This is a genomic window from Pseudomonas hydrolytica (genome assembly GCF_021495345.1).
GTDB lineage: Bacteria > Pseudomonadota > Gammaproteobacteria > Pseudomonadales > Pseudomonadaceae > Aquipseudomonas > Aquipseudomonas hydrolytica.
The window spans coordinates 3836501-3947074 of the sequence record NZ_CP099397.1 but is presented as its reverse complement, the minus strand read 5'-3'; the positions used below and the strand labels follow the sequence as shown (position 1 = coordinate 3947074).

109 protein-coding genes (2 of these 109 only partly in view) are annotated in these 110574 nt (G+C 65.4%); 57 read left to right on the top strand and 52 right to left on the bottom strand.

The window, feature by feature from the left end; genetic code table 11:
- Nucleotides 1–326, bottom strand: partial view of a methyl-accepting chemotaxis protein gene (locus L1F06_RS18525; RefSeq protein ID WP_012019395.1) — the 5' portion only. The gene continues 1552 nt to the left of window position 1, outside the view; 326 of the gene's 1878 nt are visible here — the first part of the coding sequence; the start codon lies at nt 324–326; the stop codon falls past the left edge of the window.
- A 156-nt stretch (nt 327–482) separates the two neighbouring features.
- On the opposite strand from L1F06_RS18525, the gene L1F06_RS18520 reads away from it, so the two are divergent.
- Nucleotides 483–1967, top strand: a complete 1485-nt coding sequence (locus tag L1F06_RS18520) for a helicase HerA-like domain-containing protein (protein ID WP_129481668.1) — start codon at nt 483–485, stop codon at nt 1965–1967.
- A gap of 224 nt (nt 1968–2191) precedes the next feature.
- Here the strand turns inward: L1F06_RS18520 and L1F06_RS18515 are convergent, their stop codons facing one another.
- Complete coding sequence (locus L1F06_RS18515) at nt 2192–2404, bottom strand: hypothetical protein (protein WP_003245995.1); 213 nt, start codon at nt 2402–2404, stop codon at nt 2192–2194.
- Between the two features lie 243 nt (nt 2405–2647).
- Nucleotides 2648–3523, bottom strand: a complete 876-nt coding sequence (locus L1F06_RS18510; protein WP_129481667.1) for an aldose 1-epimerase — start codon at nt 3521–3523, stop codon at nt 2648–2650.
- A gap of 100 nt (nt 3524–3623) precedes the next feature.
- On the opposite strand from L1F06_RS18510, the gene L1F06_RS18505 reads away from it, so the two are divergent.
- Nucleotides 3624–4379: a FadR/GntR family transcriptional regulator gene (locus L1F06_RS18505; protein ID WP_003245991.1), complete on the top strand. Its 756-nt coding sequence runs from the start codon at nt 3624–3626 to the stop codon at nt 4377–4379.
- Between the two features lie 90 nt (nt 4380–4469).
- Here the strand turns inward: L1F06_RS18505 and L1F06_RS18500 are convergent, their stop codons facing one another.
- The 9 genes from L1F06_RS18500 to L1F06_RS18460 all read right to left on the bottom strand — a co-directional run bounded on the left by L1F06_RS18500 (nt 4470) and on the right by L1F06_RS18460 (nt 14144).
- Nucleotides 4470–5372 (bottom strand): EamA family transporter, encoded by a 903-nt coding sequence (locus L1F06_RS18500; RefSeq protein ID WP_129481666.1) that lies wholly within the window; start codon nt 5370–5372, stop codon nt 4470–4472.
- A gap of 75 nt (nt 5373–5447) precedes the next feature.
- Entirely contained in the window at nt 5448–6728 is a 1281-nt protein-coding gene (locus L1F06_RS18495) for a TRAP transporter large permease (RefSeq protein WP_012019392.1), read from the bottom strand.
- A complete protein-coding gene (locus L1F06_RS18490; RefSeq protein WP_129481665.1) occupies nt 6728–7255 on the bottom strand; it encodes a TRAP transporter small permease in 528 nt (175 codons plus the stop codon). Before L1F06_RS18490 ends, L1F06_RS18495 begins: the two co-directional genes overlap by 1 nt.
- 59 nt (nt 7256–7314) lie before the next feature.
- Nucleotides 7315–8289 carry a TRAP transporter substrate-binding protein gene (locus tag L1F06_RS18485; protein ID WP_012019391.1) on the bottom strand — a complete coding sequence of 325 codons (975 nt, stop codon included), beginning with the start codon at nt 8287–8289 and terminating at the stop codon, nt 7315–7317.
- 77 nt (nt 8290–8366) lie between these two features.
- Nucleotides 8367–9242: an SMP-30/gluconolactonase/LRE family protein gene (locus L1F06_RS18480; protein WP_129481664.1), complete on the bottom strand. Its 876-nt coding sequence runs from the start codon at nt 9240–9242 to the stop codon at nt 8367–8369.
- A gap of 55 nt (nt 9243–9297) precedes the next feature.
- Nucleotides 9298–10125: an NAD-dependent epimerase/dehydratase family protein gene (locus L1F06_RS18475; protein ID WP_129481663.1), complete on the bottom strand. Its 828-nt coding sequence runs from the start codon at nt 10123–10125 to the stop codon at nt 9298–9300.
- Nucleotides 10126–10553: 428 nt separating this feature from the next.
- A complete protein-coding gene (locus L1F06_RS18470; protein ID WP_129481662.1) occupies nt 10554–11657 on the bottom strand; it encodes a DUF1513 domain-containing protein in 1104 nt (367 codons plus the stop codon).
- A 2-nt stretch (nt 11658–11659) separates the two neighbouring features.
- On the bottom strand, nt 11660–12721 hold the full coding sequence (locus L1F06_RS18465) for an imelysin family protein (RefSeq protein ID WP_129481661.1): 1062 nt from the start codon (nt 12719–12721) through the stop codon (nt 11660–11662).
- Between the two features lie 10 nt (nt 12722–12731).
- Nucleotides 12732–14144: a di-heme oxidoreductase family protein gene (locus L1F06_RS18460; RefSeq protein WP_129481660.1), complete on the bottom strand. Its 1413-nt coding sequence runs from the start codon at nt 14142–14144 to the stop codon at nt 12732–12734.
- Nucleotides 14145–14325: 181 nt separating this feature from the next.
- Between L1F06_RS18460 and L1F06_RS18455 the strand changes: the two genes are divergently transcribed.
- A complete protein-coding gene (locus L1F06_RS18455) occupies nt 14326–15036 on the top strand; it encodes an AzlC family ABC transporter permease (protein WP_003245973.1) in 711 nt (236 codons plus the stop codon).
- Entirely contained in the window at nt 15036–15365 is a 330-nt protein-coding gene (locus L1F06_RS18450) for an AzlD domain-containing protein (protein WP_003245972.1), read from the top strand. Before L1F06_RS18455 ends, L1F06_RS18450 begins: the two co-directional genes overlap by 1 nt.
- Before the next feature lie 90 nt (nt 15366–15455).
- Here the strand turns inward: L1F06_RS18450 and L1F06_RS18445 are convergent, their stop codons facing one another.
- From L1F06_RS18445 to L1F06_RS18415, 7 genes are all read right to left on the bottom strand, one after another.
- A complete protein-coding gene (locus L1F06_RS18445) occupies nt 15456–16043 on the bottom strand; it encodes a putative glycolipid-binding domain-containing protein (protein ID WP_129481659.1) in 588 nt (195 codons plus the stop codon).
- 162 nt (nt 16044–16205) lie between these two features.
- Nucleotides 16206–16547, bottom strand: coding sequence for a HopJ type III effector protein (locus L1F06_RS18440; RefSeq protein WP_003245968.1), 342 nt, complete (start codon nt 16545–16547; stop codon nt 16206–16208).
- Nucleotides 16544–16837, bottom strand: coding sequence for a DUF1244 domain-containing protein (locus L1F06_RS18435; RefSeq protein ID WP_003245967.1), 294 nt, complete (start codon nt 16835–16837; stop codon nt 16544–16546). The genes L1F06_RS18440 and L1F06_RS18435 overlap by 4 nt, the downstream gene beginning before the upstream one ends.
- 75 nt (nt 16838–16912) lie before the next feature.
- On the bottom strand, nt 16913–17284 hold the full coding sequence (gene folX / locus L1F06_RS18430) for a dihydroneopterin triphosphate 2'-epimerase (RefSeq protein ID WP_003245965.1): 372 nt from the start codon (nt 17282–17284) through the stop codon (nt 16913–16915).
- A complete protein-coding gene (gene folE, locus L1F06_RS18425) occupies nt 17284–17844 on the bottom strand; it encodes a GTP cyclohydrolase I FolE (protein WP_003245963.1) in 561 nt (186 codons plus the stop codon). The genes folX and folE overlap by 1 nt, the downstream gene beginning before the upstream one ends.
- Before the next feature lie 22 nt (nt 17845–17866).
- Entirely contained in the window at nt 17867–18577 is a 711-nt protein-coding gene (folM, locus tag L1F06_RS18420) for a dihydromonapterin reductase (RefSeq protein WP_129481658.1), read from the bottom strand.
- A gap of 315 nt (nt 18578–18892) precedes the next feature.
- Nucleotides 18893–19459, bottom strand: coding sequence for an antibiotic biosynthesis monooxygenase (locus L1F06_RS18415; protein WP_003245960.1), 567 nt, complete (start codon nt 19457–19459; stop codon nt 18893–18895).
- Between the two features lie 327 nt (nt 19460–19786).
- Here L1F06_RS18415 and L1F06_RS18410 point away from each other — a divergent pair, with 327 nt between their 5' ends.
- Nucleotides 19787–20740, top strand: a complete 954-nt coding sequence (locus L1F06_RS18410) for a MerR family transcriptional regulator (protein ID WP_129481657.1) — start codon at nt 19787–19789, stop codon at nt 20738–20740.
- Nucleotides 20741–20757: 17 nt separating this feature from the next.
- Here L1F06_RS18410 and L1F06_RS18405 read toward each other — a convergent pair whose 3' ends face one another.
- The gene (locus L1F06_RS18405) at nt 20758–21366 is read right to left on the bottom strand and encodes a PilZ domain-containing protein (protein WP_129481656.1); all 609 of its coding nucleotides are present in this window, start codon (nt 21364–21366) and stop codon (nt 20758–20760) included.
- Between the two features lie 65 nt (nt 21367–21431).
- Complete coding sequence (locus L1F06_RS18400; protein ID WP_003245955.1) at nt 21432–21878, bottom strand: PAS sensor domain-containing protein; 447 nt, start codon at nt 21876–21878, stop codon at nt 21432–21434.
- Between the two features lie 102 nt (nt 21879–21980).
- Here L1F06_RS18400 and L1F06_RS18395 point away from each other — a divergent pair, with 102 nt between their 5' ends.
- From L1F06_RS18395 to L1F06_RS18345, 11 genes are all read left to right on the top strand, one after another.
- Nucleotides 21981–22430, top strand: a complete 450-nt coding sequence (locus L1F06_RS18395; protein WP_129481655.1) for a flavodoxin — start codon at nt 21981–21983, stop codon at nt 22428–22430.
- A gap of 1 nt (nt 22431) precedes the next feature.
- Nucleotides 22432–22899 (top strand): cupin domain-containing protein, encoded by a 468-nt coding sequence (locus L1F06_RS18390; RefSeq protein WP_012019377.1) that lies wholly within the window; start codon nt 22432–22434, stop codon nt 22897–22899.
- A 164-nt stretch (nt 22900–23063) separates the two neighbouring features.
- Complete coding sequence (locus L1F06_RS18385; RefSeq protein ID WP_435301306.1) at nt 23064–23840, top strand: class II aldolase/adducin family protein; 777 nt, start codon at nt 23064–23066, stop codon at nt 23838–23840.
- Nucleotides 23837–24745 carry an alpha/beta fold hydrolase gene (locus L1F06_RS18380; protein ID WP_129481654.1) on the top strand — a complete coding sequence of 303 codons (909 nt, stop codon included), beginning with the start codon at nt 23837–23839 and terminating at the stop codon, nt 24743–24745. The genes L1F06_RS18385 and L1F06_RS18380 overlap by 4 nt, the downstream gene beginning before the upstream one ends.
- A complete protein-coding gene (locus tag L1F06_RS18375; protein WP_129481653.1) occupies nt 24724–25254 on the top strand; it encodes a DUF1569 domain-containing protein in 531 nt (176 codons plus the stop codon). The genes L1F06_RS18380 and L1F06_RS18375 overlap by 22 nt, the downstream gene beginning before the upstream one ends.
- A 121-nt stretch (nt 25255–25375) precedes the next feature.
- Nucleotides 25376–25681: a hypothetical protein gene (locus tag L1F06_RS18370; protein WP_129481652.1), complete on the top strand. Its 306-nt coding sequence runs from the start codon at nt 25376–25378 to the stop codon at nt 25679–25681.
- A gap of 113 nt (nt 25682–25794) precedes the next feature.
- A complete protein-coding gene (locus L1F06_RS18365) occupies nt 25795–26706 on the top strand; it encodes an SDR family oxidoreductase (protein ID WP_129481651.1) in 912 nt (303 codons plus the stop codon).
- Nucleotides 26707–26802: 96 nt separating this feature from the next.
- Entirely contained in the window at nt 26803–27570 is a 768-nt protein-coding gene (locus L1F06_RS18360; protein ID WP_129481650.1) for a crotonase/enoyl-CoA hydratase family protein, read from the top strand.
- Between the two features lie 78 nt (nt 27571–27648).
- Nucleotides 27649–28257, top strand: coding sequence for a DUF2846 domain-containing protein (locus tag L1F06_RS18355; RefSeq protein WP_129481649.1), 609 nt, complete (start codon nt 27649–27651; stop codon nt 28255–28257).
- Nucleotides 28258–28366: 109 nt separating this feature from the next.
- Nucleotides 28367–28948 (top strand): DJ-1/PfpI family protein, encoded by a 582-nt coding sequence (locus L1F06_RS18350; protein ID WP_129481648.1) that lies wholly within the window; start codon nt 28367–28369, stop codon nt 28946–28948.
- A gap of 93 nt (nt 28949–29041) precedes the next feature.
- The gene (locus L1F06_RS18345; RefSeq protein ID WP_003245939.1) at nt 29042–29344 is read left to right on the top strand and encodes a ribbon-helix-helix domain-containing protein; all 303 of its coding nucleotides are present in this window, start codon (nt 29042–29044) and stop codon (nt 29342–29344) included.
- Nucleotides 29345–29549: 205 nt separating this feature from the next.
- Here the strand turns inward: L1F06_RS18345 and L1F06_RS18340 are convergent, their stop codons facing one another.
- Nucleotides 29550–29951, bottom strand: a complete 402-nt coding sequence (locus L1F06_RS18340) for a nuclear transport factor 2 family protein (protein WP_129481647.1) — start codon at nt 29949–29951, stop codon at nt 29550–29552.
- 112 nt (nt 29952–30063) lie between these two features.
- On the opposite strand from L1F06_RS18340, the gene L1F06_RS18335 reads away from it, so the two are divergent.
- Genes L1F06_RS18335 through zapE form a run of 3 tightly spaced genes read left to right on the top strand, consistent with a single transcriptional unit; the run spans nt 30064 to nt 32650 of the window.
- Nucleotides 30064–30654 carry a GNAT family N-acetyltransferase gene (locus L1F06_RS18335; protein ID WP_003245937.1) on the top strand — a complete coding sequence of 197 codons (591 nt, stop codon included), beginning with the start codon at nt 30064–30066 and terminating at the stop codon, nt 30652–30654.
- Nucleotides 30651–31535: a carbon-nitrogen hydrolase family protein gene (locus tag L1F06_RS18330; protein ID WP_129481646.1), complete on the top strand. Its 885-nt coding sequence runs from the start codon at nt 30651–30653 to the stop codon at nt 31533–31535. The genes L1F06_RS18335 and L1F06_RS18330 overlap by 4 nt, the downstream gene beginning before the upstream one ends.
- 5 nt (nt 31536–31540) lie before the next feature.
- On the top strand, nt 31541–32650 hold the full coding sequence (gene zapE, locus L1F06_RS18325) for a cell division protein ZapE (RefSeq protein WP_129481822.1): 1110 nt from the start codon (nt 31541–31543) through the stop codon (nt 32648–32650).
- Here the strand turns inward: zapE and L1F06_RS18320 are convergent.
- On the bottom strand, nt 32645–33979 hold the full coding sequence (locus tag L1F06_RS18320) for a beta-galactosidase (RefSeq protein ID WP_129481645.1): 1335 nt from the start codon (nt 33977–33979) through the stop codon (nt 32645–32647). The genes zapE and L1F06_RS18320 overlap by 6 nt on opposite strands.
- A gap of 291 nt (nt 33980–34270) precedes the next feature.
- Complete coding sequence (locus L1F06_RS18315) at nt 34271–34945, bottom strand: DUF1028 domain-containing protein (RefSeq protein WP_129481644.1); 675 nt, start codon at nt 34943–34945, stop codon at nt 34271–34273.
- Nucleotides 34946–35084: 139 nt separating this feature from the next.
- Between L1F06_RS18315 and dsdA the strand changes: the two genes are divergently transcribed.
- Nucleotides 35085–36434, top strand: a complete 1350-nt coding sequence (gene dsdA, locus L1F06_RS18310) for a D-serine ammonia-lyase (protein ID WP_129481643.1) — start codon at nt 35085–35087, stop codon at nt 36432–36434.
- A gap of 51 nt (nt 36435–36485) precedes the next feature.
- Here dsdA and L1F06_RS18305 read toward each other — a convergent pair whose 3' ends face one another.
- Complete coding sequence (locus L1F06_RS18305) at nt 36486–38009, bottom strand: fumarate hydratase (protein ID WP_024309079.1); 1524 nt, start codon at nt 38007–38009, stop codon at nt 36486–36488.
- Between the two features lie 283 nt (nt 38010–38292).
- On the opposite strand from L1F06_RS18305, the gene L1F06_RS18300 reads away from it, so the two are divergent.
- From L1F06_RS18300 to L1F06_RS18290, 3 genes are all read left to right on the top strand, one after another.
- Complete coding sequence (locus L1F06_RS18300) at nt 38293–39420, top strand: GGDEF domain-containing protein (RefSeq protein ID WP_096825868.1); 1128 nt, start codon at nt 38293–38295, stop codon at nt 39418–39420.
- On the top strand, nt 39413–40351 hold the full coding sequence (locus tag L1F06_RS18295) for an iron-sulfur-binding ferredoxin reductase (protein WP_129481642.1): 939 nt from the start codon (nt 39413–39415) through the stop codon (nt 40349–40351). Before L1F06_RS18300 ends, L1F06_RS18295 begins: the two co-directional genes overlap by 8 nt.
- A gap of 91 nt (nt 40352–40442) precedes the next feature.
- On the top strand, nt 40443–41216 hold the full coding sequence (locus L1F06_RS18290; protein WP_129481641.1) for an enoyl-CoA hydratase: 774 nt from the start codon (nt 40443–40445) through the stop codon (nt 41214–41216).
- 230 nt (nt 41217–41446) lie between these two features.
- On the opposite strand, the gene pyk is transcribed toward L1F06_RS18290, so the two are convergent.
- The 3 genes from pyk to L1F06_RS18275 form a co-directional block, all read right to left on the bottom strand.
- Complete coding sequence (pyk, locus tag L1F06_RS18285) at nt 41447–42898, bottom strand: pyruvate kinase (RefSeq protein ID WP_012019363.1); 1452 nt, start codon at nt 42896–42898, stop codon at nt 41447–41449.
- A gap of 72 nt (nt 42899–42970) precedes the next feature.
- Nucleotides 42971–43879 (bottom strand): universal stress protein, encoded by a 909-nt coding sequence (locus L1F06_RS18280; protein WP_012019362.1) that lies wholly within the window; start codon nt 43877–43879, stop codon nt 42971–42973.
- A 68-nt stretch (nt 43880–43947) separates the two neighbouring features.
- Nucleotides 43948–44754 carry a tetratricopeptide repeat protein gene (locus tag L1F06_RS18275; protein WP_003245925.1) on the bottom strand — a complete coding sequence of 269 codons (807 nt, stop codon included), beginning with the start codon at nt 44752–44754 and terminating at the stop codon, nt 43948–43950.
- A gap of 152 nt (nt 44755–44906) precedes the next feature.
- On the opposite strand from L1F06_RS18275, the gene L1F06_RS18270 reads away from it, so the two are divergent.
- The 3 genes from L1F06_RS18270 (at nt 44907) to L1F06_RS18260 (ending at nt 46192) form a co-directional block, all read left to right on the top strand.
- Entirely contained in the window at nt 44907–45281 is a 375-nt protein-coding gene (locus tag L1F06_RS18270; RefSeq protein ID WP_012019361.1) for a tetratricopeptide repeat protein, read from the top strand.
- A gap of 72 nt (nt 45282–45353) precedes the next feature.
- Nucleotides 45354–45776: a DUF4124 domain-containing protein gene (locus tag L1F06_RS18265; RefSeq protein ID WP_012019360.1), complete on the top strand. Its 423-nt coding sequence runs from the start codon at nt 45354–45356 to the stop codon at nt 45774–45776.
- Between the two features lie 59 nt (nt 45777–45835).
- Nucleotides 45836–46192: a PilZ domain-containing protein gene (locus tag L1F06_RS18260; RefSeq protein ID WP_003245922.1), complete on the top strand. Its 357-nt coding sequence runs from the start codon at nt 45836–45838 to the stop codon at nt 46190–46192.
- A gap of 8 nt (nt 46193–46200) precedes the next feature.
- Here L1F06_RS18260 and L1F06_RS18255 read toward each other — a convergent pair whose 3' ends face one another.
- The 7 genes from L1F06_RS18255 to L1F06_RS18225 form a co-directional block, all read right to left on the bottom strand.
- Nucleotides 46201–47094, bottom strand: a complete 894-nt coding sequence (locus L1F06_RS18255) for an amino acid ABC transporter substrate-binding protein (protein ID WP_012019359.1) — start codon at nt 47092–47094, stop codon at nt 46201–46203.
- Nucleotides 47095–47105: 11 nt separating this feature from the next.
- Nucleotides 47106–48434 (bottom strand): putrescine-ornithine antiporter, encoded by a 1329-nt coding sequence (gene potE, locus L1F06_RS18250; RefSeq protein WP_012019358.1) that lies wholly within the window; start codon nt 48432–48434, stop codon nt 47106–47108.
- Nucleotides 48435–48484: 50 nt separating this feature from the next.
- On the bottom strand, nt 48485–48853 hold the full coding sequence (locus L1F06_RS18245; protein WP_003245919.1) for a DUF5064 family protein: 369 nt from the start codon (nt 48851–48853) through the stop codon (nt 48485–48487).
- 61 nt (nt 48854–48914) lie between these two features.
- Nucleotides 48915–49874 (bottom strand): HlyD family secretion protein, encoded by a 960-nt coding sequence (locus L1F06_RS18240; protein WP_003245918.1) that lies wholly within the window; start codon nt 49872–49874, stop codon nt 48915–48917.
- A gap of 3 nt (nt 49875–49877) precedes the next feature.
- Nucleotides 49878–50231 carry a DUF3302 domain-containing protein gene (locus L1F06_RS18235; RefSeq protein ID WP_003245917.1) on the bottom strand — a complete coding sequence of 118 codons (354 nt, stop codon included), beginning with the start codon at nt 50229–50231 and terminating at the stop codon, nt 49878–49880.
- Between the two features lie 80 nt (nt 50232–50311).
- Nucleotides 50312–50983: a DUF3313 domain-containing protein gene (locus tag L1F06_RS18230; RefSeq protein ID WP_012019357.1), complete on the bottom strand. Its 672-nt coding sequence runs from the start codon at nt 50981–50983 to the stop codon at nt 50312–50314.
- Nucleotides 50984–51139: 156 nt separating this feature from the next.
- The gene (locus L1F06_RS18225) at nt 51140–51943 is read right to left on the bottom strand and encodes a SirB1 family protein (protein WP_012019356.1); all 804 of its coding nucleotides are present in this window, start codon (nt 51941–51943) and stop codon (nt 51140–51142) included.
- Between the two features lie 100 nt (nt 51944–52043).
- Here L1F06_RS18225 and L1F06_RS18220 point away from each other — a divergent pair, with 100 nt between their 5' ends.
- The 4 genes from L1F06_RS18220 to L1F06_RS18205 all read left to right on the top strand — a co-directional run bounded on the left by L1F06_RS18220 (nt 52044) and on the right by L1F06_RS18205 (nt 56428).
- Complete coding sequence (locus L1F06_RS18220) at nt 52044–53066, top strand: Leu/Phe/Val dehydrogenase (protein WP_012019355.1); 1023 nt, start codon at nt 52044–52046, stop codon at nt 53064–53066.
- Between the two features lie 100 nt (nt 53067–53166).
- Nucleotides 53167–54255 (top strand): pyruvate dehydrogenase (acetyl-transferring) E1 component subunit alpha, encoded by a 1089-nt coding sequence (gene pdhA, locus L1F06_RS18215; protein WP_012019354.1) that lies wholly within the window; start codon nt 53167–53169, stop codon nt 54253–54255.
- A complete protein-coding gene (locus L1F06_RS18210) occupies nt 54248–55252 on the top strand; it encodes an alpha-ketoacid dehydrogenase subunit beta (protein ID WP_012019353.1) in 1005 nt (334 codons plus the stop codon). The genes pdhA and L1F06_RS18210 overlap by 8 nt, the downstream gene beginning before the upstream one ends.
- Before the next feature lie 69 nt (nt 55253–55321).
- The gene (locus tag L1F06_RS18205; RefSeq protein WP_012019352.1) at nt 55322–56428 is read left to right on the top strand and encodes a dihydrolipoamide acetyltransferase family protein; all 1107 of its coding nucleotides are present in this window, start codon (nt 55322–55324) and stop codon (nt 56426–56428) included.
- A 27-nt stretch (nt 56429–56455) separates the two neighbouring features.
- Here L1F06_RS18205 and L1F06_RS18200 read toward each other — a convergent pair whose 3' ends face one another.
- The gene (locus L1F06_RS18200; RefSeq protein WP_012019351.1) at nt 56456–57322 is read right to left on the bottom strand and encodes a DMT family transporter; all 867 of its coding nucleotides are present in this window, start codon (nt 57320–57322) and stop codon (nt 56456–56458) included.
- A gap of 286 nt (nt 57323–57608) precedes the next feature.
- Nucleotides 57609–58013 carry a DUF488 domain-containing protein gene (locus L1F06_RS18195; protein WP_012019350.1) on the bottom strand — a complete coding sequence of 135 codons (405 nt, stop codon included), beginning with the start codon at nt 58011–58013 and terminating at the stop codon, nt 57609–57611.
- A 306-nt stretch (nt 58014–58319) separates the two neighbouring features.
- On the opposite strand from L1F06_RS18195, the gene L1F06_RS18190 reads away from it, so the two are divergent.
- Entirely contained in the window at nt 58320–58571 is a 252-nt protein-coding gene (locus tag L1F06_RS18190) for a hypothetical protein (protein ID WP_003245908.1), read from the top strand.
- A 170-nt stretch (nt 58572–58741) separates the two neighbouring features.
- On the opposite strand, the gene L1F06_RS18185 is transcribed toward L1F06_RS18190, so the two are convergent.
- A complete protein-coding gene (locus tag L1F06_RS18185; protein ID WP_012019349.1) occupies nt 58742–59005 on the bottom strand; it encodes a YebG family protein in 264 nt (87 codons plus the stop codon).
- 286 nt (nt 59006–59291) lie between these two features.
- On the opposite strand from L1F06_RS18185, the gene L1F06_RS18180 reads away from it, so the two are divergent.
- Nucleotides 59292–59786, top strand: a complete 495-nt coding sequence (locus L1F06_RS18180; protein ID WP_003245906.1) for a phosphate-starvation-inducible protein PsiE — start codon at nt 59292–59294, stop codon at nt 59784–59786.
- 43 nt (nt 59787–59829) lie between these two features.
- Here the strand turns inward: L1F06_RS18180 and L1F06_RS18175 are convergent, their stop codons facing one another.
- Both L1F06_RS18175 and L1F06_RS18170 read right to left on the bottom strand, forming a co-directional pair.
- Nucleotides 59830–62460 (bottom strand): DEAD/DEAH box helicase, encoded by a 2631-nt coding sequence (locus L1F06_RS18175; RefSeq protein WP_129481640.1) that lies wholly within the window; start codon nt 62458–62460, stop codon nt 59830–59832.
- A gap of 147 nt (nt 62461–62607) precedes the next feature.
- A complete protein-coding gene (locus L1F06_RS18170; RefSeq protein WP_129481639.1) occupies nt 62608–63480 on the bottom strand; it encodes a helix-turn-helix domain-containing protein in 873 nt (290 codons plus the stop codon).
- A 218-nt stretch (nt 63481–63698) separates the two neighbouring features.
- On the opposite strand from L1F06_RS18170, the gene bglX reads away from it, so the two are divergent.
- The 4 genes from bglX (at nt 63699) to L1F06_RS18150 (ending at nt 71044) form a co-directional block, all read left to right on the top strand.
- Nucleotides 63699–65993, top strand: coding sequence for a beta-glucosidase BglX (bglX, locus tag L1F06_RS18165; RefSeq protein WP_177491003.1), 2295 nt, complete (start codon nt 63699–63701; stop codon nt 65991–65993).
- Between the two features lie 259 nt (nt 65994–66252).
- Nucleotides 66253–67788: a glucan biosynthesis protein G gene (locus L1F06_RS18160; protein ID WP_096825884.1), complete on the top strand. Its 1536-nt coding sequence runs from the start codon at nt 66253–66255 to the stop codon at nt 67786–67788.
- Nucleotides 67781–70318 carry a glucans biosynthesis glucosyltransferase MdoH gene (gene mdoH / locus L1F06_RS18155; protein WP_129481637.1) on the top strand — a complete coding sequence of 846 codons (2538 nt, stop codon included), beginning with the start codon at nt 67781–67783 and terminating at the stop codon, nt 70316–70318. The genes L1F06_RS18160 and mdoH overlap by 8 nt, the downstream gene beginning before the upstream one ends.
- A gap of 192 nt (nt 70319–70510) precedes the next feature.
- Nucleotides 70511–71044 carry a cytochrome b gene (locus tag L1F06_RS18150; protein ID WP_003245900.1) on the top strand — a complete coding sequence of 178 codons (534 nt, stop codon included), beginning with the start codon at nt 70511–70513 and terminating at the stop codon, nt 71042–71044.
- A gap of 231 nt (nt 71045–71275) precedes the next feature.
- On the opposite strand, the gene L1F06_RS18145 is transcribed toward L1F06_RS18150, so the two are convergent.
- Nucleotides 71276–73162 (bottom strand): DEAD/DEAH box helicase, encoded by a 1887-nt coding sequence (locus L1F06_RS18145; RefSeq protein WP_252576683.1) that lies wholly within the window; start codon nt 73160–73162, stop codon nt 71276–71278.
- Between the two features lie 149 nt (nt 73163–73311).
- Here L1F06_RS18145 and L1F06_RS18140 point away from each other — a divergent pair, with 149 nt between their 5' ends.
- Together L1F06_RS18140 and L1F06_RS18135 are read left to right on the top strand one after the other, a co-directional pair.
- A complete protein-coding gene (locus tag L1F06_RS18140; RefSeq protein WP_129481635.1) occupies nt 73312–74217 on the top strand; it encodes a DMT family transporter in 906 nt (301 codons plus the stop codon).
- Between the two features lie 130 nt (nt 74218–74347).
- Nucleotides 74348–76411, top strand: a complete 2064-nt coding sequence (locus L1F06_RS18135; RefSeq protein ID WP_096825888.1) for a TonB-dependent receptor family protein — start codon at nt 74348–74350, stop codon at nt 76409–76411.
- A gap of 21 nt (nt 76412–76432) precedes the next feature.
- Here L1F06_RS18135 and mnmC read toward each other — a convergent pair whose 3' ends face one another.
- Nucleotides 76433–78406 carry a bifunctional tRNA (5-methylaminomethyl-2-thiouridine)(34)-methyltransferase MnmC2/FAD-dependent 5-carboxymethylaminomethyl-2-thiouridine(34) oxidoreductase MnmC1 gene (mnmC, locus tag L1F06_RS18130; protein ID WP_129481634.1) on the bottom strand — a complete coding sequence of 658 codons (1974 nt, stop codon included), beginning with the start codon at nt 78404–78406 and terminating at the stop codon, nt 76433–76435.
- 146 nt (nt 78407–78552) lie between these two features.
- Between mnmC and pap the strand changes: the two genes are divergently transcribed.
- From pap to L1F06_RS18095, 7 genes are all read left to right on the top strand, one after another.
- Nucleotides 78553–80043 (top strand): polyphosphate:AMP phosphotransferase, encoded by a 1491-nt coding sequence (gene pap / locus L1F06_RS18125; protein WP_129481633.1) that lies wholly within the window; start codon nt 78553–78555, stop codon nt 80041–80043.
- A gap of 184 nt (nt 80044–80227) precedes the next feature.
- Nucleotides 80228–81415, top strand: coding sequence for a thiolase family protein (locus L1F06_RS18120; protein ID WP_129481632.1), 1188 nt, complete (start codon nt 80228–80230; stop codon nt 81413–81415).
- A 137-nt stretch (nt 81416–81552) separates the two neighbouring features.
- Nucleotides 81553–82173: a LysE family translocator gene (locus tag L1F06_RS18115; protein WP_129481631.1), complete on the top strand. Its 621-nt coding sequence runs from the start codon at nt 81553–81555 to the stop codon at nt 82171–82173.
- A gap of 43 nt (nt 82174–82216) precedes the next feature.
- Nucleotides 82217–83140: a LysR family transcriptional regulator gene (locus L1F06_RS18110; RefSeq protein ID WP_012019335.1), complete on the top strand. Its 924-nt coding sequence runs from the start codon at nt 82217–82219 to the stop codon at nt 83138–83140.
- Complete coding sequence (locus L1F06_RS18105) at nt 83137–84027, top strand: LysR family transcriptional regulator (RefSeq protein ID WP_129481630.1); 891 nt, start codon at nt 83137–83139, stop codon at nt 84025–84027. The genes L1F06_RS18110 and L1F06_RS18105 overlap by 4 nt, the downstream gene beginning before the upstream one ends.
- 138 nt (nt 84028–84165) lie before the next feature.
- Complete coding sequence (locus L1F06_RS18100) at nt 84166–84792, top strand: glutathione S-transferase family protein (RefSeq protein WP_129481629.1); 627 nt, start codon at nt 84166–84168, stop codon at nt 84790–84792.
- A gap of 53 nt (nt 84793–84845) precedes the next feature.
- Nucleotides 84846–86891, top strand: coding sequence for a pyridoxamine 5'-phosphate oxidase family protein (locus tag L1F06_RS18095; RefSeq protein ID WP_129481628.1), 2046 nt, complete (start codon nt 84846–84848; stop codon nt 86889–86891).
- A 302-nt stretch (nt 86892–87193) separates the two neighbouring features.
- On the opposite strand, the gene L1F06_RS18090 is transcribed toward L1F06_RS18095, so the two are convergent.
- From L1F06_RS18090 to L1F06_RS18080, 3 genes are all read right to left on the bottom strand, one after another.
- Entirely contained in the window at nt 87194–87367 is a 174-nt protein-coding gene (locus L1F06_RS18090) for a hypothetical protein (protein WP_177491001.1), read from the bottom strand.
- Nucleotides 87368–87523: 156 nt separating this feature from the next.
- Nucleotides 87524–88759 carry an NADH:flavin oxidoreductase/NADH oxidase family protein gene (locus tag L1F06_RS18085; protein WP_129481627.1) on the bottom strand — a complete coding sequence of 412 codons (1236 nt, stop codon included), beginning with the start codon at nt 88757–88759 and terminating at the stop codon, nt 87524–87526.
- Nucleotides 88760–88915: 156 nt separating this feature from the next.
- Nucleotides 88916–89353 (bottom strand): MerR family transcriptional regulator, encoded by a 438-nt coding sequence (locus tag L1F06_RS18080; RefSeq protein WP_041773099.1) that lies wholly within the window; start codon nt 89351–89353, stop codon nt 88916–88918.
- A gap of 433 nt (nt 89354–89786) precedes the next feature.
- On the opposite strand from L1F06_RS18080, the gene L1F06_RS18075 reads away from it, so the two are divergent.
- On the top strand, nt 89787–91442 hold the full coding sequence (locus L1F06_RS18075) for a methyl-accepting chemotaxis protein (protein ID WP_012019328.1): 1656 nt from the start codon (nt 89787–89789) through the stop codon (nt 91440–91442).
- 189 nt (nt 91443–91631) lie between these two features.
- On the opposite strand, the gene ligD is transcribed toward L1F06_RS18075, so the two are convergent.
- The 4 genes from ligD to L1F06_RS18060 all read right to left on the bottom strand — a co-directional run bounded on the left by ligD (nt 91632) and on the right by L1F06_RS18060 (nt 96090).
- The gene (gene ligD / locus L1F06_RS18070; protein ID WP_129481626.1) at nt 91632–94145 is read right to left on the bottom strand and encodes a DNA ligase D; all 2514 of its coding nucleotides are present in this window, start codon (nt 94143–94145) and stop codon (nt 91632–91634) included.
- Nucleotides 94146–94160: 15 nt separating this feature from the next.
- Entirely contained in the window at nt 94161–95012 is an 852-nt protein-coding gene (gene ku, locus L1F06_RS18065; protein ID WP_129481625.1) for a non-homologous end joining protein Ku, read from the bottom strand.
- 22 nt (nt 95013–95034) lie between these two features.
- On the bottom strand, nt 95035–95163 hold the full coding sequence (locus L1F06_RS24960; protein ID WP_100219176.1) for a PSPA7_2676 family Cys-rich small protein: 129 nt from the start codon (nt 95161–95163) through the stop codon (nt 95035–95037).
- A 171-nt stretch (nt 95164–95334) separates the two neighbouring features.
- Nucleotides 95335–96090, bottom strand: coding sequence for an SDR family oxidoreductase (locus L1F06_RS18060; protein ID WP_003245881.1), 756 nt, complete (start codon nt 96088–96090; stop codon nt 95335–95337).
- A gap of 137 nt (nt 96091–96227) precedes the next feature.
- On the opposite strand from L1F06_RS18060, the gene L1F06_RS18055 reads away from it, so the two are divergent.
- Entirely contained in the window at nt 96228–97100 is an 873-nt protein-coding gene (locus tag L1F06_RS18055) for an AraC family transcriptional regulator (protein ID WP_129481624.1), read from the top strand.
- Between the two features lie 58 nt (nt 97101–97158).
- Here L1F06_RS18055 and L1F06_RS18050 read toward each other — a convergent pair whose 3' ends face one another.
- Nucleotides 97159–98043, bottom strand: coding sequence for a LysR family transcriptional regulator (locus tag L1F06_RS18050; RefSeq protein WP_129481623.1), 885 nt, complete (start codon nt 98041–98043; stop codon nt 97159–97161).
- A gap of 108 nt (nt 98044–98151) precedes the next feature.
- Between L1F06_RS18050 and L1F06_RS18045 the strand changes: the two genes are divergently transcribed.
- Nucleotides 98152–98586 (top strand): GFA family protein, encoded by a 435-nt coding sequence (locus L1F06_RS18045; protein ID WP_012019323.1) that lies wholly within the window; start codon nt 98152–98154, stop codon nt 98584–98586.
- Nucleotides 98587–98708: 122 nt separating this feature from the next.
- Here the strand turns inward: L1F06_RS18045 and L1F06_RS18040 are convergent, their stop codons facing one another.
- Entirely contained in the window at nt 98709–99500 is a 792-nt protein-coding gene (locus tag L1F06_RS18040; protein WP_012019322.1) for a helix-turn-helix transcriptional regulator, read from the bottom strand.
- Nucleotides 99501–99604: 104 nt separating this feature from the next.
- Between L1F06_RS18040 and L1F06_RS18035 the strand changes: the two genes are divergently transcribed.
- Complete coding sequence (locus tag L1F06_RS18035) at nt 99605–101185, top strand: MFS transporter (protein ID WP_041772944.1); 1581 nt, start codon at nt 99605–99607, stop codon at nt 101183–101185.
- Nucleotides 101186–101406: 221 nt separating this feature from the next.
- On the opposite strand, the gene L1F06_RS18030 is transcribed toward L1F06_RS18035, so the two are convergent.
- Entirely contained in the window at nt 101407–102345 is a 939-nt protein-coding gene (locus L1F06_RS18030; protein WP_129481622.1) for a LysR family transcriptional regulator, read from the bottom strand.
- 89 nt (nt 102346–102434) lie between these two features.
- Here L1F06_RS18030 and L1F06_RS18025 point away from each other — a divergent pair, with 89 nt between their 5' ends.
- From L1F06_RS18025 to L1F06_RS17990, 8 genes are all read left to right on the top strand, one after another.
- A complete protein-coding gene (locus L1F06_RS18025; RefSeq protein WP_129481621.1) occupies nt 102435–103253 on the top strand; it encodes an NAD(P)H-dependent oxidoreductase in 819 nt (272 codons plus the stop codon).
- Nucleotides 103250–103540: a hypothetical protein gene (locus tag L1F06_RS18020; RefSeq protein WP_129481620.1), complete on the top strand. Its 291-nt coding sequence runs from the start codon at nt 103250–103252 to the stop codon at nt 103538–103540. Before L1F06_RS18025 ends, L1F06_RS18020 begins: the two co-directional genes overlap by 4 nt.
- A 296-nt stretch (nt 103541–103836) precedes the next feature.
- Nucleotides 103837–104766: a LysR family transcriptional regulator gene (locus L1F06_RS18015; protein WP_129481619.1), complete on the top strand. Its 930-nt coding sequence runs from the start codon at nt 103837–103839 to the stop codon at nt 104764–104766.
- 365 nt (nt 104767–105131) lie between these two features.
- On the top strand, nt 105132–106844 hold the full coding sequence (locus L1F06_RS18010) for a sigma-54-dependent Fis family transcriptional regulator (protein WP_129481618.1): 1713 nt from the start codon (nt 105132–105134) through the stop codon (nt 106842–106844).
- Nucleotides 106845–107143: 299 nt separating this feature from the next.
- Nucleotides 107144–107722 (top strand): nuclear transport factor 2 family protein, encoded by a 579-nt coding sequence (locus L1F06_RS18005; RefSeq protein ID WP_232460369.1) that lies wholly within the window; start codon nt 107144–107146, stop codon nt 107720–107722.
- A 167-nt stretch (nt 107723–107889) separates the two neighbouring features.
- On the top strand, nt 107890–109368 hold the full coding sequence (locus tag L1F06_RS18000) for an aldehyde dehydrogenase family protein (RefSeq protein WP_129481617.1): 1479 nt from the start codon (nt 107890–107892) through the stop codon (nt 109366–109368).
- Between the two features lie 46 nt (nt 109369–109414).
- The gene (wrbA, locus tag L1F06_RS17995; protein ID WP_129481616.1) at nt 109415–110014 is read left to right on the top strand and encodes an NAD(P)H:quinone oxidoreductase; all 600 of its coding nucleotides are present in this window, start codon (nt 109415–109417) and stop codon (nt 110012–110014) included.
- A gap of 113 nt (nt 110015–110127) precedes the next feature.
- A protein-coding gene (locus tag L1F06_RS17990; RefSeq protein WP_177490999.1) for a putative antibiotic biosynthesis monooxygenase crosses the window boundary here: on the top strand, nt 110128–110574 show its 5' portion. The gene runs 120 nt beyond the window's last position; only the first 447 of its 567 coding nucleotides appear in the window; it begins with the start codon at nt 110128–110130; its stop codon lies off the right edge, out of view.

Below are 110574 nucleotides of genomic sequence, written 5' to 3'. Positions count from 1 at the left end.
AAGCCGCCACTTTCGGTGCCCAGATAGGTGAAGGCGAAGGAGGAGGTCAGCGCTTTCTGCTCCAGCAGCTTGACCACGCGATCCGGGCTGCTGTCATTGACTATGGTCTGCGCCGCGCTTTCCACCAGCAGGATGCGCCCCGACAGCCAGTTCTGGATATTGCTGGCGGTCACGTTGCCCATCTCCTGCAGGTAGCTCTCCAGGTCCTCGCGGATGGCGTTGCGTTGCAGGTAATCGTTGTAGAGGGTGAACAGGGAGAAGGCGACTATCACCACCAGCGATGCTGCGAGCAGAATCTTGTGGCTGAACTGCAGGTTTTTAGTCATGTTGTCTTGCGTCCGGTGGGCTCAGGAACCAGTCTTGGTGCCCACGCGCCTGCCAGGGGCGAGACGTCGTGGGATGGGTATGGAAGGCAATACGCCTTTGGTCTGACCTTTAAGTCGGCATATCAGCAGTAAAGCTTTAACCCAGGGGATGGCAAGATGGCCGAAAATTCACAGTTCCTGCTTGGTGCTGGCAGCGATGGCCAGCCCGTCGGCCAGCCGTTGCGGCTGGCCAATCGTCACGGTCTGATCGCGGGGGCCACCGGCACCGGCAAGACGGTGACCCTGCAACGCCTGATCGAAACCTTCAGTGATGCCGGCGTGGCGGTGTTCGCCGCCGACGTGAAAGGCGACCTGTGCGGTTTGGGAGCGGCCGGTGCGCCGCAGGGCAAGGTGGCCGAACGCATCGCCAGCATGCCCTGGCTGGGCCATGTGCCGCAGGCCTACCCGTTGACCCTGTGGGACGTGCATGGGCAAAGCGGCCATCCGCTGCGTACCACCTTGAGCGAGATGGGGCCGCTGTTGCTCGGCGCGCTGCTGGAGCTGACCGACAGCCAGCAGGCTGCGCTCTACGCCGCGTTCAAGGTGGCGGATCGAGAGGGCTTGCTACTGCTCGATCTGAAGGACCTCAAGGCGCTGCTCGGCTACCTGAAGGACAACCCGCAGGTGCTCGGCGAGGACAGTGCGCTGTTCACCAGCACCTCGGCTCAGGCTCTGCTGCGCCGCCTGGCCGGCCTGGAACAGCAGGGCGCCGAGGCGCTGTTCGGTGAGCCGGCGCTGCAACTGGAAGATCTGTTGTATCCGGATCGCGACGGCCGCGGGCGGATTCATCTGCTCGACGCCAGTCGCCTGGTGCACGAGGCGCCTAAGGTCTACGCGACCTTCCTGCTATGGCTGCTGGCCGAACTGTTCGAACAACTGCCCGAGCGCGGCGACGCTGACAAGCCGGTGCTGGCGCTGTTCTTCGACGAGGCGCACCTGCTGTTCCAGGGTACGCCCAAGGCGCTGCAGGAACGTCTGGAACAGGTGGTGCGGCTGATCCGTTCCAAGGGCGTCGGGGTGTATTTCGTCACCCAGTCGCCGAGCGACCTGCCGGACGACGTGCTGGCCCAGCTCGGCCTGCGCATCCAGCATGGCCTGCGTGCCTTCACCGCCAGGGAGCAGAAGGCGCTACGCGCGGTGGCCGACGGTTTTCGTCCCAACCCGGCGTTCGACAGCCTGAGTGTGCTGACCGAACTGGGCATCGGCGAGGCGCTGGTCGGCACCCTGGAGGAAAAGGGCACGCCGGCCATGGTGCAGCGCGTGGCCATTGCGCCGCCGCAGTCGCGCATCGGCCCGTTGAACGAGAGTGAGCGCGCTGCGTTGGTCCGTCAGTCGAGCTTGGCCGGGCGCTACGACAAGCCCATCGACCGCGAGTCGGCCTATGAGCTGCTTACTGCACGTGCCGCGCAGGCCAGTGCCGAGGCGCCGGCTCAGGCAGGTGGGCGGCAGAAGGCCGCGGCGCAGGAGCAGGGCCTGGGCCAGATGGCCGGTGACCTGCTTGGCGGTGCGATGAAATCGGCGTTGCGTCAGGCCGCCAACCAGCTCGGCCGGCAACTGGTGCGCGGGTTGATGGGGTCGTTGATGGGCGGCAAGAGGCGTTAGGCTTTGTACGAAAAGTGCCTGCGCTCGGTGATGCTTCGTTAAAAACGGGTTCGGAATGCTCATTTACAGCTCGTAAACTCCGCTTCCTCACCCGTTTTTGTCTCGCCTGACCTTCGCTCGACCACTTTTCGTACAAACCCTAGCAGGCGAGGGCGCCATGCCGGGTGGGGATGTGGCCGCCCACCCTGCAAGGCCGTTTGACTCGAGGTCGATGATTCGCGGCGCTAGTCGTTGGCCGCGTCCCGTTTGTCCTGACGCTCTTTTTCGATTTTCTCGAGTTCTTTCTCGAAGGCCTGATCGAGCAGGCTGGGTTTCTTGCGCCAGGGTTTGCGGTCAGGGTCCGGCTGTGCGGCGTAGGTGATCACCTCGCCGCCGTATACATCCTTGTAACGCTGCGCCTGGCGCTCGAGTTCGGCGCGCAGTTCGTCTTTCGTCACTGGGTTTACCTATATGGTCTGATGATCGCGGCGACGCGTGAAACGCTCCGTTTCACTGCTGCGGTCGCCAAATCGATCCGGAATATTGCTTTTCTTTCGAGGGGACGAAACTTGGTGAAGTTCCGTAATTTATTTATTTCCCCTTTATCTTCAGTTACTTATGTTTCGGTAACTTGGCTTTGAAAACAGTTGCCGGGGGCAACTTGCGCGTATTATCGCGAAAGCTTCTCGAATGTCCAGCAATCAGCTCGCCAGGGCCTGGTACTGCAGCTCGAACTGCAACCTGCAGCTTTGCCCGGGGCCCAGCAGGTGCAGGCCTGGGCGCTGGGGCAGGTGGTGAGCATTGACCGGATGAGTGACGGGCTCGAAACAGAAGAAGTTCTGCTCGGGTGGGCAATACAACAGAAACAGATCGGTACCTTTGGCCCGGCAGCTAATTTGATAGCCGGCGTCCTGTTCAATGATGCGTGCGCAGCCCGGCCAGGCAGTAAAGGCATTGTCGACCAGTTGTCCGGGCAATCTGCCGGGCTCGCTGAAGTTCCAACTATCGGGCAGCGCTATCCATTGACTGGAAAGTTTGTCATCGCCACATAGCCATACGCCCTCGGCACTCGCCTGTAATTGGGTAGTGCTGCTGCGAGGAAAATAGGGATGCAGGCCGAGCCCATACCAATTGGCTCGCGGCCCTTTGTGGGTCGCCTGCAATTGCAGACTCAGGCGGCCAGTGTCGAGGGTGATTTCCAGTCGCGCCCGATAGGCAAAGGGCGTCAGGCTGTCGAGCTGCAGGATGGCGCTGTCGGATGTCGCACCCACTATCTGCCAGGGCTGTTGCCAGGCGCTGCCATGTATCGGCAGGGCTTCATGATCAGTGTTGGCCGCGAGCGGTTGCCAGCCGTCCGGGGTTGCGAAGCCGCCACCGCCGATACGGTTGGACCAGGGCACCAGCGGGTAGCAGGCCAGGCGCCGCGGATTGCCGCTGGCCAGCGCGTGCGCATCGCTAGGGCGCAACAGCGGGCGGCCATCGGCGCGGCGGGTCCAGTTGACCAGGCTGGCGCCCAGGGCAGGGGCCAGGGTCAGTTCGGTTAGCGAATCACGCAGGGTCAGAAGCTGGGTTTGCATCTGCCGCTCCAAGGGCGGTATTTGTCGGGAATTCATAGTGTCATCGTACAACTGCTGGGCTATGATTGCGGGAAAGTCTTCATGTGAGAACTCGCCCACCATGGAAATGCAAAACACCCAACCTCGCGCTCGTCGCAAGCACCGCAGCCTGGCTCAGGAGCTGGTGGCCGAGCTGTCGCAGCGCATTCGCGATGGGGTGATCAAGCGCGGTGAAAAGCTGCCGACCGAGTCGGCGATCATGGAAGAGCAGGGCGTCAGCCGCACCGTGGTGCGCGAGGCGCTGTCGCGGCTGCAGGCCGCCGGCCTGGTGGAAACCCGCCACGGCATCGGTACCTTCGTGCTCGACACCCCCAGTGCCAGCGGTTTTCGCATCGACCCGGCGACCATCGTCACCCTGCGCGATATCCTGGCGATTCTCGAACTGCGCATCAGCCTGGAAGTGGAGTCCGCGGGCATGGCGGCGCAGCGGCGCAGCGAGGCGCAGCTCAAAGCCATCCGCGAGGCGCTGGATGCCATCAACGAGAGCGCGGCGCACGCCAGCGACGCGGTCTCCTCGGACTTCCAGTTCCATCTGCGCATCGCCGAGGCGACCGGCAACCGGTACTTCACCGATATCCTCAGCCATCTGGGTACCAGCATCATCCCGCGTACCCGGGTCAATTCCGCGAGCCTTGCGCGTGACGATCAGACCCACTACATGGCGCGGCTGGAGCGCGAGCACGAGCAGATCTTCGAGGCCATCGCCCGCCAGGATGCCGAGGCGGCGCGTGCAGCCATGCGTCTGCACCTGACCAACAGCCGCGAGCGTCTGCGTCAGGCGCATGAGGCAGCCGAGGCCGAGGCGCTGCACGGCTGAGCCACGGCTGCGGCCGTCCGTAGGCTGCGCTGTGCGCACCAGCTTGAGTGCGTAGTTCTCGGTGCGCACAACCTGGGCGCCCCCGCGCACCTAGCGGCGGTAGGCCAGGGCGATGATGCCGCCGACCACGATCACCCCGCCGACCACCTGCAGGGCGCCGAGCAACTGGCCGAGGATCAGCCAGCCGAACAGCATGCCGGCCACCGGCTCCATGTTCATCACCGGTGCGTTGCGCGCGATGTCCAGGCGCGGCATGAGGATGAACAGCAGCGAGAAGGCGGTGCCGTAGAGCAGCACCAGCACCGCCAGGGCGATCCATCCGGCCAGGGCGTTGGGCAAGCCGAGGCCGCCGGGCAGGGCGCCGCTGGCGCCAGCCAGGGCCGAGGCGCTGAACACCACCGCCATGGTCAGCATGCTGCGCACCCGTCCGGGCATGGCCGACAGACGATGCTCGGTGATCCACAGGGCCACGGCGAACACCGCCGCCGCGGTCAGGCTGAACAGCACGCCTTCGACCCAGCGTTCGTCGCTGACGCCCTGTCCGGCCAGGCGCGCTGGTACGTCCAGCACCAGCACCAGGCCGAACAGGATCACGCCCATGATCAGCGCCGCGCGGCGGGTCGGTGCCGGACCGCCGAGCAGCCAGGTGAGCAGCGCCAGGAGGATCGGCGAGAGGTTCACCACCAGCAGCGCCAGGCCTACCGGAATGCGCGCCACCGCCGAGTAGATGCAGAAGCTCTGCACCGCGATCAGCAGGCCCAGCATCAGTTGCCAGCCCCAGGTCTGGCGGCTCAGGCGCAGCGAGTCGCGTTGCCACAGCACCAGCACGATGAGCACCAGGAAAGTCACCCCGGAGCGGCAGAGTATCGCCAGCAGCAGACCGGCCTCATGATCGAAGGCGATGCGTGCGGCGATATGGTTGCCGGCGAAGGAGCAGGCCAGGGTGGCGAGAATCAGCGCGGCGATATGCCGGGGGAACGCGGTGGCAGGCATGGCGGGGTGTTACGTCCTTATAAAGCGAGAGCCGCCAGGCGGCGGCTCGAGATGCATCGGTGTGATGAAAAGCCGTTACAACACCACGCTCGGCAGCCATAGCGAGATGGCCGGGATATAGGTGACCGCCATCAGCACCGCGAACAGCGCAGCGTAGAACGGCAACAGCGCCTTGACCGTGGTCTCGATGCTGACCTTGCCGATGGCGGCACCGACGAACAGCACCGCGCCCACCGGCGGCGTGATCAGGCCGATACCCAGGTTGACCAGCATGATCATGCCGAAGTGTACCGGGTCGACGCCGAAGGAGGTGACCACCGGTAGCAGAATGGGCGTGAGGATCAGGATCAGCGGCGCCATGTCCATCAGCGTGCCCAGCACCAGCAGCATGAAGTTGACGCACATGAGGATCACGTAGCGGTTGTCCGACAGGGTCAGGAAGGCCGTGGTGATCTTCGACGGAATCTGCATCAGGGTCATGATGTAGCCGAAGCTGGCGGCGAAGGCGATGAGGATCATCACGATCGACAGGGTGCGCACCGTGCGGTGCAGCATCTTCGGCAGTTCACTCCACTTGTAGTCGCGGTAGATGAACATGGTCACGAAGAAGGCCCAGACCACGGCCACCGCGGCCGACTCGGTGGCGGTGAACACGCCGCTGAGGATGCCGCCGAGGATGATCACCATGGTCATCAGGCCCCACAGCGCCTCGACGCAGATCTTCAGCGCCTGGCGCAGCGGAATCACCTCGCCCTTGGGGTAGTTGCGCTTGCGCGCGAACAGCAGGCACAGCGTGGCCATGGTGGCGCTGAGCAGCAGGCCCGGGCCGATGCCGGCGACGAACAGTGCGGCGATGGACACCGTGCCGCCGGCGGCCAGCGAGTAGATCACCGAGTTGTGACTGGGCGGGGTGAGCAGCGCCTGCACCGAGCCGGAGACGGTGACGGCGGTGGAGAATTCGCGCGGATAGCCCTTCTTTTCCATCTCTGGAATCAGCACCGAACCCACCGAGGCGGTGTCGGCCAGCGACGAGCCGGAGATGGCGCCGAAGAAGGTCGAGGCGGTGATGTTGACCAGCGACAGGCCGCCGCGGACGAAGCCGACCAGCACCCCGGCGAAGGCCACCAGGCGCCGCGCCATGCCGCCTTCGGCCATGATCGCGCCGGCCAGGACGAAGAAGGGGATGGCCAGCAGGGAGAATTTGTTCACGCCGCCGGCGATCTGGATCATCACCGCGTGCAGGGGAATCTCGATCCACCAGGCGCCGATCAGGGTGGCCAGGCCGAGGGCATAGGCGACCGGGACGCGCAGCAGGATCAGGGCAATGAAGCTGCCCAGCAGAATGGCGGCATCCATTACACGGACTCCTTGGAATCTTCGCAGTTCTCGTAGTCGACGACGCGGCGCTTGCTCTGGTCGCCGTACAGCAGTTGCTCGATGACGAACAGCAGGGTGATCAGCCCTCCCAGCGGAATCGGCGCGTAGCTCAGGCCGACGCGCAGCCAGGTCAGGGTGCTCAGGTACTGGTTCCAGGTGGCCACGCACAGCTTGTAGCCCCAGATCATCATGAACAGGGCGATGGCGGCCATGGCCAGACGTACGAACAGGGTGAGAAAGGGCTGAGCCACGTCGGGCAGGCGATCGCTCAACACCTGCACGGCCATGTGCGCGCCGGCGCGGTAGCTGGCGGCGGCGCCGACGAAGGTGAACAGCACCATCAGCAGGATGGCGATGGGCTCGGGCCAGCCCAGGCCCTGGCCGAGCACGTAACGGCTGAACACGCCCCAGGGGATGATCAGCGCCATGATCACGATCGCCAGGCCGGCGACCCAGATGCAGGCGCGATAGATGGCGTCGTTGACGCCCAGAACCAGGTTTTTCATCGGATTTCACCGGTGGCGCGGCGCAGACCGATGGCCTGCGCCGCGCGCTTGCGCGTGGATTACTGAACGGCTTCGATGCGCTGGATGAGTTCGGCGAACTGCGCGCCGTACTTCTCACGGACCGGGGCGGTGGCGTCGTAGAAGGGCTTGGTGTCGACCTCGATGTACTCGACGCCTTCGGCCTTGAGCTTCTCGTTGCTGGCGTTTTCCTTGGCGATCCACAGGTCGCGTTCTTCCAGCTGGGCTTCCTTGGCCAGCTTCTTGACCAGTTCCTGCTGCTCGGGGGTGAGCTTGTTCCAGGTGGTCTTGGACATCAGCAGCGGCTCGGGGAGGATCAGGTGATGGGTCTGGGTGTAGTACTTGGCGGCACGGAAGTGGTTGTGCTCGAGCAGGGTCGGCGGGTTGTTCTCGGCGCCGTCGATCACGCCGCTCTGCAGGGCGCTGAAGATCTCGCCGGTGTCCATGGCGATGCCGTTGGCGCCCATGGCGTTGAGGGTGTCGATGAACAGCGGATTGCCGATCACGCGGATCTTCATGCCCTTGAGGTCTTCCAGGCTGCGCACCGGCTTCTTGGTGTAGAGGCTGCGGCTGCCGGCTTCCATCCAGGCCAGGCCGACCATGTTGAAGTCGGAGTTGGTGATGGCGTCGAGGATTTCCTGGCCGATCTCGCCATCGACCACCTTGCGCATATGATCGACGTCGCGGAACACGAAGGGCATGTTGAACACGTTGGTGGCCGGCACCACCGGGCCCACCGAGCCGAGGCTGACGCGGGTCAGCTGCACGGCGCCGATCTGGGTCTGCTCGATCACTTCCTTCTCCGAGCCGAGTACGCCACCGGCGAACATGCGCGATTTGATCTCGCCATTGGTGGCCGCCTCCAGCTTCTTGCCCAGGTTCTCCATGGCCACCACGGTGGGGTAGCCGGCGGGGTGGATCTCGGCGATCTTCAGGGTCACCTCGGCCTGCACCAGGGAAGACAGGCCGAGGGCTAGCGGAAGTGTGGCCAGAAGCAGCTTGCGTTTGAGGTTCATGCGGAAATCTCCGTCTTGTTGTTGTTGGTAAGCAGCAGAGCAAACCGGTGCCGCGGGCGGCCTCGGGTGGAGCGGATTCAGGCGCGGTAGGCGGGCTCCTCGATCCCCGTCACGCCGGGGTTCAGGGCGAACACGCCGCCGGCCAGCGGCTGGTCGGCGAGGTCGCCATGCGGGCGAATCGAGGTGACGAACAGGGTGTCCAGCTTCGCCCCGCCAAAGGCGCACATCGCCGGCTTCTTCACCGGCACGGCGAGGGAACGATCCAGGCGGCCGTCGGGGGTGAAGCGGTGGATCAGTCCGGCGTCGTTGCCGCAGATCCAGTAGCAGCCGTCGACGTCCACGGCGGCGCCGTCCGGACGACCGGGGTGCTGCTGCATGTCGATGAACAGGCGGCGGTTATGCGGCGTGCCGCTGTCGGTGTCGTAATCGAAGGCCCACACGGCCTGCACGCTCGGGTGCGAGTCGGAGAGGTACAGCGTGCGGCCATCGGGGCTGAAGGCCAGGCCGTTGGGCACGATAAGATCGGCGAGGCATTCCTCCAACTGACCGTCGAAGCGATACAAGGCGCCGACGGGGGCACCGGCAGCCATGTCCAGCAGCATGCTGCCGGCCCAGAAACGCCCCTGGCGGTCGCAGCGTCCATCGTTGAAGCGCATCTGCGGCCGGGCGTGTTCGACCTGCGCCAGGCGTGAGGCCTGCATGCTGCCATCGTCCTGCGGATGCAGATGGAAGAGGCCGCTCTGCATGCCGGCCAGCCAGCCGCCGGCCGGGTGGCGGGCGATGCAGGCGAGCATTTCCCCGGCCTGCCAGCTCCGGCTGCTGGCATCGCGCAGGCTCCAGCGATGCAGGCGTGCGGCGGGAATGTCGACCCAGTACAGGGCCTGTTCGGCGGCGTGCCACACCGGGCTTTCGCCGGTGGCATTGCGGGCATCGAGGATCAGTTCGGCTTGCATGGCGGTTCGTCGCTCGCTGTTGTTCCGGGTTCTCGCGTCGGGCCTGCTGGGGCTTTCAATCGTCGCCGAAGGGCCCCGCGGCAACGAAGGCGCCGCCCTGATAGATGCGCGCCGGATCGTCGGCGGCCGGCATGGGTTGCGCCTCCACCTTGTCGCGGAACACGTCCGAGCTGTCCTTGGGCGTGAAGCCCAGGTGCGCGGCCTGGCTGTTGTCCCACCACACCTCGCGGTTATCCGACATGCCGTAGACCACGGTGTGGCCGACATTCGCGGTATAGAGGGCGCGTTCGATCAGCTGGGTGAGATCGTCATAGCTCAGCCAGGTGCTCAGCATTCGGCGGTTGGCCGGCTCGGGGAAGGAGGAGCCGATGCGGATGCTCACGGTCTCGATGCCGTAGCGGTCGAAATAGAAGCTGGCCATGTCCTCGCCGTAGGACTTGGACAGCCCGTAGTAGCCGTCCGGCCGGCGCGGAGAATGGGCGTCGAGGCGCTCGTCCTGCTTGTAGAAACCGATCACATGGTTGGAGCTGGCGAACACCACGCGCTTCACGCCATGGCGGCGGGCCGCTTCGTAGATATGGAACACGCCGCAGATGTTGGCGCCGAGAATTTCCTCGAACGGGCGCTCGACCGAGACGCCGCCGAAATGCACGATGGCATCGACGCCTTCGACCAGTTGCTGCACGCCGGCCTTGTCGGCCAGATCGCAGTGCACCACTTCTTCGTGTGGGCCTTCGGCCGGCGCCATCTCGCCGATATCGGACAGACGCAGGACATTGGCGTAGGGGCGTAGGCGCTGGCGCAGTACCTTGCCCAGGCCACCGGCGGCACCGGTGAGCAGCAGGCGATTGAAGGGGCGAAGCTCGCTGGGAGTGGTGGTCATGGCGGGGCCTGGGCTCTTGTCGCTTGTTGTTATTTGGTGTCATACGTTGTCGTATGACTTGGGTCGATTATCTGCAGCAAGCAGGGCGATGTCAACGCCAGGCAGCCGTGGATTTCAAGCTGTACCTTGCCCCCGGTCGTGGGGGCTAGCGTCTGCCTGGGGTATTCAGCGTTCAGCTGAACGCAGGAGTCGGACCGCTCTATGACGCAGATCTCGCTCTGTTCCGCGGGCTTCGCCTGGTGCAGTGACGGGCGGGCCGGGGCGAGATTCCCAGGCCGTGTCCCTGAGGCTTTTGACTAAAGTTGTATGACAACGTATCTCGACTGGTTGCTGGGGTAAATCAACCGTGGTGCGCCGCCACAGTGCCGGGTCGCGGGGCCGCCTCTCGGCGGTGCCTGAACGTCCGGTTCATCGAGCGGGCCAGCCATTCAGGCCAGGCGCAAGTGGTTGTCCCACAGACCGGCTGGCAACTCCAGCGCCTTGGCGACGATCCGCTGACCGCGGCAGTCGTAGAGTCGGCAGCGGCCCTGGCCCGAGGTGACGACGAAGCCGTCGGCGACCGCGCCCACTCCGGCGCAGTCCGGCAGGGGCACGTCCAGGCGCACCTGGGCACTGTCCAGGTCCCAGATGAAGAAGCGGTTGCCACGCGGTGCGGTCAGCGCCAGCAGGCGCAGCTCGTCGTGAATGGCCACGCTGGCGGTGTACTGGTTCATCGCCGCCCGCTGCGCTTCGCCCAGGGGGAAGGGCTGGTACGGCTGGCCGGGGCGTTTGATCGCCAGCAGCGGCACCTGGTCGAGCAGCTCGCCCATGTACTGCTGGCCGCTGACCACCGTGCCGTCACGGGCCACGGCGAGGTGGCGGATGCTGTTGCGCTGCTCGGCCAGCTGCTCCTGGCTGATCAGGCTGCCGTCGCGGCGCATCAGCACCAGGCTGGCTTCCATGGCGTCGAGATTCATCTCCACGCGGCTTTCCGCTTCGGTACGGATGCCGCCGTTGGCCACCACCAGGGTTTCGCCGTCGGGCATCCACAGCAGCTGATGCGGGCCGACACCATGGGTGGCATGTTCGCCGTCGTGCGTCAGCTGCTGGCCGTCCAGGCGATAGACGCCCAGTACACCGCGACCGGGCTCGCGGGTGTCATTTTCGGTGGCGTACAGCCAGGCGCCGCCATGGTGGAACACCGCGTGCCCATTGAAGTGACGGTCGGCCGCTGAGCGCAGGGTCTGCAGCAGGCGGCCGTCGCGGGTATCGATCAGATAGCTTTCGGTGCTCGGGCGGCGGCCGACGAACAGTGCCAGCGGCAGGCTGGGGTGCGGTACCACATCATGGCAGCGTTCGTTGACCTGGGTGGCGAAGGCGCGCTCGCCGCTGAGGCGATAACCGACGGCGTAGTGACGGCCTTCGCCATCGTCGCGCGCCGACAGTAGCAGCGGCTGGCCTGACGGGCCGAACAGCGTCCAGCCGCCGAACGCACCAGCGGCGGCGAGGCTGGCGGCCGCCGCGCCAAGGCCGAGAAAGGCTCTGCGCTGCATGCTCAGTCTCCGTCGTGGGCGTTGAAGCCGATCTGCACGCCGAGCGCCTTGGCCAGTTCGCTTTCCTGCAGGCGATGCAGGCGATTGAGGCTGTCGTACAGCTCGTTGAGGCTGGTGCGGCCGGCTTCGTCGGCAAGCAGTTCGCCCAGCGGGCGATCCAGGGCGGCCAGGCGCTGACGGGTGTCCTGGTAGGCGGCGTCGATGCGCTGGCCCAGCTGCGCCTGATCCTTGTCCAGCAGGGACTGGATGCCGTCGCGGTTGCTGCCGTGCCAGAGCCTTTCGGCGCTGGCCAGGGCGGCAGCCTGGTTGCTCAGGCTGGCGGCGCTGCGCCAGGACTCGGCCTGGTAGGGTTGGGGAATGCCCTTGCTCTGGCGGCCCATGGGCGCGCCGAGTTTCTTCTTCAGGCCGTCAAGCGCACTGACCTGCACGCGCAGCAGCTCGGCGATGGCCTCGTTGGCCTCGGCATAACGTTCGTTGGGGAATTTTCTCAGCTGCTCGGCCATGCCCGGCTTGGCCTGCCATTGCTCGACGATATCGGCAGCCAGCGCCTGCTGGTGCGTGCCGATGGCCTGCAGCAGCGGGCAGTAGCGCGCCTTCTGCTCGGCATCGTTGAGGTCCAGGTTGGCATCGAACAGGACGTACTCATAAGCGGTCAGGCCCTGCACCACCACGCTGGCGCTGGCCAGGTCGGCCGGGGTCAGTTGCGGCTTGTTCTTCAGCAGCGCTTCGACCTGGCGCTGTACCAGGTTCTTCTTGTCCGGCCAGAACTGGATCTGCCAGGCGCGATTGCCTTCGGCGAGTGGCCCGATCAGCAGGGGCTGCAGCCCGGCCCAGGCATTCTGCGCGCCGAGGAAGGCCTGGCGCGCGGCCGGCAGATCGGCAGTGCCCGCGCAGAACGCGGCGGTGCTCCCGGCGAGCTGGCGATCGGCTTCCTGCCAGCTGCTGTAGGCCGGCAGCAGAACGCCGTCGACCAGTGCGGCGCTGACCTTGGCGCGAGGGTCCTGCTGGTTGCACCCGACCAGGGCCAGGCCGAGCAGTGAAGCGATCAGGGTTCTATGCAACATCGCAGGCTCCTTAGAGGGAATTGAGGAAGGCGAGCAGGGCGGAGCGCTCTTCGCCATCGAAACGCAGCACCCGCTGCTTGGCCGCTTCGGCCTCGCCGCCATGCCAGAGAATGGCCTCCAGCAGGTTGCGGGCACGACCGTCGTGGAGGAACTGGGTATGACCGTTCACCGCGTGCGTCAGGCCAATGCCCCACAGCGGCGCCGTGCGCCATTCGCGGCCGCTGGCGAGAAACTCCTCGCGGCCGTCGGCCAGCCCCTCGCCCATGTCGTGCAGCAGCAGGTCGGTATAGGGACGAATCAACTGGTTGGCCAGTTCCGGCTCGGCGGCATCGGCCGAGGTGGTGAAACTGGGGGTGTGGCACTTCTGGCAACCGGCCTGATGGAACAGGCTCTTGCCCTTGAGCACCGCGGGGGAGTCGACATCGCGCCGCGCCGGTACGCCGAGATTGCGGCTGTAGAACAGCACGCTGGCCAGGATGTTGTCGCTTACTTCCGGTTCGCCGCCGTGTGGCGTGGCCAGACAGTCGGCCTGCGCCGCGGTGCAGTTGTCATGGGGGATCAGCGAACTGGTCAGGCCCATGTCGTTGGCGAAGGCATCGGCATTCTGCTGGTTGAGGTTGGGTTGTCCGGCCTTCCAGCCGAAGCGCCCGAGCACGCTGCGTTGCAGCTGTCGATCCCAGACGATGTTGGGGCGCCCGGAAATGCCGTCGCCATCGGCATCATCCGGATCGGCAGCGGCGAGGATGTCCTGCTCGGCAATGGCCTCGAGCAAACCAAGGCCGATCATCGGCGGGGCGATGCGAGTGGAGAGCAGGGTGTCCGGATGCAGGTCGCCGTAGCCCAGCTGGCTGATCTGCAGCTCGGGTTTGCGCAGCTCCACCAGGGTGCCGTCGGCGAAGCGCACCGGCACGCTGCTGTAGGTGACGCGGACCTTGCCCTCGGGGGCTACGCCGGGGTTGGCCATGTCCTGCAGCTGGGTGCCGTAGGTGGGCTCGGCGACCACGCCCTGGCGTTGCAGCAACTCGGCATGCTCGGGGCTGGCCGGCAGCGACAGACGCACCAGCATGGAGGCGGCGCTGAGTGCGCCCGGCTCGGGCGGATGGCCGCGGCCGTCCTTGAGGTGGCAGTTCTGGCAGGCATTGGTATTGAACAACGGGCCCAGGCCGTCGCGCGCGGTGGTGGTGGCCGGCGCCGTAACCCAGGGGTTGCGGAAGAAGCTGTTGCCCACCGCGAAATCCAGACGGCGGCTCGGCGCGAGATTGGCCGAGGGCATGGAAAAGGCATTCTGGTCGAACTTGCGCACCGTGGCGGAGCCGGCCGACAGCGCTTCGCCCGGTTCCGCCGCGGTGAAGCGCGGTTGCTGCTCGCAAGCGATCAGGGTCAATGCCAGAAACGGCAGCAGGCAGCGCTGAAGCGGCGACATCGTGGAACTATCCGAGCGGGCAGGAAACGGGGCGCCAAGATTAGCAGGCTAACGTAATTTAAATAAGATCAATTAGCGTTATCCGGGCGGGGCAAATGGTCGCGTGGCGCGCTATATGCGCAAGAACGTTCAAGACCTGCCTGGGGCTGCTTGGTTAAGCTGGTCGGCCCAAGGAGGTTCCATGTCCCGTCATCACGAATTCACCCAGGGCGCCCGCGATATGCTGCCGATGCTGCTCGGCGCCATTCCCTTCGGCATCATCTTCGGCAGCCTGGCCGGCGCTGCCGGGCTCAGCCCGGTGCAGACGATGGGGATGTCGGCGCTGGTGTTCGCCGGTTCGGCGCAGTTCATCGCCATCAGCCTGCTGGCCGGCGGTGCCGGTGTGGCCGTGGTGTTGCTGACCACCCTGGTGGTCAATCTGCGCCATGCCCTGTACAGCGCCAGCCTGCAGCCCCATGTGCGTCACCTGCCCAAGCGCTGGCGCGTGCCACTGGCGTTCTGGCTGACCGACGAGGCCTATGCGGTCGTGCTGCAGCGCTACGCGCGGGGCGATTCGGCACCGTTGCGGCACTGGTACTTTCTCGGCGCGGCGCTGGCGATGTACTGCAACTGGCTGCTGTGCACCCTGGTCGGCGTGCTGTTCGGCCAGGCGGTGCCAAACATCGGCGAGTGGGGGCTGGACTTTGCCATGCTGGCGACCTTCATCGGCATCGTAGTGCCCATGCTGCGCAACCAGCCGCAGGTGGCTGCTGCGCTGGTCGCCGCTGCCGTGGCGCTGGCTTGCCATGCGCTGCCGTACAAGCTCGGGCTGATGGCCGCGGCCGCCAGCGGCATCGTGGTCGGCGTTTGGCTGGAGCGGCGCACGCCGGTCCTGCAGGAGGAGTTGCTCTGATGGATATCTGGTTGCTGATTCTCGGCATGCTGGCGATCACCTTTGCCACGCGCTACAGCCTGTTCGCCTTTCCCGATCTGCGTTTCCCTCCCCTGGTCAGGCAAGGGCTGCACTACGTGCCCACGGCGGTGCTGACGGCCATCGTGGTGCCGGGCATGTTGCTGCCGGACGGGCAGAGCTGGGCGCTGAACTGGAACAACGCCTACCTGCTGGCGGGCCTGGCTGCCATCGCCATCGCCGCGTTCACACGGCACCTGCTGGCGACCATCGGTGGCGGGTTGCTGGTGTTCTTCCTGCTGCGCTGGGCGTTCGGCCAACTGCCGATCTGAGAGGCGTGGTTCTGCTGCGCCTGGTGCCCACGGCACACCCTACGTAGGGCTGCCCTGTAGGGTGCGCCGTGCGCACCGGCAGACTGGCAGCTACACCAGCGCGCTGACCGTCAGCTCGCGCTGGCTCAGGCGCAGAAACCGTTCGTTGGCCTTGAGCAGCAGGGCCTGGTCGTCCACGCTCAGTTCTTCGCTGGCATGATCCTCGGCCTGGCTGCGGTAGAGGCTTTCACCCGGACGTCGGCGCAGGCAGTGGTAGCGCTGACTGCGTACCTCGACCCTGAGGCTGAGCATGTCGATGTAGGCGACCTTCATTTCGTCGCTTTGCCCGGTTTCCAGGGCGCTGCGTTGCAGCGGCGGGGTGTGGGTGAACGGGGAAGCCGAGAGCATGACGTGCTGGCACTGCTGCAGGTCGCTGCGCGGCTGGCCGTTGAGCACCCAGTTGCCACGCAGGTCGCGCTGCAGGCAAAGGCTGCGCTGGCCATGGTTGTCGACCTTGAGCCAGAGGCGGCGGAAGCGCCAGCGCGCGTCGCAGTCGATCAGGTAGTTGGCGACGATGCTGTTGCCCTTGATCACCTGCATCAGGTGGCTGGTGGCGTGGATGCCACTGGCATCCTGACTGAGGCGCAGGGTTTCCACGCCGGGGGTGTACCAAGGTTTCCATACCAAGGTCTGCTGCATCGGGCGACTCCATGCCGATCGCGAAACAGGAGGGAAGGGCGGCTGCGCGCAGAACACGGTCCCTCGTGTTCCATCAGTTGTGATGGCGCGCAGCATAAAGTGATTGCAATGTGATGTCTGTCAGCTTTTGCCGACAGTTGCGCAGGTTTTTGCGCTATTCGCTCAAGCCTTGCGCTTGAGCGGTTCCTGCTCGAATTTCAGGCCTTCCAGGCCATGGCTCATCAGCGCGCGGATATTGCCGTGGTCGCTGCCCTGCGGTGTGGCCAACACGCTGCGGTAGTGTTCGCCGAAGGCGCGCAGCGCTTCGTCCGTGCTCAAGCCCTCCAGCAGGGCCAGGCCCAGGGTCTTGCAGGAGCCTTCGTTCTGTCCGGCGGCGTTCTCCACGTCACCGTTACGGAAGGCGCTGGGCTGATAGTCGTAGTGCTCGGCGACGAAGGCCAGGGTTTCGCTGAAGGCGTAATCGTCCTGCTGCAGACGGCTGCGCAGTTCGTCGAGGGCGGTCATTCAGGCTTTCCTTTTTCGAATGCGGCCTTCTGCTCGGCCGTGGCTTCCTTCTGATACTTGGCCTTCCAGTCGGCATAGGGCATGCCATACACGGTCTCGCGGGCCTGGTCGGCGCTGACCTCGACGCCGAGGTCGTCCGCGGCGGCCTTGTACCATTTGGACAGGCAGTTGCGGCAGAAACCGGCCAGGTTCATCAGGTCAATGTTCTGCACGTCGGGGCGTGTGCGCAGGTGCTGCACCAGGGCGCGAAAGGCTGCGGCTTCCAGTTCGAGGCGTTCTTGCTCGGTCATGCTGGGCTCTCCGGGGATGGATGGCGGCGATGATAAGAGCCTCGCCGGAGAGCGGCAAGCCGCCGCAGCATGGCCTCAGCGATGACCGGCGAGGGTGATCGACACCGACTCGGCGAAGCGCAGGGCGTGCGGCTTGTCCACCTCCACCTCGGCGTAACGCACGGCCTGATGGGCCATGATCAGGTCGAGGATTTCCTGGGTCAGGCGTTCGAGCAGGGCGAAGCGGTTGCCCTCGACGTGGGCGATGATCGCCTTGGTGATGGTGCGATAGTTCAGGGCGTGGTCGATGTCGTTGACCTGCACCGCGTCCACTGCCGGATAGAGAATGGTCAGGTTGATCAACACGTCCTGCTTGTTGTTGATCTCCTCTTCCTTGATGCCGATGTAGGTGCGCAGGCGCAGGTCCTTGACGCGGATGCGCGCCATTCCGGGTTCCAGTCGCGGCATTAGTTGTTCCGTCCGATCAATTGCAGGAATTCATGGCGAGTGTTGCAGGACTCGCGGAAGGCGCCAAGCATCACCGAGCTGCTCATCACCGAGTTCTGCTTCTCCACCCCGCGCATCATCATGCACATGTGCTTGGCCTCGATCACCACGGCCACGCCGGCGGCGTTGGTGACGCGGGCGATGGCGTCGGCTATCTGCTTGGTGAGGTTCTCCTGGATCTGCAGGCGCCGCGCGTACATGTCGACGATGCGCGCCACCTTCGACAGCCCGAGTACCTTGCCGGTCGGGATATAGGCGACATGCGCCTTGCCGATGAAGGGCAGCAGGTGATGCTCGCACAGCGAATACAGCTCGATGTCCTTGACGATCACCATCTCGTCGTTGTCGGACTCGAACAGGGCACCGCCGACGATTTCCTCCAGCGACTGCTGATAACCATGACAGAGGTACTGCATGGCCTTGGCCGCCCGCTTGGGCGTATCGAGCAGGCCTTCACGCTCGGGGTTTTCACCGAGGCCGACAAGAATCTCGCGGTAATGCTGGGAAAGAGGATGGCTCATGGCAGTGTCCTGGGCAGTCGCCTCACTTGAGGTGGCGGCCGCCGTTGAGGGTAAGGGTCGTTCCGGTTACGTAGGGGTTGTCCAGCAGGTAGCGCAAACTCTGGTAAAAGGCTTGCGGGCCGGGTTCTATGCCCAGCGCCGACTTGGCCAAGGTCTTGCTCCTGTAGGCCTCGTCATCGCCCGCGTTGAACATCAGCAGCGCTGGAGCGATGGCGTTGACCTTGATGCGTGGCGCCAGGCGGGCGGCGAAGGAAAGCGTCAGGCTTTCCAGCCCGGCCTTGCTGGCGCAGTAGGCCGGACGATTGGCGCTGCCCTTGCGCACCACGTCGTCGCTGACGTGGACGATGTCGGCGCGCTGCGACTGCAGCAGCAGGTCGCTGCAGTGCAGGTTGATCAGGTAGGGCGCGAGCATGTGCACGGCGAACAGCTGGCGGAAGGCCTCGGCCTCTTCGCCCGGCGTTTCGGCCAGCCACTGCGAGGCGTTGTGCACGATCGCGCGCAGGCCGCTGCACTGCGCCTTGATCTGGTCGATGAAGGCGAGGATGCCAGCCTCGGCGCCGAAGTCCGCCTGCACGGCAATGGCACCGCGCTCACGCAGGCGCGCAATGCTGTCGCGCTCCTGGCGATAGCTGACGATCACCGGTTGGCCCTCGTCGAGCAGGCGCTCGGCGCAGTACAGGCCGACCCTCTGGCCGGCGCCGGTGATCAGGACGGGAAAGCTGGCAGCGCTCATGGGCGACTCGTGCAAAGAAAATGAAGGCCTGGCTTGTACCGCCTCGGGATACCTGACCAGTGGCAGGCGGCACTCACCAGACCGAGGATAAAGCTATACCAGAGCTGCGGGTTGTACAACCATGGGAAACATATGGTTTTCCAGGAGAGGCGAGTGAAATTGGCTATTTCACTGACTTCAAAGGACTTTCCATGATTTCTCTGCTGGACGTATTTTTGTACTTTGGCTGTACGATCCATATGTTGTGTACAGGTATGGAGTGGCGGCGAACTAAAAAGGCCAGCGCGAGGCTGGCCTTTGCGGAAGACGGCAGGGTCAGGATTTGCCGATGCTGGCCGGGCGTCTGCCCAGGCGGTGGGACGAAGAGCCCTGCAGCCACGGCTCGAGCAGGCGAGTGGACAGGGGGATGAACAGGTAGGTCATCAGCGGCGTCAGTGCGAGCGTGGACAGCAGCACGCGGGTGACCAGCGACAGGTCGGTGAGCCAGGGGCCGAACAACAGGTTGAAGGCCAGCGAGACCGGGAAGAACGCCAGCCAGATCGCCACGCTCTGCTTCCAGCGCGGCGGTTGCTTGTGAACGCTGCCGAACCAGGCGTCGAGGCCGACGGCACGTCTTTCCTGCGGCTGGGCGAACAGCCCGGCGCCGCGCTCGAGCCAGGCCTTGCGCGAGGCCGAATGCTCCCAGGCGGCCATGGTCTGCTCGTCGCTGAAGCGGAAGACGATCTGAAATTCGTCATCGCCAGCTGGCGGTGCCAGCACGCCGGAGCCGAGATAGCCGGGGAAGTCGGTGGCCAGGTGTTCACCTTCACGCAGCCAGGCGATGAAGTCGTGATAACGGCCACTGGCGACGCGGCGCGCCACCATGAGAGTAACGGGGGACATTGTGTATCTCCTCGAACATTGCCCTGGGCCGGGTGTGGCGACAGGCGTGATCGGGCACGGGGTGTTGTGCCCGACAAAAATGCAGCAAGGATTATTCCGGTTTTGCGCAAATTAGCCAGTGCCGCGCGATGACGGGCAGGCAACGCATCGTTGCGCCGCCGGACTGCACCCGGACGGTGCAGGAGAAGGACGGATGAGGTGCACGGAGCCCCCTTCGCTCGCCGCCATTCGGCCAGGACGGCGGGGCTGGTGCCCGATGCGCCATGTGCGCCTATCGCGACTGAGTTACACTCCCTTCCTGAATTTTCTTGCGCGATGCCTGAAGCCATGTCCGAACCCGCCGGTGTTACATCACTTGCGTCCAGCGCCCTGAAGCAGGAGGAGCTGTTCCCCATTCGCGAGGTCTCTCGTCTAACGGGCGTGAACCCGGTCACCCTGCGCGCCTGGGAGCGGCGTTACGGGCTGATCCAGCCGACCCGCACCGACAGCGGGCATCGGCTCTATTCGCAGGCCGACATCGATGCCGTGCGCAGCATCCTGGCCTGGATAGAGCGCGGTGTTGCGGTGAGCAAGGTGGGCTCGATCCTGGCCAAGAGCGCCAGCAGTCGCAGCGCCGTCACCCCGGCCTACAACGAGGTCAGCAGCGATGACTGGAGCCAGTGGCAGGCGCAGATCCGCCGCGCGCTGGACAGTTTCGACGAGGCGCGTCTGGAGCGGCTGTATGGCCAGATATTCTCCTGCTACCCGCTGCCGGTGGTGTTTCAGGACATCCTGATGCCGATCTGGCAGGAGCTGTTGCTGCGCCAGGACGAGGTCGGCCAGCGCAGCGAATGGGTACTGCTCGACGGTTTTCTGCGCGGCCGCTGCTGGCAGCGCCTGCAGCTGGGGCGGGGCGAGTCGGGTGAGCGGGTGCTGCTGGCGGCCCAGCCCGGACACTGTCGCGAGCTGGAACTGCTGGTCGCGGCGCTGATGCTGAGCACTCAGGACATCGAAGTGAGCGTGATGGGGCCCGGGGTGCCGCTGAGCGATCTGCCGCTGGTGTGCGAGCGCATGCAGCCGCAGGCGCTGGTGCTGTTCAGCAACCAGCCGCCGGCCGAAGACTTCCCGCGTCAGCTGTCGCGTCTGGCGCTCGCGCTGGAGTGTCCGTTGCTATTGGCGGGGGATAGCGCCGACCTGGCCGAGGAAAGCCTGGCCGGCTCGCCCATCGCATGCCTGGGCAATGAGGGGCGGCTCATGCAGCGGCGTCTGCAGCAGTTCCTCGCCGGTCATCTCGATACCTGATAAGGCGAAGTAGCCGTTCAGCCGACCGCTTCGGGCTCGCGCTGGCGGTTGCTGTGCTCGTCGAAGAGGTACTGGCGCAGCGTCTGCTCGTCTTCGCTGTGCAACGTCTGCAGGCTGTAGGCGTAGTGGCTCTGACTCACGCGTCTGACCAACCTTGCGCGCAGCTGTACGCGGCGCTGCTGCGGCAGGATCAGTTGCAGCAGCTGATCCTTGGCCGGGCTGCCGGATTTGCCGTACTGCACCAGCATGCCATTGTTGGACAGTTCCACGGCCTGCAAACCACTGGGGCGCTCGGCGCTGTCGAGCAGTGGCAGCGGGCTGGACAGGGTCAGGCGCCAGGGGCGTTCGTTGACGCCGTTCTCGAAGATGAGCGGGGCGCCCAGCTCCAGGCGTGAATGCCGCTGGTCGTCCTGAATCAGGCGTAGCGGGAAGCTCAGGTGCTCGTCGTCGCTGTGGGTGTCCAGGCTCAGCTGCTTTTCATCGCCCAGGCGACTGAGCAGCTCGCTCAGGCGTTCACCGATGGCCAGCTCCGAAGGAGCGCTGCGGTGGTGCTGGCGCGTTGTTTGGGAAAGCAGTTGCTGGATGAAGTCCAGCTCGTCTTGGGTCAGCAGCGGGTCGCTTTGCATGATGGGTACTGCATGGAGTGCAAACCCTTCAGACCATCAGCCGCTGCGATAGTTTTGTACGTTCGTCAGTTTTTCAGGCGTGCCAGCTCGGCTTTCAGCTCCGCCACTTCGGCTTCCAGCTCGCGCACGCGTTGCTGGGCTTCCACCTGTTCGGTGACGTCCTTCTGAATGCCGATGTAGTAGGTCAGCTGGTCGCTCTCGTTGAGCACCGGGGTGATCGACAGTTCGTTCCAGAAGGCGCTGCCGTCCTTGCGGTAGTTGCGGATGATCTGGCGGCACGGCTTGTGCGCCTTGACCGCGTCGCGGATGGCCTGCAGGCCGATCTGCGCACGATCGTTGCCCTGCAGGAAACGGCAGTCCTGATAGAGGATATCGTCGCAGGGATAGCCGGTCAGGCGTTCGAATGCCGCGTTGGCGTAGATCAGGATGTTGTCTTCGCCCTCCTGCTCGGCCACCACGATTCCGTCGTTGGAGGCGTCGACTACCAGTTGCAGCAGCTTGGCATTGATCATGGATGCGATTCCGCGAGAGATGTGCGCTGCATTCTAAAACATCGGGTCGGGCTGTCCACTTGCGGCATAATGCGCGGCGTTTTTCCTGTTTCCGGAGTTGTCATGAAAGTCGCCATTCTCTCGGGTTCGGTCTACGGCACGGCCGAAGAAGTCGCGCGTCACGCCGGGCGCCAGCTCAAGGCCGCCGGGCTGGACGCCTGGCACAAGTCGAACATGAGCCTCGACGATCTGCTGGCCTTCGCCCCCGATGCCTTCCTCACCGTGACCTCCACCACCGGCATGGGCGAGCTGCCGGACAACCTGATGCCGCTGTACTGCGCCATTCGCGACCGTCTGCCGGCCTGGCACGGGCTGCCGGCAGCGGTGCTGGCGCTGGGCGACTCCAGTTACGACACCTTCTGCGGCGGCGGCGAGCTGATTCGCGAGCTGTATGCCGAACTGGGGCTGCGCGAGGTGGTGCCGATGCTGCGTCTGGATTCCAGCGAGACGGTCACCCCCGAGAGCGATGCCGAGCCCTGGCTGCAGACCTTCGCCGCGGCGCTGAGGGGCTGACATGCACCCACGCGCCCGCCAGCTGATCGATAGCCTGGAACTTCAGGCGCATCCCGAGGGCGGCTTCTACCGGCGCTTGTTCGTGTCCGCGCAGCGCGACGCGCGGGGCAGGGCGGCGTCCAGCGCCATCCTCTTCCTGCTGCCGGCCGGGGCGGTCAGCCGCTGGCATCGGGTCGATGCCGACGAACTCTGGCATTTTCATGAAGGCGATCCCCTGGAGCTGCTGGTGGCCGAATCGCCCGAGAGCCTGCGGCGCGAGCTGCTGGGTCCGGTCGCTGCCGGGCAGCTGCCGCAACGCGCCGTACCGGCACATGCCTGGCAGGCTGCGCGCTGCACGGGCAGCTACAGCCTGGTGGGCTGCACCGTGGCGCCGGAGTTTCAGTTCGAGGGCTTCCGTCTGTTCGCCGACGATGCGCAGGCGCAGGCCCTGTGGCCGCGCCTGCTGAGCGAGCACGCCGAACTGATCTGAAGCACTGGCTCGATCAGGATGGCGAATGCTCGGCTATCGCGCCACGTCCCCCGGCGCGTTGTCCCGCAAAGCCATCAAGATGGCTGCCAGGGCAACTAGCGCCTGGCATGTGCCCGGCTAGACTGCGCTCACCACCGACCAACAAGAAGATCGAGGTGACCGCCGTGAATGCTCCGCTGAAACTTCCTGCCGTGAAGAACCAGGTGTCCGAGGCCGAATGGCGCACGCGCGTCGACCTGGCGGCCTGCTACCGACTGATCGCCCTGTATGGCTGGGACGATCTGATCTTCACCCATATCTCCGCCAAGGTGCCGGGCACCGAGGACTTTCTCATCAACCCATACGGGCTGATGTTCCATGAAATCACCGCCTCGAGCCTGGTCAAGGTCGACCTGGCCGGCAACAAGCTGATGGACAGCCCGTTCGACCTCAACCCGGCCGGTTACACCATCCACAGCGCCGTGCATGAGGTCCGTCACGACGTCGGCTGCGTGCTGCACATCCACACCCCGGCCGGCATCGCGGTTTCGGCGCAGAAGCAGGGCCTGCTGCCGCTGTCGCAGCAGTCGCTGTTCGTCCTCGCCAGCCTGGCCTACCACGGTTACGAAGGCGTGGCGCTGAACCATGACGAGAAGGCGCGACTGCAGGCCGACCTGGGCGAGAAGAACTTCATGATCCTGCCTAACCATGGGCTGCTGACCGCCTTCGGCAGCATCGCCGATGCCTTCCTCGGCATGTTCACCCTGCAGCGGGCCTGCGAGATCCAGGTCATGGCGCAAAGTGGCGGCGGCGAGCTGATCCACATCCCCCAGCAGATCCTCGATGGTGCGCGGGCGATGATCGCCGGGGTGATGAAATCGCCGCAGGGCATGGGTGGTGCGCTGCCCTGGCCGGCATTGCTGCGCAAGCTGGATCAGCAGATGCCGGGTTACGACCAGTGAGCGAGCTGCCGGGCATCGCCCTGGATGCGTGGCGCGGGCAAAGTCAGGCGCTGGACTTTGGTGGCCACGCCATCCGCTACTGGGTCGCCGGTGACGCCGAAGCCGAGCCGCTGCTGCTGATCCACGGTTTTCCCACCGCCAGCTGGGACTGGCACCGTTTGTGGGCGCCGCTGGCCGGGCGTTACCGGCTGATCGCCTGCGACATGCTCGGCTTCGGCTATTCCGCCAAGCCGCGCGGCCATGCCTACAGCCTGCTGGAGCAGGCCGACCTGCAGCAGGCGCTGCTGGCGCACATCGGCGAGCGGCGCCCGGTGCACGTGCTGGCTCACGACTATGGCGACAGCGTGGCGCAGGAACTGATCGCGCGGCATCAGGAGGGGAGGCTGCAACTGGCCAGTTGCGTGTTCCTCAATGGCGGTCTGTTCCCCGAGACGCACCACCCGGTACGGGTGCAGAAGCTGTTGCTCGGCCCGCTTGGACCGCTGATCGGGCGGCTGTTCTCGCGGCGCAAGCTGGCGCAGAGTTTCGCCCGCATCTTCGGCCCGCAGAGCCAGGCCAGCGAGGAGGAGCTGGACGCGCTCTGGCAGCTGATTCAGTGCAACAACGGCCCGGCGGTGATGCACCGCTTGATTCGCTACATGCCCGAACGCCGCCAGCAGCGCGAGCGCTGGGTGACGGCGATGCAGGCCACGGCCGTGCCTATGCGGGTGATCGACGGCGCCTTCGACCCCATTTCCGGTGCGCATATGGTGGCGCGTTACCGCGAGCTGATCGCCGGCGCCGATACCGTCCTGCTCGACGGGATCGGCCACTACCCGCAGCTCGAAGCACCCTCGCAGGTGCTCGAGCACTACCTGCAGTTTCGCGCCCGACAGGAGATGCCATGCAGCGCAGAACCCTCGTGAAAGGTGCCGCGCTAGGCGGCCTGGCGCTGCTCGGTGGCGGCTTCTGGGCGCTGCCCGGCGGGCCGCGGCCGGCAGCGGTAAGCCTGGAGGGCGCGCTGGCGGTGCTCGGCACCTTGCAGGGGATGACGCTGCGCAGCCTCAAGGGCTGGAGCCCGAGCGAAGTGTTCAATCACTGCGCGCAGAGCATCGAGTATTCCATGGAGGGTTATCCGGCGCTGAAACCGGCCTGGTTTCGCCACAGCCTCGGGCCGGCTGCCTTCGCCGTTTTCAGCGCCCGTGGGGCCATGCGGCATCCGCTGGATGAGGCGATTCCCGGTGCGGCGCCACTGCTCGAACCGGCCAGCCAGGCCCAGGCCCTCGAGCGGCTGCAGGTGGCTTTCGAACGTTTCGCCGCTTACGGCGGTGAGTTGCAGCCGCACTTCGCCTACGGCGCGCTTGATCACGGCGAGTATGCCCGGGCGCATGTGCTGCACCTGTACAACCACCTGAGCCTTATTCGCCCGGCCTGAGGGGCGACGCCGTTCGCCATTCCCGGCTGGTGGCGAAGGGCCGGCGATCATTTTTATCGAACCTACCGGCGCCGCCGTGACTCACTAATTCTGTCACTCACAGAAAAAGTAGAGGTCACACATGTACAAGACATTATCTGCACTACTGCTGAGCGGGATTCTGGGCGCCATGGCGCTGCCTACCTTTGCCGAGACCGATTCCGATGGCACCACCTCCCCTGGGCCGACCATGCCTTCCGCACCCGGTGAAGGGCCGATGACGCCGGGCGACGAGGGTAACGGCATTCCGCCTGCCGGTGGTCCGAATACCGACGGCAATCCAGGTAACGATGCTGGCACTGGTACCGGTGGTAACGGCACCGGTACTGGTACCGGCGGCAGCGGCACCGGCACCGGCGGCACTGGTGGCAGCGGCTCCGGTAACTGACGCCGTATAAGGTCGTATTATCGGCCGTCATTCAGGCGCCCCGCGCCTTCTTGTGAAGCGCGCGGTGCTGCCTGACACTCCGGGCATCAATAGCCTGCCCGAGGAGCCTGCCGATGAGCGATGCCATCCGTTTCGAAGATCAAGTGGTGATTGTCACCGGTGCCGGCGGTGGCCTTGGCCGCGCGCATGCGCTGCTGTTCGCCCGCCATGGCGCCAGGGTAGTGGTCAACGATCTGGGTGGTAGCACGCACGGTGAAGGGGCCAACGCTTCGGCTGCCGACAGGGTGGTGGAAGAGATTCGCGCCTTCGGTGGCACTGCAGTGGCCAACCACGATTCGGTGACCGACGGCGACAAGATCGTGCAGACTGCGCTAGATCATTTCGGCCGCATCGACGTGCTGGTCAACAACGCCGGCATCCTGCGCGACAAGAGTTTTCACAAGATGGAAGACGCCGACTGGGACCTGGTCTACAAGGTCCATGTCGAAGGCGCCTACAAGACCACTCACGCTGCCTGGCCGCATTTGCGCGAGCAGAACTACGGCCGGGTGATCTTCACCTCGTCCACCTCCGGCATCTACGGCAACTTCGGCCAGAGCAACTACGGCATGGCCAAGCTCGGTCTCTATGGCCTGACCCGTACCCTGGCCATCGAAGGACGCAAGAACAACATTCTGGTCAACGCCATCGCCCCGACTGGCGCCACGCGCATGACCGAAGGGCTGATCCCGCCGCAGGTATTCGAGCAGCTCAAACCCGAGCTGGTCAGCCCGCTGGTGGTGTATCTGGGCAGCCAGAACTGCCAGGACACCGGCGGCCTGTTCGAAGTCGGTGGCGGCTGGGTCGGCAAGGTGCGCTGGGAGCGCAGCCTGGGCGTCGGTTTCGATCCCAAGGCCGGTTTCAGCCCCGATGACGTCGCCGCGCAGTGGCAGCAGATCTGCGATTTCCAGGGCGCCGCGCACCCGGCGGACAACGTCGAGGCGCTCAAGGAAATGATGGCGAATCTGCAGAAGTACGCCCTCTGATCGGCCAGCCAGGCTGACGCGCCGACGCAGGCGGATTAGGCTCGAAGGCCGGCAGTGATGCCGGCCTTTTTCGTTCAGCCAGCGGAGTGCAGCTTCATGTCGGTGACAGTCGAGAAGAACGGCCCGGTGACCACCCTGAGCATCGACCGGCCGCAGGTACGCAACGCCGTCGACCGACCCACGGCCGCGGCGCTGGCCGCTGCCCTGCGCGCCTTCGAGGCGGACGATGAAGCACGCGTGGCGGTACTGACCGGCAGCGGCGGTACCTTCTGCGCCGGTGCCGATCTGTCGGCAGTGGCCGAGGGCGGCGAGCGCGCCAATCGTCTGGACGAGCAGGGCGATGCGCCGATGGGGCCGAGTCGCATGCAACTTGGCAAGCCGTTGATCGCCGCCATCGAGGGGCATGCCGTGGCCGGCGGCCTGGAGCTGGCGCTGCTCGCCGACCTGCGGGTGATGGCGCAGGATGCGTTGCTCGGGGTGTTCTGCCGGCGCTTCGGCGTGCCGCTGATCGACGGCGGCACGGTGCGCCTGCCGCGCATCGTCGGCCAGGGGCGGGCGCTGGACCTGATCCTGACCGGCCGCCCGGTGGCGGCGGACGAGGCGCTACAGATGGGCCTGGTCAATCGCGTGGTGGCGCCCGGTCAGGCGCTGGCGGCGGCGCAGGAGCTGGCGGCGCAGCTCGCCGCCTTCCCCCAGCGCTGCCTGCTGGCCGACCGCGCCAGTGTCTATGCACAGTGGGATCTGCCGTTGAGCGAGGCGCTGGCCGGCGAATTCCGCGGTGGCCTGGCGGTGGTGGCCAGCGGCGAGACGGTGGCGGGTGCGCGACGCTTTCGCGACGGCAAGGGGCGCCACGGCGCCTTCTGAACAGGCCGCACTTTTGTCGGGTGTGGCCCGTGCGCGGGCCGGCTAAGCTGCATGCATGCCCCTCACAAGGAATGCTCGATGCGCCGTTTGCTCCTGCCCTTGCTCGCCGTCCTGCTCGTCGGTTGCTCGACCCCCGGCGCCTTCTTCGGCGACCTGGACGGCGATGCCTTCGCGCCTCATGTCCTCAGCGACGAAAATCATGCCCTGGTCTACCTGTACCGCCCGCGCAACGACTGGGCCGATCAGGAACTGGAGGCGCCTGCGCTGTTTCTCGACAATCGCTTGATCGGCAGCCTGCCCAGCAACGGCTATCTGGTGCTGGAGTTCGACGCCGCCAGCTACAAGCTGGAGATGCGCCGGCCTCTGGCCGGCAGCTTCTGGACACTGCTGGCCGACGGGCCGCTGGACTTCACCCTGATCGCCAGCTTCACCCTCGATGCCGCCGTGGGCAGTACCTATTACCTGCGCTACGACGAGGACGGCCCGCCGCCGCAGGGCAGCGTGCTGGATGGCAGCGGCGACGGGCCGCTGCAGCTGGTGGCGGCGGCGCTGGCCGATACCGAGCTGAGCGCCACGCGTCGGGTGCAGCCCATGACCCGGATTGCTGCCAGCGTCGAAGACCCGGAGCGCCCGCAGCGCGGCTTCTGGCGCTCCGTCGGCCAGGCACTGGACAAGATCGGCATCTGACGCCCCCGGGGCCGCGCGGCATGCCCTGCGGAGTAGTACCGGGCTGTTACCTGTCGGAGGAACTAGGGGCGAATAATGGCTTCGCTCCCCCCACCTTCAGGAGACGATCATGGCTGCCAAGAAGATTCTGATGCTGGTCGGCGACTACGCCGAAGATTACGAAACCATGGTGCCGTTCCAGGCGCTGCAGATGGTCGGTCACACCGTGCATGCGGTCTGCCCGGACAAGGTCACCGGGCAGACGGTGCGTACCGCCATTCACGATTTCGAGGGCGACCAGACCTACAGCGAGAAGCCTGGGCACAACTTTGCGCTCAACTTCGACTTCGCCAAGGTCAGTGCCGAAGATTACGACGCCCTGGTCATCCCCGGCGGGCGCGCGCCGGAGTACCTGCGCCTGAATGGCGACGTCGTGGCGCTGGTCAAGGCCTTCGCCAAGGCCGACAAGCCCATCGCTGCGGTCTGCCACGGCGCCCAGCTGCTGGCAGCGGCCGACGTGCTGGAGGGGCGTGAATGCAGCGCCTATCCTGCCTGTGCGCCGGAAGTGGCGTTGGCCGGTGGTACGTATGTGGATATCCCGGTGGATCAGGCCCATGTGCAGGGCAATCTGGCGACGGCGCCGGCCTGGCCTGCACACCCGGCCTGGCTGGCCGGTTTCCTCAAGCTGCTGGGCACCGAGATCCGCCTGTAGCCGACCCGTAGCCCGGTTACCGTCCGGGGTGCATCATTGCCGGTATTTCCCGGATGGCATCCGGGCTACGACGCTCGTGAGGAGACGAAGCCGATGTGCGAACTCTATGTGAAGGCCGACCCGATTCTCTACGAGTCGCGCTCGCGCTCGTTGCGCATCCACGGTGTGGTGACGACCCTGCGTCTGGAGAATCAGTTCTGGGACATCCTGCGCGAGATCGCCGAAGTCGATGGCATGACCACCAATCAGCTGATCGCCAAGCTTTACGAAGAGGTCATGGATTTTCGCGGCGAGGTGGTCAACTTCGCCTCTTTCCTGCGCGTCAGCTGCACCCGCTACCTGGCGCAGAAGGCCGGGCGGCAGGTGCCGCTGCGGGTGGTGGGCACAGCCGTCTGAATCATTGATACATCCAGAAATTCGGATGTTCCTGCTCCGGTGCGGCAGCGGGTTTCTGGCTGGGGCGAACGTGCTGGAAAAGACGTTTGATGGCGCTCATGGGTAAGACTCCTGTGTGTTGAATGAACAGGAACGCATGATCCGGTCTCGCCTTGGATTGATGAATTCAATTGTGGCTATCGCATCGATTATCTAAAGGCGGTTTTCAGCCGCCCACCTGCGCGATCCAGTCGTTGAGGTTGTAGTAGTTGCTGATGCGCGCCACCTTGCCGTCCTTGATCTCGAAGAAAGCGCCGGCGGGCAGCACGTAGGTCTGGCCGTTGGCGGGCGGCAGGCCTTCGTCGTCGGCCAGGTACTCGCCGTGCACCACGAACTCGGCGGCGGCGCGGCTGCCTTCGGCGTTCTGCATCACCACGATGTCGGCCAGGCGCTCGCGGTAGCAGCGGTTCATCTTGTCCATGAAGGCGGCGAAGGTGGCCTTGCCGATCTGGCGTTCGCCCTGGTTGATGTCGTGCACCACGTCCTCGGCCAGCAGGTCGAGGAAGGCGGGCATGTCGCCGGCGTTGAAGGCGGCGTAGTAGGCCTGAACCAGTTCGGTGGCGGTCATGGCTAAGTTCCTTTCGTAGCATGGTTAGTGGTGGGTTGGCGCGCATGATAAGTTCGCGCCTTCGAGCCGGCATAGCCGCCGGCGTCACCCTGCTGCTGGCGAACGACTTCACATGGACATCGAATTGCTCCGGGGGCCGCAGATAGCGCCCCATATAGAGGACCTGGCGCAGCTACGAATCACGGTCTTCCGCGAATTTCCCTACCTCTACGATGGCAGCTTCGACTACGAGGCCGAGTACCTGGGCACCTATGTGCGCAGCGTCGGCAGCCTGTGCGTGCTGGTGCGTGACGAGGGCCGTGTGGTCGGCGCCTCCACGGCGCTGCCACTGGCTGACGAAACCGAGGAGTTCCAGCAGCCCTTTCTCGCCGCGGGCTGGGACCCGGCGCGCATCTTCTACTGCGCCGAGTCGGTGGTGTTGCCGGCCTGGCGCGGACGTGGCCTGGGCGTGCGCTTCTTCGCCGAGCGCGAGGCCCACGCGCGGCGCCTGGGCCATTTCGACTGGTGCGCCTTCTGCGCCGTGCAGCGCCCGGCCGACCATCCGCGGCGGCCCGCCGACTATCAGCCACTGGACGCCTTCTGGGCGCGCCGCGGCTATCGCCATCATCCCGAATTGCACACCCGCTACCACTGGCGCGATCTGGACGAGGCCGAGGAGTCGGCCAAGCCCATGTCGTTCTGGCTGAAGGAGCTCACCCCATGATCAAGGTTGTCGCCTGCCAGTACCACATCGATCTTTTCACCACCTGGGATGCCTACGCCGAGCACCTCACCACCCTGTGCGAGGAGGCGGCCGGGCAGGGCGCCGAGTTGCTGCTGCTACCGGAGTACGCCGGTCTGGTGCTGACCGGGCAGTTGCCGGAGGCCGAGCGCAGCGACCTGCACGGCTCCATCGCCGGCATCCAGCCACTGCTGCCGCGCTGGCTGGAACTGTGCGAAAGCCTGGCGCGGCGGCTCAAGGTCCATCTGCAACCCGGCTCGGTGGCCGTGCTGGATGACGATGGCGTCTACCGCAACCGCGCCTGGCTGTTCGGCCCGGACGGCTGCCTGGGCAGTCAGGACAAGCTGATCATGACGCGCTTCGAGCTGGAGCAGTGGCGCATCGCGGCCGGCAGTGGGCTCAAGGTGTTCGACACGGCGCTGGGCAAGCTGGGCATCCTGATCTGCTACGACAACGAATTCCCGTTGCTGGCGCGCACCCTGGCCGAGGCGGGTGTGGACCTGATCCTGGCGCCCAGCTGCACCGATACCGAGGCCGGTTTTCATCGTGTGCGCATCGGTGCCCAGGCGCGTGCCCTGGAAAACCAGATCGCCGTGCTGCATTCGCCCACCGTGGGCCTGGCACCCTGGTCGCCGTCGCTGGACGAAGGCTACGGCCGCGCCTCGCTGTACGTGCCGTCGGACTACGGCATGCCGGCCAGCGGTATCGTCGCCGAGAGCGCGGAGCTGTGCCCCTCGCGCAGTCACTGGCTGATCTGCGAGCTGGACCTGGACGAAGTGCGCCGCGTGCGCGAGCAGGGCCAGGTATTCACCCGCCGCGACTGGCCGCGGCAGTTCGACGACGGCCGGCTGGTGCTGCGTTGACCGCGATGCAGGCGCCGCCCGACTCGCCGCGGGCCGCCTACCAGCGTGCGCTCGCTACCGGCTTCGTGGTCGATGCCGCGCAGCATCGTGCGGTCGAGGCGCTGCATCGCTGTCACCAGGCCGTGCACCGGGGCGAGCGACCGCTGGGTGTGTACCTCTGGAGACCGGTCGGTCGTGGCAAGACCTGGCTGATGGACAGCTTCTACAGCACGCTGCGCGTGCCGGCGCGGCGGCAGCATTTTCACCACTTCATGCAGTGGGTGCATCGCCGCCAGTTCCAGCTCACCGGCAATGCCGATCCGTTGCGCCTGCTGGCCAAGGAACTGGGGCGCGAGCTGCGCGTGCTGTGTTTCGACGAGCTGTTCGTCAGTGACATCGGCGACGCCATGCTGCTCGGTCGCCTGCTCAGCCTGGTGGTGGAGCAGGGCGTGGTGCTGGTGGCGACCTCCAACCAGCCGCCGGATCAGCTCTACGCCGATGGCTACAACCGCGAGCGTTTCCTGCCGGCCATCGCCGCGCTTGAGGCGCACATGCAGGTGGTCGCCGTGGACGGCGAGCAGGATCATCGCCTGCATCCCGGTAGCGAGGTGCAACGCTACTGGGTGCAGCAGCCACAGGCGCTGGGTCAGCTTTTCGCTCGTCTGAGCGAGGGACAAACCATCAGCCGCGAGCCGGTAGAACTCAGCCATCGCCGTATCGAAAACCTCGGCCATGGCCCAGCGGCGCTCTGGTGCCGCTTCCGGGATCTGTGCGAGCAGCCGCTGGCCGCACCGGATTTCATCGAACTCTGCGAGCGCTTCCCGGCGATCCTGCTTGGCGAAGTGCCGCGCCTGGGCGGTGAGCAGCGCGAGGGACGCATCGCCCGTGGCACCGAGGACGGTGCCGAGCGGGTCGATGCCGGTGACCGGAAACTGCCGGCGCTGTCGCGCAACGACGATGCGGTACGCCGCTTCATCGCCCTGGTCGACGAGTGCTACGACCGCCGCGTGCCGCTGTATATCGAAGCCGAGGTGGCGCTGGACGAGCTGTACACCCAGGGCTACCTCGACTTTGCCTTTCGCCGCACGCTGAGCCGTCTGCGCGAGATGCAGCTGGAGCGCTTCGGCCGCTCATAGGATCAGCATCTGCAGCTCGCGGCCGACCGTGACGTTGATGCTGCCGCCGTTCGAGCGCACGCTCTGGCTGGTGCCACGCAGCGGGTTGTAGAGGGTGCCGCTGCCACTGCGTTGCAGGCGCACGGTGCCGTTCTCCTGTGCCCAGAACATCCACAGCCAGCGCCCATCGGCGCGCTGCCAGGCGATGCTGAACATGCCGGCCGGCGCACTGGCGAAGGCCGGCGGGTCCAGTGGCGTGAGGCTGGGGCCGCTGATCTGCAGGAAACGCTTGAGTGCCTGGTAGGCGGGCTTCTCGCTGCCGTTCAGGCGCAGGAGACCATAGAACTGGTCGCGTGGCGTGGCGCGCGCATCCAGATCGCTGAGGGTGAAGAGAAAGATGCGGTCGAAATCCATCGCGCTCATCAGCGCCAGGCGCCGCAGCATGTAGTCGGCCTGGCCCTGTTCGCCGATGATCGGTTGCAGTTCCACCGGCCCGGCATAGCTCGACCAGCCGAACTCCGTGGCCCAGATTGGCCCGCTACCGGAATGGCGCAGATACTGGTTGACCGTATTGGCGTGGGCAATGAAATCGCCGACGCCGGGCACGTCGCCCTCAGGCTCGTGACTGTAAGGGTGATAGGCCGTCACTCGATCCGGCCTCACGCTGCCGAGCTGGGTCATGGCCTGCAGCATCAGGCCGCCACGCACGGGCATCTGGCTGTAGTAGGCGTGGCCGCCAATCACATGGGTGGCGTCCGGGCGGGCGGCGGTCAGTGCGCCGAGGCTGCTTTCCAGCAACTGCCGGTACTGGACCGGATCTTCGGCCGGCTGCCAGAAGGGCGGAATGTTCTGCTCGTTCCAGACCTGCCAGGCACCGACATGGGTATAGCGGCTGGCCAGTGTGGCGAAGCTGTTGGCGAACAGTTGCGGGTTGGTTGGCGGGTACTGGTCGGGGTTGCTCACGCCGGTCGGTGCGGACGTGGCGAAGGGGGCCGAACCGACCAGGTACACCAGGGGCTTGAGTTGTTCCTGCTCGATCACCTGCATCAGGCGATCAAGGTCCGTCCATTGCCATTGTCCCGGGGCGGGCTCCAGGCGCTCCCAGTGCAGGCCCAGGCGAATCCACCGCAGATCGAGCGCCTTCAACTTGGCGATCTGCTGTCGATAGGTCTGCTCGGGAAACCACTGCAGTTGTACGTTGAGGCCCAGGAAGTCCGACCAGACCACCGGGCGCGGCGCCTTCATCGAATTCGAGGGGGCGGCCTGGGCGCTCAGACCGAGGCCCAGTGACAGAGACAACAGGCCCGCGCCCAGGGCGCGACGCAGGCGGAAGGAGGGGATACGGAACATGGCTGCTCTCCCTTGCGAGAGTGACTCGGAATAGCAGCTTAAGACCGGCCCATCGGCTGCAAACCTGGCTGTACCGGGCTTGGTGATGGAGGGCAGCGATAACGCGACTGACGGTTTGATGGCGTTTTGCTAAGCCAGAAGATTGACGTTTGGAGTTGTCACTTGGCGTTGCCAGGCCGTCGAACGACGGGTTTGGCAGCCTATCGGGCCCACGCTGTCGCCACACTGGCGTCTCGCCCAAGGGCCTCCAGCCTGTGGTGTTATCGTCCACCACTTATCGGCAGTGTTGCCTTAAACGGCGTCTTCCGCTGCCTTGCCTGCCGGGTTGTCGCGCGTCGGCATGGCGAGAATTTCAGGCAGCACTTCGCGGGCGAATACGTCGTGCAGGCGGCGCAGTTCGGCCACCGGGTCGAGGTGGTGGTCGACGCGGATGTCCCATAGGGGGTACTGCTCCCGGTCGACCACATAGATCACCGCCGAGGATTCACCATGGCGGTCGCCGCCGCACTGGTCACCGGCCGCCAGCGCTTCGATCAGGCGCTCGATCAGCGGGCGCTCGTCGCCGCGGCGAAAGGCCTCGGCCACCGCTTCCAGCACCTGCGGGCCAACCAGGCGGTTACCCTGTACGGAGAACTGCTCGCCGGTTAGCGAGCCGGCCCAGGGAATGCATTTTTCCCCGGTCCAGCAGACGCTGTCGCCCTGGGCGTCGATCAGCGCGCATTGGCGTAGTTCCATGCAGGGATCGGTGCCTTTGAGTCGCTCCAGCGCCGTTTTCGCCGAGAGCCCCTGGCGCAGCAGCGCCAGGCCATCCAGGCCGAGATAGGGGTTGACCTGGGCCTGGGTCGCCACCGCGCCGACGCCGGCCGCCGCGTGGCTGAGCAGCTTGCCCACGGCAGGCATCGCAGTGGCTGCTGCGACACCGAACTGACCGCTGCGCGGACAGCGGGCGATGATGGAAAAGGTCATGACGACTCCTGGGCGATTTTCAGCTTAGGCCATGGGTGGGCGAGTATCGTTCCGCTGGCGCGGAGTGTGCGGCCTTTGCCAGCGGGCAGCAGGCGTCGTCTAATGCGCGCAGTTCACTGCCCGCTATGAGGACCGCCGCATGATTCTTGGCCAGCCGCTTGCCCAATGGCGCGCGCAATATCCGCTGCTCCACGAGCTGATCGCCCTGCGCGAAACCAGCTGGTTCAACCCCGCCGTGGCGCCTGCTGCCGAAGCACTGGCCGATGTCGGTTTGAGCGCCGCCGATGTGGCCGACGCCCGCGCGCGTCTCGAGCGCTTCGCGCCCTACCTGGCCCGGGTGTTTCCGCAGACGGCCGGCAGCGGCGGCATCATCGAGTCGGACGTAGTGCCCCTGCCGCAGATGCAGGCGCTGCTGCGTGAAGAGGCCAAAGGCGAGATCGGCGCGCTGTGGCTCAAGCGCGACAGCCATCTGCCCATCTCCGGTTCGATCAAGGCCCGCGGCGGCATCTACGAGGTGCTCAAGCATGCCGAGGACCTGGCGCTGGCGGCCGGCCTGCTCGGTCTCGACGACGATTACGCCTGCCTCGACAGCGACGCGCTGCGCGCCTTCTTCGGCGGCTATCAGGTGGCGGTCGGCTCCACCGGCAATCTCGGCCTGTCCATCGGCATCATCAGTGCACGTCTGGGCTTCCAGGCCACCGTGCATATGTCCGCCGATGCCCGCCAGTGGAAGAAGGACAAGCTGCGTGCCCATGGCGTGACCGTGGTCGAGTACGCCAGCGATTACAGCGTTGCGGTGGAGCAGGGGCGCCGCCAGGCCGAGGCCGATCCGCGTTGCCACTTCGTCGACGACGAGAACTCCAGGCACCTGTTTCTCGGCTACGCGGTGGCTGGCGAACGCCTCAGGCAGCAACTCGCGGCGGCAAACGTCGTGGTCGATGCCGAGCATCCGCTGTTCGTCTACCTGCCCTGTGGCGTCGGTGGCGGGCCGGGTGGCGTGGCCTTCGGGCTGAAGCTGGCGTTCGGTGACGCGGTGCACTGCCTGTTCGCCGAACCCACGCATTCGCCATGCATGCTGCTCGGCGTCCACACCGGGCGACACGAAGAACTGGCGGTGCAGGATTTCGGCATCGACAACCGCACCGCAGCCGATGGCCTGGCGGTCGGCCGACCATCGGGGTTCGTCGGTCGCGCCATGCAGCGCCTGATCGACGGCTATTACACGGTCAGCGACGAGCAGATGTTCCGTTACCTGGCGCTCATGGAACAGGCCGAGGGCCAGCGTCTGGAGCCTTCGGCCCTGGCCGGGATGCCGGGTGTATTGCGCGTGCTGGGCGAGCGGCAGGGCTATCGCCAGCGCCTGGGCCTGACGCCGCAGCGCATGGCGCGGGCTACCCATCTGGTCTGGGCGACCGGCGGCAGCATGGTGCCGCAGGCGGAGATGGACAGTTACCTGGCGCGGGGGCGGCAGCTGTTGCAGGGCGCCTGAAAACGCAGAAGCCCGGCACATGGCCGGGCTTCTGCTTTGCAGCGTTGACGCTTACTTCACTTCCACCGCCAGGCTTTCGGCGATCTTCTTGTTCCAGATCGCAGGGCCGGTGATGTGCACCGACTCGCCCTTGGTGTCGACCGCGACGGTCACCGGCATGTCTTTGACTTCGAACTCATAGATGGCTTCCATACCCAGTTCTTCGAAGGCCAGCACCTTGGACTTCTTGATCGCCTGGGCCACCAGGTAGGCGGCGCCGCCGACGGCCATCAGGTACACGGCCTTGTTGTCCTTGATCGCGTCGATGGCGATGGGGCCGCGCTCGGACTTGCCGATCATGCCCAGCAGACCGGTCTGCTCGAGGATCTGGCGGGTGAACTTGTCCATACGGGTGGCGGTAGTCGGGCCAGCCGGGCCGACCACTTCGTCACCGACCGGATCGACCGGGCCGACGTAATAGATGAAGCGGCCCTTGAGATCCACCGGCAGTTGCTCGCCCTTGTTCAGCATGTCGACCATGCGCTTGTGCGCGGCGTCGCGGCCGGTGAGCATCTTGCCGTTGAGCAGCACGGTCTCGCCCGGCTTCCAGCTCTGCACCTCTTCCGGGGTCAGGGTATCGAGGTTGACGCGGCGTGCGCTCGGGCCGGCTTCCCAGACGATTTCCGGGTAGGCGTCCAGATCCGGCGCTTCCAGAACGGCCGGGCCCGAGCCGTCGAGCACGAAGTGGGCGTGACGAGTGGCGGCGCAGTTGGGGATCATGCACACCGGCAGGCTTGCTGCATGGGTCGGGTAATCCATGATCTTCACGTCGAGCACGGTGGTCAGGCCGCCCAGACCCTGGGCGCCGATGCCCAGCTGGTTGACCTTCTCGAACAGCTCCAGACGCAGCTCCTCGATGCGGTTCTGCGGGCCGCGGGCCTGCAGCTCGTGAATGTCGATGTGCTCCATCAGCACTTCCTTGGCCATCACCGCGGCCTTCTCGGCGGTGCCGCCGATGCCGATGCCGAGCATGCCCGGCGGGCACCAGCCGGCGCCCATGGTCGGCACGGTCTTCAGCACCCAGTCGACGATGGAGTCGGACGGGTTGAGCATGGCCATCTTCGACTTGTTCTCGGAGCCGCCGCCCTTGGCCGCGACGTCCACTTCCACCTTGTCGCCGGGGACGATGGAGTAGTGGATCACCGCCGGGGTGTTGTCCTTGGTGTTCTTGCGGGCACCGGCCGGGTCGGCCAGGATCGAGGCGCGCAGGACGTTCTCCGGCAGGTTGTAGGCGCGACGCACGCCCTCGTTGATCATGTCGTCGACGCTCATGGTGGCGCCGTCCCAGCGCACGTCCATGCCGACCTTGATGAACACGGTGACGATGCCGGTGTCCTGGCAGATCGGGCGGTGGCCGGTGGCGCACATGCGCGAGTTGATCAGGATCTGCGCCATGGAGTCCTTGGCCGCCGGGGACTCTTCCTTCAGGTAGGCCTCGTGCATGGCCTGGATGAAGTCGACGGGGTGGTAATAGGAGATGAACTGCAGGGCGTCGGCGACGCTCTGAATCAGGTCGTCCTGCTTGATCACGGTCATTGGGGCGCTCCTCTATCAGGGAACATCTATAAGGAAGCGCCGAATCAGAACCCGGCGCAACGGCGAAAAATGGTCGGGAACGATTTCACCTCGCCCGCGACGGCCTTCTGCAGCGCGCCAGGGACGGCAGGCAACAAAAAAGGCGCGGCAGTATAGCGCGACGGTCGCACAGGGCACAGCCGCCAAAGGTCGATGGTGCTAGCCGTGGGCGCTCTCGGCGCGCTAGGCAATTTGTGATCACGGGGGTAGAGTAACGGCCAGATGCCAGTATGGGATGGAGCCCATGAGCTCAACCAGCCGCCGAGGCACGCAACGCAGCCTGCAGAGTCTTCTGCTCAAACGCTTCGCCATGGCATTCGCTACCTACGCGATGATGGCGCTCGTCTGCTGGTTCGCCGTACTCAACGATCTGTTCCTCGGTCCCGTCAGCGCCGCTGTCTGGCTCACGCTGGGCGTGTTCGGCAGCCAGCTGGTGTTTCTCTGGATCTTCCTCAGCGGGCGCAACCTGCGCTTCGACGATCCCAGCCTGACCGAGGCCCAGGTACTGGTCGCGCTGGCCTGGCAGCCACTGGTAATGGCCTTCTTCGACACCGCCCGCGGCAGCATGATGGTGTTCTACGTGCTGATCCTGCTGTTCGGCGTGTTCCAGCTGCCGCCCAAGGTGTTCGCACGTTGCGCCGCCTTTGCCTTCTTCGGCTTCACCGCGATGGTGCTGGTGGAGGCCTATCGCATGCAGTTGGTGGACCCGAGCATGGCCTGGCTGCAGGTCTGGGTGCTATTCGTCCTGCTGGTCTGGCTGTGCCTGTTCTCCAGTTACGTGCAGGCCATGCGCAAGCGCATGCGCCAGCGCCGTTTCGCCCTGCAGGCACACCAGGACACCCTGCGCGGGATGATGCGCCAGCTCGAGGATCTGGTGGCCACCGACGAGCTGACCGGGCTGTTCAACCGCCGCCATTTCCTGCGTCTGGCCAGTCGCGAGCTGGAGCATCTCGGGCACGGGCGCCAGCACGGTCTGGCCTTGATCGACCTGGACCATTTCAAGCGAATCAACGATGCTCATGGCCATGCCGCTGGCGATCGGGTGCTGCAGACCTTCGCCGCGGTAGCCCGTGCCTGTCTGCGTGACGGCGACATCATTGCCCGCTACGGCGGTGAGGAATTCGTGCTGCTGCTGCCCAATACCGATGCCGATCAGTTCACCACCTGTTGCGAGCGGCTGCGCGAGGCGTTCGCCCGGGCCGAGCCGGTGGGGGTGAAAATCGACAACCTCAGCCTGTCCGCCGGCATGACGCTGCTCACCGCCGGCGATCAGCTGGACGAGGCGCTGCAACGTGCCGACCAGGCGCTGTACCAGGCCAAGCGCGGCGGTCGCAACCGTTGCGATGCCAGTTGGGAGCGCGCCGGTGCCTGAGCTGCGCGTCGGCGCTCGGCAACTGCAGGTCGCCAGCCAGAGCAATCTGCTCGATGCGCTGCTGGCCGGTGGGGTCGCCGTGCCCTACAGCTGTCGCGCCGGCAGTTGCCACGCCTGTCTGGTGCGCTGCGTAGCCGGCGAGCCGCTGGATCGTCTGCCCGAGGCGCTGGCATCTGACAAGCGCGCCGAGGGCTGGCGTCTGGCCTGCCAGTGCCAGGTGGTCGGCGATCTGGATGTCGAACCCTTCGACCCGCAGCGCGACGGGATTGCCGCCCAGGTGGTGGGGCTCGACTGGCCCAGCCCGCAGGTGTTGCGCCTGCGTCTGCAGCCCGCGCGCGCACTGCGCTACCAGGCCGGCCAGCACCTGGTGCTGTGGATTGCCGACAACATAGCGCGACCCTATTCGCTGGCCAGCCTGCCCAGCGAGGACCCCTGGCTGGAATTTCACCTCGATTGCCGCCTGCCTGGCGCCTTCTGCGACGCTGCGCGTCGTCTGCAGCTCGGTGATGGCCTGCGTCTGGGCGAGCTGCGCGGTGGCGCGCTGCATTACGACGCCGACTGGCAGGCGCGGCCACTCTGGCTGCTGGCCGCCGGTACCGGCCTGGCGCCTCTGTACGGCGTGTTGCGTGAGGCATTGCGGCAGGACCACCAGGGCGCCATTCGCCTGTTGCACGTGGCCCACGAGCCGACCGAGCACTACCTGGCCAGCGAGCTTCGCGCCTTGGCGGCGCAGCATGCGAACCTGCAGGTGGAGCTGGTGACGGCGGCGCAGTTGCCGGCTGCTTTGGCCGAACTACGACTTGTCTCGCGGCAGACCCTCGCCTTACTCTGCGGCCATCCGGAGACGGTCGACGGCTTCGCGCGGCGTCTCTACATGGCGGGTTTGCCGCGCAGCCAGATGTTCGCCGACGTCTTTCTAACCCGTACCTAGGGTGCCCGGGGCCGCCTCGGCTGTGCATACCAGATCCGATGGCATCGGGCTTCTGGTGCGCACAGCGTACCCTACGGTTTTGGAGCCTTGTATGAGCGAACACCTGCATATCGAACGCGACGGCGGTCTGCTGACCCTGCGCATGCAACGACCTGACAAGAAGAACGCGCTGACCCGCGCCATGTACGCCGGTATGGCCGAGGTGCTGGACCAGGCGGCTCAGGACCCGAGCGTACGCGTCGTCCTGCTGACCGGCAGCGAGCAATGCTTTACCAGCGGCAACGACGTCGCCGACTTCCTCCAGGCGCCGCCGACCGGGCTGAACAGCGAAGTGTTCCAGTTCATGCGCGCGCTGTTCGAATTCCCCAAACCCGTGGTGGCGGCGGTGGCCGGCTCGGCCGTGGGTATCGGCACCACGCTGCTGCTGCACTGCGATCTGGTCTACGTCAGCCGTGATGCGCAGCTGAAGATGCCGTTCGTCAACCTCGGCTTGTGCCCGGAGTACGGCTCCAGCCTGATCCTGCCGCGTCTGCTGGGGCATGCGCGAGCGGCTGAGTTGCTGCTGCTCGGCCAGGCGTTCAGTGGCGAACAGGCGGCGGCCTGGGGCATCGCCAATCAGGCGCTGGACGACGGTGCGGCGACGCTGGCCAAGGCACGCGAGATGGCCCTGCGCTTTCTCGACCTGGCGCCCTCGGCAGTGGTCGACAGCAAGCGCCTGATGCGCGCGCCGGGGCGCGAGGAGCTGCGCAAGGTGATCGAGGAGGAGGGCGCACTGTTCGGCCAACGCCTGCGCTCGCCGGAGGCCGTCGAGGCACTGACGGCATTCATGCAGCGCAGAAAGCCGGATTTCTCCAGCTTCGCGTAGGGTGTCGCTGGCCCCTAGGCCGTGTGCACCGGCTGTTCGTCGGGAACGTGCGGCGTCAACGGCGGTTCGGGCTCGAACGTAGCGTGCTGCAAAAGCGCTGGTGCGCATGGCGCACCCTGCGGGATGGCGCAGGTTGCGTAGGGTGTCGCGGGGCCCCTAGGCCGCGCGCACTGCCGGCTAGAAAAAAGAAAAGGCCGCTTATCGAGCGGCCTTTTGCATGTGCAGATCACTTACACCATCGGATCGCCGACGTGCAGGATCTTCATGGTGTTGGTGCCGCCGGTACCGTGGTAGCTGTCGCCCTTGGTCAGGATGACCCAGTCGCCCGGCTCGACCACGCCACGCTTGAGCAGCTCGTCCACCGCGGCCTGGCTGACCTTGTTGGCCGGCAGCGAGGCCGGATCGAAGGGCACGGTGTAGACGCCGCGGAACAGCGCCACGCGCGCCTGCGCCTCGCGGTGCGGGGTGAAGGCGAAGATCGGGATCGACGAGCGGATGCGCGACATGATCAGCGGGCTGTAGCCACTCTCGGTCAGGCTGATGATGGCCTTGACCCCGGGGAAGTGGTTGGCGGTGTACATGGTCGCCAGGGCGATGCTTTCGTCGCAGCGCTCGAAGGTGCGACCCAGGCGATGGCTGGACTGCTTGCTGGTCGGGTGTTTCTCCGCGCCCAGGCACACGCGGGCCATGGCCTCGACCGCTTCCACCGGGTATTCGCCGGCGGCGCTTTCGGCCGACAGCATCACCGCATCGGTGTAGTCCAGCGCGGCGTTGGCTACGTCGGACACCTCGGCGCGGGTCGGCATCGGGCTGTGGATCATCGACTCCATCATCTGCGTGGCGGTGATCACCGCTTTGTTCAGGCGGCGAGCGTGGGCAATGATCTTTTTCTGAATGCCGACCAGTTCGGCGTCGCCGATTTCCACGGCCAGGTCGCCACGAGCCACCATCACCGCATCGCTGGCGCGGATCAGGCCGTCAAGGGCCTCGTCGTCGGCCACCGCTTCGGCGCGTTCGATCTTGGCCACCAGCCAGGCAGTGCCGCCGGCTTCGGTGAGCAGTCGGCGGGCGTATTCCATGTCGGCCGCATCGCGCGGGAAGGACACGGCCAGGTAGTCCAGCTCCATTTCCGCGGCGACCTTGATGTCGGCCTTGTCCTTGTCGGTCAGCGCCGGTGCGGTCAGGCCGCCGCCGCGGCGGTTGATGCCCTTGTTGTCCGACAGCGGGCCGCCGATCACGACGCGGCAGTGCAGCTCGTCCGCGCCCTTGAGTTCGACGCGCATGACCACGCGACCATCGTCCAGCAGCAGCTCGTCACCGACATCGCAGTCCTGAATCAGCGCCGGGTAGTCGATACCCACCACCTCCTGGTTGCCCGCCGCGCGCGAGTGGCTGGAGGAGAGGCGGAACATGTCGCCTTCCTTGAGCTCGATGCGCTTGTTCTCGAACTTGGCGATGCGGATCTTCGGGCCCTGCAGGTCACCGAGCAGCGCGACGTGGCGGCCGTGCTTGGCGGCCAGCTCGCGGACCAGGGCGGCGCGCGCCTTGTGGTCATCGGGGGTGCCGTGGGAGAAGTTCAGGCGGGCCACGTCCAGGCCGGCGAGGATCAGTTGTTCCAGCACTTCCGGCGAACTGCTGGCCGGGCCCAGGGTGGCGACGATTTTGGTGCGGCGAAAGGTCATGCACGAACTCCCTAGTCAACGATTGCCGGGGAGGCTACTACGGCCTTTCGCTGTAGTCATTGTTCCCGTGCACTACCCTTTGCCGTTGGGTTTGATCACCAGCAGATCGCACTCGATGCGTTCCAGCACGCGCTCCGCGGTATGGCCGATGAGCAGGCTGTCCAGATGACCGCGGGCGATGGCGCCCATCAGCAGCAGGTCGATGGCCTGCTCCTGCACGAAGCGCGGGATCACCTCTTCGGCGAAGCCTTCCAGCAGATGGGTCTGCGCCGGGGCGATGGGGTACTGGGCGATGAGCTTGTCGAACGCATCGCGGTGCTCGCGGGCGCACTGGGCCACGTAGTTGTCGTACTCCTGGGCTACCTCGGCATCGAACAGCAGCGAGCGCGGCAGTGGCGCCAGGCTGTGCAGGTAGTGGGGCTGCAGGCCCAGCTGGCGCTGCAGCTCCAGGCTGACGCCGATCAGCTGGTGGTCCAGCGCCGCCGGCTTGTCCGCGCTGTGCAGCGGGTCGAGCGCCGCACACAGACGCCGGCCACGCCACGGGCCCTCGTGCACCAGCCACAGCGGCACCGGACAGCGGCGGATCAGCTGCCAGCTGGTATCGCTCAGCAGCAGGCGGCGCAGGGCGCTGCTGGGATGGGTCGACTTGAACACCACGTCGGGCTGCAGCACGGCGATGCGGGCGAGCACTTCCTCATGGCGGCGCTTGCCCCAGCGTACTTCCACTTCGATATCGAGGCCGGCCTCGCGCAGATCGGCGACCCTGGCGGTCAGCTCAGCGTGGCGCTCCTCGCGCATGGCATCGCGTGCGCGGGCGAGCAGGTGGCTGTCCAGCAGGCCGCCTTCGAGGCTGGGGTGGTATTCGACCTGCAGCAGGTGCAGCTTCGCGCCGGTTCTGCCGGCCAGCTCGGCGGCGCGCTGCAGGGCGGGTTGGCGGTCATGCTCGGCGTCGATGACGACCAGCAGTCGTTCGAGTTTCATGGCAGTGGCCTCGCCTGGGGGTGTTTTTGAATTACAGACCAGGACGCGGCCATCGGCATTGATGTGGATCAGCGCTGCGTCGGGTTCAGGGCCAGATCCAGATGGCGGGCGGCCTTGGCGTTGAGCTCGCCGTTGGGGTACTGCACCAGCAGGCGGCGCAGGTAGGCGATGGCCTTGTCGCGATCGGCCCTGGGGTTGTCCGCCGCCATGTGCATCAGGGCCAGCTGATACAGCGCCTTCTCCTTGATGTCGGCGGGTACGTGCGGATCGGCCAGGCCCAGCAGGTAGAGCTGCTCGGCTTCTTCGACCCGGCCCTTGAGCACGGCGCGGCGCGACAGCAGGGTCATGTCCGGGTCGAGGCTGGGCTTGTACAGGTCGAGGTTGTCACTCGGCTGCCAGTGCGCCAGCAGCTCGCGCGAGGTCTTGTGGATGGGCTCGTCGCCGCGCTGACGGATCAGCTCGATGCGCGCTTCGGAGCGGCTGGCCGCCTGGGTGGCCGGAAACTCGTTGAGCACCTGGTAGAAGTAGTTGAGCGCCTTGGCGTCGTCGCGCTGCTCGTTGAAGCGGTTCATGTAGATCAGGCCGATCTGGTACAGGGCGATGGCGCGCACTTCGCCGCTCAGCTGGCGGTCGCGGTAGCCCTCCAGGTACAGCATCTCGGCCTTGTCGCTATGGGCGTCGCGGATGGCCATGGCGCTGTAGGTGAGCAGGTCGCCTTCGTCCTCGATGGCGGCCGTCATGCGCTTGGTTTTCAACGCCTTGTATTCCACCAGCTCGTTGGTGGTGACCTGGGCGATGAACAGCGGGGTGGTCGGTGCGCAGGCGCCTAGCAGGCTGGCGCCGATGACGAGGGGAAGCAGGCGGGCGAACGGCATGCGGGCTCCTTGGCCGGAACGGGCCGGTGCCGCGCAGTCTAGTCAGCGCAGCGGGACCGCGCCAAGGCGCAACGGGCAAAACCCAACGGAGGTTTGTCGCTGTTCAGTTTTTCACCTGGCTGTCGATACACTGCTCAGCGGAGGAACTGCCCATGCGAACCCTGATCATCCTGGCCGTGGCACTGGTTGCCACGGGTTGTACCCGTTGGTCGCTCGACCATCATCTGAACAATGCCTATCGCGCCTATGAAGACGGCGACTGCGCGCGCGTCGCCCTGGAGCTGTCGCAGGCCGAGCGCAAGAGCCGCTCGCGCAGCTATCTGCAACCGGAAATCTCGCTGCTGCGCGGCCAGTGCCTGGAGCGCGAGAGCCTGTTCGTCGACGCGGCGCAGACCTATCAGTTCATCATCAGCCGTTACCCGGCCAGCGAATACGCCTACCGCGCCCGTGCCCGTCTGCAGACGCTGGAGCAGCTTGGCCATCATCGTCCGATCGAGCCGGCCAAGGCCAGCCCCGCCGCCTTGTAAGCCACCGGTCAGGGCCGTTTCCCGGGCCTGCGCCGCGGTATAAGCTGACGCTGTCTCTCACGGAGGATGAACATGCGTGGCCTGTTGCTGATCGCCTGGATGCTGCCGACGCTGGCAGCCGCGGAAATCTATCGCTGGACCGACGAGCAGGGCCGGGTGCATTTCGGCCAGCGCCCGGTGGCCGGGGCCGAGCCGGTCGAGGTGAAGCCCCAGGTGATCAAGCGCGATTCGCACACGCGTGAGCGTGAGGCGCGCAGCCAGCGCTTCTACGAGGCGCGTCGCGAGGAGCAGCAGCAGGCCGCTGCCGCCGCGGCATCGCAGCGCGAGGCGCGCGCCAGCGAATGCCGCGAGTTGCGCACGCGCCTGGCGCAGATGCCGGAGGGCAATCGCTATTACCGCGAGGGCAGCAATGGCGAGCGTATTTATTTCAGTGATGAAGAGACCGACGCCGCTCGTCGCCAGTTACGGGCGCGCATCGCCGAGCGTTGTAGCTGAGGCTGGTTAAGCGGCCGCAGGCGCGCCATACTCAAGACCCCTTGTAGCGATTCGCCAGCATGCCTAGTCAACGTCGAATCGAACGCCATCAGTTGCCCTACTACCTGAAGGTGTTCAACCGCATCACCGACAAACCGATGGGCTCCATCGGCAATGTCTCCCTGGACGGCCTGATGCTCATCAGTCAGCTGCCGCTCCTGGTGGGGGCGCGCTTCGACATGCGCCTGAAGATTCCCGGTCAGCAGGGCATGCATTTCATCGACTTTTCCGCCACCTGCCAGTGGTGCCGCGAAGATGTCACCCCCGGCAGCTACGACTCCGGCTTCGCCCTGGTGGCGCCGCCGGCCGACTACGTGGAAATGGTCGATGCCCTGCGCTACTACTTCAGCTTCCACAGCATGGCGGCCTCGGCCTGAGCCTTCGTTCAGGGGCGCGAATTGAGCCGCAACATCAGCCGACTCTGCTCGCTGAGCTCACCGAAATAACTGCGATAGAGCGCTTCGCCTTCCTCGGAGCGGTTCAGTCTGCTGAGCGCGGTATCCACCAGCAGGCGGAAGTCCTCGTCATCACGGGCAAGCGGCATGGCCACCGATTCCACAGCGAACAACCGCTCCGGAACCCATAACTGTGCGCCCTGGGGATGTTGCGCCTGATAGTTGAGCAGAACCAGGCTATCGGCGAAGAACGCGTCGACCTGCCGGGTGACGACCTGCTCGACTCCCTCCCGATTGCTGTCCACCTCGACCAGTTCGGATTGCAGGCCGAGTTGGCGAATGCGCGTGCGCGCCCAGTCCACGCTGACCGTACCCTTGAGCACGGCGAAGCGATGGCGGTTCAGGCCACGGTTGATGGTGGCGCGCCAGGTAGGGCCACTGTGAGCCGGCTCGCCCTTGAGGGGAAGCATCAGGGACGCGGGCGCATCCTGGCGGACCAGGATGCCCAGGCCGGCGGTGAAGATCGGCAGGGAGAAGCTGACCCGGCGACGGCGCTCCAGACTCTCCACCACGGGGGCGCAGAGAATGTCGACCTTTCCGTCCGTTACCGCATCGAGCATATCCAGGGGCGTGAGGGGCCGATAGCGTACAGGCAGCTCCGGGAGGGCCAACTGTTGCTTCACCAGGCTGGCGACATGACGGCATAGATCGATGGAATAGCCGCTTGCCTGCGCGGCATCGCCATCGGAGAAGGGCAGGTTGCCGGGCACGAAGCCCAGCACGAACTGACCCTCCTCACGGATACGTTCCAGGGTGGTGGCGTTCGCCGCGACCGGCAGCCATGCGCAAAGAAACAGTAATCGCGCCAGATATGGAATAGGCATGCTGGCTGCTCCTATGGCCGGCCAAGGTTGTCCAGGGTGCCGACGAAGCGTTTGGCGATACTGCCGAACAGCAGATACCCGACCACCATCACCAGTGCCGCACCGAACACCGCCTCCAGGCCCGAGGCATACAGGGCATAAAAGCAGTACAGCATGGCCACCAGCAGAATCGCTCCGTTGCGGCGGAAGATGCGCGGCTCGACCTGGGCCTTGTACATGATCACCAACAGGCCGGTCAGGGAGGTGATGTAGGGGATGATGTTGGTCACTGCAGCCAGGCCGACGAGCTTGTTGAACTGTGCGCTCGCATTGGGCGAGATGGTCGACAACGCGATCAGGGTCTGCAGGACGCCGCAGAAAAGCAGGCCGAGTAGGGGCGCGTTGCGGGCGCTGACCCGGGTGAACAGCTTAGGGAACATGCCTTGTTCCGCGGTGACCTTGGCCGTCTGTGCCAGGGTGAACTGCCAGCCCAGCAGTGAGCCCAGACAGGCCATCACCGCCAGGGCCATGATGATGTTGCCCACGCTGTCGTTGAACATCTGTGCATAGACCAGAGCGAAGGGCGCGCTGGAGTTGGCCAGTTCCGGGTTGGGAACGATGCCCTGAATCACGCTGGTTGACAGCACATAGACCACGGCGGCCCCGAGCGTGCCGAACAGGCAGGCGAGCGGCACGTTGCGCTTGGGATCTTCCACTGCATCGGAGTTCTGCGCCGCTGACTCCATGCCGAGAAACGCCCACAGAGTGAGCGGAATGCTTTGCGCGATGGCATCGCTGGTGCGCAGACCGTTGGGGTTCCAGGCTTCTCTGAACAGGCTTGGCTCGAACCAGAACCAACCGATCAGGCCCAGGCCCGCCACGGGAATGATGACCCCCCATACGGTCACTGCACCGAGGCGCCCGGTGAGGCTGGGGCCGCCGAGATTGGCCAGTATGGTCAGCCAGATGAGAGCGATGGTGCCGGCTACCACGGCCACGGCTCCGCTGCCCAGCCAGGGAAAGAAGGGCGTCAGGTAGCCGACGGCGGAAATGCCGATGGCCACGTTGCCGATCACCAAGGAAAGAAAGTACAGATAGGAGCACAGAAAGAACGCGGACTTGCCGTGGGCCTCCTCGCTGTAGGCAGACATGCCGCCGGGTCGCGGACAATAGATGCCGCATTGTGCGAAGCCGTAGGCAATGGCCATCGAGCCGATCGCAGTGACTAGCCACGACAGCAACGAAACCGCGCCCAGCTGAGCCATGCTCGAAGGCAACATGATGATGCCCGAGCCCATCATGTTAACCGCTACCAGGGTGGTCAGGCCCACAAGGCCCATCTTCCTGCCTGTCTCGGCCATGATCCGTTCCTCACGCTTGAGATAGATGGCTGTGGGCACAGAACGAGACGTTAGAAGCCGTCTTTTTCCAGGTTATCGAAGTTCACCGGTTCACCGGTCCGGATCTCCAGCTTCCTGCGGATATCCGCGAACATCGCGTCGTATTCGCTGTGGCTGCGCATGATCGGGCTGGCATTCACCGGCAGCCCCTGTTTCACCGCTGCCTTGGCTATGCGACTGGCGAAGTTGAAAGCGGTATCGCGGTGCATTTCAAACTCGTCGGTGAAGCTTCGGCCGTTAACCTGGCCGGTCATCCGGAAATGCAGCAGGACACCCTCTTTGGGGTCATGACGTACGTCGTAGTAGACGTCGATATCGAAGTCGGGGACGCCGGGTATCCCCGGTTGCTTCTTGCGGTTGAGATGGCCTGGCTCGAACATGTTGGGCTCCTGTCTGTGTTGCGCGGCGTCACGCTCTCAATCGGGGCGCCGGCGAATCTCATCAGTGGAAGGGGAATATGTAATTCATCCAGGCAGCCATCCGCAGGAGCACCTTGCGCAGAATCGCCACGTGGGGAAAGTGCTCGGAGTAGAGTGCAGCTTGGCCATAGGCACCGCCCGGTATCAGGTCCTTGAAGGGTTCGAAGGCCGGGTCGGTAATCTCCAGCACCACCGGCACGCGTCCGGCCGGCATGGCGCCGGTGACGCCGATCAGATGGCCGCCCGGCTGCACCTGCCCCTCGGCGATCACGGGTTGCACCTGCTTGACGCGTGCCTGGAAAACCTTGCCGGGTAAGCCGTCCAGAGCGATCTCAGCCGAGTCGCCCGGTGTCAGACGCAGCTGGCTGTTCTGGCGCATCCAGGCAACGTAAGCGTAGTCCTCATGGGGCACGAAGATCGCCGAAGGACGCAGCGGCATCTTCGTTGCGTAGATACCCGGGCGCAGCACCACCTGCGTCACATAGCCGCGCGATGGTGCCCGCACCACCGTGTTGTCCAACTCGAACTGGGCGATATTGAGCTGCGCCTGCAGGTCGTCCACGCGAGCGGTGGTGATGTCCAGGTCGCGCCGGTTGCCCAGATTGCGCTTGACCAGTTCACTGGCGCGGAACTGGTCACCCCTGGCCGACACCAACTGGGCCTTGATAGACCGCACGCGATTTTCGAAGGGGGTGGGGTCGATGCGAAAGATCACGTCGCCCTTTTCCAGCATGTGGTTACCGAGTACCGGTACCTCGATCACCTGGCCACTCACGGCCGGCACTATCGGGGTGCTGGCGAAGTAGCTGCGCGTGACCTCGGAATAGGGGTGGTTGTAGTTCATCAGGAAGATCAGCGTGCCGATCAGCACGATACCGCCGAGTACTGCAGTGGGCACCGTCCACTTGTTCAACGGAATCCTGAATATCTTGAAGATGGCAACGCAGATGGCGGTGTAGGTCAGTATCAGCAGCAGGTCCATGGCTTAGTCCCTCGCCTCGAACGGTGCTTCGGCGGCCGGTCGTTCCAGTGCATCCAGGCGGGCGGTGAGCTCGGCCACCTGTTGTTCGAGCTGCTGCAGGCGCGTCTGATCCACCTTGGGCGTGGTGGCGAAGCCCCAGCCGCGATCCTCCCGGTAGAGGGTCGCCCAGATCCACAGGAACGGCCAAATCGCATGCAGGGTGAACAGGCTGATCCAGCCCGCCACGTGGATGGCATCCTGCTGCGGATGGTTGCGATGCACCGCGATCTCATAGGGAATGTCATGAATCGCGATGACGCCGTAGAACAGAACCACGGCGGCGAATATCAGTACACCCAAGGCGAAGTAGTCCAGCATACGGCCCCCGAATCATTCGTTCAGAAGACAGTCTGGGCGGTGCCGCTCGGCTGGTTTGCGGCGGTACCGAGCAGTTGGTCCTAACGTTTCGCCCTGAGCTGCTCGATGGACTGGCGCATATCGCTGGCCCAGCCATCAATCACTGGCTTGACGTTCTCGACGCTGAGTACCTGGTGATCGTTCTCCAGATTAAGGCCCGTACCCTTGCGCACGACCTGTGCGACGACGCGGCTGTTCTGCGCGTCGATCACCGCCGCCTCGGTAGCGATCTCCACCTGTTGGTCGCGTGTCCCGGCCGCCGTGCTCGCGGCAGCCACCATCAGGGCAATGGGAATGACTTCGTAGGGTTGCAGGCCTTCAGTGGACGCCGAGACGGCTGTGATGGCCGGGCGCAGCACCAGGGTGCCGGCGGAAGGCGTGTCGGTAAGCGGCATGACCTTGCCCAGCTCGCGGCGCAGAGCCGCATCGAAATACTGGGTGATGTCTTGCAGCGTATCCTGCGACAGTCGTGGACTTGGTTGGGGCGTTGGGTAGAACTGACTGGGCTCGAGCAACAACTGGTTGTAACGACCGACCTGCAGATCCGGATCGACCCAGCGTGCCACCTTTGCCCCGGAGGGTGACTGCTGTTCGCTGAGACGACTGTAATCTTGCAGGAAACCCGAGTACTGCTCGGGCGCCACCAGCGTGTTGGAACATGCGGCAGTCCCGATGAGTGCCGCCAATAACGACATACCAAGGAGCTTTCGCATCTTCATCCCCACACAGAATGAGAACAGTGCCTGATCGGCAGCACCCAGGTACTGGCAGAGCGCCGAATTCTTCGCAGTGTAGTTGAAGAAAAAGCAATTCAAGGGATGGCTGAGAAAATCTCGCATGCCTGCTGAAGCCCCCGGGGCAGAGGCTTTTCAGTGCAATGCCGCTGCGCTTTCCAGACCGCGCAAACGCTGCTGCAATTGCAGGCGCAGGCCTTCGTCTTCGCAGAACAGCAGCGCGCGTTCGAGGTCGTAGCGTTCGCCCTGCGGGCACTCCAGCTGCTGATAGACATCGGCGCGAGCCAGGTGATCGACCAGGGTTGGCGGGCCAAGCTGCAGGACACGCTCGGCATCCTTGAGCGCAGCCAGGGCATCATCGTGCTGCAGGTGCAGCAGGCGCAGATTGCGCGACAGGCGTTGCAGCATGGCAGGGGCGTCGGCGGTCTGCAGGTGCGCTGCGCTCAGCTCGATATTCGGGCCGAGCTGGCGGTGGAGCAGGTCCCGACAGTCGCGGGTGTACAGGCGGCGCCCGCCACAGGGATCGAGCAGATGGTCGGCGCCGGGTACGCGCAGCAGGAAGTGGCCGGGGAAGTTCACCCCCTGCAGGGGAATATCCAGCCGTCGCGCCAGTTCCAGGGCGATCAGCGCCAGTACCAGCGGTTGCCCGCGGCGGTTGCGCAGCACCTTGTGCAGCAGGGCATGCTGCGGCCGCGTCATGCCTTCGTCATCTTCCTGATAGTCCAGCTCGGCGAGGCGGCGCAGCAGCGGCTGGGCCAGCTCGCGGGCGGGCAGCGCGGGCAGGCCGGCGCTGACCTGCAGCTGCAACCCCTGCAGCTCGTCGAGCACCCTGGCCGGTTGCAACTGGGCATCATGTTCCGCAGCGATCCACAACGCCGCTTCGAACAGGGCGGGCGGATCGCGTTGCAGGCACTGCAGGCAGGCTTGGCGTGGGCTCATGGCTTCCTCCATTGGCTTGTGCTCTTGTAGTCCGACGCGTCGCTCCCGTCCAGTGCAGGTCACCTATACTCAGTCCTGAACTCAGACCGGGAGCGAGCCCATGTTCAGCATGATGGAAGCCGCCCGCCTCGAGGCCCTGCACCTGGCCCAGGATCCGGCCACCGGCCTCAAGGCCGTCATCGCCATTCACAACACCCGACTCGGGCCGGCTCTCGGCGGCTGCCGTTATCTGGCCTACCCCGACGAGCAGAGTGCCATCCGCGATGCCGCGCGCCTGGCCCAGGGCATGAGCTACAAGGCCGCCCTGGCCGGCATCGATCACGGCGGCGGCAAGGCGGTGATCATCCGCCCGCCGCATGTCGCCAATCGTGCGGCGCTGTTCGAGGCCTTCGGGCGCTTCATCGAGACGCTGGGCGGTCACTACATCACCGCCATGGACAGCGGCACCTCCAGCCTCGACATGGACTGCATCGCCCAGCACACCCGCCACGCCACCAGCACCACCAGTGAGGGCGACCCGTCGCCGCATACCGCGCTGGGGGTGTTCGCCGGCATACGGGCCACCGCCCAGGCGCGCCTCGGCAGCGATGACCTGGAGGGGCTGCGCATCGCCATCCAGGGCCTTGGCAACGTCGGTTACGCCCTGGCCGAGGAGCTGCACGCGGCCGGTGCCGAGCTGCTGGTCAGCGACCTCGACCCCGGCCGGGTGCAGCTGGCGGTGGAGCAGCTCGGCGCTCACCCGATCGCCAGCGAGGCGCTGCTCACCACGCCCTGCGACATCCTCGCGCCCTGCGGTCTGGGCGGCGTGCTCAACGCACAGACCGTCGGCCAGCTGCGCTGCGCCGCGGTGGCCGGGGCGGCCAACAACCAGCTGGCCAGCCCGGAGATCGCCGACGAGCTGGAGGCGCGCGGCATTCTCTATGCGCCGGACTACGTGCTCAACGCCGGAGGGCTGATCTACGTGGCGCTGCGTCATCGCGGCGAGGAACTGGCGGCGATCACCGCCCACCTGGCGCAGATCAGCCTGCGTCTGACGGAAATCTACGCCCACGCCCAGGCCGACAAGCGCTCGCCGGCGCGAGTCGCCGACAGCCTGGCCGAGCGTCTGCTTTACGGGCCCTGAGGCCCGGGCGTTCGTCCGGCCTACCCGCAGGACGGCGCGCATTCCCCAGGTCACGAGCCCGGGGTCAACAAGGTGTCCACAAGATGCCGAGGAGATTGCCATGCCCGACAAGCTGAAGTTACCCCATACCCGTTATCTGGCGCCCGACGGTGCGCCCTGTGCCGAGCTGCCGGCCTGGAGCGACGACTTCGACCTGCTCATCCGTCTGTACCGGCAGATGCTGCTGACCCGCCTGTTCGACCAGAAGGCGGTGGCGCTGCAGCGCACCGGGCGCATTGGTACCTACGCGCCGACCATCGGCCAGGAGGCCATCGGTGTGGCCATCGGCGCGACCATGCAGGCCGACGACGTGCTGGTGCCTTATTACCGCGACACCGCGGTGCAGGTGATGCGCGGCGTGCGCATGGAGGAGATCCTGCTCTATTGGGGCGGCGACGAGCGCGGCAGCGCCTATGTCGACCCGGCGGTGGCCGAGGACTTCCCGCTCTGCGTGCCCATCGCCACCCAGGCCCTGCATGCCTGTGGCGTGGCCAGCGCGTTCAAGATCCGCGGTCAGCACCGCGTGGCGGTGACCACCTGCGGCGACGGCGCCACCAGCAAGGGCGACTTTCTCGAGGCGCTCAACGTCGCCGGCGCCTGGCAATTGCCGGTGGTGTTCGTGGTCAACAACAACCAGTGGGCCATCTCGGTGCCGCGGCGCATCCAGTGCGGTGCGCCGACCCTGGCGCAGAAGGCGCTCGGCGCCGGCTTTGCCGGTGAGCAGGTCGATGGCAACGATGTGCTGGCAGTCTACGACCGCATGCAGGTGGCGCTCGAACGTGCGCGCCAGGGCAAGGGGCCGACCTTGATCGAATGCCTGAGCTACCGCCTGGGCGATCACACCACCGCCGACGACGCGACGCGCTATCGCCCGGCCGAGGAGGTCAAGCAGGCCTGGCAGGAGGAGCCGGTGGCGCGCCTGCAGGCTTTCCTGGTGCGCCAGGGCGTATGGAATGCGCAGCGCGAGCAGGCCCTGGTCGGCGAATGCCAGGCCGAGGTGCAGCGCGCGGTGGAGGCCTTCGAGGCGACCACGCCGGCGCCAGTCGAGGATGCGCTGGAGCATGTCTACGGCAAATGGCCGCAGGCCCTGGCCGAGCAGCGCGAATGGCTGCGCGAACGTGCCGCGCGGCGGGAGGTGGACCATGAGTGAGAAGCCAGCCCCGAGCGAAAAGAAGGTCAGCCTGCTGGAGGCGGTCAACCTGGCCCTGCACCGGGCCATGGCCGAGGATGAGAACGTCGTGGTGCTGGGCGAGGACATCGGCGTCAACGGCGGGGTGTTCCGCGCCACTGCCGGGTTGCGCGATGCATTCGGCTTCAAGCGGGTGATCGACACCCCGCTGGCCGAAACCATGATCGCCGGGCTCAGCGTCGGCATGGCGGCGCAGGGGCTCAAGCCGGTGATGGAGATCCAGTTCATGGGCTTCATCTACCCGGCCCTGGATCACCTGATCTGCCACGCCAGCCGCCTGCGCAATCGCACCCGCGGCCGCCTCAGCTGCCCCATGGTGCTGCGCACGCCGATGGGCGCCGGGATTCGCGCCCCCGAGCATCACAGCGAGAGCACCGAGGCGCTGCTGGCGCATATCCCCGGCCTGCGCGTGGTCATCCCCTCGTCGCCGGCGCGCGCCTACGGCCTGCTGCTGGCGGCCATCGACGACCCGGACCCGGTGGTGTTTCTCGAACCCACCCGGCTATACCGCATGAACCCGCAGCCGCTGGCCGACGACGGCAGGCGCCTGCCACTGGACAGCTGCTTCACCCTGCGCGAGGGCCGCGACCTGACCCTGGTCAGCTGGGGCGCGAGCATCCACGAGACGCTGCAGGCCGCCGACCGGCTGGCCGAACGCGGCATCGCCGCCGAGGTGATCGACGTCGCCTGCGTCAAGCCGCTGGACGTCGACACCCTGGAGGCCTCGGTGCGCAAGACCGGGCGCTGCGTGATCGTCCACGAGGCGCCTAAGAGCTGCGCGGTCGGCGCGGAAATCGCCGCCAGCCTGTACGAGCGTGCGCTGCTCGACCTGCAGGCGCCGATCCAGCGGGTCACCGCGCCGGACATTCCGCCGCCGCTGTATCGCCTGGAGCAGCTGTACATCCCCGGTGTCGAGGACATCCTCGCCGCCTGCGAGACGGTGCTGGAGTACGCCTGAATCAGTGATACGCGCGGCGTCGCGTAGGGTGCGCCGTGCGCACCGGCAGAATCGACGGGAGAACGCACGATGAAATATTTCAAACTGCCCGATCTGGGCGAGGGCCTGCAGGAAGCCGAGATCGTCGAGTGGCACGTCAAGGCCGGCGACACGGTCAAGGCCGACCAGTTGCTGGTGTCGGTGGAAACCGCCAAGGCCATAGTCGACATTCCCGCGCCCTATGACGGGGTGCTGGTGAAGACCTTCGGCAAGGAAGGCGACATTCTGCATGTCGGCGAACCGCTGGCCGCCTACGAGGGCGAAGCCGACGCCGGCACCGTGGTCGGGCGCCTGGAGGGTGGTGGCGAGGCTGGCGCGGACAATTTCTTCGTCGGCGCTGCGCCGAGCACCCGCGAACACCTGGCGCCGCGGGCGACGCCGGCGGTACGGCAGCTGGCGCGTCAGCTCGGCGTCGACCTGGCTGCCGTGCAGGGCAGTGGCGCCGACGGCCTGATCACCCGCGCCGATGTCGAGGGCGCCAGCCAGGGCGAGCGCGAGCGCTTCGGCGGCGAGAAATTGCGCGGCGTACGCCGCAGCATGGCGCTGAACATGTCCCGCGCGCATGCCGAGGTGGTGCCGGTGGTGATAGTCGGCGACGCCGATCTGCACCGCTGGCGCGAGGCGCGCGACCCGCTGGTACGCATCGCCCAGGCCATCGCCGTGGCCTGCGAGGCGGAGCCGGTGCTCAACAGCTGGTTCGATGGCAAGAACCTGTCGATCAAGCGCCATGCCCAGCTCGATCTGGGCATCGCCGTGGATACGCCGGACGGCCTGTTCGTGCCCGTGCTGCGCAACGTCGGCGCGCGCAGCGCCGAGGATCTGAAAGAGGGCGTGGCACGCCTGCGCGCCGACGTGCGCGCACGTTCCATCCCGCCGCAGGAGATGATGGGCGCGACCCTGACCCTGTCCAACTTCGGCACCCTGTTCGGCCGCTACGCCAACCCGGTGGTGGTGCCGCCGCAGGTGGCGATCATCGGCGCCGGCGGCATCCGCGACGAGCCGGTGGCGGTCGATGGCCAGGTGGTGGTGCACCCGATCCTGCCGCTGTCGCTGACCTTCGACCACCGCGCCGTCACCGGCGGCGAGGCCGCGCGCTTTCTCAAGGCGCTGGTCGAGGCGCTGCAGCAGCCGGAGTGATGGCCCGGCGTGACGCCGGGCCGGGACTTATCGGCCTTGCGGGGCGAAGCGAAACACCAGTGCCAGGCCCAGCAGGATCGCCGCCATGCCGGCCATGGCGCTGGGCGACAGCAGGTTGCCCAGCAGCAGGTAGTCGAGCAGGGCGGTGACCAGCGGCACCAGGTAGAACAGGCTGGTGACGTTGACCAGGTTGCCGGCGCGGATCAGCCGGTACAGCAACAGCTGTGCGCCCACCGAGATCACCAGGCCCATCCACAGCAGCGGCAGGAGCAGGCCGACATTGAACTGCACCCGCCACTCCTGGGTCGGCAGCAGCGCCAGGCTGGCCAGCAGGCACAGGCCGTACTGCAGCGGCAGGGCGCGCATGGGCGTCTGGTTCAGACCCTTCTGCGCGATGGCGCCGAGCGTGATGCAGACCAGCGCGGCGAGCGCCAGCAGCACGCCGGTCAGCGGCAGCGAGGCGTGCAGCAGGCTGTCGCCGACGATCAGCGCCAGGCCGAGCAGGGCCAGCAGCAGGCCGGCCAGGCGCAACGGCGAGGCGCGCCGCTCCAGCAGCATCAGGGTGAGGATCGGCTGCACGCCGAGCAGGGTGGCGAGCACACCGGGGGTGATGCCGCTGTCCAGCGCCAGCAGGTAGCACAGGCTGTAGCCGCCGATCATCAGCAGCCCGGCCCTGGCCGTGGGCCAGCGCAGGCCGCGTTCGGGCAGCCAGGTGCCCGAATACGCGGCGATCAGTGCCAGCGCCAGGCAGGCGAGGGCGAAGCGCAGGATGAGAAAGGCGAAGGGCGAGGCGTGATCAAGACCCAGGCGAGCGAAGATCGCGCCGCCGGACCAGAGCAGCACGAACAGTGCCGTCGAGCCGCAAGCGGCCAGTGAGGTGGTATCGAAACGCATGGTGAAGCACCTGTCGAAAAATCCGCATGAGCTCCGTGCGCGCAGACGCGCCTCGGTCAGACCGATGACAAACGGAGCGGAATGGTCGCGGGGGTGGCCCGCTTAGACGCTGGCCGGCGGGGGAGGAGGGGTGCCGGCGCGGCAGACAGGTGGAGGCGCGCAAAGCAGGGCCACAGCGCTGCGCGAGGCGGCGTTGGCGGCGTGGAGACTGCGCGTAAGGGAAGTCATCGAATAAGGCTTCGGTATGACGGGAAAGGCTGCAGGCTAGCTCGGCACCGGGCGTCGGTCAACCGCCGCCGAACTCGCCCTGGTAACAGACCGGCGAACTGGGCGAGCCTTTGCGCTCCCACTCGTCTTCGAGAAACTCGGCCAGCACCCGCGCGTTGTTGTGCGTCTCGTCGCGGGCGGCATACAGCAGGGTAAGGCGGCCACTGGCGGCCCAGTGCAGCAGCGGTTGCCAGTGTTCGGGATGGCCGGCCAGTTCCCGCCGGTAGGCGCTGCAGAAGTCCTCGAAAGCCTCCGGTCGATGAGCGAAGGCCTTGCGCAGCGCGGCGGAGGGCGCTACTTGTGGCAGCCAGGCATCGAGTGGCAGCCGGTCCTTGGCCAGGCCGCGCGGCCATAGTCGGTCGACCAGCACGCGGCGACCGTCGTCCGCGGCGGCGTCGAGATACACCCGCTTGCACTGGATCATCTTGCTCCTCCTCGCACAGAGCCTAGCAGGCGTTGAAAAACTACCTGCGCTGCCATTGCTGCGTTAAAAACAGGGTCGGGCTGCTCATTTACAACTCGTAAACTGCGCGTCCTCGCCTGTTTTTGCGGGGCCGCCATCGGTATTGCACTGGCTGTCTCGGCTCGGGCTCCTGCTTCGCTCTACCTCCTGCATCCATGCAGTCGTCGCCTACGTTTTTCAACGGCCCGCTAGTCCACGGCCCTGCGGCAATGCCGCACTTGGCGCCAGCAGGGGGCTGGATTAGCGTGGCGAACGAGGAGACATGCCATGGACTACTTCATCATCGTCGTCACCACGGCCGCCGGGCTGTACTTCCACTGGTGGCTGTTTCGCCGCATCCGTCAGTGGAGCGATCGCGACCTGGCGCTGTCACTGGCCGCAGGCGACGAGCCGATGCGCCAGTACATGCTCGAGCAGCTGGCCCGTGCGCAGCGCGAGGGCGTGCGCCGGCGCGATCTGCCTGATTGGCTGGAGCGCGCGGCGGCGCAATATCGCGAGCGAGCCGGTAAGTCGTCATAGGCGGGCGGGACGACCAGGCTGCGCGCACCGCTGGGCAATGCCGGCTCGGTTGCGCATAAGTCAGCGGTATCACGAGGGAGCGAGGTTTTCCCGGTGCGCACGGCATACCCTAGGGCGCGCTATTAAAAAAGCCCCGCGTCCGGGCGAACGGCGGGGCCAAGGGGATTGGTTCAGGCGTCGGCGGTTTCGTTTTCCAGCTCGTCGAGGGCATCGGGCTGGCTCTTGAACGCCTTGGCGAAGATCTCGCGGTTCTTGGCCATGAAGATGCCCAGCTCTTCGCCCTGTTCCTCGCTGAGCGACGGCACCGCCTTGTGCAGCACCTCACTCAGGCGTTCGGCCAACTCCAGCATCTTGTCGTAACGATCGGCTTCGGCCTTATCCATAAACAAGCGCTCCGGGTCGCGGCTGCTGCGGTACACCACTTCGACGGCCATTCATCACCTCGTCTGCCTTCATGCGTGTCGATTGAAATAACTGGTTGTTTGTACAGTGCTGCGCAGCATAAAGAACTCTGCGCCATTTGGCCAGTATTGCACCTGCCCAGCCGAATCGGGCGACCTGGCATTCCATGGCGTGCTTGCGAAAACCGGCCGCGCTGTGGCTTTTGGTCACATCCTTGCATCATTCTGAGGGGATGGTTTTTCCGGCATGATCGGCCTCTTGATGAACGCCCATTTCGGGCGCTCGGGGCGTCGTGCCCTTCTGGGGGAGTAGTACAGGATGAATTGGGCGGAACGTCTGCGTACGGGCATGCATGGCCTGGCGGAATCCTTGGGTAATCTGCTGATGGAGGCCTTTCACTACCTGGCGCTGTTCGCCATCGGGGCGATCACGGCGTGGGCGGGGGTGATGACCTTCATCGGCATGCTGGACAAGGGCCATATCACGGTCGATGACATCCTGCTGCTGTTCATCTACCTGGAATTGGCGGCGATGGTGGGCATCTACTTCAAGACCAACCATATGCCGATCCGCTTCATGATCTACGTGGCGATCACCGCGCTGACCCGTCTGCTGATCTCGGATATTTCGCACAACCACAAGCCGGACTGGGGCGTGGTGATGGTTTCTGGCGCCATCCTGCTGCTGGCGCTGGCGATTCTGATCGTGCGCTACGCTTCGGCGCGCTATCCGGCGGTGGCCGGCCCTGACACGCGCGGCAGGGCGCGCAACCGCGCCGATGCCGAAGCCGAGCGCGACGACGCCGCGGATTGAGGAAACCGGTGCGCGCTGCGCACCGTAATCGTGCGGCGTGGCCTCAGTCGAGCGGCGCGAACAGCGCCGCCAGGTCGGCCTCGTCCAGCTGCCACTGGCCCTGGCTGCCGCCTTCCAGCACGCCCCTGGCCAGGCTGGCCTTGGCCTGCTGCAGCTGCTGGATCTTTTCCTCGACGCTGCCGCGGGTGATCAGCTTGTAGACGAACACCGGCTTGTCCTGGCCGATGCGATAGGCGCGGTCGCTGGCCTGGGCTTCGGCGGCCGGGTTCCACCAGGGGTCGAAGTGGATCACGGTGTCGGCCGCGGTCAGGTTCAGGCCGCTGCCGCCGGCCTTGAGGCTGATCAGGAATACCGGGAATTCACCGGCCTGGAAGCGCGCGACCGGTGTGCGCCGGTCCTGGGTGCTGCCGGTGAGCTTGGCGTAGGCGATCTTGCGCGCCTGCAGCTCCGCCTCGATCAGCGCCAGCATCGAGGTGAACTGGGAGAACAGCAGCACGCGGCGGCCTTCGTCCACCAGCTCTTCGAGCATGTCCAGCAGGGCGCTGAGCTTGCCCGAATCGGCGGCCGTCAGCTGGCTGCCGGCATCGCCCAGCAGGCGCAGGTCGCAGCAGCTCTGGCGCAGGCGCAGCAGGGCTTCGAGGATGACGATATGGCTGCGTGCCAGGCCCTGGCGGGCGATCTCGTCGCGCACCTTCTGGTCCATGGCCAGGCGCAGGGTCTCGTAGCGGTCGCGTTGCAGTTGGGTCAGCTCGACCCACTGGGTGATCTCGGTCTTCGGCGGCAGTTCGCTGGCCACCTGTTCCTTGTTGCGGCGCAGCAGGAAGGGACGGATGCGCCCATTGAGGTGAGCCAGGCGCTGGGCGTCGCCGCGTTTCTCGATGGGCGTGCGGTAGTCGCGGGTGAAGGCCTTGGCATCGCCCAGCCAGCCGGGCATGAGGAAATGGAACAGCGACCACAGCTCGCCCAGGTGATTCTCCAGCGGCGTACCGGTCAGGCACAGGCGCAGATCGGCGCGCACCTGGGCAGCGGCGGTGGCGGCCTTGCTGCGCGGGTTCTTGATGTTCTGCGCCTCGTCGAGGATCAGCAGCCGATAGGCATGCCGATTCAGGGCCTTGAGGTCGCGTGGCAGCAGGGCATAGGTGGTGAGGATCAGGTCGTGCGCGGCGATGTCCTCAAATGCGGCCTTGCGTTTGGCGCCATGCAGGGCCAGCACCCGCAGCTGCGGGGTGAAGCGCGCGGCCTCGTCCTGCCAGTTGGGAATCAGGCTGGTAGGCATGACGATCAGCGCCGGTTGCTGCAGGCGCCCGGCCTGCTTTTCGCAGAGGATATGCGCCAGGGTCTGCAGGGTCTTGCCCAGGCCCATGTCGTCGGCCAGCACGCCGCCGACGCGCAGCTCGGCCAGGGTCTGCATCCAGGTCAGGCCCTGCAGCTGATAGGGCCGTAGCTCGGCGCGCAGTCCCTGGGGTGGCGCAACCTCTCTGACCGACAGCTGCTGCAGGCGCTGGGCGAAACCGCGCAGCTCGTCGCCACCCTGCCAGCTCAGGGCCGGGCCGCTGGCCAGCTCGGCCAGGCGCGCGGCATCGGCCCGGCCCAGGCGCAGTGGCAGGTGGTCCTCGCCGGGATCGCGGAAATACAGCTCGCCGAGGGTGGCCAGCAGGGGCTTCAAGCGGGCGAAGGGCAGGGCGATGCGCTTGCCGCCCTGCGGCAGGCTGACCAGCAGACGATCCTCGTCGGTGCGCTGGGCCAGCGCCTCGGGCGCCAGCAACCAGGGCGTGCGGCGAATGGCCTGGAGCAGGATCGGCAGCAGGCTCAGGCGCTGACCTTCGACTTCGATGCCCAGCTCGAGGTCGAACCAGTTCTGCTGCGGGTCTTCCTCGACCTCGGCATACCAGTCGTCCACCTCGGCCAGGTTGTACTGAAAGTCCGGACGCATGTGGATCTGCCAGCCCTCGGCGCGCAGCTGTGGCAACTGCTGCTGGACGAAGTCCAGCCAGTCGCGCTCGCGTTCCAGCTCGAACGGCTCGCCAGCTTCGGCCGGCAGCGCCTCGCTCTGCCGTAGCGCCACCTGCAGGCCCAGGCTTTCCAGGCGTTTGCGCAGCGCGGCTTCTGCCGCTGCGTCACGGATCAGGCGCAGGTTGGTGTCGGCGTCCAGGCGCTTGACCAGGTCCTTGGCCGGCTTGCCGAAGACGCGATGCCCGGCATAGTCGAAGGCCAGCGCGGCGCGGTGTTGGGTCTGCTCCTGCATGCGCCCCTTGCGCGCATCGAAGTGCACCCGTACCTGGCTGCCGAGGCTCAGGACCGCGGTGGGGGCGATGCCTTCGAGGCGCTGCTCGGCCAGCTCCCGGGTCGGCACCATGATTTCGGAAAGATCGCTGCCGGCACGCTGCTGCGCCTCCAGGGTGAGCAGGGCGGCGACCACGTGCTTGCAGTTGAAGCCCACCGGGCAGTTGCAGTGGCCGGTGACGCTCCACTTGCGGCCGTAGGGGTGCAGGGTGATGCGCTGCTGGTAGGTCTGCAGGCCGGAGCCGCGGCAGTTGGCCAGCAGGCTGTTGTCCTTGAGGCTGAGCAGTTTGCTGCGTTTTTCCTCGGCATAGGCGAGGCCGCGACGCAGGTCGCCGGCGCCGAATTCGGAGCGCCAGTCCTCCTGACGCAACTGATGGATATCCAGGGGCATCAGCGAAGCCCCGTGGGCGAAAGTGTCTGGCGCATGAAATCGGTCGCGGCAATGCAAAGCCACAGATTTTCGCATAGCCGCGTGGCGATTAGCAGGCGCCACGGCGAGATTGCCGACGGTAGGGCGGGTGATACCCGCCGGCGCGGCTTAGCGGAAGGCCGCGCGGTACTGTCCCGGCGTCGCCCCCAGCGCCTGGCGGAAACGGTTGCTGAAATGGCTGGCGCTGGCGAAACCGCTGTCCAGGGCGATTTCGCCCAGCGGCAGCGCGGACTGACGCAGCAGTCGGCAGGCGTGGGCCAGGCGCCGCGCCAGGACGTAGCGGTGCGGCGGCAGGCCGAAGCTGGCCTGGAACATGCGCGCGAAGTGGTATTCCGACAAGGCGCAGAGCGCGGCCAGTTGGCTCAGGGGCAGCGGCTCGCTCAGGTGCTGTTCGATGAAGTCGCGCACGCGTCTGCGCTGCAGCGGAGCCAGGCCACCCTTCAGACGCAGGCCCTGGCGCAGACCGACCTGATTGAGCAGGGCGTGATCGAGCAGCTCGTGGGCCAGGCTGCTGGCCAGCAGGCGCTCGCCCGGTTCCCGCCAGTCGAGCGCGCACAGGCGGCGAAAGCGCACGGCCTGCTCGGCGTCTTCGACAAAGGTCGCCTCCTGCAGCTGCAGGCTGCGCGGCTCGCGGTCGAGCAGGGCGACCGCGCCGAGGGCGAACTGCTCCTGTTCGATATAGAGGTGGGCCAGCTGGATCTCGCCATTGATGATCCAGGCCGACTGGTGCTCGGCCGGCAGAATGCACAGCTTGTCCGGGGCGCCCTTGTCGCCCGGCCGTTCGCGGCGAAAGGTGCCGGTGCCGCCGGCCAGGTAGCAGGACAGCGTGTGATGGCTGGGGGCGAGGTAGTCACGGGCATCGTGGGCATTGCTCCAGCGCGCCACGGCCAGGCCATCGCCCAGCTCGGCATGGGCGTGCAGCCGCGCGTGGGGCGAGCGGCTCATGCTCTGGAAAACCTGCAGGTGTTCGAATTGCGCCATCGCATCCTCCGGGATGCGCTCATGCTACGCCTGCACGGGGGCAATGCCAGAGGCGGCGAAAAAAAAGCGCAAGTTTGCGCAAAACCGGGGTCTCAATAGCTGGAGCGCCGCTGGGTCGTGCTCCGGTTTTTTTGCACTGCCCCAGAGGCGCACCGTCGGGACTCGGAGTATCTTGGCGGCCATTCCAACAACGCTTCGCAGCCTGGATGCCGCTCTCGATGAAATGCCTGCGTCAGTTCGCTCTTGCCGCCCTGTTCGTCTCTCCCGCTCTGCTCGCCGCCGCGCCCTCGATCGATGACCGTTCGGCCTTCATCGCCGATCTGCTGGGGCGCATGACCCTGGAGGAAAAGGTCGGGCAGCTGCGCCTGATCAGCATCGGCGGCGACATGCCGCGCGAACGCATCGTCGAGGAGATGGCGGCCGGCCGCATCGGCGCCACCTTCAATTCGGTGGTGCGCCCGGACAACCGGCCGATGCAGGAGGCGGCGTTGCGCAGTCGCCTGGGCATCCCGGTGTTCTTCGCCTACGACATCATCCACGGTCACCGCACCACCTTTCCCATCGGCCTGGGCCTGGCCTCGAGCTGGGACATCGAGGCCATCGAGAACAGCGCGCGCATCGCCGCCCTGGAGGCCAGTGCCGACGGCCTGGACATGACCTTCGCGCCGACCGTGGACATCTCCCGCGATCCGCGCTGGGGGCGCACCTCCGAAGGCTTCGGCGAGGACCCCTACCTGGTGTCGCGCATCGCTGCCGCCATGGTGCGCGGCTTCCAGGGCAAGGACCCCAGCGACCCACAGCGCATCATGGCCAGCGTCAAGCACTTCGCCCTGTACGGCGCGGTGGAGGGCGGGCGCGATTACAACGTGGTCGACATGAGCCCGCTGCGCATGTACCAGGATTATCTGCCGCCCTATCGCGCCGCCATCGACGCCGGTGCCGGCGGGGTGATGGTGGCCCTGAATGCGGTCAACGGCGTGCCGGCCTCGGCCAACAAATGGCTGCTGGATGACCTGCTGCGCCGGCAGTGGGGCTTCAAGGGGGTGGTGCTCAGCGATCACGGCGCTATCACCGAGCTGCTGCGTCATGGCGTGGCGGCCGATGGTCGCGAGGCCGCACGCCTGGCGATCAGCGCCGGTGTCGGCATGAGCATGGCCGACACGCTCTACGATCAGGAACTGCCGGCGCTGGTACGTAGCGGCGCGGTCGCGCAGAGCGTGCTGGATGAAGCGGTCACCCATGTGCTGAACACCAAGTACGACCTCGGCTTGTTCCACGACCCGTTCCGCCGCATCGGCCGCGCCGAGGACGATCCGGCGGACGTCAACGCCGAGAGCCGTCTGCACCGTGCCGACGCGCGGGCCATGGCGCGCGATTCGCTGGTGCTGCTGGAGAACCGTGGCGACACCCTGCCGCTGCGCAAGAACGCCACCGTGGCGCTGATCGGCCCGCTGGCCGACTCGCAGGTGGACATGCTCGGCAGCTGGTCGGCGGTCGGGGTGGCCGAGCAGGCGGTGACGCTGCGCCAGGGCATGGAGGCGGCGCTCGCCGGGCAGGGCAAGCTGCTCCATGCCGTGGGCGCCAACGTCACCGACGATGCCCGGGTCATCGATTACCTCAACCAGCTCAACTGGGACCGCCCGGAAGTGGTGCCGGACAAGCGCACGCCGCAGGCGATGCTGGACGAAGCCGTTGCCCTGGCCGCCCAGGCCGACGTGATTGTCGCCGCGGTGGGCGAGGCGCGCGGCATGTCCCACGAATCCTCCAGCCGCACCCGCCTGGATCTGCCCGATAGCCAGCAGGCCCTGCTGCGCGCCCTCAAGGCGACCGGCAAACCGCTGGTACTGGTACTGATGAATGGCCGCCCGCTGGCGCTGGGCTGGGAGAAGGACAACGCCGATGCGATCCTGGAAACCTGGTACAGCGGCATCGAGGGCGGCCACGCCATCGCCGATGTGCTGTTCGGCGAGCACAACCCTTCGGGCAAGCTGCCGATCAGCTTCCCGCGTTCGGTCGGGCAGATTCCCACCTATTACAACCACCTGCGCCTGGGCCGCCCCTACACACCGGGCACGCCCGGCAACTACACCTCGCAATACTTCGAGGAGGCCACCGGCCCGCTCTATCCCTTCGGCTACGGGCTGAGCTACAGCGACTTCCAGCTGTCGGCGCCGAAGCTGTCCGCCGAGCGCATGCACCCGGACCAGCGCATCCGCGTCAGCGTCACGCTGAAGAACGCCGGACCACGTCCCGGGGCCACCGTGGTGCAGCTCTACCTGCATGACGAGGCCGCTTCGGTGATCCGTCCGGAGAAGGAACTCAAGGCGTTTCGCAGGGTCAAGCTTGAAGCGGGCGAGGCGCGCGAGCTGAGCTTCGAGATCGACGAAAGCATGCTGCGTTTCTTCGATGCCAGCCTGCAACACGTCAGCGAGCCGGGTGCCTTCCGGGTTCAGCTCGGGCTGGACTCGCAGGCGGTGCAGGAGGCCCGTTTCGAACTGCTGCCGCGCCCCTGAGGTGGCGGCTCTAGGAGGCGAAAATTTACCTTGGCGAGCACCTGTGCCGGAGATCACGATCTGGTAATAATGCGCAGAAACAATTCGTAGATGCGCGAAGGTCTCCGTCCGGTTGGCCACTCGCATTCTGCTCGCGCTGTCTTTGCATCATTCGCCTGATTTCAAATTCGAGTAGCGGCCAGCCGTGGGTTGGTCGCTGCCTGTCAATACGTGTCGCCCTGGAGGCTGTGTGTCGATGAGTCGTGATTGTGGAGTTCGTATGGGCAGGGCCGGCAAGCTGGCCCTCGGTGTGCTTCCCCTGTTGTTCGCGGCCCAGAGCTGGGCATTCGATCTGAACGATGTGGCCATCCAGGCCCAGGCCCTCGCTGCCGAGAGTTACAACCAGCCGCAGAGCCGCCTGCCGGATGCCCTGCGCGAGCTGCCTTTCGCCGGCTACCAGAAAGTGCGCTTCCTCGAGGACAAGGCCCACTGGCGCGACGGCAAGACCCCGTTCCAGCTGTACTTCTTCCATCAGGGCATGCATTTCGATCTGCCGGTGAAGATCAACGAGGTGACCGCCAAGGGCACCCGTGAAATCAAGTACGACCCGGCGATGTTCGATTTCTCCGACCTGCAGATCAATCGCGACGAACTCAAGGACCTGGGCTTCGCCGGCTTCAAGGTGATCCATCAGCTCAACGATGTGGGCAAGCATGACGAACTGATGAGCGTGCTCGGCGCCAGCTACTTCCGCATCGTCGGCAAGGGCCAGGTGTTCGGTCTTTCCGCGCGCGGCCTGGCGATCGACACCGCGTTGCCGTCCGGCGAGGAGTTCCCGCGCTTCACCGAGTTCTGGATCGAGAAGCCGCAGCCCGACCGCCGCAGCCTGGTGATCTACGCGTTGCTCGACTCGCCGCGCGCCACCGGCGCCTACCGCATGGAAATCAAGCCCGGCCGCGACAGCGTGCTGGATGTGCAGGCCAAGGTGTACCTGCGCGAAAACGTCGAGAAGCTGGGTATCGCGCCGCTGACCAGCATGTACCTGTTCGGTGCCAACCAGCCCTGGCCGCGCCCCAACTACCGCCCGCAGCTGCACGACTCCGACGGCCTGGCCATTGCCGCCGGCAACGGCGAATGGATCTGGCGTCCCTTGAACAACCCGCAGCGCCTCAACGTGAGCAGCTACCGCATCGACAACCCGCGCGGCTTCGGCCTGATGCAGCGCGGCCGCGACTTCAACCAGTATCAGGACCTCGACGACCGCTACGAGCTGCGCCCCAGCGGCTGGGTGGAAACCGTCGGCGACTGGGGCGCGGGCCACGTCGAGCTGGTGGAGATTCCCACCCCCGACGAAACCAACGACAACATCGTCGCCCTGTGGCGCCCCGAGAAGCTGCCGGCGCCGGGCGAGGCGCTGGATGTGGCCTATCGCCTACACTTCAGCCGTGACGACGCCGGGCTGCACGACCCGAAGCTGGCCATGGTCAGCCAGACCCGCCTGTCCGAGGGCGACATCAAACAGGCCAACCTGATCCGTCAGGCCGATGGCAGCACCGCCCTGGTGGTGGACTTCGTCGGCGAGGAATTGGCCAAGCGCCCGGCGGATTCCGCGCCGCAGGTGCAGGTCAGCGTCGACGACAACGGCGAGCTGGTAGAAGACAGCCTGCGCTACAACCCGGTGAGCAAGGGCTGGCGCCTGATGCTGCGGGTCAAGGTCAAGGATCAGGCGCGCCCGGTGGAGATGCGTGCAGCCCTGGTCGAGGATGGCAAACCCCTGTCGGAAACCTGGAGCTACCAGTTGCCTGCCCATGAATAACTCCCTCGACGCTACGCTGATTCAGGACTATATCGGCGAGCTGCCGCTCGATCAGCAGCGGCAGCAGGACCTGGCCCGACGCCTGGAGCAGGGCGGCGACCTCGCCACGCTGCACCGCGCCCTGCAGGAGCAGGGCGCGGCCATGGCGCAGCCGCAGGAGGAAACCCGCGAACTGCTCGACTCGGTGCCGGCGCGCCTGGCCCTCGGCTGGCCGGATGCGCTCGAGCACGGCTGCCGTATCGTGCAGGACCATCAGGGACGGCCGACCATCGAGTCGGCGCCGCCGATCAAGCGCACGCGCATGGTGCCCGAGCCCTGGCAGACCAACATCCTGCAGCGCGGCTGGCGCCGCCTGAAGGGCAAGAAGCCGGCGCCGCGCCCACGCACCCGGGAAACCGAGGACTTCGCCGAAGCGCGCTGGCGCCACGTCGCCGCCATACGGCGTACGGCGCTGTTGCTGTTGATGGTGACCCAGACCGTGGTCGCCACCTGGTACATGAAGTCCGTGCTGCCCTATCAGGGCTGGTCGCTGGTCGACCTCGGCCTGGTGTTCGAGCAGCCCTGGCAGGAGTCGGCACGGCAGATCCTGCCCTATGTGGTGCAGACCAGCATCCTGGCGCTGTTCGCCTTGCTGTTCTGCTGGGTGTCGATGGGCTTCTGGACCGCCCTGATGGGCTTCTTCCAGCTGCTCAAGGGGCGTGACCGCTACAGCATCTCGGCCAGCAGTTGCGGCGACGAGCCGATCTCGCCACAGGCCCGCACCGCGCTTGTGATGCCCATCGCCAACGAGCACGTGCCGCGAGTGTTCGCCGGCCTGCGCGCCACCTACGAATCGCTGCGCGAAACCGGTCAGCTGGAACACTTCGACCTGTTCGTCCTCAGCGACAGCAACGACCCCGACATCTGCGTCGCCGAGCAGAAGGCCTGGCTGGAGCTGTGCCGCGAGGTGGACGGCTTCGGCCACATCTTCTACCGCCGCCGCCGGCGGCGGGTGAAGCGCAAGAGCGGCAACATCGACGACTTTTGCCGGCGCTGGGGCAGCAACTACCGCTACATGGTGGTGCTCGACGCCGACAGCGTGATGAGCGGCGAATGCCTGACCCGTCTGGTGCGGCTGATGGAAGCCAACCCCGGCGCCGGCATCATCCAGACCGCGCCCAAGGCCTCGGGCATGGACACCCTCTATGCGCGCCTGCAGCAGTTCGCCACCAGCGTCTACGGCCCGCTGTTCACCGCCGGCCTCAACTTCTGGCAGCTTGGTGAATCGCATTACTGGGGCCACAACGCGATCATCCGGGTCAAACCCTTCATCGAGCACTGCGCCCTGGCTCCGCTGCCGGGTACCGGCGCCTTCGCCGGCGCGATCCTTTCCCACGATTTCGTCGAGGCCGCGCTGATGCGCCGCGCCGGCTGGGGCGTATGGATCGCCTACGACCTGCCGGGCAGCTACGAGGAGCTGCCGCCGAACCTGCTCGACGAGCTCAAGCGTGACCGTCGCTGGTGCCACGGCAACCTGATGAACTTCCGTCTGTTCCTGGTGCGCGGCATGCACGCGGTGCACCGGGTGGTATTTCTCACCGGCGTCATGTCCTACCTGTCGGCGCCGCTGTGGCTGCTGTTCCTGCTGCTGTCCACCGGCCTGCTGGCGATCCATACGCTGATGGTGCCGGAGTACTTCCTGCAGCCCAACCAGCTCTATCCGCTGTGGCCGCGCTGGCAGCCGATGGAGGCCGTGGCGCTGTTCTCCGCGACCATGACCCTGTTGTTCCTGCCCAAGCTGCTCAGCGTGCTGCTGATCTGGATCCAGGGCGCGGAAGCCTATGGCGGGCGCCTGCGCGTGCTGCTGTCGATGCTGCTGGAAACCTTATGCTCGGTGCTGCTGGCACCGGTGCGCATGCTGTTTCACAGCCTGTTCGTCACCGCAGCCTTCCTCGGCTGGTCGGTGCAGTGGAATTCGCCGCAGCGGGTGGATGACGCCACGCCCTGGAGCGAGGCCTGGCGCCGCCATGGCTCGCAGGTGCTGCTGGGGATCGGCTGGACGGCGCTGGTCGGCTGGCTGAACCCGGACTTCCTCTGGTGGCTGGCGCCCATCGTCGTATCCCTGGTGCTTTCGCCGGTGGTGTCGGTGCTGACCAGCCGTACCGCGCCCGGCCTGGCGGCGCGGCGCAGCAAGCTGTTCCTGATTCCCGAGGAGCACCAGGTGCCGCGCGAGCTGAGCAATACCGCCGAGTACGAGCGTCTGAACAGTTCGCGTGCGTTGCACCAGGGCTTTCTTCGCGCCGTGGTCGATCCGCTGTACAACGCGCTGGTCTGCGCCATGGCGCGCGCACGCCATGCCAAGGTGGTGCCGGCTGCCGAGGCGCTGCGCGACGAGCGTATCGGCGAGATCCTCGCCGCCGGGCCGCAGGGTCGCGTCGAAGCCACCCGCTGGCGCCTGCTCAATGACCCTGACGGCATGGCGCGGCTACATGCGCGCATCTGGCAGGAGCCGCAGCATCGCGCCTGGCGCGAGGCGCTGCGCGACGCCTGATCGTCCGGCACGCTGCTGCGCTTGCAGCGGCGTGCCGTGATGCCTTGGTGACATAACCGTTAACATCTGCGTTGCTCCCGGTATTCCGGGGGCAGGGCACCATTGCGTCTGCAACGGGTCTTTGCCACGGATGTTCGGACGCGCCGGTGCGTCCGCTCAGCGATTCACCTCATGACATTGGAGAGAACCGGGATGTCGCAACTGCATGATTGCGCGCAGCGCTACGGCAGCGTGAGCCGTGCGCTGCACTGGAGCATGGCGGTATTGCTCGCTTGGCAATTCGTCACCGTCATCGTTCATGTGCTGCTGGAAGACAGCGCCCTGGACAAGTTCGCCTGGGGCACGCACAAGGCCACTGGCCTGCTGCTGATGGTGCTGGTGGTCATCCGCCTGTGCTGGGCGCTGTACAGCCGCAACCGTCGGCCGGCGTCGGTCAGCACCCTGGCGCGGCTCGGCCACCTGACGCTGTACGGCCTGCTGTTCGTGATTCCCTTTATCGCCCTGCTGCGCCAGTACGGTTCCGGCCGGGAGTTCGTCGCCTTCGGCATGACCGTCATGCCCGGTTTCAGTGATCCCAAGATCGACTGGATGATCGCCCCGGCCAGCCTCCTGCACGGCAACCTCGGCTGGTTGCTGCTGCTTCTGGTGATCGGCCACGTGGCCATGGCGCTGTTCCACCGCCGCCAGGGTGGCGAGGATGTGCTGGCGCGGATGATAGGTCGCTGATTCGAGCGGCTATGGCAAAAGGCTTACACGCTTGGACGGCAACCTCCACTGTTGCCAGCGCGAATCGATCTCTACTCTACACACATCCCCTGCAGCGACGGAGCGCTGAGGATCAAGGAAGATGACCAGGCCACGATGGCTACCGACAGGATGTCGGATGGTTGGGAAGAAACCCGCTTAGGCGGGTTTTTTGTTGCCTGCGAAAAAGTGCCGTCGCCGGTGCGCCGCCATCTAGCGCGCCAGGCATTGGGTCGCGCCCTGGGCCTTGCGCGTGTACCACAGCACCCGGCTCACGCCGCGGGTGATGGCCACATAGGCCAGGCGCCGGGTTTCGTCCTGCATGGCCTGGTCGTAGCTGCCGGCGAAGAAGCCGCACTGGGCGTAGAGCGCGTTGCGCAGCGGGTGCTTTTCCACCGGCAGGCAGTCGTCGAGGATGATCGCCACCTCGGCCTGCAGGCCCTTGGCGCGGTGGATGGTCAGGGCCTTGACCGGCAACGCCTTGTCCAGCTGCGCGCGTACCTGCTGCAACGGCTCGTTGCGCCGGCTGAGCAGCAGCACGGCGGTGCGGTCGGCGCCGGGGCGGCTGGCGACATGGGCGCATTGCGCGCGAATCTCTTCGAGCAGCCGCGGCAGGCCGCCGGCCAGGTCGAAGCGCTGGATCAACCTGACGCCATGATCGCCCGGCTGCATCGCCCGGGCCGCGACGCAGGTCTTGGCCTGCTTGTTCTGGACCTCGGCCAGCACCTTCTCGCCATCGCGGATCACCGGTTCGATGCTGCGGTAGTTGGTGTTCAGCAGCAGGGTGGTGCTCTTGCCGCGTCCGCGGCTGGGGAAGTGCCGGTCGAAGTCGATGAACAGCTCCGGCGAGTTGCCACGCCAGCCGTAGATCGATTGCCAGTCGTCGCCGATGGCCATCAGGCTGATGCGCTCGCCTGCCTGGTGCAGTCGCCGGTGCACGGCCTGCAGCCACAGCACGATCTGCGGCGAGATGTCCTGGAATTCGTCGATCAGCAGGTGGCTCAGGGCGAGCAGTGCCGGACCGGGTTTGTCGCCGGCGCCTTGCAGGCGCTCGCTCAATTGCGCGAAGGCGCCGTTGAAGCTGATCAGCCCCTGGCTGTGCAGCAGGGCGGTGAAGTGCTGGTGGAAGCGCTGCATGGTCTCGATGAAATCGCGCTCGCGGGGGCCGCAGGCCAGCGTCTTCAGGTCCAGACGGTCGAGGCGAATGCCGAGGCTTTCGGCAAAATCGATCTGCCCATGCAGCAGCTCGAACAGGGGCAGGGCGGCGAATTCGCCGAGCAGCTTGCAGGCATCCAGCGGCGCCTTGGCCTTGCCCTTTGGCGGCTCCTCGGGAGCCGGCAGTTTGAGCAGGCGATGGGTCAGGACGCGAAAGCGCGCGTCCTCGGCGTAGGCGTTCTGGTAGGCCTGCCTGAGCAGGCGCTGCTGCGCCGGGCGCAGGCGAGCGCCGGTGAGCGGGTTGTCCGGTTCTTCTGCGGGGTCGTCCAGTTGCTCGAACCAGCGCGGGTTGCCCAGGCACTCCTTGGCCAGCGTGGCCATGGCGGCGTGAAAGGTGCGCACGCACTGGTGCGCATCGTGCGGGTAGTGCCAGAAGCCCAGCAGGCGCTGCAGGCGCTCGCGCAACTCGGCGCAGGAGGCGTTGGTGAAGGAGATCACCGTCAGGCGCTTGGGGTCGACTTCCAGGTGGCAGAGCAGGAACACCACGCGCAGCACCAGGGTGCTCGATTTGCCCGAGCCGGCGCCGGCGAAGATGCGCGCCAGCGGGGCGCGGCAGAGAATCATTGCCCACTGCTCGTCCGACGGCGCACCGATCAGTCCGGCGCTCACCGCCTGGGCCACGCGCTCGCGCATGGCCTGCACCTGGGCGTCTTCGACCTTCAGCCGGGTTGCGGGGTAGATGCCGGCGGGGCCGGGTTTGCCGCCGGCATCCTTGCGGCTGCCGGTCTTCCTGCTGCCGCTGGCCTTCTTCTTGCTCTGCTTGCGCGCGGTTTTGCGTGGCTGCGCGGCTTCGCGCTCGGCGCGCAGGTAGGCGGTGGTGCGGGGGAAATAGCGGGCGAGGGCGCCGGATAGCAGTTGTTTGTAGCGCGCGACGGCAGAAAGCATGCGGTGAGAGTGGCCTGGCTGACAAAACCCGCATGATAAAGCCTGCGAGGCGATGGCAGGCAGTGATGGCGCATGGAGAAATGCGCAACTTTGTGCAAGCGGCGCCCGCGCGGCGGTTCCAGACTGGGGGCAGTCTTGGAGAACCTTCGATGAACCTGTCGCTATACCTGCTTACCGTGCTGATCTGGGGCACCACCTGGATCGCCATCAAATTGCAGATGGGCGAGGTGGCCGTGGCCGCCTCCATCGCCTATCGCTTCGCATTGGCCTCGGCGGTGCTGTTCGCCATGCTCTGGTTCAGCGGGCGCCTGCAGCCGCTGGATCGTCGCGGCCAGGGCATCTGCCTGGTGCAGGGCCTGTGTCTGTTCTGCCTCAACTTCCTGTGCTTCTACACCGCCAGCCAGTGGATCCCCAGCGGCCTGATCGCGGTGATCTTCTCCACCGCCACCTTGTGGAACGCGATCAATGCGCGGCTGTTCTTCAAGCAGCGCATCGCCGCCAACGTGCTGCTCGGCGGCGGCCTGGGGCTGGCCGGCCTGGGGCTGCTGTTCTGGCCGGAACTGGCCGGGCACGAGGCCAGCCGCGAAAGCCTGCTGGGCATCGGCCTGGCGCTGTGCGGCACGCTGTGCTTCTCCGCCGGCAACATGCTCTCCAGCCTGCAGCAGAAGGCCGGGCTCAAGCCGCTGACCACCAACGCCTGGGGCATGCTCTATGGCGCGCTGATGCTGGTGGGCATCTGCCTGGTCAGCGGCACGCCGTTCGCCTTCGAGTGGAACGCGCGCTACGTCGGCTCGCTGCTGTACCTGGCGATTCCCGGTTCGGTCATAGGGTTTACCGCCTACCTGACCCTGGTCGGGCGCATGGGGCCGGAGCGCGCCGCCTACTGCACGGTGCTGTTCCCGGTGGTGGCGCTGAACATCTCGGTGTTCGCCGAGGGCTATCAGTGGACGGCTCCCGCGCTGCTCGGTCTGGCCCTGGTGATGGCGGGCAATGTGCTGGTGTTTCGCAAGCCGCGCGTCTTGCCGGTGCCCGCTGCGCTGGCCATTCCGAAGTGAGGGTGGATGTCGGTGTCCATAATGGATTTTTTTAACATCTGATAATCGTTGTTATTTACATTTTATTTACAACGTTCTAGAGTTCGCTCCTTTTTTGGGCTACGGCCGTTCACTGGGGGAGCGATTCACAATGTTTGTCGTCAGACGCAGTTACCTGGCGCTGGGCGTAGCCCTGGCCTTTACCCATCTACCCGCCCTGGCCGAGCGTGTAGAGCTGGAAGGCACCGAGGTGGTGGGCGACTGGCTGGGTGAGGCGAGCGAGCAGGACGTACTCAACCATGCCGGTGCGCGCAGCGTGCTGCGCCGCCAGCAGATTCAGGAAAGCGGCGCGAGCAGCGTGCGCGAAGTCTTGCGTCGGGTTCCCGGTCTGCAGGTGCAGGACAGCAACGGCACCGGCGGCAGTGACATCTCCCTCAATGTCGGCACGCGCGGTCTGACTTCGCGACTGTCGCCGCGCGCCACCATCCTGCAGGACGGCGTGCCCCTGGCGGTGGCGCCCTATGGTCAGCCGCAGCTGTCGCTGGCCCCCACCAGCCTGGGCAACATCGAGTCCATCGACGTGGTGCGTGGCGGTGGTGCGGTGCGTTATGGCCCGCAGAACGTCGGCGGCATCATCAACTTCGTTACCCGCGGGATTCCCGAGGAGATGGCGCGCGAGGTCAGCTTCCAGAGCGAATCGGCGCCGGCGCAGGGCGGTTTCCTCAACCGCAGCAGTGCCTTCCTCGGCGGCACCGCCGACAACGGTCTGGGCATGGCCCTGCTGTATTCGGGCGTGCGCGGCGATACCTTCCGCGAGCAGAGCGGCACGCGCATCGACGACGTGATGCTCAAGTACCGTTATGCCCTGAGCGAGATCGACGAGCTGTCCGGCAGCCTGCAGTACTACCGCGCCGACGCCGATATGCCGGGTGGCCTCACCGCCGCCGAATTCGAGCAGGACCCCTACGCCAGCAACCGTCCGTATGACAATTTCGAAGGGGATCGCAAGCAGGCGGTGCTCAAGTACAAGCGCAGCCCGGATGCGTTGAGCAGTTTCGAGATCACCAGCTTCTACAACACCAGCTACCGGGGCGCGGTGCTGGCCAACAATGGCGCCGATCGCCTGACCTGGCTGCGTGAGTTTCCCCGTCATTACGAGGTGTTCGGCATCGAGCCGCGCTATTCGCAGGTGCTGTTCGTCGGTGACAGCAGCCACGAAGTGGGCATCGGCTATCGCTACACCGAAGAGGATTCCTCCGAGAAGCGTTACGACCGCGTCAACTTCGGCACCGGCGGCAACCCTTACAGCGTACCGCGCCGCCTGGCCACTTCGACCAGCGCCAGTACCGAAGCGCACGCCCTGTACATCGACGATCGCATCGACATCGGCCGCTGGACCCTGACCCCCGGCGTGCGTTACGAACAGGTGCGGGTGACCTCGCGCAACCGCCTCAGCGGCGTCGATCAGGAGCAGCGCTACAGCGAGCCGCTGCCATCGCTGAACCTGATGTACCACCTGTCCGATGCCTGGAAGCTGTTCGCCAACGCCAACACCTCGTTCGGCAGCATCCAGTACTTCCAGCTGTCGCAGGACAGCGACCTGCAGGGCGAGAAGGCCTACACCTATGAGCTGGGTACGCGCTACGACGATGGCCTGTTGAATGGTGAACTGACGCTGTTCCGGATCGACTTCGACGATCAGCTGGAACTGGTCGATGCGGTCTGGCGCAATGCCGGCGAGACCCGCCACCGCGGTGTCGAGCTGGCCGGTGGTGTCGACTTCGCCGCGCTGGATCCGCGTCTGGCCGGGCTTTCCGCCTACGCCTCGCTGGTGCTGACCAAGGCCACGCGGGAGGAAGACGGGCCCAACCAGGGCAACGACGTGCCGTTCTACTCGCGCCAGGTCGCCACGCTGGGCTTGCGTTATGCCAGCGGCCCCTGGGTGTGGAACCTGGACGGCTACGCGCAGACCCGCCAGTTCGCCGACTCGGCCAACACCCGCGAGGAAAGTGCCGACGGCGCGCTTGGCGAGATCCCGGGCTATGCCAGCTGGAACGCTCGCGGCCAGTACGATTTCGGCAACGGCCTGACGCTGGCCGCCGGGGTCAAGAACCTGCTCGATCGCCAGTACTACACGCGTTCCACCGATACCAACCGCGGCAAGTACCTGGGCCAACCGCGCACCTTGTACGTGCAGACCAGCCTGAGCTTCTGACCCGGGCCGGCTCGCCCAGCCTCAAGTGGGCGAGCCGGTGCCGCGAATCAGCTGGCGCAGCATGAAACGATTGGGGTGGCAGGCTTCGGCCACCTCACGCGGCAGCGGCAGCGGTTCGTCCTCCAGCCAGGCGGCGATCAGCTCGCCCGCCAGCGGCGCGGTGATCAGCCCGCGTGAGCCATGGCCGCTGTTGATATACAGGCCATCCAGCCAGGGGCAGGGCGTTTCCGGCACTTGGCGGGCGTCCTTGGCCAGCACGGCGTAGGCCTGGTTGAAGGCTTGGCCAGCGGCCAGAGGGCCTACCAGCGGCAGGTAGTCCGGGCTGGTGCAGCGAAACGCGGCGCGGCCTTGCAGCGTCGCCGGATCGAGCGTCTGTGTATCCAGGCGCTCGGCCAGGTCCTGAGAAATCTCCCGTAGCAGCTCGAGGTTGCCGGCGTGCTCGGCCACGCTGGGCGTCAGATCGTCGCTGTGGAAATCGAAGCTGGCGCCCAGGGTGTGTTCGTCGTCGCGCGCGGGGGCGACGTAGCCTTCGGCGCAGACCACGGTGCGCAGCGCACTGCTGGATTCATTGGCCGGCAGGCGGCTGATCTGCCCGCGAATGCGCTTGAGCGGCAGATTCGCCTCCGGCAGCAGGCGGCCGATCTCCGCGGCGCAGGCCAGGATCAGCACCGGCGCTTCGGCCAGCACGCCGTTCTGTCCTTCGACGCACCAGCGCTCTTGCTGACGACTGAGGCTCAGCGCCTCCTGATAGGGGCGCAATTCGATCAGCGGGTGCTGCACCAGTTGCCGGCACAGGGCTGGCGGGTGCACCCAGCCGGCATCCGGGTAGAACAGGCCGCCGGCTGGCAGACCGATGCCGGCGCGCGCCTCGGCTTCGGTCTGGGGCAATGCGTGCAGCAGGTCGCTGGGGAAGGCCGCGGCCAGCTTGTTCTGGCGCTCGGCTTCCTTGGCATCGAAGGCCAGTTGCAGCACGCCGCAGGCATCCCAGTCGCTGCCGCGCTGTAGGCGTTCGAGCAGGCGGCGGGTATGGCCGAAGCCGGCGACGATCAGCCGCGACAGCGCCGTACCATGGGCCGACAGCTTCAGGTAGAGCACGCCCTGGGGGTTGCCCGACGCTTCGCGGGCGACGTCGTCATGGCGATCCAGCAGGGTCACGCGCCAGCCACGTGCGGCCAGGCTGGCGGCGGTGGCGCAACCGGCCAGGCCGGCGCCGATCACCACGGCCTGGCGTGCGCCGGCCGCCAGCGTCGGGCGGGCGAACCAGGGAGCAGAGCGCGGTGCCGGTTCAGCCTGGAAGGGGCCGGCCAGCATCTCGCGCTTGTGGCCGAAGCCCTTGACCCGCTGCACGGCGAAGCCGGCGGCGATCAGCCCGCGGCGGACGAAACCCGCACTGGTGAAGGTGGCCAGCGTGGCGCCGGGCGCCGACAGCCTGGCCAGTTCGGTGAACAGACTGTCCGTCCACATCTCCGGGTTCTTCGCCGGGGCGAAACCGTCGAGGAACCAGGCATCGACCTTGGCGTCCAGCTGCGGCAGGCACTCGAGCACGTCACCGATCATCAGCGTCAGCACCACGCGGCCGCCGTCGAGCAGCAGGCGCTGAAAGCCGGGATGGATGGCGCGGTACTGCGCCAGCAATTGCTCGGCGTAGGGCGCCAGCTCCGGCCACAGGGCCAGGGCGCGCTGCAGGTCCGTCTGGGTCAGGGGGAATTTCTCCACGCTGACGAAGTGCAGCCGCGCATCGCGCGGGGCGTGTTCGGCGAAGGCTTGCCAGGCGCAGAGAAAATTGAGCCCGGTGCCGAAGCCGGTTTCGCCGATCACCAGGCGCCCGCCGGCCGGCAGGGCCTGGCAGCGCTCGATGATCTGGTTGTGAGCGAGGAAGACGTGACGGGTTTCTTCTAGGCCGTTGGCGCGGGAGAAGTACACGTCGCCATAGCTGCGCGACAGCGGCTGGCCGTGTTCGTCCCAGTCGAGCTGGGCGTTGTGGGCATCGGACATGGTGGAGTTCCGGGTAAAACAGGCGGCGATTCTAACCGCTGCGCACGCGCTTTACCCGGCGCAGGTCAATCCGTGGCGAGCCGCTGCCAGGCAAAGTCGCGGCCGATCCATTACGCTTTAACGATCATTCCAGGGAGGTTTTCTGCATGTTCGAATCCGCCGAAATCGGTCGCAGTCTCGACAAGGCCACCTTCGAGGCCGAAGAGCCGGCGCTGCGCGAGGCGCTGTTGGAGGCGCAGTACGAGCTCAGGCAGCAGGCGCGCTTTCCGGTGATCGTGTTGATCAACGGCATCGAAGGCGCCGGCAAGGGCGAGACGGTCAAGCTGCTCAACGAGTGGATGGACCCGCGGCTGATTCAGGTCAGCACCTTCGATGTGCAGACCGACGAGGAGCTGGCGCGGCCACCGGCCTGGCGCTACTGGCGCCAGCTGCCGCCGAAGGGACGCATCGGCGTGTTCTTCGGCAACTGGTACAGCCAGATGTTGCAGGGGCGCGTGCACGGCCGTTTCAAGGACGCCGTGCTGGACCAGGCCATCGACGGCGCCGAGCGCCTGGAGCGCATGCTCTGCGACGAGGGCGCGCTGATCTTCAAGTTCTGGTTCCACCTGTCCAAGAAGCACATGAAGGCGCGGCTCGAAGCGCTCAAGGACGATCCGCTGCACAGCTGGCGCATCAGCCCGCTGGACTGGCAGCAGTCGAAGACCTACGACAAGTTCGTCCACTACGGCGAGCGCGTGCTGCGCCGCACCAGCCGCGACTATGCGCCCTGGTACGTGGTCGAGGGCGTCGATCACTACTACCGCAGCCTCACCGTCGGCCGCATCCTGCTCGAAGGCCTGCAGGCGGCGCTGGCCGAGAGCAAGCCGCGCGTGCAGCTGCAGCCCCACGCCGCACCGCTGGTGTCGAGCCTGGACAACCGCGGCCTGCTCGACAGCCTGGACATGACCCAGGTCCTGGGCAAGGAGGATTACAAGGAGCAACTGGCGTTGGAGCAGGCGCGCCTGTCCGGCCTGATGCGCGACAAGCGCATGCGCAAGCACGCGCTGCTCGCGGTGTTCGAAGGCAACGACGCGGCCGGCAAGGGCGGGGCCATTCGCCGCGTCACCGGTGCGCTGGACCCGCGCCAGTACCGCATCGTGCCGGTGGCGGCGCCGACCGAGGAAGAGCGCGCGCAACCTTATCTGTGGCGCTTCTGGCGACACATTCCGGCGCGCGGCAAGTTCACCATCTTCGACCGCAGCTGGTACGGCCGCGTGCTGGTGGAGCGGGTCGAGGGCTTCTGCAGCGAGGCCGACTGGCTGCGTGCCTACGGCGAAATCAACGACTTCGAGGAGCAACTGACCAACGCCGGGGTGATCCTGGTGAAGTTCTGGCTGGCCATCGATCAGCAGACGCAACTGGAGCGTTTCCAGGAGCGGGAAAAGATCCCCTTCAAGCGCTTCAAGATCACCGAGGAAGACTGGCGCAACCGCGACAAGTGGAACGATTACGCCGATGCGGTGGGCGATATGGTCGATCGCACCAGCACCGAAATCGCGCCCTGGACGCTGGTGGAGGCCAACGACAAGCGCTTCGCCCGGGTCAAGGTGCTGCGCACCATCAACCAGGCCATCGAGGCGGCGTTCGCCAGGGATTGAGGCCGGCGCGGTAGGTAGGAGCCAGCTTGCTGGCGAGGCGCAGTGCAATGCATCGCCAGCCCCGGATTGCATCCGGGCTACGCCCTGCATCGACCCGTATACGCCAGATCAATGATGGTCGCGCCCAGGCATGGGCTGGATTTATCTTCCCGCCATTCGCCATCCAATAACAACGAGGTGCGTCATGCGTGAAGTGGTGATCGTCGACAGCGTGCGGACTGGCCTGGCCAAGTCCTTCCGCGGCAAGTTCAATCTGACCCGGCCGGACGACATGGCCGCCCACTGCGTCGATGCGCTGCTGGTGCGCAATGGCATCGATCCGGCGCTGGTCGACGACTGCATCGTCGGCGCCGGTTCCAACGAGGGCGCGCAGGGCATGAACATCGGCCGCAACGTCGCCGTGCTGTCGCGCCTGGGCAACCCGGTGGCGGGCATGACCCTCAACCGCTTCTGCTCCTCGGGCCTGCAGGCCATCGCCATCGCCGCCAACCAGGTGGCATCCGGCTGCAGCGACATCATCGTCGCCGGCGGCGTCGAGTCCATCACCATGACCCTGAAAAGCATGAACATGGACAACCTGTTCAACCCGCTGCTGCAGCAGGACAACCCCGGCATCTACTACCCCATGGGCAAGACTGCCGAAATCGTCGCCAACCGCTACGGCATCAGCCGCGAGGCCCAGGACGCCTACGCCCTGCAGAGCCAGCAGCGCACCGCGCGGGCTCAGGCCGAAGGCCTGTTCGCCGACGAGATCGTGCCGATGGCGGTGAAGTACCAGGTGGAAGACAAGGCCACCGGCGAGAAGAAGATTCTCGACGGCGTGGTCGAGGCCGACGACTGCAACCGCCCGGATACCACCCTCGAATCCCTGGCCAAGCTGCAGCCGGCGTTCGACCCGGCCGGTAGCGTCACCGCCGGCAACGCCTCGCAGCTGTCCGACGGCGCCTCCATGACCCTGGTGATGAGCCTGGAGAAGGCGCTGGAGCTGGGCCTCAAACCCAAGGCCTATTTCCGCGGCTTCACCGTGGCCGGCTGCGAGCCGGACGAAATGGGCATCGGCCCGGTGTTCTCGGTACCCAAGCTGCTCAAGGCCAAGGGGCTGTCGGTCGACGATATCGACCTGTGGGAGCTCAACGAGGCCTTCGCCTCGCAGTGCCTGTACTGCCGCGACAAGCTCGAGATCGACAACGAGAAATACAACGTCAACGGCGGCTCCATCTCCATCGGCCACCCGTTCGGCATGACCGGCTCGCGTCAGGTCGGCCATCTGGTGCGCGAACTGCAGCGCCGCGAGCTGCGTTACGGCATCGTCACCATGTGCGTCGGCGGCGGCATGGGCGCCACGGGGTTGTTCGAGGCCTATCGCGGCTAAACGACGTAGGGTGCGCCGCGCACCACCGGCAACACGCATCGCATGAACGAACCGCGGTGCGCACGGCGCACCCTACGGGACGACGGCCAGCAATGCCCTGTCTATAATCGGCGCCTGCTCAGACGGAGCCTGCGCCGATGCCCTTTGCCGAAAACCTCATCGCCTTCACCCTGGCGGCCACCTTGCTGACCCTTACCCCGGGCATCGATACCGCGCTGGTATTGCGCACCGCGGCGGTCGAAGGCCGGCGACAGGCGTTTCGCGCCGCGCTGGGCATCAATGCCGGCTGCCTGCTCTGGGGCGCGGCGGTGGCCTTCGGCCTGGGCGCGCTGCTGGCGGTGTCCGAGTTCGGCTACAACCTGCTCAAGTACTGCGGCGCGGCTTATCTGGCCTGGCTCGGGCTGAACATGCTGCTGCGCCCGCGCAACTCCCTGGCGCCGGCGCAGGCCGGCGGCCAGCCCGGCGCCAACTGGTTCCTGCGCGGCCTGCTGGGCAACGTGCTCAACCCCAAGGTGGGCATTTTCTACCTGTCCTTTCTGCCGCAGTTCATCCCGCAGGGGCAGCCGCTGATCGCCTGGACCTTCGGCCTGGTGGGCATCCACGTGGCGCTCAGCCTGGTCTGGGCGGCGCTGCTGATCGGCGCCACCCAGCCGCTCGGTCGCTGGTTGCGGCGCGAGGCGGTGATCAGGTGGATGGATCGCAGCACGGGGCTGATCTTCCTGCTGTTCGCCGCGCGCCTGGCATTGAGCAGGCGCTGAGGCGTTATCTTGTGCCCTCGCGGCAACGAAACGGGCGGTGACGATGGATCGGTTTCAGGAAATGAAGGTGCTGCTGGCCGTGACCGAGGCCGAGAGCTTCGCCGGTGGCGCCAAGCTGCTGGGCATCTCGCCGCCCAGCGTGACCCGCGCCGTCGCGGCGCTGGAGGCGCGCCTCGGCACGCTGCTGCTGGCGCGCAATACCCGCAGCCTGCGCCTGACCGAAGCCGGCCAGCGTTATGTCGAGGACTGCCGGCGCATTCTGCTGGAGCTGGAGGAAGCCGAGGAGCTGGCTGCCGGTGGCAGCGTGCGCCCGCGTGGCCGGCTCACCGTGACCGCGCCGGTGATGTTCGGCGAGCTGTTCCTGATTCCGCGCATCACCCAGTACCTCGACAGCTACCCGGACGTGGAGATCAATGCGCTGCTGGTCGACCGCGTGGTGAACATGATGGAGGAGGGCATCGACGTTGCCGTGCGCATCGGTTCGCTGCCCGAAGGTGATCACCAGGCGTTGCAGGTCGGGCAGATTCGCCCGGTGGTCTGCGCGGCGCCGGCCTTCCTCGACCGCGTCGGGCGGCCACAGCATCCGCATGAAGTGCGCGATGCGCCCATCGTCATGTCCAGCGCCAGCGGCCTGCTCAGCCATTGGCAGTTCGTCGGCGCCGACGGCGTGTTCGGCTTCACCCCCACGCCGCGCTTCACCGTCAGCTCCAACCAGGCGGCAATCGGCGCCGCGCGCCTGGGCTGGGGCTATACCCGCGTGCTGTCCTACCAGGTGGCTGCCGCAGTGGCGCGCGGCGAGCTCGAGCTGGTGCTCGAGGCGTTCGAACCGCCGGCGTTGCCGGTGCATATCATTCATCAGGGCGGTCGCCAGGTTTCGGCCAAGGTGCGTACCTTCGTCGATCACTGCGCCGCGAGCTTTCGTGCCGACCCGGCGCTGCGCGCGGCTGGCGCACCGTCCGCGCCATGAGCCAGCACCGCGAAATGCAGGTGTTCCTCGCCGTGGCACAGGCGCGCAGCCTGGCGGCGGCTGCCAGGACGCTGCAGCTGTCGCAGGCCACGGTGATGCGCATCGTCGCCAGCCTGGAGCAGCGTCTGGACTGCACCCTGCTGCTGCGCGGGCCTCGCGGTGTGAGCCTGAGCCCGGCTGGGGCGCGTTTCGCCGACAGCTGCCAGCGCATCCTGCAACGGCTGGACGAGGCCGAGCAGTCGGTGACGGGGCTGCATGCCAGCCCGGCCGGGCAGTTGACCCTGGCCCTGCCGCTGTTGATGACGCATCAGGTGCTGGGGCCCATCGCCGTCGACTACCTGGCGGCCTTTCCCGAGGTGAGCCTGGCTACCCTGGCGCGCGAGGAGCTGCCGAGGCTGCTGGAGGAGGGCATCGACCTGGCGCTGGTGGTCGGTCACCTGCCCAGTTCGTCCGGTTTCGCCGTACCGCTGGGGCAGGTGCGCCCGCTGATCTGTGCGGCACCGGCCTATCTACAGCGTTGGGGCCGACCGGCCAGCCCGGACGCCTTGGCGGCGCACCGCACCATCGCTACCTCCTCGACCGGCCATGCCGGGGAATGGCGCTTTGCCGACAGGGTGGTGAAGCTTGCGCCACAGCTGACCTGCAGCACGCCGCAGGCGTCCATTCGCGCGGCGCTCGCCGGCTTCGGGCTGACCCGCTGCCTGAGTTACGAAGCCCATCATGAGTTGCAGGCGGGGCAATTGCTGGCCGTGCTTGAGGATTTCGCCGCGCCGCCCTTGCCGGTGCAGTTGTATTACCGCGAAGGGCGCCGGGCGGCCGCGCGGGTACGCAGCTTCCTCGACTTTGCCGTGCCGCGGCTGCGCGCCCACCCGGCCTTTAAGGTCTGAGGTCATTGCAGAAAGTGAAATAGTGGATTGCCTTGAGTGGGGATTCTTCTCCAGGTTGGATGGGGCGAAACTGGCCCCATCGTCGCGAAGGCAAGTCGTTTCGCGGAGATCTAAGCCCACCTCGAAGGAGTCATCGCCATGTCCCGTCCCGCCATCAAGCTGTACAACTTTCCCCGTTCCGGCCATGCCCACCGCGCCGAGCTGATGCTGTCGCTGCTGCAGCTGCCCACCGAGCTGATCTTCGTCGATCTGGCCAAGGGCGCGCACAAGACGCCGGAGTTCCTCGCACTCAACCCCTTCGGCCAGGTACCGGTGATCGATGACGGCGGCACCGTCGTCGCCGACTCCAACGCCATCCTCGTCTACCTGGCCAAGCGCTACGGCAATGGCGACTGGCTGCCGCAGGAGCCGGCCGCTGCCGCCCGTGTGCAGCGCTGGTTGTCCGTGGCGGCCGGTCCGGTGGCCTTCGGCCCCGCCGCCGCGCGCCTGGTTACCGTGTTCGGCTACTCGTTCAACACCGAAGAAGTGATCAACCGCGCCCACGCCCTGTTCACCGTGATGGAGGGCGAGCTGAGCGAAACCCCGTTCCTGACCGGCGACAAGCCGAGCATCGCCGACGTCGCCAACTACTCGTACATCGCCCATGCGCCGGAGGGCAACGTGTCGCTGGAGCCCTATCCGAACATCCGCGCCTGGCTGGCTCGCATCGAGGCGCTGCCGGGTTTCGTGCCGATGCCGCGTACCGCCGCCGGTCTGCAGGCCTGAGTCGCTGACCGCCGCCGGGATCGCCCGGCGGCCGCTTTCATGGAGGGCAGAACATGCAACAGCTTCCCAGCCATCGGCACTCGCCCTGGCATGCCGGTGAAAAGCAACTGCAGGAAAAGGTCGGCGTCGCCGAACGCATGGAAGTGCTCGGACAGAAGGTGATCCGCGACTACATGCCGGATCAGCATCGCGACTTCTACCGGCAACTGCCCTTCATGATCGCCGGCGCCGTGGATGCTGCCGGCCAGCCCTGGGCCACCCTGATCGAAGGCGAGGAGGGCTTCGTCACCTCGCCCGACCCGCGTCAGTTGTCGTTCGATCTGGCCGCCATGGCGCTCGATCCGCTCGACCCGGCCACCAGTGGACTGCATGCGGGCGATGCCATCGGCCTGCTCGGCATCGAGCTGCACACGCGGCGGCGCAATCGCATCAACGGGCATATCCGCCAGGCCTCGGCGCAGCGCCTGGACATCGATGTGGAGCATTCCTTCGGCAACTGCCCGCAGTACATCCAGCTGCGCCAGTACCGCCGTGTGCACCAGCGTGGCGTCGAGCGCCTGGACGCGACCGAGCTGGATGCGCGCAGCGCCGAGATGATCGGCAGCGCCGATACCTTTTTCGTCGCCAGCTACGTCGAGCACGACGATGGCCGTCGTTCGGTGGACGTCTCGCACCGTGGCGGGCGTGCCGGTTTCGTACGGGTGCAGGGCAATCGCCTGACCATTCCCGACTACGCCGGCAACCTGCACTTCAATACCCTGGGCAACCTCAGCGTCAATCCGCGGGCCGGGCTGCTGTTCGTCGACTTCGCCACGGGCGACGTGCTGCAGCTGGCCGGCCGCGCCGAGATCATCCTCGACAGCCCGCTGATTCAGGCCTTTGAAGGCGCCGAGCGGCTGTGGACCTTCGACGTCGAGCAGGTGGTGCTGCGCCCGGCGGCGGCTTCGCTGCGCTGGGCCTTCGAAGAATATGCACCGACCAGCCTGATGACCGGCACCTGGGCAGAAACCGATGCGCGCCTGCGCGAGCGTGAGCAGCGCAACCAGTGGCAGCGCTGGCGTGTGCAGAGTGTGCAGCAGGAAAGCAGCGATATCCGCTCCTTCGTGCTGGCGCCGGAGCAGGGTGCCGCACCGGGTTTCGCTGCCGGTCAGCACCTGCCGATTCGCATCGCCACCGCCAGCGGTGAAACCCTGCTGCGCACCTACAGCCTGTCCAGCGCGCCGTCGGATGATTTCCTGCGTATCAGCGTCAAGGCGCAGGGCGTGGTGTCGCGGCATCTGCACGGGCAGGTTCGGGTGGGCGATGTGCTGGAGGTGCGTGCGCCGCTGGGCAGCTTCACCCTGAACAGCGAAAGCCGCCGGCCGCTGGTGCTGATTGGTGCCGGCGTCGGCATCACGCCTTTGCTGTCGATGCTGCGCGAGCAGGTAGCGTTGGGGCAGGGCAGGCGCATGCATTTCTTCCAGGGCGCGCGGACGCTGAGCGACCTGCCGTTTCAGTCCGAGCTGCATGAGCTGGTGCAGCGCGCGGGCGGTCTGCTGCAGGTGCACCGCGCCCTCAGCGCGCCGGAGGCGGACGCTGTAGTGGGTCGCGACTACGAGCAGCAGGGGCGTATCGACCTGGCGCAGATCAAGGCGGCGCTGTCGTTCGATGATTACGACTTCTACCTGTGTGGCCCGGCCGCCTTTACCCAGGCGATCTACGATGGCCTGCGCGACCTCAATGTCGCCGATGAGCGCATCCACGCCGAGGCGTTCGGCCCCTCGACGCTCACGCGCCGTACCGATGGCCAGGTGACGACCCTCGTGCAGCCGCCCGCCGCGAGCGAACCGGTGCCGGTGTACTTCAGCGCTTCGAGCAAGGAGGCGCGCTGGACGCCGGACAGCGGCAGCCTGCTGGAACTGGCGGAAAGCCGTGGCCTGACGCCCGAGTTCAGTTGCCGCGGCGGTTCCTGCGGCACCTGCAAGACGCGCCTGGTCAGCGGCCAGGTGCACTACCCCAATCCGCCGGCCGAGCTGCCGGATGATGGCGGCGTGCTGATCTGCTGCGCGGTGCCGGCACAAGGCGAAGAAGGCGTACAACCCCTGGTGCTGGATCTGTGAGAGGGCTGGGCAATGAGCGTTCAACTCTTTATCCATAACGCCTGGCCTGATGCCGAATCGAGCCATGATCGCGTTGTCTGTGATGTTTACCTGCAGGCGGAAGTCGAATCGGGCTATCTGGCGACGCAGCTGCTGCCAGGGCGTGAGGTGCCGGTGGGAGGTTCGGGCGGCGGTGGGCTTTGGCGTTGGCTTGGCAACTGCGCAGATGAGGTTGTCGTGCAGGCGAGAGCGATGCTTGGGCGGGGCCGCGGTGGGCGCTGTGAAGCTGTTGCCGTTTCGGTCGAAACGGCAACAGCCTCGGCTTATCCTTGCGCTTGTGTCTCCTCCAGCTCCTTGCGGTAAGCGTCGGCTTCGCCCTGGGTCGGGAAGATGCCGACCAGCTCGCCATTCTGGATCACGTCCCAAACCACTGTGCCCATGGCGCGGGCTTCACGGGAAAGATGTTCGTTGTCACGCTCATGCACGATCACGTTCATGCTTGTCTCCTCGAAATGCGGGTGCGGCGAAAGGTCGCATTTCGTTTATACGCCTCGTTAGCAAGCTAATTAACCGCCGGTTCGGCAAAGGACTGTTGCGCCAATGCAACGAGCGAAACGGCTTGCCGATTGTCAGGCGCGTGACGAGGCGCCTGGCTACTGCAGCGCGCGCCGCGCCATCCGGCGTCGGTACTGGCGGGTGCGCAGGGCGTCGCTCAGCTGCTGGCGCAGCAGCGCCCAGAGCGGCGATACCGCGGGCCGGGTTTGCCGGCCCTGGCTCAGCTTGCGCAGCTGATACTTCACCACCGCCATGTTGGCCAGCGAAGCCAGCACCTTGTTGCCCCAGGTGATCGGCGGCAGTTGCGGGGCGCTGTTCTGGCCGCGCTGCCAGTCGCGCGGCAGGTTCGGCTCGATGGACAGGGCCGTGCCGATGCCGACCATCTCGATGCCGCTGGCCAGCACCTGCTCGGCAACGGGCGCACGGCGGATGCCGCCGGTGACCATCAGCGGCATGCTCGCCACCGCGCGAATCTCGCGGGCGAACTCCAGGAAGTAGGCCTCGCGCGCCAGGGTCCGGCCGTCGCGCGCCTGGCCTTGCATAGCCGGCGCCTCGTAGCTGCCACCGGACAGCTCGACCAGATCGACCTTCAGCCCGCTCAGCAGGCGCACCACCTGCTGGGCGTCGTCGGCGCTGAAACCGCCGCGCTGGAAATCCGCCGAGTTCAGCTTGACTGCCACGGCGAAGCCTGGCGCCACGGCGGCACGCACCGCCTTGACGATCTCCAGCAGCAGGCGCGCGCGGTTTTCCAGCGAGCCGCCCCACTGGTCGCTGCGCTGGTTGGTCAGCGGCGAGAGGAACTGGCTGAGCAGGTAGCCATGGGCAGCGTGGATCTGCACGCCGCTGAAACCGGCCTGTTCACCCAGGCGAGCGGTCTGGGTGAAGCGCTCGATCACCTCTTCGATCATCGCCGGGGTCATCGCCTGCGGCGTGGCGAAACGCTTGGACAGGTTGCCCAGCTCCAGCGCCACCGCCGAGGGCGCCCAGGTCGGCTGGCCCAGGTTGGCCTGCATCTGCCGGCCGGGATGGTTGATCTGCAACCAGAACTGCGCGCCCTGGGCGCGGCCGATACGGGCCCAGCGCTGGAACCGGGCCAGCTGCGCGGCGTCTTCCAGCACCACCCCACCGGGACCGGTCATGGCACGGCTGTCGACCATCACGTTGCCGGAGATCAGCAGGCCGGCACCGCCCTCGGCCCAGGCCTGATAGAGGCGCATCAGGTGCTCGGACGGCGCATGTTCGCCATCCGCCATATTCTCCTCCATCGCCGCCTTGGCGATGCGGTTGGGGATGATCGAGCCGTTGGGCAGGACAAGGGGATCGAACAGGGTCATGGGCGCTTCCTCGACTGAAGATGCGCCGACCTTAACTTTAAAGTTCACTTTAATGTCAACGAGAAATTGGGCTTAAGAGCCGGCTCGCTGGCGATGCGTTGCGCGTTCAAGCGGATCGCCAGCAAGCCGGCTCCTACAGCGGGGGCGAGCACTTGCTTATTTCTTCGCGCGCCTGGGCGCCTCGCTCGTCTCGCCCAGGTTCATCTTCGACAACACACGCTTGGCGTTGGCGGCGCAGTCGAGGTCGTCCGGTTTGCTCTCGATCTCGTCGATCAGCGCCAGCAGGTGGCCCTTGCTCTGCGCCAGGCGCTGCTCCAGCGCCTCGATGTCGCGCACCTTGGCATGCAGGGTATCGAGCAGCTTGCCGTGCTGCCATTGCGTCAGGTCCTGCGGCAGCAGCGTGCGCAGTTCGTCCAGGCTGAAACCGGCCTGCTGCGCGGCGGTGATCAGGTTAAGCACCAGCACCGCTTCCTCCGGATAGCTGCGATAACCATTGGCCTGACGCTGCACCAGCTTGAGCAGACCGATGCTCTCGTAGAAGCGGATGCGCGAGGCCGCAAGGCCCGTGCGCTGCGCCAGTTCGCCGATCTTCATCACCATGTCGCGCCTTTGCCGGGGAAGGGGTGCAGCTTAACGTCAACCTGCAGCTCCGGCCAACGCAGGCTCGGCTGGCCGTCGGCGGCGACGCTCCGACGACTAGCGGGCAACGCAGCGAGGCGCATGGCAGTGATCTGACCTAAGCTCGGACAGACAAGGTACGCAGCGCGACGCCACAGGGCGTCGACAGAAGCCCGGCGCCTGCACCAGGCAGGCAGACCAGGCCACCGCTGCGGTAGCGGATTGACCGGTACCTGTCCGGCGCGGGGCAGGTACCGGGCAGGGTGGTCGTCGGCCAGGCAGTTTGCTGGCGACCGACCCGGTTGGGGGCTCGATTGTCAGGCGGACAGGGAAACGGGTCAGCGCCCCGCCAGCCATGCCTCACTGACAGGTTCTTTCACGTCGTCCCGTTATTCGGCAGGAGCCATTTATGCAATCTCGTAGCCCTCGCTTCTCCACCCGTGCGGTGCTCTACGCCAGCTATGCCTGTCTGCTGGCCCTGATGCTGCTGATCGCCGGCGTCTCCCTGTACAACCTGGCGGCAGCCGATCGGGAGTTTTCCGACTACATCAACGGTGTGGAGGCGCGCGCGCGTCTGGCCAGCCAGGTCAGCGAGGCCGTCAAGGACAGGGCGATCGCCCTGCGCAATCTGGCGCTAAACGCCGAGCCGGCAGCGCGAGGGCAGTATCGAGCGTCCATCGCCGCACATGAAAAGAACGTGGTGGACAGCCTCGCCAGGCTGCGCGAGGCGATGCTCACCCACAAGGACGTTTCGGCGACGGGACGCGAGATGCTCGCCCGTATCGAACAGGTCGAGGCGCGTTACAGCCCGGTGGCCGGCACCATCGCCGAGCACCTGTTCAAGGGCGAGGATGCGCAAGCCATGCGCATGGTCAGCGAGCAGTGCACGCCACTGCTCGAGGAGTTGACGCGAGTGATCAACGAGTACCTGGTACACACCACTGACGTGGCCGACCAGCGCGTCATCGACAACGAGACCCAGTACCACCGCCAGCGCAACGTGCTGGTGATGATCACCGTGCTCACGTTCGCACTGGCTGCCGTGCTGGGGCACCTGATCAGCCGCCATCTGCTCAAGGCCCTGGGCGCCGAGCCGAGCGACCTCAACCGCATCGCCCAGCGCGTCGCCGAAGGCGATCTGCGCACCATGGAAAAGGCCGTGGACATCGCCGAGAACAGTGTGCTCGCTGCACTGCAGCGCATGCAGCAGAACCTGCGCCAGGTCACCCAGGATATCGACAATTCGTCGCGCACCGTGGCGCACTCCAGTCAGGAGCTGAGCGAGTCGAGCCTGCGTAACGCTGCCAGCGTCGCCAACGCCCAGCGGGAGGTGGAGCAGATCGTTACCGCCGTGCACGAGATGGCGGCGACGGTGCAGGACGTGGCACGCAGTGCGGAGTCCGCCGCGCAGGCCGCCAGCGAAGCGGATGAGGCTGCCCTGCACAGCCAGCGCAAGGCCGGCCATGCGGTGAGCCTGATCGGCGAGCTGGCCGAGGTGATCGACAACTCCAGCGAAGCCATGGGGCGCTTGAAGACCGAGAGCAGCAACATCGGCAGCGTGCTCGACGTCATCAAGTCGGTGGCCGATCAGACCAACCTGCTGGCGCTCAATGCGGCCATCGAAGCGGCGCGGGCCGGCGAGGCCGGGCGTGGGTTCGCCGTGGTGGCGGACGAGGTGCGCAGCCTGGCGCGGCGGACCCAGGAGGCCACGACCGAAATCGAGGGGCTGATCGCCAGCCTGCAGAAGATCGCCGACGAAACCTCGGCCTACATGCAGCGCTGCCAGAGCTCCAGTGCCCAGTCGGTATCCGGCGTGTCCGAGGCCGGAGAGGCGGTGGCGCGCATCGTCGCCATGATCGAGCGCATCAACGGCATGAACCAGCAGATCGCCACCGCTTCGGAGCAACAGAGCGCAGTGGCCGAGCAGATCAGCCGGGGCATCGTCTCGGTGCGCGACAGCACCGAGCAATCCGCTTGCGCCTTTCAGAGCGCGCAGCAGGAAAGCGAAAGCCTGGCGCGCACCAGCGAGGCGCTACGGGAGAATATCTCGCGCTTTCGTCTGTAACGGCGGCCGGTCCGTTCCACCCGCAGTGAGCGCGGCCCGTAGGGAGCGCCGCGCGCATCGGGGCGATGCGCACCGCCGCCTGGAAGATCGGCGTGTATGGCGCACCCTGCGGTCGGCTCGTGTAGGGTGCGCCGCGCGCACCAGAGCGCTGTGCATCGCCGCCCTAAGATCCGGTGCGCATGGCGCACCCTACGAGTGGGGCTTGGCGCCGAGCCTGTCCCACATGGCGCGTGTCAGGCGCTGGCGGTTGCTGTAGCCCTGCCAGGGATCCTGTTTCAGCCCATCCAGACGCTGCTGCAGATTGCCGACCGTCCATTGCTGGGCGCTGCGCAGGCCATCCAGCTCGTCGCGGCTGATCGGCACCGACACCGGCAGCCCCGGCCGCGCACGGACCGAATAGGCGGCCACGGTGCTGGCGCCGCGGCTGTTGCGCAGGTAGTCGATGAAGATCTTGCCGACCCGGTTCTTCGGCCCGGAGGTGGCGGTGAAGCGCTCCGGCAACTGGCTGGTCATGAACTGGGCGATGGCCTTGGCGAAGGCCTTGACCTCGTCCCAACCGGCGCGTCGTGCCAGCGGCACGATGATATGGATGCCCTTGCCGCCGCTGGTCTTGAGAAAGGCCTGCAGGCCCAGTTCGTCGAGCACCGTCAGGGTCAGGCGGGTGGCCTCGAGCATGCTGCGCCAGGGCAGCGCGGGGTCCGGGTCGAGGTCGAGCACGAACAGGTCCGGCGTTTCGATGCGGTCGCTGGTGGCGCCCCAGGTGTGCAGTTCGATGCAGCCCATCTGCGCCGCGCCCACCAGCGCGGCGACGCTGTCGATCTCCATCAGCCGGGCATGGCCGGGGTCGAGCTCGGGGTCGAGGTGCTTGATGTTGGGAATGGCCAGGCGCTCGGCATGCTTCTGGAAGAACTGCTCGCCGCCGATGCCCTCCGGTGCGCGCAGCAGCGATACCGGGCGATTGTTCAGGTACGGCAGCAGCCAGTCGGCGATGCTTTCGTAGAACTGCGCCAGCTGCAGTTTGCTGGTGCCACTGTCGGGGTCGATCACCCGCTGCGCATTGCTGATCGCCACGCCGGCGACCACCGGCTTGCCGCCTGCCTTGGCAGCCGGCTTGCGCGGTGGCGGCGATTGCGGCGCACCGGGCCGCTCGCGGACGATCTGCGCCGCCGGCTTGTCGCTGCGCAGGGCGACGAAGCTGGCCTGGCGCACGATGCCCTCGCGCGTCCATTCGGCGAATTCCACTTCGCCGACCAGCTGCGGCTCGACCCAGCTGACGCCGCGGGCCTGTGCTGCGGTCAGCTTGTGCGCCAGCGGCGAATCCTCGCGTGCCAGCTCTTGCAGACGCTGATGCAGCGCCTTCAGCGCCGCTTCGCCGAACCCCGTACCGACGCGTCCGGCGTAGCGCAGGCCGTCTTCCTCGTTGACCGCCAGCAGCAATGCCCCGAAACCGCTGCGGCTGCCTTGCGGCTGGGTATGGCCAACGATGACGAACTCCTGGCGCAGGCGGCACTTGAGCTTGATCCAGTCGGCACTGCGGCGCGACACGTAGAGGCTGCCGGCGCGCTTGCCGATCACCCCCTCCAGGGACATGGCGCAGGCGCTTTCCACGATGTCGCGGTGGTGCGCGGTGAATGCGGCAGAGAAGCGCAGCGGGCCGTTGCGCGTGTTGCCCAGCAGCAGCTTGAGCTGTGCCCGTCGCTGCTCCAGCGGGGTCTGGCGCAGGTCCTCGCCGTTGATGAACGGTGCATCGAACAGGTAGTAGACGAGGTCGTGGCTGCGGCCGATATCGAAGGCGTTCTGCAGTTGCTGGAAGTCGGGCAGGCCCTGTTCGTTGAGCGCCACCACCTCGCCGTCCAGCCAGCTGTCGTGCAGGCCCAGCTTGGCCAGGGCCTTGGCCTGCAGCGGCAGACGCTGCGTCCAGTCGTGGCCGTTGCGGGTGAACAGGCGCACCTCGCCGTCGCGGATGCGGGCGAGAATGCGGTAGCCGTCGAACTTCACCTCGTACAGCCAATCGCCCTCAGGTGGGCGGTCGGTCAGGGTTGCCAGCTGTGGCGCCAGGCTCTCGGGAAAGGCGGCGGCCGGCTTCGACGCCTTGGCCTTGCTCGGCGTCTTGCCCTTGGCCTTGGCGCTCGGCCCTCCCACCAGCGCGCCGCTGATCACGCTCTGCGGCTGCGCCTCGACGATGTCGTACTCGTCGCTGGGGCGGGCGATGTCGTCGCGCTCCTTGATCAGCAGCCACTGCTCCTTGTCGCCGCTGCCGCGCAGGCGGGTGCGTACCAGCGTCCAGTCGCCGGACAGTTTCTCGCCGACCAGGCTGAACTTGAGCTTGCCCGCCGCATAGGCAGCGGCCGGATCGCCCTGGGGCTGCCAGATGCCCTGGTCCCAGACGATGACGTCGCCGGCGCCGTAGTTGCCCTCGGCAATGCTGCCCTCGAAGCTGGCGTACTCCAGCGGGTGATCCTCGACGTGCACGGCCAGGCGCTTGTCGCGCGGGTCCAGGCTCGGACCCTTGGGCACCGCCCAGCTCTTCAGGGTGCCATCCAGCTCCAGGCGAAAGTCGTAATGCAGGCGCCTGGCGTCGTGCTTCTGCACCACGAAACGCAGCGCGCCGGCCTTGCTGCGCCGCTTGCCGGTGCGCTCGGCCGGCTCGCTGGTGCGTTCGAAATTGCGTTTGCGGCTGTATTCGCTCTGCGCCTTGGCCATGCTCGTGCTCCTGGCTTACTTGCGCGCCGTCTTGGCCGGCTTGCGTGTGCTGGAACCCTTGCTCGCCGAGGGTTTCGGCTTGCCGCCGAGGCTGCGCTTGAGCAGTTCGGTCAGGTCGACGACATCGGCGCTGCGGCGCTGCTCTTCGCCCTCGGCTCGTTCGACGTTCTCGATCTTGCCGGCCTTGGCCTTGCGCGCCACCAGATCGAGGATGCGTTCCTGGAAGCTGTCCTGATAGTCCTCGGGACGCCAGTCATCGCTCATGTCCTTGATCAGGCGCTTGGCCATGTCCAGCTCGCTCTTGGCCAGCTTGGGCTGGGTCACCGCCGACCCCAGCTCCAGCGAATCCAGGCCACGTACCTCGCTGGGCCAGCGCAGCATCACCAGCACCAGCGCCGACTCCACCGGCATCAGCGCCGCCAGATGCTGGCGGGTGTGCAGCACCACATGGGCCAGGGCCACCTTGTCGGTACTGCTCAGTGCCTCGCGCAGCAGCGCATAGACCTTCTCGCCGCGGCGATCGGGGGCCAGGTAATAGGGCGTATCGATGTGCTGCAAGGGGATCTGCTCGCTGTCGACGAAGGCGAAGATGTCGATGGTCTGGGTCGATTCCGGGTGCGCGGCGCGAATCTCTTCCTCGCTGAGCACCACATAGCGGCCCTTCTCGTAGGCCACGCCCTTGACGATGTTCTCCTTGCTGACTTCCTTGCCGGTGACCTTGTTCACCCGCTTGTAGCCCACCGGCTCCATGCTGCGTTTGTCCAGCCAGTCGAAGTCCACCCCCTGGGAGCGGGTGGCCGAGTTCAGCGCGACCGGGATGTGCACCAGGCCGAAGCTGATGGCGCCTTTCCAGATGGCTCGGGGCATGCTGTGTGTCGCCTCCTGCCGTTCAGGTTTGCGGTGTGTAGCGGTGGCTGCCGCAGCGGCTGCAGCACTGACACAAAAAGGTTTCCCTGCCCATCAGCATGGTCACGCCGTCTGACCAGCAACACCCGGCGAGCAAGCAACGAATGGTCATGTTGGCCTCCCTCGGCCCTTGTGGCCGACGCTCTCGTTCAATCAGTCGACCGTCGCCAAGTGGCGATGGTTCGACCTCGATGCCGAGCGGTGCCGTGCTCGGCGCGCATGTCGCGGCCTGGAGCAGGGCGCCACGCGGGCGCCCGTCCCAGTTTTGGCGCGCGTCTCGGCGTCAGATCGCCTGGCCGCCCGAGACCTCGATACGCTGAGCGTTGACCCAGCGATTCTGCTCGCCGAGCAGGCCGGCGATCATCGGGCCGATGTCGTCGGGCACGCCCACGCGGCCGAGCGCCGTCATCTGCGCGAAAACCTGATTCAGATCCGGCGTGTCGCGCACCGCCCCGCCCAGGAAATCGGTCTCGATCGCCCCCGGCGCCACCGTGTTCACGGCAATGCCGCGGCTGCCCAGTTCCTTGGCCATGTACACGCTCAGCACCTCGACCGCGCCCTTGGCCGCGGCGTAGGCGGAGAACCCAGGCGAGGCGAAGCGGGTCAGACCCGTGGAAAGGTTGACGATCCGGCCGCCGTCGGCAATCAGCGGCAGCAGCGCCTGGGTGAGGAAGAACACACCCTTGAAGTGCACGTTCACCAGAGCGTCGAACTGGGCTTCGGTGGTTTCGGCAATGGTCGCCATATCGCCATGCCCGGCATTGTTGACGAGGTGATCGAAGCGGTCGCGCTGCCAGGTCTGTGCGAGCACGCCTCGCAGCGTCTCGGCGAAGGCGGCGAAGGTGGACACGTCGCCCACGTCGAGCTGCAGCGCCACGGCCTTGCGCCCCAGCGCCTCGATCTCGGCGACCAGAGCCAGGGCGGCATCGGCCTGGCTGTGGTAGGTGACGATGACGTCGCTGCCCTGGCGAGCGATGTTCAGCGCGGTATTACGCCCGAGGCCACGGCTGGACCCGGTTACGATGGCGATCTTGGTCATGGTAAAAACCTCTGTCTGGTGAGTGGGATTTCATTCTCCGATCCCCCACCGGCACCGTCCTTACCGAAACCTCGACGCTTTTTGCCTATTTCTACAACAGTGAGTCTCATGGCCACGAGCTGCCTGGGGAGCGCACCATGACCGATACCTTGCTTGATGTCGTCCGCGGCTATATCGACAGTCGCACCGCCGCGGACGGCATGGCGCTCGCACCCATTGCCGGCCTGACCATCATCCGCGCGCTGCAGCCCAGCGGGCTGGACCACGCCATTACCCGACCGCTGGTGTGCCTGGTGCTGCAGGGCCGCAAACGGGTGATCATGGGCACTGACATATTCACCTTCGGTGCCGGTGATTCCCTGCTGATTACCGCGGACGTACCCACCGTCAGCCAGATCACCGAGGCCAGCGGCGAGGCGCCGTACATCTCTCTGGTGATCGACCTGGATCCGGCCCTGCTGACCGAGCTGATGGAGGAGATGAAAGCCGCCCCGGTCACCGACACCGCACCGATCAGGATCGAGCCGACCGATACCGAGGTGGCCGAGGCCGTGCTACGTCTGATGCGTCTGCTGCGACGGCCGGCATCGGCTGCCGTGCTGCATGCATCGCTCATGCGCGAACTGCATTACTGGCTGCTGGCCGGCCGCCACGGCCCGGCCATCAGCCGCCTGGGCTGGCCTGACGGTCATGCGCAGCGCATTGCCAGGGCGGTGACCGTGCTGCGTACCGAATTCCATCGCCCATTGCCGGTGGAGCGCCTGGCTGGCGTGGCGGGCATGAGCGTTTCCTCGTTCCATCAGCATTTTCGCAAGCAGACCTCCCTGACGCCGCTGCAGTTTCAGAAGCAGCTGAGGTTGATCGAGGCGCGTCGCCTGATGCTCGGCGAAGGAGCCTCTGCCAGCAGCGCGGCATTCAGCGTCGGCTATGAAAGCGTGTCGCAGTTCAGCCGCGAATATCGCCGCCTGTTCGGCCTGCCGCCGGCGCGCGATACCGCCGTTGCTTGCTGAAGCAGGGCGGGCGCCAGCCGCTTTCATCCGCCCGAGGTTTCAGCAAGGTCACCGGCGTCTATTTGGTCAGCGCCATGTGCAAGGCGTGGCCGAGAGCCTCGAAGGCTCGCGAAATGCGACTGATCCTGCGAAGGTCGGAATGCATGGCAATCCATACGTCTATCTCGAAGCCGAAGCTTTCCGGCAGAACCCGGATCAATTGGTAGTTCTCGGCGATAGTGACCGGGCACAGGCCAAAGCCCAGACCGGCACGGATTGCTGCGAGCTGTGCGAGATGGTTGTCGGTGGCGATTGCAAAGCGCTGGTCTGCTTCGCAAAAACCTAGCTCGACCAGTCGACGCAGATCGGCAGTGCGTCGATCAGGGCCGATCAGCGGAGCCTGCCTCAAGACGGCGAGACTGGCAGGCAGCTCGTAGCGCGCCAGGCACTCGGCGCTGGCATAAAGCCCAACACGTAAGGCACCGGTTCGACGGACGACAACGCCACCTTCGTTGGGGCGCACCAGGCGCACCGCGATGTCCGATTCCTGCCGGGCAAGATCTTCCATCTGATCGTTGATGCTCAGCTGGAGGTTCAGGTCAGGATGGTCATGGTGGAAGTCACGCAACAGCCGTGGCATCACCTCGACCCCCAACAGGTCACTGCTCGTTATTCTGATGGTGCCTCGGGAAACTTCCGTCTCCGAGCTGGCCATGCGATTGAACGCCTGTGCCGCGATATCCATCGACTCCACGTGATGAATGAGTCGGCGTGCAGAGGCGGTAGGCGTCAGGCCGGTTGAAGTACGAGTGAACAGGCTAAGCCCGAGTGAGCCTTCGAGGCTCTCTAGTCGCCGGCGGGCCGTGGATTGGGCTATGCCCAGGAGCCGCGAGGCACCGGACAGGCTTCCCGATCGAAGTACCGCGAGGAACACCCGCTGGCTTTCCCACTCAATTCCGTTCATACATTTTCTACCAGCGGTTGGGCGACTTGCTCTCTTCAGTCCCGCGCGGGAAGGGATGATCATGCACCCCCTGAACATAGAAAGCGCGCCATTGTAGGGAGTGACCCGATGGAATTCACAGGCCAGTGTCGATGCGGAAAAGTCCGCATCAGTTTGCGTGCCGAAGTTCGACCACCGCTGTATGCCTGCCACTGCCTCAATTGTCAGCAATGGAGTGGCAGTGCATTCGGTTTGCATCTGCTGTGCGCCGCGCAGGCGGTAGAGGTTTCTGGCCCTGTCCGCGAATACCGCTATGAACATCACGGGCACGTCTCGACTCAGTACGCATGCGAAGTCTGCTTTACCCGGCTGTTTAACGAGACGACCGCTGCCGAGGGCATGCGCATAGTCCGAGCTGGTGTGCTGGAGGGAGCGGTGCAGTGGACCCCGCAAGCTCATATCTGGACCAAGCGCCGGCAGTCCTGGATCACCCTGCCAGCGGGCGTGGCCCAATGGCCGGAGAGCCCGACGCCGGAAGAGTTTGCGACTGCGCTGTTCGAATAAGGGCTGACCTTGCGTTTCTGGCCGGTTACCTGTCACACAGGACCGCTACCGGCCGGAAGCGCACGGTTTGTTCAAATCTGTCTTTGCAAAAGTTGATTGCGGTAAGTGCTTCAGTGATTCATCTACTCGCCGAAATACACCACCATCCTGAGATGCCGGTGTTCATCCACTACCAGCGTCTCGTGGCGAAATTTCTGCAGTTCGGTACCGGTTGTCATGACAGAGCCAATTCCGCGCTGGGTCTCCTCGCGATCCGGTGTCTCCCACCAGCGGCGAAAGTCGGCCGACAGATCCTTCAGATCCTCGACCAACGTCAGCATGGGCGGGTCGTCTGGCGCTACAGCGAAGTCATAACGGAACTGTGCCAGTAATTTGGGTGCATCGTCGCGCCAGGCGGGGAGGCGCCGTCGCATGGCGGGATCGGAAAACACCAGGCGCAGGATGTTACGTATCTCAGGTTCCTGGGTGCTGAAGCCGAACAAATCATCGGCTGCGGTATTCCAGGCAATGACATCCCAGCGCAGGTTGAGGACATAAGCCGGTCTTGTTGCAAGATCGTCCATCAACTGTTGGATAAGTGGCGTGACCGATATCCATTGATGGGCCTCCGGTGGAGGTGGCCGCCTGTGGGCTAGAAGAAAGAGATGGCTGCATTCGGCGTCATCGAGCTTGAGGGCATAGGCCACGTTCAGCAAGAATTTCTCCGATACTTGGATGTCTCGCCCCTGTTCGAACCAGGTGTACCAAGTGAGTCCAACGCCAGCCAGCGCGGCGACTTCTTCTCTGCGCAGGCCCGGTGTTCGGCGCCGCCCGTGGGACGGCAGCCCGACATCGGCTGGCGTTAGTTTCCGACGATGCCGGGTCAGAAACTCCGATAACTCGTTCTTGGTGCGGCTCAGGCTTCGCCCAATCATGGCTGTTGCCTCTAGTAATAGGATAATTGCTTAAATTGTAATGGTATGATACTGCCCTGAAGATGTGGCTTCCACAACCGATCCGAGCAACCCCGGAGGCCACTTTGACAGCACTTAACGATTCACCTCTCGTTCCGGAAATTCGCCAGGCGCGCAGTGATTCGGTCGAAAGACGCGCGGGGGCCCGTGAGTGGATCGGGCTGGCACTGCTTGCACTGCCGACCATCCTGCTCGGGCTTGACCTGACGCTGCTGCATCTGGCGTTGCCTGCGCTGTCAGTGGATTTGCGCGCGACCAGTGCGCAGGCACTCTGGATCGTTGATGCCTATGGCTTCATGATTGCCGGCTTTCTCATCACGATGGGAACGCTGGGGGATCGAATCGGGCGGCGCAAGCTGCTGATGGTCGGCGCAGCCGCTTTCGGGGTTGCCTCCCTGATGGCGGCCTATTCGACCAGTGCCACCATACTGATTGCGGCGCGTGCTGTGCTGGGTGTAGCGGGCGCGACGCTGATGCCATCGACGCTGGCACTGATCAGCAACATGTTTAACCATCCCCACCAGCGGGCCTTGGCCATCGGGGTGTGGGCGACCATGTTTGCACTGGGCATGGCGGCCGGCCCGGTGGTTGGGGGCATCTTGCTGGCGCATTACTGGTGGGGAGCGGCATTTCTCGTGGCGCTACCGGTCGTAGGATTATTGCTGGTTGCCGCGCCGTTTCTCCTGCCGGAGTACCGCGCTCCGCAACAGGGGCGGTTGGATCTGTCCAGTGTTGTGCTGTCACTGCTTGCCTTGCTACCGATCGTCTATGGCATCAAGCAACTGGCCAAGGACGGAATAGTGGCCAATGCCACGCTGGCTATCGTGACAGGGGTTGCCTTCATGCTTCTGTTCATCCGACGACAACGCCGATTGAGCAGTCCATTGATCGACCTCGATCTGTTCTCCAGCCGGGCATTCAGCGTCGCCCTGGTGGTACTCCTGGTTGGCCTCATCGGCGTAGGTGGGACGATGCTGCTGGTGAATCAGTACCTGCAACTGGTGGCGGGGTTGTCACCTTTGGCGGCCGGGCTGTGGATGGGGCCTCCGGCACTCGCCATGCTGGTGGCAGGGATTACGGCACCACTGCTTGCAAGGAAAATTCGGCCGGGCTATGTGATTGCGGGCGCGCTGGGGCTATCCGTAGTGGGCTATCTGATGTTGACCCAGCTCGATCACACGCCTCGCGGAATTGGACTGGCGACTGCATCATTCTCGCTGGTGTATCTCGGCTTGGGCACCATTGCCGCGCTGGGAACGGATCTGGTGGTGGGCACCGCGCCAGGTGAAAAAGCGGGATCAGCCTCAGCCATTTCGGAGACGGTTCAGGAGCTTGGCCTGGCTGTGGGCATCGCCACGCTGGGCAGCCTTACGACCGCAATCTATCGCACCAGGATGACCGATCAGGTCAATGCCTTCCTGGCTCAGGACATTCAACGGGCAGTACTGGACAGTCTTGCAGGTGCCAAAACGGTTTCACAGGAACTGCCTGCTGGTGTGCTGGAACAGGCCCAGGCCGCGTTCATGACTGGTTTCAACTTGGCAGCGGTAACCAGCGCTATCTGCATCGCTGTCCTGGCTGCGCTGGCAGCGATCACGCTGCGGCATATCGGCGTAGACGGTGACACTGACGAAGTGACTTCCTAATGTCGCATTTCTGTTGGTTCTGGCCTCTGTAAATGAGGGGGGAATCGGCGGCAGACCATGATATTGGTACTTCTCACCGTCCGCTCCTGGCCGACAGGAGCCCGTCCTGACCGGCTGCAATCGGCCAGAGCAGCGAGCACCATTTCCGCTTCAAAACATGTCTGCCGCAAATACAGAGACGCCGCGAGCTACGCGAGGCCGCATCTGAATAATGCGATTAACTACCCGGCCTGACTGTTTGACTCGGTTGAATCGGATGCCCGCGAATCGGCTACCAGAGTGATGAACTCACGCACCCACCTGAAGCCGGCGTGCCCATCCGAGCGCTCATGCCAGAACATGCCGATCGCAAAACCTTCCACCGGCAATGGAGGGGCTACGCACAGCAGCTGCTCGTCACGACCTTCTACGAGACGACGTGGAACCAGGGCCACACAATCCGACTGCGCGACCAACTCCGGTACTGGCAGAAATGACGACGCTGACAGAACTACGTTACGCCGCAGCCCTCGCGCTACCAAGGCGTTATCCACCGAGGTAGAGAAGCCTCCGCCGCGTAGTGACACCACGACATGTTCCAGCTGCGCGAACTCATCCACCGTCAGGCCCGCACGCAGGCTTGGGTGCCCTCGACGCCCGATCAGCACGTAACTCTCATCGTAGAGGTGTTGCGAGTGCAGCGCGGGCGGAGCTCCGTTCATGTTGATCACCGCCAGATCCACCTCGCCGCGGGTCATCTGCAGCTCCAGCTGTGGTACGTCCAGGATGCGCAGTGCGATACGGACACCCGGCGCTTCGCGCCGCATGGCGACAACGAGATGCTTGATCAAGGCCGCCTGCACGTAATCCGTGCAGGCGATTGATACCGTCAGGCTCGCCGTCGCGGGTTCGAAATTCAGATGAGTAGTGACGGTGGCCCTTACTTGGTCCAATGCTTGGCGAAGCGGCACGAGCAGCTCCAAGGCTTTGACCGTGGGGGTCATTCCACGCTGCGCGGGGATCAGAAGAGGGTCGTTGAAGACGTCGCGCAGGCGGCTCAACTGCGCGCTGACTGCTGGCTGGCTCAAATGCAGACGGGCGGCCGCCCTGGTCACGTTCTGCTCGATGAGAAGGGCCTCCAACGTCACAAGCAGATTGAGATCAAGGCGTCTGGTATCCATCGAACTTATGCTAGCAGGAAAATTTTGCGATTTCACAGAGGGCCCGAGCCTCGCGACACTCCAGCGACATCACAGCGGAGTCGTCCTTCATGTCGAAAAGAGTACTGATCATCTATGCCCATCCCGAGCCTTCCTCGCTAACGCGGCAACTGGTGGATGTGTCTGTTGAATGCTTGACTGCGCAAGGGCACGAGGTCCTGCAGTCCGATCTATACGCCATGGGCTGGAAAGCGATATTCGACGAGCACGACTTTCCTGAGCGGGCCAACCCTCAGCGGCTGTCGTTCGGCGCAGAGTCCGCCCACGCCTATCGTCATCGCCGCCAGAGCCCTGACGTGGCGGCAGAGCAAGACAAGGTTCTAGCGGCAGATGCCGTCATCTTCCAGTTTCCACTTTGGTGGTACGGCATGCCGGCCATCATGAAGGGATGGATAGACCGCGTCTGGGCAGCCGGACTCGCCCATGGCTACAAGGGCGCTGGCAACACCTACCGCTATGGTGACGGGGCCTTCAAGGGCAAGCGGGCCATGTTGTCTGTCGCTGTCGGCGGCCCCGCAGAGGATTACTCGCCGCGCGGTATCAACGGACCACTCGAGCAATTGCTGTTTCCGATCACGCATGGCTCGCTCTACTTCCCCGGGTTCGATGTGCTGCCGACGTTCGCCATATACGGCACTGGCAACTTGACCGCCGCAGATGTCATGGCAGCCAAAGAGGCTTGGCGCGTCCGTCTCGAGAATTTGTTCACCGACGCGCCAATCCCCTTCCGGCCCCAAAATGGTGGGGACTACACGCCCCGCAACGAGCTTAAACCGCATGTGGCCGTGGGCCAGACGGGGATAGCGGCGCACGTTGCCGATGGCGAAACAACCCAGCGGCCGCAGCTGGAAACGGAGGGGGCGTTATGAAAACCTTCGTGATTCTGACTCGCCGTGCCGATGGAGCGGCAGAGGACTTCAAGCGACTGGCGAAGCCGGAGGTATTGCACGTTTGGCAAGGCTTCGCCGACGGTATTGTTCGCGCAGTCCATGGGCTGGCAGCTGGCCCCGGTGCAGCGTTTGAGCTGGAGTCCGCCACCTTCGAGGAGGCGCGTGATTACATCGAGGCGCTGCCTTACGTCAAAGAGAATCTGCTACACGTGCAGTATTGGGCGCTCAAGCCTTTCTCTGATTACGAGAGACTCGTTTCCGCCTGATTAACGATCAGCTCAGGCCAACTCCGTTGGCACGGCGCTGCATGCTGCAGCGATTTGCTCGCAGCATGCACGTTGCGCCAGACCGGGACTCGTTTGATGCGAGGTGTGCCGATACTGAGCCAGACGGTGCCCGTACGCTGTGCTCTATCCAATCGATGTGAATCAGTTCCGCGGAGCAGCCCTTAGGGGCCCTTGATCCCGCCGATAAATCTGCTCTCTGCTGGTATTGTGCAGAACCAGCTGCGCCCGGGCGGTCAGGCTTGAAGGCATGCAAGTCAATTTCTGTGGATCAGAGCATGAATAAACTATCTGAGATGCATGCTTTCGTGGCTGTAGTGGACACCGGGAGTATTTCCGAGGCCGCTCGTCGTTTGGGCACGGCCAAATCGATGGTTTCCCAGCGCATTCAGCAACTGGAGAAACGCCTGGGCTGCATCCTGCTGGAGCGTGGCCGGCAGACTCGCCTGACTGAGTCGGGTGAGGTTTTTTACCGTCATTGCACCGCAATTCTGGCGGACATAGAAAATGCCGAGAATGCCGTTCTGACGTCCCAGTCCAGTGTTCGTGGAAATCTGCGCATCGCTGCTCCGATGGCGTTCGGCATGCGATATCTGACGCCGATTTTGGCCTCTTTTGCCAAGCAATATCCTGAGTTGTCTCTGGACGTCGAGTTCGACGACCGGCGCGTCAACCTGCATGAGGAGGGCTTCGATGCGGCGGTGCGTATTGGCGAGTTGCCCGACTCTACGCTGATGGCCAAGATCATCACGCCCAATCGCCACATCATCTGTGCCAGCCCTGATTATCTGGGGGCGCATGGCACGCCACAGCTACCGCAAGACCTCGCTCAGCATTTCGCCTTGCTCTACGTCAATCGCGAACCACATGGCATGTGGACGCTACCGGTGAATGACGCATTGGAGTCATTCCGCGTGCGCTGCCGGATGCGCACCAACTGTGGTCATCAACTCATGGAGGGGGCGAAAGCAGGCCTCGGGCTGGCTATATTGCCCACCTTTCTGGCCGCGCAGGCCATCGTGGACGGTGAGCTGATAGAGGTGTTGGAGCCTTATGCCCCCCGAGGCGGCAATATTTCTGTGGTCTATCGCCAGTCGCAAAAAGGCTCGCACAAGCTTCACGCGCTGAGCAGCTTCCTCAGCGAGCAGATAGGCAGCCCACCGATCTGGGACCAGATGCTGGCAACCAGTTCGCAATCCCGGCAGTGAGTCGTTCGAGAAAAGCGAACCACCGATTCGATTTTTCCAGGCTTATGGCGAGGGGTTCTTCGACTTATCCTTTTTTCAGGTGAGCGCGCTGTACGCGAGAGGATCAGGGCCAACGTTCCATAGTGTTCGTGTAGCGCTCGGCTTTCGCTCAATCCATCGACTTGAGCCGTGGTCGGCGTAGTCGATCAGCCTTGATCATGGCTCCGGTGTTATCCGTTAACCCTGCGCCGCCCTGACGGCTTCTCCGGAGCAGGCCCGCTGTCCGCATCCATACTGACTGAATCCTGTGATCACTCGTTTCGGTCCTCTCAATCGCCGGCACAGATCAATCGAGCCGCTCAAGACAATAATCGAGGCCTCCTTCAATGGCTATCAGCTACAGCTCAGGGATCAAGCATCCGGACTTTCAGGACCTGAGTGAACAGATTCGCTTTCAAAGCACGGAAGGCAAGATCTGGTTCGGCGAGCAGCGCATGTTGCTGATGCAGGTGTCGGCGATGGCTAATTTCCGCCGGGAGCTCATCAATACCCTCGGCATCGAGCGCGCCAAGGGATTCTTCCTGCGACTTGGCTACCAATCCGGACTCAAAGACGCCGAAATGGCCCGCAAGCTGAGGCCGAACAGTCCGGAGCTGGAAATGTTCCTGGTTGGTCCGCAGTTGCACTCCTTGAAGGGCATGGTCAATGCGAAGCCCATTCAGCTGGAAGTGGATCAGGAGGCCGGCCATTTCTACTGCGAGCTTGAGTGGATTGATTCCTTTGAGGTCGAGAGCTGCCTGACCGAGGTGGGCCTGATGGATGAGCCCGTCTGTTGGTCCTTACTGGGCTACGCATGTGCGTACAGCTCCTCGTTCATGAAACGCGAAATCATCATCCAGGAAACCAGCTGTCGCGGGTGTGGCGACGAGCGCTGCATCATCATTGGCAAACCCGCCGAGCAGTGGGAAAACGCCGCGGAATTCAGACGCTACTTTCAGGCCGATCCGATCATCGAGGAGCTGTATGAGCTGCAATCGCAGATCAGCTCGTTGCGCACGTGCCTGGAGAAGCAAGAGGGCCAGTACTACGGCATAGGGCGCTCTCCCGCCTACATGACGGTCTGCAAGACGATCGACAAGGCAGCCAAGGGCAAGATCTCGGTCCTGTTGCTCGGAGAAACCGGCGTCGGCAAGGAGGTAATCGCACGCAGCGTCCATCTTCGCAGCGATCGCGCCGAGCAACCTTTCATCGCGGTGAACTGCGCCGCCATTCCGCAGGACTTGATCGAGGCCGAGCTGTTCGGCGTCGAGAAAGGGGCGTTTACCGGCGCCAATCAGACCCGCCCGGGGCGCTTCGAGCGCGCCAGCGGCGGGACCATCTTTCTGGACGAAGTGGTAGAGCTGACCCCCAGAGCGCAGGCGACCTTGCTAAGGGTGCTGCAAGAGGGGGAACTCGAACGTGTGGGCGGCTCTCGGACCCACAAGGTCGATGTGCGAGTCATTGCTGCCACCAATGAAAGCCTCGCCGATGCAGTCGAGGCGGGCCGGTTTCGCGCGGATCTCTATTACCGCCTGAATGTGTTTCCGGTTCAGGTCCCCCCGCTGCGCGAGCGGCTTGAGGACCTGCCGCTGCTGGTCGAGCACTTTCTAAGCAAGTTTCATCTGCAGTATCACAAGCGCACGCTAGGTCTGTCAGACAAGGCTCTGGAGCTGTGTCTCAGTTACGCGTGGCCGGGAAACATCCGCGAACTGGAGAATGTGATCGAGCGCGGCGTCATCCTCACTGACAGCAATGAAACCATAGGGCAGGACGCTCTTTTTGCGGTCTTTCCAAAGGCAGGCAATCTGCATGGTGATCGTCTCAATGCCGATGGCGCGCTGGTTCAGGCTGAAGACACGGAAAGCGCAGCCGATTGGGTCGCGCAGATCTTCGAACGAAACATAAGCCTGGAAGCGGTGGAAGAGCAGCTGATGCGACGGGCAATGGACCGTGCTCAGCAAAACGTTGCACAAGCCGCTCGAATCCTCGGGTTGACTCGACCTGCGCTGGCTTACCGTCTCAAGAAAAGCGGCATCCTTGATGAGGATGCGACTGATTGAGTTCGCTTACCTTCGCGGCTGGATCAAATCGATTGCGAAGTTTTTATGACATTAACCAAATAATCAATGCGCCGTCGTGATTTATCAAATGATAAATTCGGCCCCTCTTCGATAAACCATAGACTTGATTGAAATTCCTTCCTTTATAAATCTATCTCGCTGATAAATATGGGTTTTCTCCAGTATCTTGGGCAATGGCATAGCCTTTGCTCAAGTACTACCAGTTGCCCAGTACTCACCAGCACTTGGCGACGTACTAGGTCTCATGCATCACAAACGGTAGTTAAACGGAGAAGCTCATGAACATTTCCAAAATCAAGTCGCTGTTTGCAGCAATCACGCTCGCTGCGTGCATTGTGACTGTTACTCCCGTGGTAGCGCAGTCAACTAGCGAAGCACAGTCTGCGGCTTCGCTTGCGGTAGTCATGGAGTTCCTGGCCAATACTGCGCCCGATAAAGTTGAGGCCGCTGCCGAGAAGCTGGCGGCGCCCGACGCCACTTATGTTTCGCTCAACTTCGATAACCCGGAGTTGAGGAAAATCATGCCTTGGACGGGCACAAACAAGGGGCCGAAGGCCTTTAGTTCATTGTTCATGCAGGTCCAGGATTACTGGAAAATCGAAGACTTCACCATCAGCACCAAAATCTCCTCCGGAGAGGATGTGGCGATTTTCGGTAAGTTCACCTATCGGTCCGTGGCAGTCGACCAGGTATTCACTTCGCCGTTCTCCATCCATGCCAAGGTGCGTGACGGCAAGATGACCTATTTCCAGTTCATGGAAGATACCTACGCATCTGCCAGCTCCTTCCGACAGTCTGGCGCCTGGACTGTGAAGACCTCTGCGAACGCAGCCCCCTTTACGGTGGCCGCGGAGTAACGATTTCGATCACGAGGATCAAGCCTTGTGCCGGCATCCCGGAGAGCGAAAGCACTCCTGGCGTGCCGGCAGATGGCGCCCGGAGGAGAGAGCACATCATTGCCGACCTCTCTACGCGTCAGGACAGGGCCCGATACTTCACACCAGGCAACACGCAGGAGTTAGCCATGAATATTCATACCCCGCACACCTCCCGACATGCGTTGAATTGGGTCGGTGGCGAGTGGATGGGCGCGGACACGATCCGTGGGTCCATCAACCCTGCCACCTATGAGGTCATAGGTACCTATGCCGAAGGGGGTGTCGAAACCGCCGAAGCGGCCATCGCCGCGGCGAAACGCGCAATGCACGAGACCGATTGGGTGCACGACCGCAAGCTGCGCGCACGCGTGCTCGACGATCTTGCAGACGCGTTCGAACGCAATCGGGGCGAGCTGATCAAGATTCTCTGCACCGAGAACGGCAAGATTCAACGCGAGGCCAGCTTCGAAGTCGATCTCTGCGCGCCGTCGCTGCGATATTTTGCCGGTATCGCTCGTACCGAGGCCGGACGGGTGGTGGACTCCAGACCGGGCAGAATCGCGATGATGATGCGCCAGCCAATGGGCGTGGCGGGAATCATCGTGCCGTGGAATTCCCCGATAATCCTGACGGTACGATCACTCGCACCCGCGTTGGCGGCTGGCTGTGCGGTAATCGTCAAGGTGCCGGGCAAGAGCGCGCAGATCGCCTCGACCCTGTCCCAGATCTTCAGCAACGTAACGGCACTGCCCCGCGGCGTGATCAATGTCTTTACCGACGAGAGTGGCGATGGCGCCAAGCATCTCGTCGCCTCGCCGGAGGTTCCGATCATCAGCTTTACCGGTAGCACTGGCACCGGCAAGGCGATCGCGCTCAGTGCCGCACCGCACTTCAAGCGCGTTGGGCTGGAGCTCGGTGGCAAGACGCCATCGATCGTGTTCGACGATGCCGATCTCGATCTCGCGCTCCCCATCCTGGAAAAGTCAGTCACGGTGTTTGCGGGCCAGTTCTGTGTGACGGGGCAGCGGGTGATCGTGCAGGAAGGGATCGCCGACGAGTTTCGCAAGCGTTTTGCCGAACGCCTGCGCGCGGTAAAGGTCGGGCCTGCGGCAGACCTGTCCAGCGACATGGGGCCGATGATCGACTGCGAGAACGTCGAGCGCGTCGATAACCTGGTTGAGCGCGCCATTGCACAGGGCGCGCAGGCCATTGTGCGAGGTGGTCCGGTGGTCGAAGGCCCGCTGTCGAAAGGCGCATTCTTTCGCCCCGCGTTTCTCGAGGTGAGCGATCCGATGATGCCGATCGTCCAGGAAGAGACGTTCGGGCCGGTGGTCACCATGCAGAGGTTTGCGACGGAACAGGAAGCCGTTGCGTTGGCCAACCACAGTATTTATGGCCTGGGAGCGAGCATCTGGACGCGCGATCTCTCCAGAGCGCTGCGGATCGCGCCTCGGATCGAGGCGGGTATGGTCTGGATCAATGAGTGGGGTGCACTCGGCGAAGACACCGAGGAGGGCGGTTGCAAGCAGTCGGGCCTCGGCCGTCTGAATGGTGTGGCTGCGATCGAGGATTTCACCGAGATCAGAACGATCACGCTCAACCCGGGCCTGGATGCCCAGGTGTAAACCAGCGCTGCATCCATAAACAGCACGTTATCCAGAGGAAATGGCAATGGCTAAAGTTCTAGTGCTCTACCACTCCATGTATGGCCACATCGAGACCATGGCGAACAAGGTCGCTGAGGGTGCCCGCAGCGTTCCGGGATCGGAGGTCGTGATCAAACGGGTTCCTGAAACGATGAGTCAGGGAGCCTTTGCCGCAGCAGGCGGCAAGACGAATCAGAGTGCGCCTGAGGCGCAGCCGTCAGACCTGGCCGATTTCGATGCCATCATCTTTGGCACTCCGACGCGCTTCGGCAACATGTCCGGGCAAATGCGCAACTTCCTCGACCGAACAGGCGGGCTCTGGGCCAAGGGTGCTCTGGCAGGAAAGGTCGCCAGCGTGTTTACCTCAACCGGAACGGGCGGTGGCCAGGAGATGACCATTACCTCCACCTGGACCACGTTGGCACATCACGGAATGATCATCGTGCCGATCGGCTATACCACCCCAGCGCTGTTCGATACCTCCGAAGGTGGCGGCGGTACGCCTTATGGTGCCTCAACCCTTGCCGGCGGCGATGGCTCTCGACAGCCCAATGGGCGTGAGCTGGAAATCGCGCGTCATCAGGGCGAACACGTGGCGCGGATCGCATCCAAGCTACACGGCTAGATCGAGAAGCATCTGGCCCCACAACGGCCGAACGGCCCTTGACTGGACCGGTGGCGGGCATCCGTGCGCGCCGCTGGGGCGACAGGGCCGAGGCTTTGAGCAGAGTGTCGACCATGAGCGAAACGCACCCTGAAACCGTAACCCTGGTGGTGCGCCATCAGGTTCGCCCACACCACGCGCCACGCTACGAGACCTGGTTGCGGCGCATCATCACCACCGCCAGCCAATGCCCCGGCCACCTTGGGGTGGACGTGATACGTGGCTGGCGACCCGACGTGGCACAGTTCACATGCGTGCTGCGCTTCACCAGCTTAGAGCAGCTGCAAAACTGGATTCGCTCGGAACAAAGGCGCCAGCTCGTAGCCGAGGTCGTACCGCTTCTTTGCGATGGCGACCAATTGGAGATCGCTCAAGGCAAGGATTTCTGGTTCGTACCGGAACCCGTCCAGACACCCCCGCCGCGCTGGAAACAAAGCTGCATAACCTTCCTGGTGATTCTGCCACTGAGCCTGCTGATGCCGCTGCTTTGGCGACCTCTGTTCCAGCTTATTCCCTGGCTC

Bases quoted from the DNA above. Each gene is read 5' to 3' on its own strand.
- L1F06_RS18520 (WP_129481668.1), top strand. From the start codon at position 483: ATGGCCGAAAATTCACAGTTCCTGCTTGGTGCTGGCAGCGATGGCCAG.
- L1F06_RS18510 (WP_129481667.1), bottom strand. From the start codon at position 3,523: ATGCAAACCCAGCTTCTGACCCTGCGTGATTCGCTAACCGAACTGACC.
- L1F06_RS18505 (WP_003245991.1), top strand. From the start codon at position 3,624: ATGGAAATGCAAAACACCCAACCTCGCGCTCGTCGCAAGCACCGCAGC.
- L1F06_RS18500 (WP_129481666.1), bottom strand. From the start codon at position 5,372: ATGCCTGCCACCGCGTTCCCCCGGCATATCGCCGCGCTGATTCTCGCC.
- L1F06_RS18495 (WP_012019392.1), bottom strand. From the start codon at position 6,728: ATGGATGCCGCCATTCTGCTGGGCAGCTTCATTGCCCTGATCCTGCTG.
- L1F06_RS18490 (WP_129481665.1), bottom strand. From the start codon at position 7,255: ATGAAAAACCTGGTTCTGGGCGTCAACGACGCCATCTATCGCGCCTGC.
- L1F06_RS18485 (WP_012019391.1), bottom strand. From the start codon at position 8,289: ATGAACCTCAAACGCAAGCTGCTTCTGGCCACACTTCCGCTAGCCCTC.
- L1F06_RS18480 (WP_129481664.1), bottom strand. From the start codon at position 9,242: ATGCAAGCCGAACTGATCCTCGATGCCCGCAATGCCACCGGCGAAAGC.
- L1F06_RS18475 (WP_129481663.1), bottom strand. From the start codon at position 10,125: ATGACCACCACTCCCAGCGAGCTTCGCCCCTTCAATCGCCTGCTGCTC.
- L1F06_RS18470 (WP_129481662.1), bottom strand. From the start codon at position 11,657: ATGCAGCGCAGAGCCTTTCTCGGCCTTGGCGCGGCGGCCGCCAGCCTC.
- L1F06_RS18465 (WP_129481661.1), bottom strand. From the start codon at position 12,721: ATGTTGCATAGAACCCTGATCGCTTCACTGCTCGGCCTGGCCCTGGTC.
- L1F06_RS18460 (WP_129481660.1), bottom strand. From the start codon at position 14,144: ATGTCGCCGCTTCAGCGCTGCCTGCTGCCGTTTCTGGCATTGACCCTG.
- L1F06_RS18455 (WP_003245973.1), top strand. From the start codon at position 14,326: ATGTCCCGTCATCACGAATTCACCCAGGGCGCCCGCGATATGCTGCCG.
- L1F06_RS18450 (WP_003245972.1), top strand. From the start codon at position 15,036: ATGGATATCTGGTTGCTGATTCTCGGCATGCTGGCGATCACCTTTGCC.
- L1F06_RS18445 (WP_129481659.1), bottom strand. From the start codon at position 16,043: ATGCAGCAGACCTTGGTATGGAAACCTTGGTACACCCCCGGCGTGGAA.
- L1F06_RS18440 (WP_003245968.1), bottom strand. From the start codon at position 16,547: ATGACCGCCCTCGACGAACTGCGCAGCCGTCTGCAGCAGGACGATTAC.
- L1F06_RS18435 (WP_003245967.1), bottom strand. From the start codon at position 16,837: ATGACCGAGCAAGAACGCCTCGAACTGGAAGCCGCAGCCTTTCGCGCC.
- folX (WP_003245965.1), bottom strand. From the start codon at position 17,284: ATGCCGCGACTGGAACCCGGAATGGCGCGCATCCGCGTCAAGGACCTG.
- folE (WP_003245963.1), bottom strand. From the start codon at position 17,844: ATGAGCCATCCTCTTTCCCAGCATTACCGCGAGATTCTTGTCGGCCTC.
- folM (WP_129481658.1), bottom strand. From the start codon at position 18,577: ATGAGCGCTGCCAGCTTTCCCGTCCTGATCACCGGCGCCGGCCAGAGG.
- L1F06_RS18415 (WP_003245960.1), bottom strand. From the start codon at position 19,459: ATGTCCCCCGTTACTCTCATGGTGGCGCGCCGCGTCGCCAGTGGCCGT.
- L1F06_RS18410 (WP_129481657.1), top strand. From the start codon at position 19,787: ATGTCCGAACCCGCCGGTGTTACATCACTTGCGTCCAGCGCCCTGAAG.
- L1F06_RS18405 (WP_129481656.1), bottom strand. From the start codon at position 21,366: ATGCAAAGCGACCCGCTGCTGACCCAAGACGAGCTGGACTTCATCCAG.
- L1F06_RS18400 (WP_003245955.1), bottom strand. From the start codon at position 21,878: ATGATCAATGCCAAGCTGCTGCAACTGGTAGTCGACGCCTCCAACGAC.
- L1F06_RS18395 (WP_129481655.1), top strand. From the start codon at position 21,981: ATGAAAGTCGCCATTCTCTCGGGTTCGGTCTACGGCACGGCCGAAGAA.
- L1F06_RS18390 (WP_012019377.1), top strand. From the start codon at position 22,432: ATGCACCCACGCGCCCGCCAGCTGATCGATAGCCTGGAACTTCAGGCG.
- L1F06_RS18375 (WP_129481653.1), top strand. From the start codon at position 24,724: ATGCAGCGCAGAACCCTCGTGAAAGGTGCCGCGCTAGGCGGCCTGGCG.
- L1F06_RS18370 (WP_129481652.1), top strand. From the start codon at position 25,376: ATGTACAAGACATTATCTGCACTACTGCTGAGCGGGATTCTGGGCGCC.
- L1F06_RS18365 (WP_129481651.1), top strand. From the start codon at position 25,795: ATGAGCGATGCCATCCGTTTCGAAGATCAAGTGGTGATTGTCACCGGT.
- L1F06_RS18360 (WP_129481650.1), top strand. From the start codon at position 26,803: ATGTCGGTGACAGTCGAGAAGAACGGCCCGGTGACCACCCTGAGCATC.
- L1F06_RS18355 (WP_129481649.1), top strand. From the start codon at position 27,649: ATGCGCCGTTTGCTCCTGCCCTTGCTCGCCGTCCTGCTCGTCGGTTGC.
- L1F06_RS18350 (WP_129481648.1), top strand. From the start codon at position 28,367: ATGGCTGCCAAGAAGATTCTGATGCTGGTCGGCGACTACGCCGAAGAT.
- L1F06_RS18345 (WP_003245939.1), top strand. From the start codon at position 29,042: ATGTGCGAACTCTATGTGAAGGCCGACCCGATTCTCTACGAGTCGCGC.
- L1F06_RS18340 (WP_129481647.1), bottom strand. From the start codon at position 29,951: ATGACCGCCACCGAACTGGTTCAGGCCTACTACGCCGCCTTCAACGCC.
- L1F06_RS18335 (WP_003245937.1), top strand. From the start codon at position 30,064: ATGGACATCGAATTGCTCCGGGGGCCGCAGATAGCGCCCCATATAGAG.
- L1F06_RS18330 (WP_129481646.1), top strand. From the start codon at position 30,651: ATGATCAAGGTTGTCGCCTGCCAGTACCACATCGATCTTTTCACCACC.
- zapE (WP_129481822.1), top strand. From the start codon at position 31,541: ATGCAGGCGCCGCCCGACTCGCCGCGGGCCGCCTACCAGCGTGCGCTC.
- L1F06_RS18320 (WP_129481645.1), bottom strand. From the start codon at position 33,979: ATGTTCCGTATCCCCTCCTTCCGCCTGCGTCGCGCCCTGGGCGCGGGC.
- L1F06_RS18315 (WP_129481644.1), bottom strand. From the start codon at position 34,945: ATGACCTTTTCCATCATCGCCCGCTGTCCGCGCAGCGGTCAGTTCGGT.
- dsdA (WP_129481643.1), top strand. From the start codon at position 35,085: ATGATTCTTGGCCAGCCGCTTGCCCAATGGCGCGCGCAATATCCGCTG.
- L1F06_RS18305 (WP_024309079.1), bottom strand. From the start codon at position 38,009: ATGACCGTGATCAAGCAGGACGACCTGATTCAGAGCGTCGCCGACGCC.
- L1F06_RS18300 (WP_096825868.1), top strand. From the start codon at position 38,293: ATGAGCTCAACCAGCCGCCGAGGCACGCAACGCAGCCTGCAGAGTCTT.
- L1F06_RS18290 (WP_129481641.1), top strand. From the start codon at position 40,443: ATGAGCGAACACCTGCATATCGAACGCGACGGCGGTCTGCTGACCCTG.
- pyk (WP_012019363.1), bottom strand. From the start codon at position 42,898: ATGACCTTTCGCCGCACCAAAATCGTCGCCACCCTGGGCCCGGCCAGC.
- L1F06_RS18280 (WP_012019362.1), bottom strand. From the start codon at position 43,879: ATGAAACTCGAACGACTGCTGGTCGTCATCGACGCCGAGCATGACCGC.
- L1F06_RS18275 (WP_003245925.1), bottom strand. From the start codon at position 44,754: ATGCCGTTCGCCCGCCTGCTTCCCCTCGTCATCGGCGCCAGCCTGCTA.
- L1F06_RS18270 (WP_012019361.1), top strand. From the start codon at position 44,907: ATGCGAACCCTGATCATCCTGGCCGTGGCACTGGTTGCCACGGGTTGT.
- L1F06_RS18265 (WP_012019360.1), top strand. From the start codon at position 45,354: ATGCGTGGCCTGTTGCTGATCGCCTGGATGCTGCCGACGCTGGCAGCC.
- L1F06_RS18260 (WP_003245922.1), top strand. From the start codon at position 45,836: ATGCCTAGTCAACGTCGAATCGAACGCCATCAGTTGCCCTACTACCTG.
- L1F06_RS18255 (WP_012019359.1), bottom strand. From the start codon at position 47,094: ATGCCTATTCCATATCTGGCGCGATTACTGTTTCTTTGCGCATGGCTG.
- potE (WP_012019358.1), bottom strand. From the start codon at position 48,434: ATGGCCGAGACAGGCAGGAAGATGGGCCTTGTGGGCCTGACCACCCTG.
- L1F06_RS18245 (WP_003245919.1), bottom strand. From the start codon at position 48,853: ATGTTCGAGCCAGGCCATCTCAACCGCAAGAAGCAACCGGGGATACCC.
- L1F06_RS18240 (WP_003245918.1), bottom strand. From the start codon at position 49,874: ATGGACCTGCTGCTGATACTGACCTACACCGCCATCTGCGTTGCCATC.
- L1F06_RS18235 (WP_003245917.1), bottom strand. From the start codon at position 50,231: ATGCTGGACTACTTCGCCTTGGGTGTACTGATATTCGCCGCCGTGGTT.
- L1F06_RS18230 (WP_012019357.1), bottom strand. From the start codon at position 50,983: ATGCGAAAGCTCCTTGGTATGTCGTTATTGGCGGCACTCATCGGGACT.
- L1F06_RS18225 (WP_012019356.1), bottom strand. From the start codon at position 51,943: ATGAGCCCACGCCAAGCCTGCCTGCAGTGCCTGCAACGCGATCCGCCC.
- L1F06_RS18220 (WP_012019355.1), top strand. From the start codon at position 52,044: ATGTTCAGCATGATGGAAGCCGCCCGCCTCGAGGCCCTGCACCTGGCC.
- pdhA (WP_012019354.1), top strand. From the start codon at position 53,167: ATGCCCGACAAGCTGAAGTTACCCCATACCCGTTATCTGGCGCCCGAC.
- L1F06_RS18210 (WP_012019353.1), top strand. From the start codon at position 54,248: ATGAGTGAGAAGCCAGCCCCGAGCGAAAAGAAGGTCAGCCTGCTGGAG.
- L1F06_RS18205 (WP_012019352.1), top strand. From the start codon at position 55,322: ATGAAATATTTCAAACTGCCCGATCTGGGCGAGGGCCTGCAGGAAGCC.
- L1F06_RS18200 (WP_012019351.1), bottom strand. From the start codon at position 57,322: ATGCGTTTCGATACCACCTCACTGGCCGCTTGCGGCTCGACGGCACTG.
- L1F06_RS18195 (WP_012019350.1), bottom strand. From the start codon at position 58,013: ATGATCCAGTGCAAGCGGGTGTATCTCGACGCCGCCGCGGACGACGGT.
- L1F06_RS18190 (WP_003245908.1), top strand. From the start codon at position 58,320: ATGGACTACTTCATCATCGTCGTCACCACGGCCGCCGGGCTGTACTTC.
- L1F06_RS18185 (WP_012019349.1), bottom strand. From the start codon at position 59,005: ATGGCCGTCGAAGTGGTGTACCGCAGCAGCCGCGACCCGGAGCGCTTG.
- L1F06_RS18180 (WP_003245906.1), top strand. From the start codon at position 59,292: ATGAATTGGGCGGAACGTCTGCGTACGGGCATGCATGGCCTGGCGGAA.
- L1F06_RS18175 (WP_129481640.1), bottom strand. From the start codon at position 62,460: ATGCCCCTGGATATCCATCAGTTGCGTCAGGAGGACTGGCGCTCCGAA.
- L1F06_RS18170 (WP_129481639.1), bottom strand. From the start codon at position 63,480: ATGGCGCAATTCGAACACCTGCAGGTTTTCCAGAGCATGAGCCGCTCG.
- bglX (WP_177491003.1), top strand. From the start codon at position 63,699: ATGAAATGCCTGCGTCAGTTCGCTCTTGCCGCCCTGTTCGTCTCTCCC.
- L1F06_RS18160 (WP_096825884.1), top strand. From the start codon at position 66,253: ATGGGCAGGGCCGGCAAGCTGGCCCTCGGTGTGCTTCCCCTGTTGTTC.
- mdoH (WP_129481637.1), top strand. From the start codon at position 67,781: ATGAATAACTCCCTCGACGCTACGCTGATTCAGGACTATATCGGCGAG.
- L1F06_RS18150 (WP_003245900.1), top strand. From the start codon at position 70,511: ATGTCGCAACTGCATGATTGCGCGCAGCGCTACGGCAGCGTGAGCCGT.
- L1F06_RS18145 (WP_252576683.1), bottom strand. From the start codon at position 73,162: ATGCTTTCTGCCGTCGCGCGCTACAAACAACTGCTATCCGGCGCCCTC.
- L1F06_RS18140 (WP_129481635.1), top strand. From the start codon at position 73,312: ATGAACCTGTCGCTATACCTGCTTACCGTGCTGATCTGGGGCACCACC.
- L1F06_RS18135 (WP_096825888.1), top strand. From the start codon at position 74,348: ATGTTTGTCGTCAGACGCAGTTACCTGGCGCTGGGCGTAGCCCTGGCC.
- mnmC (WP_129481634.1), bottom strand. From the start codon at position 78,406: ATGTCCGATGCCCACAACGCCCAGCTCGACTGGGACGAACACGGCCAG.
- pap (WP_129481633.1), top strand. From the start codon at position 78,553: ATGTTCGAATCCGCCGAAATCGGTCGCAGTCTCGACAAGGCCACCTTC.
- L1F06_RS18120 (WP_129481632.1), top strand. From the start codon at position 80,228: ATGCGTGAAGTGGTGATCGTCGACAGCGTGCGGACTGGCCTGGCCAAG.
- L1F06_RS18115 (WP_129481631.1), top strand. From the start codon at position 81,553: ATGCCCTTTGCCGAAAACCTCATCGCCTTCACCCTGGCGGCCACCTTG.
- L1F06_RS18110 (WP_012019335.1), top strand. From the start codon at position 82,217: ATGGATCGGTTTCAGGAAATGAAGGTGCTGCTGGCCGTGACCGAGGCC.
- L1F06_RS18105 (WP_129481630.1), top strand. From the start codon at position 83,137: ATGAGCCAGCACCGCGAAATGCAGGTGTTCCTCGCCGTGGCACAGGCG.
- L1F06_RS18100 (WP_129481629.1), top strand. From the start codon at position 84,166: ATGTCCCGTCCCGCCATCAAGCTGTACAACTTTCCCCGTTCCGGCCAT.
- L1F06_RS18095 (WP_129481628.1), top strand. From the start codon at position 84,846: ATGCAACAGCTTCCCAGCCATCGGCACTCGCCCTGGCATGCCGGTGAA.
- L1F06_RS18090 (WP_177491001.1), bottom strand. From the start codon at position 87,367: ATGAACGTGATCGTGCATGAGCGTGACAACGAACATCTTTCCCGTGAA.
- L1F06_RS18085 (WP_129481627.1), bottom strand. From the start codon at position 88,759: ATGACCCTGTTCGATCCCCTTGTCCTGCCCAACGGCTCGATCATCCCC.
- L1F06_RS18080 (WP_041773099.1), bottom strand. From the start codon at position 89,353: ATGAAGATCGGCGAACTGGCGCAGCGCACGGGCCTTGCGGCCTCGCGC.
- L1F06_RS18075 (WP_012019328.1), top strand. From the start codon at position 89,787: ATGCAATCTCGTAGCCCTCGCTTCTCCACCCGTGCGGTGCTCTACGCC.
- ligD (WP_129481626.1), bottom strand. From the start codon at position 94,145: ATGGCCAAGGCGCAGAGCGAATACAGCCGCAAACGCAATTTCGAACGC.
- ku (WP_129481625.1), bottom strand. From the start codon at position 95,012: ATGCCCCGAGCCATCTGGAAAGGCGCCATCAGCTTCGGCCTGGTGCAC.
- L1F06_RS24960 (WP_100219176.1), bottom strand. From the start codon at position 95,163: ATGACCATTCGTTGCTTGCTCGCCGGGTGTTGCTGGTCAGACGGCGTG.
- L1F06_RS18060 (WP_003245881.1), bottom strand. From the start codon at position 96,090: ATGACCAAGATCGCCATCGTAACCGGGTCCAGCCGTGGCCTCGGGCGT.
- L1F06_RS18055 (WP_129481624.1), top strand. From the start codon at position 96,228: ATGACCGATACCTTGCTTGATGTCGTCCGCGGCTATATCGACAGTCGC.
- L1F06_RS18050 (WP_129481623.1), bottom strand. From the start codon at position 98,043: ATGAACGGAATTGAGTGGGAAAGCCAGCGGGTGTTCCTCGCGGTACTT.
- L1F06_RS18045 (WP_012019323.1), top strand. From the start codon at position 98,152: ATGGAATTCACAGGCCAGTGTCGATGCGGAAAAGTCCGCATCAGTTTG.
- L1F06_RS18040 (WP_012019322.1), bottom strand. From the start codon at position 99,500: ATGATTGGGCGAAGCCTGAGCCGCACCAAGAACGAGTTATCGGAGTTT.
- L1F06_RS18030 (WP_129481622.1), bottom strand. From the start codon at position 102,345: ATGGATACCAGACGCCTTGATCTCAATCTGCTTGTGACGTTGGAGGCC.
- L1F06_RS18025 (WP_129481621.1), top strand. From the start codon at position 102,435: ATGTCGAAAAGAGTACTGATCATCTATGCCCATCCCGAGCCTTCCTCG.
- L1F06_RS18020 (WP_129481620.1), top strand. From the start codon at position 103,250: ATGAAAACCTTCGTGATTCTGACTCGCCGTGCCGATGGAGCGGCAGAG.
- L1F06_RS18015 (WP_129481619.1), top strand. From the start codon at position 103,837: ATGAATAAACTATCTGAGATGCATGCTTTCGTGGCTGTAGTGGACACC.
- L1F06_RS18010 (WP_129481618.1), top strand. From the start codon at position 105,132: ATGGCTATCAGCTACAGCTCAGGGATCAAGCATCCGGACTTTCAGGAC.
- L1F06_RS18005 (WP_232460369.1), top strand. From the start codon at position 107,144: ATGAACATTTCCAAAATCAAGTCGCTGTTTGCAGCAATCACGCTCGCT.
- L1F06_RS18000 (WP_129481617.1), top strand. From the start codon at position 107,890: ATGAATATTCATACCCCGCACACCTCCCGACATGCGTTGAATTGGGTC.
- wrbA (WP_129481616.1), top strand. From the start codon at position 109,415: ATGGCTAAAGTTCTAGTGCTCTACCACTCCATGTATGGCCACATCGAG.